The sequence below is a fragment of the Hafnia alvei genome (assembly GCF_034424155.1).
GTDB classification, from domain to species: domain Bacteria; phylum Pseudomonadota; class Gammaproteobacteria; order Enterobacterales; family Enterobacteriaceae; genus Hafnia; species Hafnia alvei.
Window position 1 is genome coordinate 979109 of sequence record NZ_CP139992.1, and the last position, 114854, is coordinate 1093962.

Here is a 114854-nt window from a genome sequence, read left to right on the forward strand (position 1 = left end):
GGCGCGGGTGCAGGCAACGAAGAGCGCATTGCCGCGCTGGTTGAAGCCGGCGTTGACGTACTGCTGATCGACTCTTCCCATGGCCATTCTGAAGGCGTGTTACAGCGCATTCGCGAAACTCGCGCTAAATTCCCTGACCTGCAAATTATCGGCGGCAACGTGGCTACGGCTGCGGGCGCAAGAGCATTGGCTGAAGCCGGTGTGAACGCGGTTAAAGTAGGTATCGGTCCTGGTTCTATTTGTACTACGCGTATTGTTACCGGCGTTGGTGTTCCACAGATCACCGCCGTTTCTGACGCCGTTGAAGCGCTGGAAGGTACCGGTATTCCTGTTATCGCCGATGGCGGTATCCGTTTCTCCGGTGATATCGCCAAAGCACTGGCCGCTGGCGCAAGCTGCGTCATGGTGGGTGGTATGCTGGCTGGTACCGAAGAATCTCCGGGTGAGATCGAACTGTATCAAGGCCGTTCATTCAAATCATATCGCGGTATGGGATCACTGGGCGCGATGTCTAAAGGTTCTTCTGACCGTTACTTCCAGAGCGATAACGCTGCCGACAAACTGGTTCCTGAAGGTATCGAAGGCCGCGTAGCTTACAAAGGTCACCTGAAAGCAATTATCCATCAGCAAATGGGCGGTCTGCGCTCATGCATGGGTTTGACCGGCTGTGCAACCATTGATGAACTGCGTACCAAAGCTGAGTTTGTTCGCATCAGCGGCGCAGGGATTCAAGAAAGCCACGTTCACGATGTGACCATCACCAAAGAGTCACCGAACTACCGCATGGGTTCGTAATATCTTTACAGGCGGCGAGGACGCAAAGCCGATTCTCGCCGCTGAATATTCAGTGACCTATTTTCGTTTTTTTTGGCTATTTATTTTTCTAAACAAGGCCTTACATGACTCATAATATTCATAAGCATCGCATTCTGATTCTGGATTTCGGCTCCCAATACACTCAGCTTCTGGCACGCCGCGTACGTGAGATCGGCGTATATTGCGAGCTGTGGGCATGGGATGTCACCGAAGAGCAGATCCGTGAGTTCAACCCAAGCGGTATTATTCTGTCCGGTGGCCCTGAAAGCACGACTGAGAACAACAGCCCACGTGCCCCAGAATATGTCTTCACTGCCGGTGTGCCTGTTTTTGGCGTGTGCTACGGCATGCAGACCATGGCGATGCAACTGGGTGGCCATGTAGAAAGCTCAAACGAACGTGAATTTGGCTATGCGCAGGTTGAAGTGACCGCGCACAGTAAAATGTTTGACGATATCAAAGACTCTCTGACAAAAGACGGCACCCCAGTGCTGGACGTTTGGATGAGCCATGGCGATAAAGTTACCGCGATCCCTTCTGATTTCGTTACCGTTGCCAGCACTGAAACCTGCCCGTACGCTATTATGGCGAACGACGAAAAGCGTTTCTATGGCGTTCAGTTCCATCCTGAAGTGACTCATACCCATCAGGGCCAGCGCATGCTGGAGCGTTTCATTCTGGACATCTGCGGCTGTGAAGCTCTGTGGACACCAGCCACGATCATCGAAGATGCGGTAGTGCGTCTGCGTGAGCAAGTGGGCGAAGATGAAGTTATTCTGGGCCTGTCTGGCGGCGTTGACTCTTCTGTGACCGCGCTGCTGCTGCATCGTGCTATCGGTAAGCGTTTGACCTGCGTATTCGTTGATAATGGTCTGCTGCGCTTGAACGAAGGCGAGCAGGTGATGGAGATGTTCGGCGATAAATTCGGTCTGAATATCATCCACGTTAAGGCAGAAGAACGCTTCCTGAGCGCGCTTTCTGGCATTAACGATCCAGAGGCTAAACGTAAAACTATCGGCCGCGTATTCGTTGAAGTCTTTGATGAGGAAGCGTGTAAACAGCCGGGCGTTAAGTGGTTGGCACAGGGTACTATCTACCCAGACGTGATCGAGTCTGCGGCATCAGCAACTGGCAAAGCGCACGTGATTAAGTCTCACCATAACGTGGGCGGCCTGCCAAAAGAGATGAAGCTGGGTCTGGTTGAACCGCTGAAAGAACTCTTTAAAGATGAAGTGCGTAAGATCGGTCTGGAACTGGGTCTGCCATACGATATGCTGTATCGTCATCCGTTCCCTGGCCCTGGTTTAGGCGTTCGTGTGCTGGGTGAAGTGAAGAAAGAGTACTGCGATCTGCTGCGTCGTGCTGATGCTATCTTCATCGAAGAACTGCACAAAGCGGACCTGTATAACAAAGTGAGTCAGGCATTCACCGTGTTCCTGCCGGTTCGTTCCGTTGGCGTGATGGGCGATGGTCGTAAATACGATTGGGTTGTCTCTCTGCGTGCGGTAGAAACTATCGACTTCATGACCGCGCATTGGGCACATCTGCCATACGATTTCCTGGGGCGCGTTTCTAATCGCATCATCAATGAAGTTAACGGTATTTCCCGCGTGGTGTATGACATCTCCGGCAAACCACCGGCGACTATTGAGTGGGAATAATTTAACGTCTGGCGATTGCCAGTAGGTCTACGTTATTTCTAAAAGCTTAAGTCATTCCCGTAACCCTGTTTTATTTGAAGGGTTACGGGATGATGATTAAATCTTGCGTGTAAACTGCTGTTCTGTGATGTTGCTTCCCCATTGATCTCCTTCCCACTCTTTCGTTAGTTTAAAACCAAATGATTCATATAAATTTCTCGCTGCGGTCAATTTATTAAACGTCCATAGTTGAACCGCAGAAAATCCTCTCTTATCGCAAAACTGCATGGCCTCTGCGATTAACTGTCTGCCAGCTCCGTTGCCTCTGCAGCCATCGTCAAGGATGAACCACCGAAGATGAGCCTCGCCGTTGCCAAGATCTTCACCGTCGATTGCGACCGAGCCGACAATACGCCCGTTCAACATAGCCAGCCAAATTTGATTACACTCATTGTCTAAACGTCCGGAGAATTCAGCTAATTCTGTTGCAACTCTTGCCTCAAAAAAACTACCGAAATTGTGCTCCCTAGCATAGTAACTGCCGTGCATTTCAGCGATGCGGCCAATCATTCCGGGATGGTAGCCAGAAACAATGTGTAGATTGTTTTGAGTGCTCATTTCGTTATTTTCGCGGCAGGCTTGTAGCGCATTGGCATAGATCATAAGCCCCTGTGATGCTGCATTTTGCTGATGTGGATTCATTTTTTTTAATGCAGCGATGACGAGCTCGTTCGCGTAATGATTAATTCTTTCCACCGTTTCCCGGCCTTGTGCACTGAGGCTCAGTTGCTTAATTCTGGCATCTTTGGCAGATGGACATTCTTCTAGCTCACCGGCGCTGACAAGTTTCGCTAACATACGGCTGACGCTAGACTTCTCAAGCCCTAAGATCTGTACTAACTCCGCTGCAGTCATCGACCCACGATGTTCTACTTCAAGTAACGTATGAACTACTGATGGGGAGTATTCCGTTGCGGCGAGTGTGCTACGCATAAAGCCGAGCTCTCGTACCATTTGCCGTGAAGCTACGCGTATTTCTTCAATGATGGGTGTTGCATTGCTCATTTATACTGGCCTCTAAATTAAGTTGTATGATACAACCATTTTATCAGGGTGCTGTCAATGGCGATTGTGTATCAGGTCTGTACATTGCCAGATGGTGTGTTATTCCCGTGAGAAAGCCTTCCTGCCGATGAAAAAACGCCTGCATCCGGTGGGATTTATGGCTAATTATCTGAGTTTTTACCAAGTTGCGGATGACGGTCTATGCTTAATGTTGTGTCTCATCAAGATGATGGGGATTCATTAACACAATTTAAGGAGAGTGAGATGGGATTTTGGCGAATTGTTTTCACCATTATATTGCCGCCGCTAGGGGTATTGTTAGACAAGGGGATTGGCGGTGCTTTTCTGCTAAATATTATCTTAACGCTGCTGGGGTATATTCCAGGGCTTATCCATGCGTTTTGGATCCAAACACGTAATTAATTAAGCGATATTTAGTGAAAACCGTACGCCGCACCGCGGCGTACGTGAGATAAAACCTATTTCTTCATCTTCACAAAACAACGACGCGCGGCATCGATGGTTTTCTGAATATCTTCCTGTGAATGCGCCAGCGACATAAAGCCTGCTTCAAACGCAGAAGGAGCGAAGTACACGCCTTCCTCTAGCATCAAATGGAAGAACTGCTTGAATCTTTCAACGTCGCAACGCGTCACATCCTGATAGCAGGTGACGGTTTCCTGATCGGTGAAGAAAATCCCAAACATGCCGCCCACGTGATTCACAACAAGTGGAATGCCTTCTTTCTGCGCTGCATCTAACAGGCCGGAAGCTAAATTGTCGGTGAGTTCGGTCAGTTGTGGGTAGATACCCGGCTGAGAGATCTCGTTGAGGCAGGCGAAGCCCGCAGCCATCGCGACAGGGTTACCTGAGAGCGTACCGGCTTGATAAACGGGACCGGTGGGGGCTAGCGCTTCCATCACGTCACGGCGACCGCCGAATGCGCCAACGGGCATACCGCCGCCGATGATTTTGCCTAAGCAGGTTAAGTCCGGCGTCACGCCGTAATAATCCTGAGCGCCAGACAGCGCAACTCGGAAGCCTGTCATCACTTCATCAATGATCAGTAACGCACCGTATTGATCGCACAGCTCACGTAAGCCTGGCAGGAATTCAGGTTGTGGAGGAATGCAGTTCATGTTTCCAGCCACCGGTTCAACGATGATGCAGGCGATATCGTCAGGGTATTGCTTAAATGCCTGTAAAACGGACTCGATATCGTTATAGGTACAGGTCAGCGTGTGTTTAGCAAAGTCAGCCGGAACGCCCGGAGAGTTTGGCTGGCCTAAGGTGAGGGCGCCCGAGCCCACTTTCACCAGCAGATGATCGGCGTGGCCGTGGTAGCAACCTTCAAACTTGATGATCTTATCGCGACCGGTAAAGCCACGAGCAAGACGGATTGCGCTCATGGTGGCTTCTGTCCCTGAGTTCACCATACGCACCATGTCCATGCTTGGCACCAGCGTGGTGACCAGTTCGGCCATTTTGACTTCCATTTCGGTTGGTGCGCCAAAGCTCAAGCCACGGCCAACGGCCTCTAGCACGGCTTCGCGAATCGCAGGGTGGTTATGGCCGAGAACCATTGGGCCCCATGAGCCAACGTAATCAATGTAGGCTTTGCCATCGGCATCGTACAGGTAAGCGCCATCTGCGCGCTCAATAAATAAAGGCACACCACCAACGCCGGTGAAGGCGCGAACCGGGGAGTTAACGCCACCCGGAATTAGCTCTTTTGCCTGAGCGTACAGACTTTCAGACTTACTCATAAATCGGCTCCTGACCTGTGCTGAATGTAAAAAGTCGCTTCTATTCTAAAGAAGTCGCCACTGAGATGAAATGAAGAAAAACGTTAGGTTAGGCGTTGAACATAATTCAATCGTATCAACGTGGATATAAACGCTATCCTTATGGAGTAGCAATCTCTCACTCGCGAAGGGGACTTAGCGGCATTTGCCATGTAGAATAACGCTTCTTTCATTTGTATTACTTATCAACCACACCTTTAGTTGACTGATTATGACACAGCAAGAACAACAAACTTCTCTGCCGTCTGCCACGCGTTTGCGTCGTAGCGACGTGATGCTGCAAATTTTACGCCGCGATAAAACCCCAGTGGCCATCTTATTGATGGCCGCGGTGGTCGGGACTCTTGCGGGTCTCATCGGCGTAGCGTTTGAAAAAAGCGTTGATTGGGTGCAACAGCAGCGATTGGGTGGATTGGCCCATGTCGCTGATTACTGGATTATTGTTTGGCCGATGGCGTTTATTGGCTCCGCGCTGTTAGCGATGTTTGGCTATTATTTGGTGCGTCGTTTTGCTCCAGAGGCTGGCGGCTCAGGCATTCCCGAAATTGAAGGGGCGTTAGAAAATTTACGTCCTGTACGCTGGTGGCGAGTGATCCCCGTGAAGTTTTTTGGTGGTTTGGGAACGCTTGGTGCTGGCATGGTGCTAGGGCGTGAAGGTCCCACCGTGCAGATGGGGGGAAACCTTGGCCAAATGGTGTTTGACCTGTTTCGTGCTCGCAGCACGGAGGCACGGCATAGTCTTCTGGCAACCGGTGCGGCTGCGGGGTTAACCGCCGCGTTTAATGCACCGCTAGCGGGTATCTTATTTGTGATTGAGGAGATGCGTCCGCAGTTCCGCTATAGTCTGATTTCAATCAAAGCGGTCTTTATTGGCGTTATTATGTCCTGCGTGGTATTCCGTTTTTTCAACGGTGAACGCACGGTGATTGAAGTGGGCAAGCTGGGCAACGTTGGCATCAATACTCTGTGGCTGTATCTGCTGCTCGGCATGGTTTTTGGCGTTGTTGGGGTGATGTTTAACCGTGGCGTGTTCCGTGTTCAGGATATGTTCCAGCGTTTACACGGCGGCGATTGGCGCAAACTGGTTCTGATCGGTGGCGTTTTAGGCGGGCTGTGCGGTGTACTTGGATTGATTCAGCAAGAAGCTGCGGGCGGTGGTTTTAATCTCATCCCAATTGCTGCTGCTGGAAATTACACGATGGGCATGTTGCTATTTATCTTTATTGCCCGCGTAGTCACTACGCTGCTGTGCTTTGGTTCCGGTGCGCCTGGTGGTATTTTTGCGCCGATGTTAGCTTTGGGAACGTTGCTGGGAACGGCATTTGGGATGGCAAGTGCACATCTGTTTCCGCAATACGGCATTGAGGCCGGCACGTTCGCTATTGCCGGAATGGGCGCGTTATTTGCCGCCACCGTCAGGGCTCCGCTTACAGGTATTGTGCTGGTTCTAGAAATGACTGATAACTATCAGCTCATTTTACCGATGATCATTACCTGTCTTGGCGCTACACTATTAGCCCAGTTTTTAGGTGGAAAACCGCTGTACTCTTGCATCTTAGAAAGAACGCTCAAGCGTCAGGAGCTGGCTCAAAAGCAGGCCCAGGAGCAGGCAGCTCAGCAAGAAGCGGAAAAGGCATCGTTACCGACGAGCAATACTTGAACGAATTAGTCAGGTATTAGATAATGACCGCATAAATCAGCATGGCTTTCTGACGATACCTGCATGTACGTGTCTCCATGTTGTGTAGAAACATTCTGTGAAAAGCAGAGTTTGGGAGTGAGAAATGAGTGAAGATATGGCTCTGCCGTTGCAGTTTACCGAAGCTGCAGCTAATAAAGTTAAAGTACTGATCGCAGACGAAGAAAACCCGGATCTGAAGCTGCGTGTCTATATCACTGGCGGGGGCTGTAGTGGCTTCCAGTACGGCTTTACCTTTGACGATAAGGTGAACGACGGTGACATGACCATTGAGAAGCAAGGCGTTATGCTGGTAGTCGATCCGATGAGCCTGCAATATCTGGTTGGCGGTTCAGTCGATTATACCGAAGGTTTGGAAGGCTCTCGTTTCATCGTAACCAACCCAAATGCGAAATCGACCTGCGGCTGCGGCTCCTCTTTCAGTGTTTAAGCGTTAACCTAACCAGTAAAAAAGCCCGTGTTGATCGCGGGCTTTTTTGTTTTTCAGAACCCTCTATCCCATCGCTTTTTCTACGTTCACCATCCAGGGAATACCGAATTTATCGGTTAGCATCCCAAACCCTAAAGCCCAAAAGGTTTCCTGAAAAGGCATCGTCACCGCAGCCCCTTCCGATAATCGTTCAAACCAAATTTTCCCCTGTGTTAAATCATTTGAGTGCAGACTAACGGCATAGCCGCCGTGCTTTTTCTCTTCCTCGCACATGTTGCCATCGCTCAGCATGAGCAAACCGTCTCCGATTTTAAGCGAAGCGTGCATAATTTTATCGGCAGGGAACGGTGGCGTGGTTGCGCATTGGGAGTCATCGACTGGCGCTTCACCAAAACGCATTTTGAATAATACCTCTGCGCCTAGTGCTTGAGTATAGAACACAATAGCTTCTTCAGCGTTTCCGTCGAAAAACAGATAAGTACTTAATTGCATAGATATATTCCTCGGTAGCATATTGGATTACCGAGTGTTCATGATCTTACCGCCTCGTACCTGAGCGATAAGATCCGCTGTAAGAAAAATTATATGCTGAAAGTAATCCGCAACAGAAAGTTTAGTCGAAGATAGGGCGTACTGCCGCCGCGCTATGCTGCAAATGGCCATTATCAAAAATCTTTTCAAATTGGTTTTATGATTTTTGAAACGTAGGTTTAGTTATCGGCGTCACAAAATCATTGTTCCTTTTTGATAAAATACCTCTCTACTTGAAACGCCGGTTCATTTTTATAGAGATTAATGGGAAACAACATGAGTTGATAAACCTATTTATTCAGTGGTCTTTTTACATTTGGTATTAGATACATTAGCCAAATTTATAAATTTTATGCCATGTGAAAATGGTTAGGGGCTATTTAACTAAATAACTGTTGAAAGTATTAAAAGTTCTTTTTACGAATTAAATTAATATATTTAATAACCTGTTTTTTTATACAAAAGAATGTTGCTCATTAAATTAACTATTTGATGAGGGGATGAGTGTTGCTGTTTTTTACTGAATGTGATTTTCAAAATTAATATAAAAATAAGGTTTCTCATGGACTATTTATTAAAAGTTTTTGGAACACCATCGATCATTATAGCTTTTATTGCTTTTTGTGGGCTTTGCCTGCAAAAGGCAAAGCTGACCACGATTATAAAAGGGACTGTATTAGCTTTTTTAGGTTTTGTTCTGATTAAAACAGGGGGCGGAATACTGGGTGGCGTATTGACCATGTTCAGCGATCTGTTTACCCATGCATTTGGCTTGAGAGGCGTAGTTCCCAGCAACGAAGCGATCATGGCGTTAACTATCGATCGGCTAGGCCGGCCTGCGGCAATTATCTTGTTTTTTGCCATGATAATTAATATTTTGCTGGCGCGATATACACGGTTTAAATCTATCTATCTGTCATTACATCTTATTGTCTTTATGGCGTTTTCAGTGACGGCTGCATTGGTGGGATTAGGCTATAGCGAGTTATTTTCCATAGTGTTTGGCTCCGTTGTGATTGGCGTCTACATGGCCGTATTCCCAACGATTCTGTCTAGGTTTAGCCGAAAAATTATCGGCCATAATGATTATTGTATCGCCCACGCGGCATCCAGTTCTTACCTTATTGCTTCTTTCTTAGGTAAATGGTTTGGTAACACTTCGGTTAACGTTGAGCACGTTAATGTCAGCGACAAATTTAGCTTTTTGAAAAACGCAGACGTAGCAACGTTTCTTACCATGTTTTGCCTCCTTGGTGTTTCCTCCTTATTCTCCAGCAATGAATATTTAGCCAGCATTATGGAAAAGAAGCCTTACCTCGTTTGGTTACTGGAAAAATCAGCGGTCTTTGCTGGTGGGCTATTTATCGCTAAAAAGGGCGTGGTGTTATTTGCCGAAGAAATTGTTCCTGCGTTTAAGGGGATTTCCCAAACTATTGCCCCCGGTTCAATTCCAGCCGTTGATCCCATGGTTCTTTTTGATAAGTCGCCTAATGCGGTATTGATTGGGTTTTTAGTGAGCTTCTTTGCTGAACTTTGCTGCATCGCAATTTTCCCATCGCTTGGATTACCGATTATTGTGCCGGGAATTCTTGCCAGTTTTACCTGCGGAGGCACTGCAGCCATATTTGGTAATGCCACCGGTGGTTTAAGAGGCGCAATCATTGCCAGCTTCGTTAACGGCTTATTGCTGTGTTTCCTTCCCGCACTGGTTTTACCGTTATTCAGCTATTTGGGTGCTACAGGGGTGACTTTCGCTGACCCTGATTTCACGATTTTATCTGCTTTCATTAAATATACGTTTGGTCTTGTGCACTAAGAAAACGTTGCTTGAACGATGGCGAATATATTTATCAAAAGCCTATATCGAAAGGAATTAACCATGTTCTTCTTTTACCAAAATATTGCCGTTGAGCCAGCAGGTGAAGGTGTTACTCGAAAGGTTCTCGCTCACGGTGGCACGATGATGATGGTGGAGGTTTGCTTTCAAGCAGGCGCGATTGGTTCTTTACATAATCATCCACATGAGCAGAGTACCTACGTAAAATCAGGTGTTTTCGATTTTACGATTGGGGATGAAACCCATCGGGTAAGCGCGGGAGATACACTCTATAAAAAGCCGGATGTTATGCATGGCTGTGTATGCGTAGAGGCGGGAACGCTGATCGATGTGTTTACACCACAGAGAGAGGACTTTATTTCCTAGCGCTTGAAGAGAAATAGATTCAATAAAGTGAATGGATAGGAGCGGCAGGATGCTGCTCCTAGAAAATTATTTAGCTGTCTAGAGTAAACGTAGGGAGTTTCAAATGCCAACGAATGGCAGCAAGGCGAATAGCTAACGTCACGAACATGCCTAGCATCATGGCATTTTGCAGATCCATTCCGAAGGTTGCATAAGCGGTAACGTGAACAATACCGCCAATAATACAGGCCGTTGCATAAATTTCAGTGCGCAGGATCATCGGGATTTCACGGGCGAGAACATCGCGGATCATGCCACCGCCGACGCCGGTAATAACTCCCATACAAACGGCGATCAGCGGGCCAGCGCCACCGGCAAATGCTTTGTTGACACCGATACCCACAAATACGGCTAAACCAACAGCATCTAACACCGGCAGGATCCAGCTTGGTAAACGACGGGGTTGCCGCACCAATACGATAGTTGCGAGGCAGGTCACCATCGCCACAACGAGATCGGTAGGATCTTTGACCCAAAAAACAGGCCCGTGGTCGAGTGCCATATCACGAATAGTTCCGCCGCCAACGGCGGTAACAACGCCTAAAACCAGCACGCCGAACGGGTCCATTCTCAGCTTGCCTGCCAATAAAACGCCGGAGATAGCAAATACCGCGGTGCCTAGAATATCCAGCCAATATACCAGCATGGTTGGTTCCCCTGTCTGTTTCTCTGCAATGTATGACAACTGTCAAATCAGTGAGTGAGTGATTATATAATTAACTTATTGTTTTAATTGGTTATTTTATTTGTTGTGATGCAATAAGATACATTGAATTTTGAACACTTTCTATGGGGGGATACAGAATTAAACACTTTTCTTCAATGGCTAAAGAAAAGTGTTTTTAGCTACAGTGCGGTTTTAGGCGTGAGATTAACTAACTGTTCGCACAGGGACTGAGCCGCCAGAATAATGCGCGGGCCACTGCGGTTTAACCAATCTTCGTTGATCGCGATAACGGGAACGTTTAGCTGTGGCTGCCAAAACTGCTTCACCGTTTCTATTTGCTCTTGCGAACCACTGACCACAATGACCTGTGGTTTACGGACGATCACCTGCTCGCGGCTCACCTGAGGCCAAGGTACTGGACTGTCGGCAAAAATATTGGTGGCACCGCACAGCGATAACAAATCGCTCTGGATAGTGGCTTTAGACGTCGTGAAAAGCGGCTGAGTGCCAAACTGCATCAGTACGCGAGTTGCAGTTGGGCGTTGATACTTCTCACGTAGCATTTTCACCTCGTCACGAAAATGGTTTGCCGCATCATGAGCAACCTGAGGTGTTGGGCTATAAGAGGCTAAGCGATCGAGATCGTCGGCAATCCCATCAATGCTTTTAGGATCGGAATAAAAGATGGGGATATTGAATCCGGCTAACTGATCGAGCACGCGCTGAGGGTTTCCTCCGCGCCATGCCAGAATTAAATCAGGCTTCAGCGCGAGAATACGTTCGAGGTTTATCCCTTGCCATGAGGCCACTTTTTCGAGCTTTTTTGCAGCAGGAGGGTAATCAGAATAAAGGCTGGCCGCGACCATCTTATCGCCCAGTCCTGCGGCATAGGCCATTTCAGTAGTGTGTGGAGATAGGCTAATGACGCGGTCTGCCGCAGAGAGCGGCAGACACAGCAGCAGCCAATGAGCGCCAAGCAGGCGTGAGACAGGCTGTTTCAGTTTCATTTATGGGGTCTCATCTTTTCTCAGGCGTGTTTAGCAAATTCCTGCAACATCGCTTCGACCATGAGTGAAGATTGCTGAGCCGCAACCACTAAGAACTCATCAAAGCTCAGGTGAGATTCTTTATCCGCTACGTCAGAAATAGCGCGCACAACCACAAACGGTGTATTGAATGCATGACAAACATGAGCAACCGCAGCCGCTTCCATCTCAACGGCAGCAACGTTTGGGAAGGTTGCACGAATGCGAGCCAGAGGTTCAGCGCCGTTAATGAAAGCATCGCCGCTACAAATTAAGCCGCGAACCGCATTCAGATTCAGCGCGGTGATGCAGCGCTCTGCCAGCGCAATCAGGTTGGCGTCTGCGACAAATGCCGCAGGGCAGCCAGCCATCTGGCCTGGTTCATAGCCAAAAGCAGTCACATCGGCATCGTGATAGCGAACTTCGTCAGAAACGACGATATCACCCACTTTCAGCGTGCTTGCCAAACCACCGGCAGAACCCGTGTTTATTACCACGTCTGGACGGCAATGCTCCAGCAGCAAGGTCGTACCCATCGCGGCAGAGACTTTACCAATCCCAGATTTGAGTAAAGCGATTTCAACACCACCAAGGGTGCCCGTGTAGATTTCACAGCCTGCGCGCTGCAGGGTTTGACGATTCTCAATGCGATCGCGCAGCACAGCAACTTCTTGCTCCATTGCACCAATGATGCCTACTTTCATGATAATACCTGCAAAATTGTGAGTTAATGCTCGTTAATTATTCAAGCTTAAGCCATTCAAAGACCTGCCCTAGTCTATCATGAGGAGGTAAAAAGTGCTTTTGGCTGTGAATCGGCTGCTAATGCAAGGGTTGTGGCGCACAAAGGATGAATTTTCAGTACATTACTGTTAGCGTATTCTTTTATTGGTTATTTTTTGTCTGTTGTTTGAGGACTTGGAAAAGGATGCAGAATGGATATTAATCTAGGTGCTAAATTTTGCTATCAGCGGTTTTATAGCGCGGATAGCCAAGAGCTTGACGACGGATATGAAATAGCACGACGTTTTGAAAGCGATCGTGGGCGCATTATCAATTCAGCCGCGATTCGCAGGCTACAGCAGAAAACACAGGTATTTCCTCTGGAACGAAACGCCGCCGTGCGAAGCCGCCTGACACATTCGATGGAAGTGCAGCAGGTTGGGAGGCATATTGCCAAAGAAGTGATTCATCATCTGAAAAAAACAGACCGCATAAACGAACTCGGTTTAGCGCTGTATCTTGATTCTTTTGAGAGCATCGTTGAAATGGCGTGCCTGATGCATGATATCGGTAATCCACCGTTTGGCCATTTTGGAGAATCAGCTATTAACGATTGGTTTAGCCGGCGTTTAGGTGTTATCGCGGAAGGCCAAGGTTTTTCAGATGATGAATTACAGTGCCAAGTTGCCGTGTTGCGTCGTAACGCGGTTGATACTGACCTGAATATTTTACGTGGCAAAGTTAGAATTGATTTATGCAATTTTGAAGGTAATGCACAGGCAATACGACTTATTCATACCTTATTGAGACTAAATTTAACCTACGCGCAAATTGCCTGTGTTTTTAAATATACTCGCCCAGCCTATTGGACTGGTGAGAAACCAAAGCAATATAGTTACTTGATGAAAAAGCCTGGTTATTATTGGGCGGAAGAAAGCTTCATCCATACCTTACAACGAAAAGTAAATATTCAGGAATATCACCGTTTTCCGCTGACTTATATAATGGAAGCGGCGGATGATATTTCCTATTGCGTTGCGGACTTAGAAGATGCGGTAGAAAAGAACATTTTTACCGTAGACCAACTGTATGACTATCTCAAGACCGAATGGAATAAAAATGGAGAAGGCGAACTCTTCGCCACGATTGTGGATGACGCATATTACCGGATGCAAAAAGTGGGGCGCTCAGAAGCGTTCTTCATGTATTTGAGAGTGAATGTCATTAAAGTACTGGTGCCGCATGCCGCTGACCGGTTCTGTCATCATCTCGAGTCAATCGTTGAAGGCGCTTTTAATGAGCCGCTGATTGACGATGAAGGGCAAGAAAACCGCCTGCTTGACGTGTTTAAAAATGTTGCGCGTAGCTATGTGTTTAATCATCACGAAGTTGAACAGCTTGAGCTGCAGGGATATCGCGTTATCACTGGGCTATTAGATATTTACAGTGACCTGCTTGATATGCCAATGGACGACTTTGCGAAACTCGTTGAAGATAATAAACATAAAAAATTTCCTATCGAAACTCGCTTATTTCATAAGCTTTCAGGGAAGCACCTTGCCGCTTATCGTGAGGCCGTTAAACAGATTAAACATCTGTCTAACGAGCAACGCGAAGTTCGCGAGTATTATTATCGGGCTCGTTTAATCCAAGATTATATCAGCGGCATGACCGATCTTTATGCCTATGATGAGTACCGCCGCTTAATGGCCGCGGAATAATAAAGATGATGAATAAAGTCGAGTTTTGTAAAGACGCGCCATAATTTTTTACGCTTCCTTGACTCATGCAAAGGGAACTTCATTGTTTTATCCGACTCTTAATATGCACAAATATCACGGCTTATTTGCCAGTGATCAGATTAAGTAAACAGATTAGTTGGGACACGTTGAAAATGCTCAAATCAGACCTACGTTATAGATAAGAGCATCATGAATGACGTTATGTGTTCCTCACATTATTTATCGTTGATAATACAAGAGAAAAAAGTTCTATGAAAAAATCCACTTTAGTATTGAGTGCAGTAGCATTGAGTTTGGGAATGGCGTTAAGCCCGATGTCAGCCAGCGCGGCTGAAACGGCATCGGCTGCGACTAGCCAGCAGCTACCTAGTCTGGCACCCATGCTGGAGAAGGTGATGCCATCCGTGGTGAGCATCAATGTGGAAGGTAGCGCGACGGTGAATAACAACGCGCGTATGCCACAGCAGTTCCAGCAATTCTTTGGCGATAATTCTCCTTTCTGTCAGGAAGGATCGCCATTTAGCGGTTCACCGATGTGTCAGGGCGGCGGCGCCAACGGCCCATCGAAAGAAAAATTCAAAGCCTTGGGTTCGGGCGTCATTATTGATGCAGCCAAAGGTTACGTTGCGACGAATAACCACGTTGTAGAAAACGCAGACTCCATCCAAGTTCAATTGAGCGATGGACGCAAATATGATGCGAAAGTGATCGGCACCGATCCACGTACAGATATTGCGTTGATCCAGTTGAAAGACGCGAAAAACCTGACGGCGATTAAAATGGCCGACTCTGATGCACTGCGCGTGGGTGATTACACCGTGGCCATTGGTAACCCCTATGGTTTAGGTGAAACTGTCACTTCAGGTATCGTTTCTGCGTTAGGACGCAGTGGCCTGAATGTCGAAAACTACGAGAACTTTATCCAGACGGATGCGGCGATTAACCGTGGTAACTCCGGCGGCGCGCTGGTAAATCTAAACGGTGAACTGATCGGGATTAACACCGCGATTCTGGCACCGGACGGCGGCAACATCGGTATTGGTTTCGCCATTCCAAGCAACATGGTGAAAAATCTCACCGGTCAGATGGTCGAGTTTGGTCAAGTGAAACGTGGCGAACTGGGGATTATGGGCACCGAGCTGAACTCTGAATTGGCTAAGGCCATGAAAGTAGATGCACAGCGTGGCGCATTCATTAGCCAAGTGTTGCCGAAGTCTTCTGCGGCGAAAGCAGGTATTAAAGCCGGTGACGTGGTGGTTTCTCTGAACGGTAAAGCGATTTCCAGCTTCGCTTCGTTCCGTGCTGAAATCGGGACTATGCCAGTAGGCAGCAAGCTGAAACTGGGCTTGATCCGTGACGGTAAACCAATCACGGTTGACGTAACCTTAGAGCAGAGCCAACAAAGCCAAGTGGCATCAAGCAATGTTTTTGCCGGTATTGAAGGTGCTGAGTTGAGTAACGTGACCACCGGTAACGTCAAAGGCGTTAAGGTTGATAACGTGCAGAAGGGTTCAACGGCGGCACGTGTTGGTTTGCAGAAAGGTGACATCATTCTGGGCGTGAACCAGCAGCCAGTCGCTAACTTGGGTGAACTGCGTAAAATTATGGATTCCAAGCCACCGGTTCTGGCATTGAACATCCAACGTGGTGATAACTCACTGTATTTGCTGATGCAGTAATCTTCTATAAGCCATTTTACGATGGCCGATATGCAACGTTAACGCCCTGCGAGTTCATGCTCTCGGGGCGTTTTTTATGAACGGAATTTGCGAGGAGCATTGCTTATTTAAATGCAATTAGACTGCAACGGATGTTGGGTGTTTTCTTGTCCTAGCTGGCGAGCTATCTTGCAGGGAGCACAAAAGCGAGCTGGCTATTGTTTATTATCTAGTCATAATGACAACACAAATGACACCACGGATTTTAAATGAGAGCCGTAAATAATGAGTACTATCCATTTTCGCATTGAAGAAGAAACTAAACGTCTTGCTATGCAGGCTGCGGAGCGCAAAAAGATGACTTTAACTGAGCTAGTGAGGGAACGAGTTGAAGAGTTGGCAGAGGAGGAACGACAGTTCCAACTCGCGCATGCGGATGCTGCGCTTGAAGTGCTCATCGAGCAGGCATTTAGTGATTATGACGGTGGGAAAATGGAGTTTATTTCTGATGAACAAATGAACTCAGAAATGGATCGGCTGAAAGCCTTGGTACGGCAGGGTAAGCTGTGAGTTTCGTGACGTGGGGAAACCAAGCTGTCGCTGACAGAGTCTCGATTTTCCGATTTTTAGCTCGAAGAGCTGGTGCTAGCGTCGCGATTACCACGGATGATCGTTTTGTCGCGTTGTCAGCACTCCTTGCTGAACATCCTAAGTCGGGTCATTCAATTAACGGCAATACTAACCGGCGGAAGCTAGTTGTTCCCCGTTTCCCTTTTGTTATGGTTTATGCTTTGGAACTTGATGCGGTACGTATATTGCGCGTCATCCATACCGCAAGGAAGGTAGCGGCCAGCTATAGCCAAACAAAAGTTATTAATACAAATAAAAAGGCCCAAACTGAAGTCTGAGCCTTGTCTTTAGCAATACTTTACTAACTAGTGCGCGCCACCACCGCCACCGGCGGTTGAGAATGGTGGGCGAGCAAACCAAATTAGCACTAGCAGGGCGAGGAATACGCCCGCAGAGATCCAGAATATCTCGTTGGCCGAAATAATCAGACCTTGCGCGGTAATTTCATTTGCCAAGTAGGCTGACGCTTGCTTGCTGCTCATGCCCAGCTTTTCCAATTCACTGTATGTCTGCTGCGCTATTGGATTATAGGGGTTCACCGATTCCGTTAGCTGTGAATGGTGCAGCGCTTCGCGGCGCGTCCATAGCGTCGTGGTTATCGATGTTCCGATAGAACCTGCCAGCGTACGACAGAAGTTACTCAGGCTCGAGGCCGCCGCCAAACGTTCTGGTGGAAGACCAGAAAGGCTGATGGTGGTCAGTGGCATGAAGAAGCACGCCACGGCGAAGCCCTGAATAAACTGCGGCCACGCTGATGCGCCAAAGTCCATGCCGGGTTCGAAGGTATAAGCACGCCAGTAGAAACACACTGCATACATAATGAAGCTGAACGTCACTAGGCGACGCATATCTAGTTTCGGCGCAAACTTACCAATGATTGGCGAAAGCAATACCGGAATCAAACCGACGGGTGCAGATGCCAAACCGGCCCACGTTGCGGTATACCCATAGACCTCTTGCAGTAGCTGAGGCAGCAAAACGATGGCGCCAAAGTAGAGCATATAGGCCAAGCTGATACACAGCACGCCGATGGTAAAGTTTCGCATCTTAAAGAGCGACAGATCGACGACCGGATGGTCATCGGTAAGCTCCCAGACCAGCAAGAAGCACAGCGCTACCACGGCGACAACCGTCAGCACGATGATCTCGGTGGAGTTGAACCAATCGAGCTCTTTACCTTTATCCAGCATGACCTGTAGACAGCCCACGCCAAGCGCCAGAAGTACTAGCCCCACCGTGTCGATAGGTTTGATCTCGGTTTTGGTTTCACGTCCTTTCAACGTAGACATTGCGACCAGCGCAACGGCAATCCCTAGAGGGACGTTGATAAAGAAGATCCAGCCCCAGTGATAGTTATCACTGATATAACCACCCAAAATCGGTCCACATATCGGCGCGACGATCACGGTCATGGACCACATCGCCAACGCCATACTTCGCTTCGCTGGCGGGTAGTTACTGAGCAAGAGACTTTGTGACAGCGGGATCAGCGGGCCTGCGACAATCCCCTGCAAAACGCGGAAGAAGATCAGCATTTCCAGACTAGAGGAGATCCCACATAGCCAAGACGCGGCGGCAAACAGGATCGTCGACCACAGGAATAGGCGAACTTCCCCGAAGCGTTTTGCTAGCCAGCCGGTGATCGGAATCGAGATGGCGTTTGCCACCCCGAATGATGTGATCACCCAGGTTCCCTGCGAGTTAGATGCACCTAGGTTCCCGGAGATCGTCGGGATCGCCACGTTGGCAATCGTCGAGTCCAGAACCTGCATAAAGGTGGCCATTGCTAGCGCCACCGTCATCCATGCAAGCCGTGCGCCCTCAAGCGGTTTTTGTTGCACGTTAACCTCTGCCGTTTTTAGCTTGCGTTAGCCTGAATGATCTCGGCAATCACTTGATTCACCGGATCCAGATTCAACGTCAGGACATTACTTTCGTATGCAGGCGTTTTACGTACGGTATTTGCCAACACTAAACCGTCGGCATTTGCGGTATCAACCGTCACCAGCGTAGACAAACCGATACGTAGCGGATGCTCTGCAATCTGTTTCGCATCAAGCTCAATACGTACAGGCAAGCGCTGAACCACTTTGATCCAGTTGCCGGTCGCATTCTGGGCAGGTAACAGAGAGAACGCGCTGCCGGTCCCCATATCCAAGCCGACGACTTTACCTTTATAAACTACGTCGTCACCGTACATGTCACTCACGACGGTTGCTGGTTGGCCAATACGCATACCGGCTAACTGGGTTTCTTTAAAGTTGGCATCAATCCACAGTTGGTTATCCGGCACCACTGCCATCAGTGGGGTGCTCGGCGTGATTTGAGCGCCCACTTGAACACTGCGGCGTGATACATAGCCGGTAATCGGGCTGCGAATCTGAGTACGTTCTAGTGCCAGCCATGCATCACGAACCTGTGCTGCTGCCTGTTGAATGGCCGGCTGTTTTTCTAGCGGCGTATTCAGAATCAACGCCTGATTAGCGTTGTATTGCTGAACGGCAACGTCTAATGCGGCTTTCGCACTTTCAACGGCGTCTTGCGCGTGTTGCAGTTCTTCACGGCCAATGGCGTTAACGCTGCCTAAGACTTGGCGGCGTTTATAGTCATCGGTCGCTTTATTCAGCTCGGTTTTACGCAGCTGAATGTTAGCTTGATACTGCTTGCTATTAATAATCAGCTGGTGGGTTTGACGAACGCTGTTTGCCAGCGCGGTTTTGGCTTTTTCATACGTTTGTTCAGCATCGGTACGATCGAGCGTAACCAAAATATCACCGGCTTTCACCAGATCGGTTCCGTCGAAATAAACCTTGGTTACGCTGCCGGAAACCTGTGCACTGATCTGCACCTGATTACCGGTGACATACGCATCGTCAGTTTCCTGATGATGACGCAGAACGAGAAACCAATAAGCCAAATAGGCAATGCCAATAACAACAAAAATGACGGTCAAAATCGTGAGCCACGTTTTACGCTGTCTTTTTTTGTTTGAAGGTTGCTGCTGAGTGGTTTGAGCTGCCACGCTTTCGCTCATGTGTATCTCCGCCTTACTAAAATATTATGCTTTTGAATTCACGGCTGGGGCTTGGTAGCCGCCGCCAAGTGAACGAATAAGTCCAATTTTTGCCTGCAACAGATTATTTTTGGCATTCAGTTCTGCCTGTTGCTGTTGTAACAGTTGAGTTTCGCTGTTGAGCATCGGAAGACGTCCTGTCAGCCCGCTTTGGTACTGAGCCTGTGCAACACGGTAAACCTGCCCCGTAGACTGCGAAGCGCCCTGTGCCTGCTGATACATTTGGTTTGCGCTTTGTTGCTGAGTAATCGCATCAGCCGCATCTTGAACTGCACTAAGGATAGTCTGGTTATAGGATTCTACCGCCTGATCGTATAGCGCTGATTCTTCACCCAATTTGCTCTGTAGTGCGCCAGCGTGGAAGATGGGCAGCGAAATCGCTGGCGCTAAATTCCATGCTTTACTCGCGGCCTCAAGCAATGTGGGGTTGGTGCCTTTGAAGTTGGCGGTGGTAAAACCGGCAAAACCACTGATGGACACGCTCGGATAGAAGTCTTTACGCGCCGCCTGAACGCTTTGCTCATACGACTCGACTAACTCACGCTGAGCCGTGATATCTGGGCGTTGCCCCAGTAAGTTGATTGTCAACTCAGTGGGTGGAGTGAGCAGACTGCTATCTGGCAAAGCAACGCGCTGGAGGTTAGATTTTCCGGCGGCGCTTTTTCCTGTCAACGCAGCAATTTGATGAGACAGCAAATCAATCTGCGTTTGGATTTGTGTCACGAGCTGGCGATTGATATCTACCTGTGCCTGCGACTGTTGCCACACTTCAATGCCGATGACGCCCGCATTGTATTGTTGCTCATTGATTTCAGCCAATGCTTGATAGGATTGGATCTGCTTATTGAGCAAATCCTGCATCGCATAGTCACTTTGCAACTGATAATACGCAGACGCAATGGCAGATGTCAGGGATAACGCCGTTTGCTGTTGCTCTGCGTGAGCAGCATTCACCTGAGCTTTTGCGGCATTCACCTGATTGCGATATTTTCCCCACCAGTCAAACTCATAGCTAAAGCTTAAGCCCAAATTATTGGTGGTTTCATACAGCGGCTGTGGATTCGGTACGTTAGGTGCCAGCGGCTGGATCGTGTTCTTGGAGAAACGATCGCGGCGGCTATTGGCGGTTAAATCCAAATTAGGGCCGTTGGCCGAGTTCGCCACGCCTACTGCGTTCTCGGCTTCACGCACGCGCGCCGCCGCCTGTTTCAACGTCGGCGCATTTTTCAGGGCGTCGTTCATCAACGCATTAAGCTGTGTGTCGTTGGCTGCCGTCCACCAGTTAATACTCACCGCTTTGACGGTGTTCGTCGGCGTGGATAACTGCAATTGCTGTGAGTTCAGCAGTGAAGACTGCGGTTCAATATTATTAGTTGATGCGCAGCCAGCAAGCAGAAGCATCGTAGCGAGCACAGTCATTTGCCTACGAATAGGGAATTGCATGGTTAATACCTGACGATTGAGATGGCGCGCGCGATTACTGCGTTAGGCCAGATTGTTCCATTTCTTCGATGCGACCCAGCAGCTTGCGCGTTAGGGTTTCGAGCTGTTGTTGCTCGTCCGCACTCAGAGTAGACCATAAGAAATGCAGGCATTTGTGCTGCGGAGGAATAATTTCCCCGAGGAACGCCTCACCGGCTTCGGTTAGGTGTAAATGCAGGCAACGGCGATCGCTGTCACTTTCTTTACGTTCGATCCAGCCGCGTTTTTCTAACTCATCGGCAATGCGAGTCGCATTGGTACGTGATGAGCCTAACGCCGCGCTCAGTTCAGATGGCTGAATACTTTTGCTCTCTTGCGCATCCAGCGTGATCAGAGCCATGAACAGTGTTTCGTTAATCCCTTGTTCTTTTAGCATTTTGTTGCGATTTTCCAACAATTTGCTTTGCATGTGCATACACAGGCGCGTCAATAAAATTTCTTGATAAGGGAAGTCTTTTTGACGGAGCGCGCGTTGCTTCAGCATTTCCTCAATATGAGTCATAGAACTTGACATGGGCATAACCTCATTAGTTTCGGGCGGTATAGTAACTACAGGGATTAATAATGTAAATAATCTAACACATAAATAATTAGCAGTAATTGTTATTAATTGCTGTTAGAAACATTATCTATAAAAATAGTTTGACTGGTTAATATCACTTAGTCGGAATCAGGTAAACATCATCATCATCTTAAAAACCAGCCCAAAGGTGACTGCGCCGGACAACGTTGACATGATGATGCTTTGTGAGCGGTAGAAGCACAGCCCAAGGGCAAGAAAACCGCACAGGGTAGGAATCAGCCGCTCATGTTGGGCTAAGATCTCGGGTGTGCTAGAAACCACCAGCAATGCACAAATTGAGGCGATGCCAATATTATCTAAAAGAAGGGCGACAATACCTTGTTTAGCTGTATCGCTTTTGCGTGCACGTCCCAGTCGGAGTGGTAAGTAACGAAAGAGAAAGTTCGCACCACCCACCACTAAGCTAATGGTGATCACCGTTGAGTCCATCGCGAGGCTGCTGAAGGAGAAATTATTTATCATCGCAAACCTCTGGGAGTGACTGTGGTTTAGGGCTAAACAATGAGGCGATGCAACCAGCCGCGATACCGGCCAAAATGGAGGCAGGTATTGAAAAAATAAGCAGCGCGGCCAAAGACGCTGCGATGGATGCAACTACCGTAAAACTCTGCTGACGCTTAAAAGAAGCCAACAAGAAGCTCAAAAAGAGCGCGGGCAACATAAAGGTAAGTGACGCTTCTATAGCTGGATAGGCTTTCAGCGGACCATTGCCGAAAACTGCGCCCACAGCGGTGCCAACTACCCATGAGAGCCATGAGCAAAGCGCAATGCCGATCATCCAGTTTTCGCTCCACTGGCGGTTATCACGCATGAGTTTGCTGGTTGCGGCGGCAAACACTTCATCAGTTAGGCCAAATGCCCAGAGCGCGGTTTTCCCTGGACTCATTTGGGTGATGATTCGATGGCGTAGCGACGGGCCATATAGAATATGGCGAATATCCATCGCCATCACAGTGAGTGCTGAAACCCATAACGACATTCCCGCGCTGAGCAATGCGGTGATCACAAATTGGCTGGCACCGGCATAGATAACGCTGGAAAAGAAAATGCTCTCGAGCGGAGAGAACCCGAGTTTTACCGCGGTTAAACCGAAAGCAAAGGCGACGGGAAAGTAACCAATCACAATAGGCAGGCTATCTACGACGCCTTCTTTAAATGTCGACGGCGTGGCAACAGGCTCTGCGGCTTGTTCAACAGAAGTATGAGTTTGCATTTTTGAGTCGTTATTTGATTGGATTAGAGACACTACAAACGTATGAATCGTTAAGGCGATCACATTATCAGACTGTATACATGCATGATAGTCCCGCGGATAATTAAAATGAAAAATAACTATTCGCAGGCTAATTTATGCGCATTGTATATATACAGCTGAGGATACATAGCAGAAATAACTATGCGCCCTCGCAGTGATGAGCTTAGGGCGAAGTATTCAGAGGTTGGCATCGAACTAGTCGTGATCCGACGAACCATCCATATAGTAGACATTGCTATTGGCTGCACCGCCGTCTGTAGATAATGCCGTAAATCTCGCGTTGTAGCGCAGACGATAGGCCGCCATCTCATTAGGGTCTGGTTCAAGTTCGCGCAAAAATGTTAGGGCCAAGCGTACGTGTTTATGGGTAATTTCAGTGGGCAGATGGGCTTTGCGCAAAACCGAACGCCAAAACGTTAAGCTCTCGTCAGATTCATCAACGATAAATGTCTGGTAGATAAGCAACACGCCAGCGGCATTGCCCATATGCGACTCATTATCCTGCAACAGATAGCTGATAAATTCACCACCCGCCGTTTTACCCATTTGACTCAGCATCGACTCAACATACACCGGCTCAATGTTTAATCGCTTCGTCAGAGCCTGAGATGCGCGCCGCGCATCCGAGTTCAACACCCGAAAGCCGACAATAAATACCACCACCAGCGTTGCCAGCATTAACCAAATCATGGAAAGCCCTATCAAGAAAAGTGAGTGACATCATAATGGCAAAAAACGCTGCCGCAAAATAATCACGCTATGGATGTCGTTCTTGGAGGTGTCAGGTAACGTTTGTGGATAAATGATTGGAAAACCAACCAGCCGATGCTCGTAGTGGTCAATAAAAATGGCAGACAAAATAAGACAAATAGGAAAAAAGAGGGTAATACTTATTTGGACTATATCAAAAATAGCTTATATACGAAAAAGTTGACGTAACAATAATGCGCCATGGGTAGGATATTAATTGTCATTAATGGTAGTGGCTCAATAAAAATGTATTAAATAGAATGAAAATAGCTATTGGTCTTTATGCTAGAAGATTCTTTATGTAAACATTAATTTATAGAGCGGATAATAATATGCGAAAACCCAAAAAAATATTGAATAACCCTGAAGATTTACGCCATGAAATTATGCAGGGAATAGTTTATGCTTACCAAGGGGAAATGATTTCTATCGATGAGTTTTCGGCTGTTTATCGTCAAGGTATTAATCCAGAACAGGTGGTTATCATCAGCGGCGGAGGAAGTGGTCATGAACCTACCTTCGCTGGATTCATCGGCGCTGGGGGCATTGATGGCTGTGCATTAGGGGAAGTTTTTACTTCTCCTTCACCCGATCAAATTATCGCGGTAGCTAAAGCAACACATAAGAATAATGGTGTGCTCTTCCTTTATGGGAATTATTCTGGTGACAGTATGAATTTTGATATTGCGGCAGAAATATTAGCGGATGAGGGTATTGAAACGCGCACTGTGAAAGCAACCGATGATATTGCCTCTGCACCTTTAGATCGAATATCGGATCGGCGTGGCGTCGGTGGCATTATGTTTTTATATAAAATTGCTGGCGCGGCGGCACAATATAAAAAATATGATCTCTCCCAATTGCAAGACGTAGTGGTAAAGGCGAACTTTAATACCTGCACTATTGGCGTCGCTTTAAATGGTTGCGCGTTGCCGCAATCTGATTCATTTAATTTTATTCTGGGTGACGACGAAATCGAAGTCGGTATTGGCATCCATGGTGAGCCGGGACTCTACCGCCAAAAATTGACGACGGCAGATGAGATTGTAGACGTCATGATTGAACGCTTATGCAAGGACAGAGCTTTCCAAGTAGGTGATCGCCTGTGTGTAGCCGTGAATAATTTGGGGGCGCTCAGTAATACAGAATTATTGGTGATCGGCCGCAGAGTAGGGATGGCGCTGGACGCTCGTGGTTTAGAAACCCACGACGTAGTCATTGGCCATTTTTGTACATCGCTGGAAATGTCTGGTTTTTCTATCAGTCTAATGTTGCTTGATGATGAACTACAGTCGCTCTACGACATGCCGCATTCTACGTTAGGTTGGAGTAAATAAAATGAATACCTCGCAGTTAAAGCAAATGATGTTATCAACCGCACACCAGATTATTGCGTGTGAACCCATGCTGACTGAATTAGATCAAGCGATTGGCGACGGCGATCATGGTATAGGCATGAAACGAGGTTTTTCGGCGCTGGTTAAACTCATTAATGACCAAACTTTTCAGCCACTAAACGTTGGGGAATGTTGGATTCAGATGGGGACTACGCTAATGACGTCTATGGGAGGAGCCTCTGGTGCAGTGTTTGGCACACTATTTCGCGCAGGAGGTAAAAGCTTAGCTGGCGAAACCGAATTTAGCTCTGTGTCGTTAGCACGTTGGTTGAATCAAGGATGGCTTGCGGTGCATGCGCGTGGAGGTGCGAAGCCTGGAGATAAAACGATGGTCGATGCGTTAGCTGCAGCCGCAGGAGTTGCAAACTCAGCGCAGTCTTTATCGTTGAGCGAAGCGCTAACCCGTTGTGCCGAGGCCGCAGACCAAGGAGCTGAAAGAACTAAAATGATGGTGGCATCCTTTGGAAGGGCAAAAAATTTGGGAGATAGAGCAATAGGGCATTGCGATCCGGGGGCTGTCTCTATGGCACTTATCCTACGATTTATGGCGCAATATGCCGAGAATGAGGTGGGCTAATTATATTGTCAGCTAGCGGCCACACGGTGTAGCCGCTAGCTGTTTGATTAATCAAACCCAAAACCACGTGCAAAAAGCTGCTTTAACTCCCGCATAGCACACTCTTCATCTTGTCCTTCACAGATAATTTCGACCTGAGCGCGCCCCTTAATCCCTGCGCCTAGAATCCCCATGATGCTTTTTGCTTTGATCGTTTTTCCGTTATAAACCAGCTCAATACGTGATTGAAAGTTCCCTACAGTTTTAGCAAGAACCCCAGCGGGACGGGCATGAATACCGGTTTGATTACCCACGGTGACAGTTTCTTTTAGCATGAAAAAATCCTCTTTATCGTCAGTCTTGGGCTAAAAAATTATTCGCAAACATGCAATACCCGCTGACTAACAGTTGGGCAACATAGGCACCAGGATCAAGCAGCGACCGCGACCGTTCCCCGTGCGTTGCGGCGCGCCCATGTTTTGCTACCAGCGTGGTAGTGTTTTGTACGCCTAGTTTTGCTTCTTCATAAGCGAATTGAGCAATAGCCCCCCAACTCTGTGCCTTTGCATCTTGTTTGTTAAGTACGCTTATTGCGGGAAACAGACCATCAAGAAACGTCTTCTCGCCAAGTTGAGCTTTACCGCGATTTTGCACACCGTCGTAAAAGGCTTGAAATAAGCGGCCAAAATCCTCGCTTTTGAGTAGAGTTTTTCCTTTAAATTTTTTGCCTACCTCAATAAGACCTGAAGCCATTAAGGTTCCCATAGTGGAGGGGACTGCGGAGGACATCGTTTTTCCCGCGAGATAGAAAAACTTCCCAATATCAGTTTCGTTGCTGCGAGATACAGCATGATAGGCGGCGCCGAAGCCATCGCTCATGGTGAGACCAAGATCTCCATCACCGACTATGCTATCCATTTCAATCAACTTTTCTTTTTGGGCCGACATAATATCCGCCCATTGAGCAAATAGTAATTTAAGCTGGCTGGCTGTCAGGTTCATATTATCTATTCCCCCTGGAATTGCTTAAACATGGGCGTATTGGCTTCATGTACCAACAGCTGTTTCAGTTCATCATCTAAGCGCATTAAACTGATCGATAACCCGGCCATTTCCATTGCAGTGGCATATTCGCCAACATAGGTTTTGAATACTTTTATTCCAGCATCTTTCAGTGTTTGATTGGCTCTTCCATAGACTAAATAAAGCTCTTCTAGAGGCGTTGCGCCGAGTCCATTGATCAGGATGGCTACTTCATCACCGGCATGTAGCGGGTAGTCTGCAAGCAGATTACCCATTAGTTCATCAACAATGTTGTTAGCTGGTAGTTTCTCTCCACGACGAATACCGCTTTCGCCGTGAATACCAATGCCAATTTCCATTTCATCATTGCCAATATGAAAACTTGGCTTGCCTATGCGAGGAACAATACAGGGAGAAAGTCCAACGCCGATGGTTCTAATGTTATTGCAGGCTTTTTGCGCAATACGCTGGACGTTGGCTAAATCTAACATTTGTGCGGCAGCGGCACCGGCACATTTATACGCAAAAAAGATGCCCGCAACGCCACGGCGACGGCTTGGTTCACCGGTTGATGCCGGTGGGCAAGCAATATCATCGCCAGCGATAACGGTGGCCGTGACGATATTACTTTCGAACTCAGCCATTTCTGCAGCCATATCAAAATTGAAAATATCACCGTTATAGTTGCCATACAGATAGAGTACGCCTGCGCCTGAATCGACGGCCTGCGTGATTGATAAAATTTGCTCAGGACTAGGAGATTGGAAAACATCGCCAACACCACAACCGTCAAGCATACCTTTTCCTACATAGCCAAGAAAAAGGGGTAAATGTCCAGAGCCTCCACCGGTAACGATGGCGACTTTGCCTAGATGTTTATCGGTAGAGACTAAGCAATGCAGATCGTTATTAACAAAATTAAACTTTCCGGCGTGAGCGAGATAAATTCCATTTAATACTTCGGGAATAAAGTCTTCTGGTGAATTAATAAATTTTTTCATATTGTTTCTCAATGGAGTTAAAACAATAACTGCTATTGTGATATTAAGTAGCCTGCGCAATAGAATAGAGCGCAGGCTAATGCCGACCTGGTGTTGGCTGGGAGTAATCTATTGAAGTAAAGTAATTAATTAGAATTTGATTTCTTTAGGATAAGCCCAACTCTGTAACTCATGAGGAGGGAAACTTTCTGGCTCTTTACCACCGTTGATCTGTAATGCATGGTAATATATTTCAGCCATTTCCTCGATGTAAGCCGACTTTAATACGGCCTCATACGGTTCTTTGTCTACCCCAATAACACCGTGTTTTTCCATTAAGATCGCATCTGCACGTAAAATGGGTTCGATAACGCTGGTGGAAAGTTCAGGCGTTCCGGGTCTGCCATAAGGTGCAACAGGAATAAAGCCATCTTTTAAATTTAAAATTGCACATTCGTATACGATTGCTGGGATCGGTTTATTCAGTACTGCAAATGAAGTCGCAAAAATTGAATGAGTATGTGATATGGCAAATACATCTTGACGAGCTTTATAGATCTCAATATGCATTAGGCATTCGCTAGTAGGGCGAAGGCCTGATTCACTTTCAATAACGTTGGCATTAATATCCATAACAACAATATCTCGTGGCGTGAGTACAGATTTATCAATCGTTGTCGGGGTGACGAGAATATATCCTGTTTCTTTATCTCGTACGCTAGAGTTTCCTGCTTTATGTTTACATAAACCCCATTGTTGGGCCATTTTGGCCATTTCTACCACTTGTTTTTTCTGAACTTCTAACATGATATATATCCTATAGTCAGAATGACGGAGATAGTGGCAATAAGTAAATGCCACGCAGTGTGATGTATATTAACAATACACAGAAAGATGCTTCAGTAACGCTTCTTTGTTTCCCGAATTGCGGATTTTTTCTCCGCCATCATTAAATTCAAGAAATTCGTTAAGTTGTGCTAGTGCTTTTAGGTGTTTTTGTGGATTATTGGTAGCAAGAACAATAATAATATCGGCTTGCATATACCCGGCAATATTAATTTTTTCTGGTAAGCGTAGCAGGGACATACAGATTTTATTTACGCCATCATCCACGCCTGCATGAGCAATAATGAGCCCCTCGGCCAACATGATATATGGTTGTTCAATAGAGATTTTATCAATCATAGTGGTGATGTAACGGGTTTCAAGCAGTTGTTCAGCTAGCAACGGAGCTGCTGCCTTGGCAATGGATTGCTCCCAAGACAAAGTATTTATATCTTGAAAATAAAGGTGTTCATTGCACAATAGTTCACTCAGTGACGGAGTTTCAGTGGTTAAAGAATGCGGCTGACATTCTGAACTGCTTTCGTCGTAAATATAGCTAGTTAGCTCTTTTTGTAAGCCACTTCTATCATGGATGGTGCCATATTTTTCAAGTATCAATAGTAATTCCTCTACTTGGATAATATGTGGATCTACACCTTGTAGTGAACTAATGACTTGATGACGAAATGTATTTTTATGAAAGCTGTTAATCGCAGGATTCACGACGAATAATATTTTATCCGTCTTAACGAAAGTCGTGGAGAAAACGACATCATAATGGCGGGAGTATTTTTCAAACTCTCTGCGTGACATCATTTCGATAAAATGCAGCTCTGGCAATAAAACCTGCAATGTTAAATAAAGATAAGTTGAGACAGTTGCACTATTTTCGCTAACGACAATTGCTGTTTTTTGCGTTTTGATTTGATTAATAAGCCCTTCTCGTGTGAGCCAGCCGCCAAATAAAACGGTTAAGAAAGCAACTTCCTCATTGGGTACTTCGCAGTGTAATATTTTTTCAAATGGCAACACTGCGCGACGTACCATCTCATGAAGATGATTAAACTCTTTCGCAACTAAATCATACACGCTATTGGCATTGATGTTAGTCAGATGATAGCGGATGCGATAATAAGCAGGTTTCCAGTGTTGATAGATCTTCTCGATTAACTCACTCTTTTCTTTGATAGTAATACAGCTAATTTTTTCAAAGTTATCAACTACCACAACTACACTTTCAAGTAGTAGCGTATCCAAATGAAAATATTTATCCGAAATTGTTTGAATATTTGAGCTTTGAATAATTGCAGTCAGGAATATATGTTCGTTATATTGAATTATTCCCATTTTGTGAATAATGTTCTGCATAATCTTGAAATCACGACCATGGGTGATTTCACTGTAGGTATCAGGAAGGAATTCTACTGTTTTTCCGTGATTTATACGATGTTGGATAAAACAAATAAAATAGATTAGCTCTTGTAGTTGTTGATCGGTAAATTGAATTTTTAAGCATTTTTCAATCTCGTTGAAAAAATTACCAACCTGTTCAATGTGTTCAGAGATAACGTTGTTATATTGCGAAATAATGCTTTTAGCTATAGGGAGCATGAGAATGCTACGCAATGTACTGAGAAGAAGATAGCGTTTTTTAATTTCCTCACCCGCAACGTGATACCCTTGTTCACGGTTATAGCGAATTTTCAAGCTATACTGGCTAACACTTGATTTTATTTTCTTGATATCGTTAATAATGGTGTTTTGGCTAACGTTAAGTGCTGAAGTAAGATGTAATAAAGATAAACGTTCTTCTCTAGTTAGCAAAAAGAAAATAATTAATTTCCCGCGCTCTTCTTCTGCGAAAAGATAGCGATTATTAAATATGATGTCTTCTTGATGACGAAAGTTTTCTATAACGTGTTTGGGAACATGAAGTTTTCCTGTTTTTAATCGAGTGATAGTTTCAAAATGGTTTGATTCAAGGTAATCATTAATTTTTTTAATAGTGTAGCTTAATTGCTTGCGTGTTAAATTAAATTCAGACTCAAGCGCTACACCCGTGATACTAGGATCGCTCACAATCGCATCAAGTACGGTGAAGACTCGTTTATCTACAGCCATATGCAAGATCCTCGTATGTTAAAGGTGATACCAGCGCTCTGTCTTTTTAGCCGTTACGCCTCTGGTACCTGATTTACTTCAATGCTTGTTGTTTCTTGAGCTGTTTCTTTTCTTAATTCTTGCGCATAGAAAAAGTAACTACATGCCCAGAACACCGCTAACAGTAGTGGAATAAAACTTCCTTGCAAGAATTTGAATAAAAACGAGAATGCATAAGTAAAAACAGGGCCATCAATGGAACTATTGGAGATTAACTGTCCTGCAGGAATGTTAATAGCTTTAGTCGCAAGTCCTAGTTCTGTAATCATTGGCGCAAACTGAGTGCCAACAAATAGGAAGAATGGAATGCCAATAATGCTGAGGATAACCATACGTAAAGTATTGCCTTTGGTAACCAGATAAGCGGGTACAATTAAGGCAATATTAATAATCCCGGCAAAAGGCAGTATCTTATTTCCGGGTAGAATAACGGCCCAGACAAGGGTTAATGGGATAGCTACAATGACTGCAAACCAAATTTCGCTTGCCCCCCCCATAAACGGCCAATCAATACCGATAAACAGTTTTCTACCTGAAAATTTGTTATTCATGTAGGTACTAATCGCTTCGGAGATTGGAGAAAGAGCTTGCATGAATAGCTTCGAAATCATAGGGAATAACATTAAAGCAGTAGCTGCTTGTACCCCGAGCATTAATGTTGCTGCAAGACTGTATCCGGCGATAATTCCAAACATGATACCTAGGAGAAAACCAATAGTATGGTTTTCAGCAAATACGCCCACCTTCTGGCGTAAAGCAGCCGCATCCATCGGCTTATTTAATACTGGGATTTTGCGTAGCAGTAGGTCGAAGGGATAATAGATGGCACCAAAAAAAACCATCCGATGGGTACAGGTTACACTGGGGATACCGGTCAGCTTTTCTATTCGATGCTGATGAATATCACCAGCATTCAGTTCCATGACAATTTGGAATGCGGCAATAATAAATGCCAGTGCCAAGCTCCAACCACGACCAAATATTGGTGTGGTCACGCTAATCACAATGAACGCAGTGAATATTTTTCCCCAAACGTTCCAGAGGTCAGCATTAAACGTGTTGGTTTTGTTGCCCATAAGCATCAGGATATTGACCCCTACCTGTAACGGGAACATGGCAAAAGCATAGGGCCATGCCCATGAGATATTTGCCATGGTCGTCCAACCGCCATCAATGATGCTTAACTCAAGCCCTGTACGTTTCATCATCGTTTGAGCCGCAACACCAATAGCTCCAACCATAAAGCTAATAAGCATACTCATGCCGACGAAAGCCACGCCGAGGGTGATAGCCGCTGATGCTGCATCTTTAAACTTCATGCGAACGATTAAGCCCGCAATTAGCATAATGAGAGGAACGAAAACTGGTGCACCTAAAGCTAGAATATAATTTATAATTGTACTGAGAAAGTTCATCGCTTTACTCCGTTACTTTATTTTTTAATCAATCCTATCATTTATTTCTTTCGCTGATTTTTGTTAGCAAGAAATTTCATTTATCAATATGATTATTTACATGCGTTAATTATTTTTTGTAACTCGACCTCCATTCCAATGCCGGTAAGAAATGCAATGCCGTTAATAACAGGGATGGGATACTCCTTATCTACTTTTGTAATGGCAACATACGCAAGACTATCCTTGATATGTGTATCTAGAGATTTAAGGTCAATGACTTCGACGTTAATATCACTAAGATTTTTCTCTTTTAGTAGCCGTGAAACTTTGCTTGCCACCGTTTGTGATGTTGCTACGCCACTTCCGCAAGCGACAATGATTTTTTTCATTTTATATTTTCCTCGTTATTAATTGTAATGGCTGATTTAAGCAGTTTTACTAAAGAGGCTGGTGTTGGTGCTTGATTCATTTTTTGAATAAAGTCTTCATCACTGAGGCACTCCATGAGCGTTTGTAATAGTGTGATGTGATGATTTTTATCTATAAATCCTAGTAGAAAGATGAACTTGGCTTCAAGCTCGTTATCGTCATTTGCCATTTCATGCCACGCAATTTCATGATGTAAGCGTGTTACGCAAATAAATGGTCTTATCACATGCTCAGTATCAGTATGTGGTAAAGCAACGACATAGGGGTGGGTAGGAAGTGCTGTGGGATATAGTTTCTCCCGCTGTTTAATAGCAGATAAAAAAGAATCGCGCACATAGCCACGATTTTTCAATGATAGAAATATAGAGTCAAAGTAATCATTTTGATGTTGAAAGGAACTTTCTATAAAAGTGAGTTCCTCGAAGAAATAGGCATCGGGATCTGAATGCGTATCCATATTATCTATAGCGACTATGGTCATAAAATTAGCCTTACTTAAAAGCTAGGAGTTGTAATGATATTAATCATCCGAGAAAGCTATGACGAATACTATCGATAACAAAAAATGCCCTATACATTGAGCATCATATTAACTTGTGGGAATTTGATCTGGTTCACTAATTTATAATTAGTAAGTGCGAAATAAAGATAGAATATGTAACTGATGTCACATTATAGAATTTAACGGAGGGAGGCTTAGGGGAATAAACTTCCCCTAAATTTATCCGGACTAGATTATTTCAAAAATTTTAGCGAGAGCATCATTTAAATACCTTTATTAAATGATTTACTGACTATTATCTGACGTTTGCAACGGAACGATCACCACCGGCGTGGGTTTTACTTTCATGGCGCTCATCACGCCGATGACCAAGCACACCACACCGGCCAGCGTCAGCAGCGGTGGCCATTCGTGTCGCCAGATAAAGGCATAGCTCAGACCTGCGAGGGTTTCAAAAACGATCAACGGCCCGACTTTAGCGGTTGGCAGGCGTTGGCTAGCTTGATTCCAACACAGCGTTCCCAGCCATGAGCACAGCAAACCGATGGTGAGCATCAGGCCAATAAATACCGCCGGACGTGGGCCAAATGGCATAGGGAAATCATCGGCGGTTATGGCGGAGTGCCCCCAAACCAGCAAATATCCCACTACCGCCAGCGGCAGCGTTACTAATCCCTGTGCGGTGGCCCATGTAGTCGGGCTTTTATCGGGATGCGTGCGTAGCCAGCTTGCGTTACGCATTGGATACCAGGTCCAGCACACCACGCCGATGAAGGCCAAGATCAAACCGGTGACGTAACGGAACATATCAGTGGGTGCGTGCGCGCTCTGTAGTTCCGCCACGTTGACGCATCCCAATCCTAAAGCAATCAATAGCAGCGAGGGGGCTAGGAGACGCCACGATAATTTTCCGTCCCGATGGCTATATTTCAGGTTTGCGCTTACGGAAATCACCACCGGTAAGGTGCCAATAATCATGGTGCTGACCGGTGCGCCCGTGCGTTGGATCGCGCTGGCTAAGCACAGGTAATAGATGAAATTCCCCACGATGGTGAGCTTAAGGGCTTCAATCCAATCGTTGCGTACCAACTGACGTAGACGATGGCGATCGTGCCACGCCAGCGGCAGCGCAATCAGGCCAAAAGCCAGATAGCGACCGACGGATTGCAAACTGGCAGGGTATTCCGGCACGATGAGCGGCCCCACGAAAATCAGCCCCCACATCAGCCCTGCGGTCAGCGCGTATAGCACGCCTATTAACATCTTTCTTAACTCTTCAAAGGGATTATGCAGCAAGTCTAGAAGGCGAAGAGGAAAGCGTCTTGTAGCAGATTGCTGTTTAGGTAAAAACAGTTGAAAAATTAACGTACCTGTTTTTGATAACGAGCGGGCGTGACGCCGTAAAAGCGGTTAAAAGCGCGGGTAAGATGAGCTTGATCGGTGAGGCCAACGGCGGCGGCGACCTGTGCGGGCGGTAAGCCTCGGGTTAACAAATTTTTAGCCTCATAGAGCCGATACGCCATCAGCATTTGCTGCGGCGTGACATGGTACTGCGCCTTAAACTGACGCAAAAAATGATAGGGGCTAAGATCGACCAACTGCGCCAATTCGGGCAACGTCATACGCCGATCTAAATGGGCGCGAAGATACTCTTTTACCGCGGTAAAACGCTGCGGAGCATCACGCTTCAGCGTTTGTGGTGCCTTGGCCCAATGGCGCGTTAATGTCAGCAGTTCACTCAGCAAACTGGATTGCGCGAGGGGTTCATCGTTTTGCCACAGGGCATTTATCAGCGAAGTGGTAGTTCGGGCCAACTGAGGATGATGATTTACCGCGTCGTTAAACCACCAGCCAGATTCGCCGCTCACCTCAGACAAAATTTCGGGTGTGAGATAAATCATGCGGTAGCGCCAGCCACCTTCGGTACCTGATTGGCCGGTATGTAGTTCGTCTGGGTTCATCAATACCAACGAGTCCGCTGGCGCAACGTGGTTCACACCGCGATAGCGAAAACGCTCGGCACCATACTCAATCGCGCCAATACCATAGGCTTCATGCGTATGCGGCTCAAATTCATGATGTTCAATATGCGCGCGATACACCTCAACGCCGGGCAAATGGGCGAAGTGTTTAAACTGGGCGCGATCTCGGTCATCGATAAATTGGGCTGGAACGCCGTGCATAACAAGTCTCTGGTCTACAGACAGTGGTAATGAGTAGGAGGTAAACCGTAACTATAGCGGAATTAGAGGTGCTGAAAATAAAAAAGCAGACCCAAAGGTCTGCTTTCGCGTTTATCAAAAGGAAAAACTAGTGACCAGAAGTTTGTGATTGGCGGCAAGCTTCAAACAGGAACCACACGCGGCGTTCGGTTTGATCGACCCAGTTTTCAATCAGGCTGGTGGTTGAAACATCATTATGCTCACTACATACCACATGCGCCGCACGCAGTTCAGCGGCCAGCAGCTTGTTGTCTTCACACAGTTCAGCCAGCATATCCAGCGGCTCAACATACTCGGCGTTGTTATCTTTAATGCGCTGCATTTTAGAAATCTGACCGATAGAGTGCAGGGTCATGCCACCGACTTTACGCACACGTTCAGCAATTTCATCGGTCATTGCGAATAGCTCTGCGCCTTGTTCGTCCAACAGCAGATGATAGTCACGGAAGTGCGGACCGCTCATGTGCCAGTGGAAGTTTTTAGTTTTTAAATAAAGCGCATAGATATCAGCAAGGATGGCGTTCATTGCACCGCTAATGTCTTTGGTGGCCTCAGCGCCCAAATCACTTGGGGTGGCTAGAGGAGTGAACTGACGTTTTTTTGCGTCACCGACTTTGCTTTTTTCCAGTTTTGGTGTGCTCATCTTTATCATCTCCTAAAGGTCTTGATAGATTCACAAATTGCCGTCTAGTAACTGTTTAGTACCGAGTCAGTATAGATCATCCTCACAAAATTAGAGTTTTATATGTATGACAATTATTGCCTATCATGTACGTGAATGTGTACGCTTTTGGCATTTATGCCGCTCAGCGTACGCCCCCTAAGGTGGTATGCAGCAGCCTAACATGCGGATAAAAAACAAGAATATTTTTCACGCGCATCGCGTGAATTATTTTTTCTGGGTCATGAAGGTGCGTATCGAGCAACAAACCTACCACGCTGCCGCTGTGTGCGACGTTCAAGCCGAATAAACCGTGCTGCTCAACAATTTCTACAATGTCATTAAATGCCGGTTTGGGCAGCAAGGCCTGACTGGCTTGGGCGCTTAGCGTGGTGGCTGCGCCAATTTTATGGCGGTTGTTTTCTCGCATTCCTTCGGTGAGCAACCGATGCGCCCGTTTCAACTGCGGTGCATATTCCTGCAACAGCGCTTGGCGTGGGCGACGATGATAGTCTTCGGTGCGCAAACAATCAGGGCTTTCCAACAACAGCATGTCCCATTCTGGGCATCGCTCGTGTAGCGGCGTTTGCGTCAGTGCCTGTTGATGATCGAACAGCGTCGGCGCTTGAAAAATCGTGCTGTCGGTCGGTTCAATGCCAACGCACAGCGACGCTAATTCTTTTTCAGTCAGTTGCATACCGAAGTGACGTGCGGTCGCGATTGCACAGGCGGCGATGTCTGCCGTGCTGCTGGCCATCCCTTTTGCAACCGGAATAGAGGATTCAAACTCAATGCGCAACCCGGCTTCAAGCGAAGAGGGCAACGATAAATGCCGTAAAACCGCGCGCAATACCAAGCGCATGCGCGCGCGCTCGGTGGGCAACGGCGTTCCATCGCTCACTGCCACCGTGCTAAACCAATTGACCGGGCAAGAGACCAGCTTTTCGCCGCCTTGGATCCAGCCTTGAATTAACTCACCGCACGAGGCGGGACAGCGTGCTTCAGCCATGATGCAGAATCTGTGTTAGGGCGGCAAGCAGGCGATCGTTGTCCTGCGGGCTTTTAATCGCCACACGATAATAGTCGGCGTTTAGCCCCGGATAGTTGGCGCAGTGTCGGATCAAAATATGGTGTTTCAATAGCGCCTGCTGCAATGCGAGCTGGCTGTCGGTACAGCGTATAAAGATATAGTTAGCGACGGGACGCCATACTTTCAGCCGTGGCAATGCCGCTAGCGCGGAGAACACCCGAGGTTGTTCCTGTGCCAGCCAGCGATGGGTTGCTTCAATGTAATCGGTGTCCTGCAAGATAATTTCGCCCGCCAGCGCGGCAAAAGCATTGATCGTCCAAGGCTCTCGTTGCTGCTTCATTTGCGTCACTAACTCCGCATTGGCGCTAACTAAATAGCCTAATCGTAATCCCGGAATAGCGAAAAACTTGGTCAATGAGCGCAGCACATACAGCTGAGGATACTGCGCTAATAAAGGAATAAAGCCGGTTTCCGTAGGGACGAAATCCAGAAAGGCTTCATCAAGTATTAGAGCAATATTCAGCGTGCGGCAGCGATCGGCGATAGCTAAAAGCAGGTTTTTATCCGGCAGCAATCCGGTGGGATTATTGGGAGTGCATAAAAATAGGCAATCGAGATCGGGCGTCAGTGCATCAAGAATACGGGTATCAGGCTGAAATCCGTCGTCCTCATGCAACGCATAATCAACGATGTCGCAGTTTATCCGCGTTAGCGCACGGCGATACTCGGCAAAACCGGGCGTTAATAGCAGCGCTTTGGCGGGTTGCAGTTGGTTAATTAAAGCAAAGATCAACTCGGTTTCGCCATTGCCTGCCATCACCCAAGACTCTGGGCAACCATGGTGCTGAGCTAGCGCCGCGTGTAGCTTTCGATACTCCACATCGGGATATTTTTCAGCCACCGACATTTGCTCGATGATGGCGTGCTTGAGCGACTCGGGCATGCCGAGCGGATTGATGTTGGCGCTGAAATCAATGATGTCGTGCGGAGAAACGCCCAGAGTAAGCGCGGTTTCTAGCACGTTGCCGCCGTGCTGACTGCTGATGGCCATAGGTATTCTCACTGGTCCCTAAAAAGTTGAGATATGTTAACTCATTCACACTCCATTCTAGGCTTTTGTTGATCTCACAATGGGTATATCTGTGATGAATGCTTTAACTTATGTACCCAGATCATTTATAGAAAAGTATAAATACAGGTTTTTGACGCGCCGTAAGGGCGTCAGGAAGGAGGTGCGTATTGTGCAAATACAATTCCTCCGCAGCCCCCGCTGCTGTGATGCCGACGAGCCCACAAGACGCCACTGATGAACATCGGGAAGGTGTGGGTAAGGATGACGCTAAGCCAGAAGACCAGCCTGTAAAACCCAATATTGGGATATCAACATCTATTTCAGCTCCTTCGGTGGGAAGTGAGTTGTCATTCTTTCCCTGCATGCTGCGCTTTTGCTGCCGTGCATCGATCTGCTATGACAACGCAAAGCCCGCCCGCAAGGACGGGCTTTTTTGTTTGGCAGGCGGATGAATGAAGGCATTTCTTATTGGTGGAACCGGTAGCGGATGCGGTAAAACAACGCTAACACTTGGGCTGCTCCGAGCGCTAACGCGACGCGGTTTACAAGTGCAACCCTACAAAGTGGGCCCCGACTATATCGATACCGGCTGGCACAGCGCCGTTTCTGGCGTTGCGTCGCGTAACCTCGATGCCTTCATGCTGCCTCAGCCCACTTTAAATTGGCTCTATAACCAACATGCTCAAGCCGCCGATGTGGCCGTGATTGAAGGCGTGATGGGGCTATACGATGGCTATGGTACCGACCCCAACTATTGCAGCAGCGCCGGTATGGCCAAGCAGATTGGCTGTCCGGTTATTTTGGTGATCGACGGTAAAGCCGTTTCAACGTCAGCGGCAGCCACCGTGATGGGATTTTGTCATTTTGATCCGGCGGTGCGTATTGCGGGTGTCATTGTGAATCGCGTCAATAGCGAAACGCACTACCAACTGCTGAAACAAGCTATTGAAACTTACACTAAAATTCCCGTACTCGGGCGAATGCCTACTCTACCCAGCGTGAGTTTGCCTGAACGCCATCTCGGCTTGATTACCGCTTATGAACAGCAGGACATGGATGCGATATGGGACACCTTGGCGGATAGCCTTGAACAACATATCGACCTCGATCGTTTGTTGGCGTTGAGCGACGTACAACCCGCGCCGAATGCCTGTGCGCCTACGTTACCTGCGCCAGAATCTGGGCGAGGCCTAACCCTTGCGCTCGCCGACGACGAAGCTTTCCACTTTTACTATCCCGATAATTTACAGCTGCTTGAACAGCTCGGCATCCACATTGTGCGCTTCAGCCCCCTGCGCGATGAGGCACTGCCTGCGTGCCAGATGGTCTATATCGGCGGCGGTTATCCCGAGTTATACGGAGAAACGCTGGCGAAAAACAGCAGCATGCGTCAGTCGCTGCGTGATGCGCATCAGCGTGGCGTAGCTATTTATGCCGAGTGCGGCGGCCTGATGTATTTGGGCACGACGTTAAAAGATCAGTCTGGAAACACGTACGCGATGACCGGGATTTTCCCCGGAGAAAGCCGCATGGAAGGGCGTTTAAAGCGTTTTGGTTACTGCCAAGCCACCGCGGTGCATGACACGTTACTGGCGGCAGAAGGGGAAACCCTTCGCGGTCATGAGTTCCACTATTCAGATTTTCATACCGATTTCCCGCCTGTTTTCCAGTTTGAAAAACAACGCGACGGCGTAACGCAACAGCGTTGGCAGGGGGGATATCAAATGGGAAATACCCTCGCCAGTTACCTCCATCTTCATTTTTACCAGCACCCAGAAATGCTAAGCCATTGGCTAAAGAGAGGGCGAGCGTTGTGATCAGTTTCTCTGCTTGTCTGGTGGCCTATCTCTTGGATCTGCGCTTGGGCGATCCGCCAACGTGGCCGCATCCGGTGCGTTGGATCGGTAATTTTATCACTTGGGTTCAGAAAGGTATCCGCTCGCTTTGCCGCACCGAAGGTGCGCTGTACGTCGGCGGGGCGTTTTTATGGCTGATTGTGGTCGGCGTGTGCTGGGGGACGACCTACGCACTGCTTGAGCTTTTGTCACAGCTAAATCCATGGCTCAACTGGCTGGCGCAGGTGTGGATTATTTACACGCTATTAGCGGGGCGCTGCCTAAGTGATGCGGCTATGGGGGTATACGTCGCTCTGCAAAATGGATCGCTTGAAGAGTGCCGCCGTCAGCTTTCATACATTGTTGGGCGCGACACGTCTGAGCTCGATCGGCCGCAGATTACCCGAGCAGTGGTTGAAACGGTGGCGGAGAACAGCGTGGATGGCGTGATTGCGCCGCTTTTCTTTCTTTTCATCGGCGGCGTGCCGCTGATGGTGGCCTACAAAGCGGTGAATACCCTTGATTCCATGGTTGGCTATCGGACGGAAAAATATCGTGCTATCGGCTGTGTTTCGGCGCGAATGGACGATCTTGCCAATCTCATTCCAGCGCGTTTGAGCTGGCTACTGCTGAGCATTGCCGCTCGCATGCTGTGCCTTAACAGCAAGCAGGCACTCAAAATCGGCTGGCGCGATCGCTATCTGCATAAAAGCCCCAACTGCGCGTGGTCTGAAGCCACCGTGGCTGGTGCGCTCGGTGTTCGCCTCGGTGGGCCGAATAAATACTTCGGTGAATGGGTTGAGAAACCGTGGATTGGCGACGAAGAGCGCGAGATTAGCATTCAAGATATTCGCCTCAGTATTCGACTCATGATGACGGCGTCCGCGCTGGCGTTGGCGCTTTTTGCATTCGCCAGATGGGCAGTGGTGTTTTGACCTGACCAATTTGACCCCATCCCAACCCTCCCCTTGGCAGGGGTGGGAATCGCTCGGCGTTGCGTTTGCCAAGAGATAAAGGCAAGCCGGCTTTTTAAAGGAGACACAGGGAAGCCGATGGAGGCGCCGTTATGCCCCTCCCCCTGAGAAGGGGGAGGTTGGGAGGGGGTAATGCAAAAGATAGAGGTATGAAAGTCACGCTGGATCAACCACACAGGATGAACAATGAACTACAACAAGAATCCCCAGAACATTGAGCGGCACAGCTTTGAGATCATTTCTCAGATTATCGCCGACGAGCGCCCTGATTACCGTTTTGCCGATGAGCTGCAAGAAAAAATCATTAAACGCGCAATTCATACCAGCGCTGACTTTGAATGGCTGGATATCCTGCATTTCTCGCCAGATGTTTTATCCCGTATTACACAGGCTCTGCGTCGTGGCTGCACGATCTACACCGACACCACCATGGCGCTTTCCGGCATCAATAAAACCCAGCTTGAGCAGTTAGGATGCCAATGGCAGTGCTATATCTCGGATCCGCGCGCGGTCGCAATCGCTAAGTCTCAGGGGATTACCCGCTCGATGGCGGCGGTGGATCTCGCGGCGCAGGAGCAGGGGGAAAAGCTGTTTGTGTTTGGCAATGCCCCCACCGCGTTATTCCGCTTATTAGAACTGCATCAACAAGGCGTGATGACGCCTACTGCGGTCATTGGTGTTCCGGTCGGTTTTGTTGGCGCAGCCGAATCCAAACAAGCGCTGGCAGAAAGCGATTTGCCGGGCATTGCAGCCTTAGGGCGCAAGGGCGGCAGCAATATTGCCGCGGCTATTGTTAACGCCATTTTATACCACATGCGAGATGCGCAATGAGCGACACTGGACTGGATACGTTATGGCATAACGGTAAAAGCTATCGCAAGGGCTACACCACCGGTTCTTGTGCCACCGCGGCGGCGAAAGTCGCTGCGCTGATGGTGCTGCGCCAGCAGGTGATCAATCAGATTTCTATCGTTACACCTTCGGGCGTTACGCTGCGGTTAAACGTTGAGCAACCTTTGATTTGCGGTCAGCAGGCCAGCGCAGCGATTCGTAAAGACGGCGGTGACGACGTGGATGCCACGCATGGAATGCTGATTTTTGCTCAGGTAGCGCTCAACGACAGCGGCAGCATTAGCATTGTCGGCGGTGAAGGCGTCGGCACCGTAACGCGTAAAGGCATTGGTTTGCCGGTGGGAAGTTCAGCCATTAACCGCACGCCGCTGCATACCATTGAAGAAGCGGTGCGTGAAGTGATCGGGCCTGAACGCGGCGCCGAGATTGTTATTTTTGCTCCAGAAGGCGAAGAGCGGGCGCAAAAAACCTACAACGGGCGGCTCGGTATTTTAGGGGGGATCTCGATTATCGGCACCACCGGCATTGTGACCCCGATGTCTGAAGAGAGCTGGAAACGTTCGCTGGCTTTAGAGCTTGAAATGAAGCGCGCTCAGGGGATGACCAGCGTGATCCTCGTTCCGGGTAATCATGGTGAACGCTTTGTACAAGAACAGATGCAGTTAAACGGTGACCGCGTAGTCACCATGAGTAATTTTGTCGGCTACATGCTGCAAGAAACTCAGCGTCTCGGTTTTCGCCGCGTGGTGTTGGTGGGGCACTTAGGGAAACTTATCAAAGTGGCTGCCGGCATTTTTCATACCCATAGCCATATTGCCGATGGTCGCATGGAAACGCTGGTCACGCGGCTTGCGCTGATGGGCGCTCCGCGTGAATTACTGCAAGCGGTGTTTGAATGCAGCACTACGGAAGCCGCGATGGAGCTGATAGAACAGCACGGTTTGCAGGCTGTGTATAACGATATCGCGCAGGCAATCTGCGCGCGTATCAATCAAATGCTGCGCTTTGCGGTACAGCCGCTGCAATGCGATGCGGTGCTGTTTTCATTCGACAATATTGTGCTCGGCAGTAATCGCCCAGTTAACGACATTGTTGCCGATTTACGTACCGAAATTTCCCAAGAAATTCTCTGCGAAAAGGAGTCTTCATGATTCACGTTGTTGGCATGGGGCCGGGGCATCAGGATTACATCACGCCGCTGGCAAAAAGATTAATTTCACAGGCTGACGTTCTGGTGGGCTGGTCACGTCATTTAAGTGCCTACCACGAATTTCATGGTGAGAAACTGGCCATCGGCAGCGATCTGACTCAGATGGCGCTGTGGCTACAGAATAACGCTGATCGCAATATCGTGGTTCTCGCTTCGGGTGAACCGATGCTGTACGGCATTGGCAAACGCTTGATACAAGATCTTCCGCGGGAAAAACTCAATATCGTGTCGGGCATTAGCTCAATACAGTATCTGTTCTCGCGCATCGCCGTGGATATGAACGATATCTACATCACCAGCTGTCACGGCAAGCAGCCTGATTTTGATTTTGTTTTGCAACACGAAAAAGTGGCGATGGTGACTGACCACCACATGGGGCCGTATCAAATCGCCCAGCAAATTCTGCGTCGTGGGGCAAAACGGACGCTGGTGATTGGCGAAAACCTCTCTTATCCCGATGAACGCATTCACATTTTGCCTCCTCAGCAGGTACAGCAGGCTTACGCAATGAACGTGGTGGCGATCCTCAATGAAAGATGATCTGTTTCTACGCGGTCATAAAGTGCCGATGACTAAAGAAGAAGTACGCCTTTCGGCATTAGAGCGGCTTAATCTGCGAACGGCTAAACGTCTGATCGACGTTGGGGCAGGAACAGGAAGCGTCTCTTTGGAAGCCGCTCTCCGCTATCCCGATCTGCATATCACCGCCATCGAGCGCAATCCTGCGGCACTGGCGCTGATTGAGGAAAACTGCCGCCATTTTGGCTGCCAGAATATTGATATTGTAGCTGCGGATGCACCACTGGCGTTAGACGTGCGCGCCGATGCGGTATTTATCGGCGGCAGCGGTGGCAATCTCCCCGACATCATTGATTGGGCGCTGGCATTACTTAACGACGGCGGCAGCCTAGTGATGAATTTTATTCTGCTGGAAAACTATCAGCAGGCGTTCAATCAACTGCAAAACCGAGCGGTAGTTGAACTGGAAAGTAGCCTGATTCAGATCTCTCGCCTTACCGCGCTGGGCAGCGGTCACTATTTCAAACCTAATAATCCTACTTATCTGATTTCCTGCCGTAAGGAGCAAACGCATGGCTGAGTCTATCGATCGCGCACAGGTCTATTTCATCGGTGCAGGGCCGGGCGATCCTGAGCTTATTACGCTGAAAGGCCATCGAATTTTATCGCAGGCTGATGTGGTGATTTTTGCGGGATCGCTGATTAATCACGATCTGCTGAATTACTGCAAACCGCAGGCAGAATGCCACGATAGCGCAGGGCTAAACCTCCAGCAGATTATCGATCTGATGGAACAGGGCATTCGTGCCGGAAAACTGGTGGTGCGGTTACAAACCGGCGATCTGTCGTTGTACGGATCTATCCGTGAGCAAGGCGAAGAGCTGGGCAAGCTGGGTATTGGTTTTAGCTCGGTGCCGGGTGTGAGCTCGTTCTTAGGAGCCGCTTCACAGCTGGGTGTGGAATATACGGTGCCTGAGGTTTCTCAAAGTCTGGTGATCACCCGCATGTCCGGACGCACGCCAACGCCTGAGCGTGAGTCATTAGAATCCTTCGCCGCGCACCAAACGTCGATGGCGATTTTCCTTTCGGTACAAGATATTGGTGATGTTGTTGAGCGCCTGCTGAGCGGCGGCTATCCGGCAACCACGCCGGTGGCGGTGGTCTATAAAGCCACTTGGCCAGATCACCAAACGGTACGCGGCACCTTGGAAACCATTGCGCCCTTAGTGCGCAACGCAGGTATTCGAAAAACGGCGCTAATTCTGGTGGGCGCGTTCCTTGGTGATGAATATCACTACTCCAAGCTGTATGACGCAGGCTTTAGCCATGAATACCGTCAGGCCTGAGCCGATGAAGGTGGAATCGCTGGCGTTGTTTTGCCTGACGCCGGGCGGCGTTCGCCTGGCACAGCGCCTGCGTCCTTTGCTGCCGCAGCTATCCACCATCAGCGAATGCTTTACCAGCGAAAAATTGCTACAGCCCGGTTTCACTGTGTTTAGCGGATCCTTTGCCGAAACGATGGCGCAGGCGTTCAAACGCTTTGATGCACTGGTGGTGATCGGCGCAACGGGGATCGTGGTGCGGGTGATCGCGCCGCTGTTACAGGACAAGCTAACCGATCCTGCGGTGGTGGTGCTTGATGAGCGCGGCGAGCATGCGATCAGTTTGCTTTCAGGGCATATGGGCGGCGCGAATCGGCTCACCCAGCAGATCGCCGAGTTAATTAACGCCGATCCGGTGATCACCACCTCAACCGACGTAAACGGTGTTGCGGCGCTGGATCTTTTAGCGCAGAAGCTCGATGCGGAGATCGCGGATTTTCGACATGCGGTGAAGAGCGTGAACCAAATGCTAGTGAGCGGCGATCGCGTCGGGCTATGGCTTGATCCGCGCGTTAATGTGCAACTCACCGAGTACGATCAACGTGGATTTATTCCCGTAGCCGATCTTCATTCATTGCCCGATCTTTCTGCGCTGGTATGCATTAGCTATCACTCGGATCTGCCACCAACGGCGATCCCGGTTTACCAACTGGTGCCTAAACGTGTGGTATTGGGCGTGGGCTGTCGAAGAGATACGCCGTTTGCCACGTTGCATCCGCTGCTATTGCAGAAATTTGCCGAGCTGCATATCGATCCACTCGCGCTACGCGCCATCGGTAGCATTACGTTGAAACAGGATGAAGCTGCGCTACAACAGCTGGCGCATTGCTATCGCGTTCCTTTCTATGTGTTTACGCCCGAAGCGCTGCGTGTGCATGAACATCGCTTCCCGTGTTCGGATTTTGTGCGTCAAACCGTCGGCGTGGGCTGCGTATCTCAACCTGCTGCATGTCTGCTGCTCGAAGAGTACGGCGGCGGAAAAATCATTGGGGAGACGCTGCGAGAGCAGGGAGTCACCCTTACTTTGGCTCTAACCCTTCAGGAAACTCTCTGATGTTATATGTAATCGGCATTGGTCCAGGTAGTCAGTCCATGATGACGCTGGAAGCCATCGAAGCTATTCGTGACGCAGATATTATCGTGGGCTACAAAACTTACACCCACTTGGTAAAAGCCCTGACCACCGAGAAAGAGGTGATCAAAACGGGTATGTGTAAAGAGATTGAGCGCTGTCAGGAAGCGTTGAATCTTGCCGTACAAGGCAAAAAAGTTGCCTTGATCAGCAGTGGTGATGCGGGCATTTATGGCATGGCGGGACTGATCCTTGAGCTGGTGACCAAGCAAAAGCTGGACGTTGAAGTCAAGCTGATCGCTGGCGTAACCGCCAGTACCGCGGCGGCATCGTTGCTGGGTGCGCCACTGATGCACGATTTTTGTCATATCAGCCTGAGCGATCTGCTTACCCCGTGGCCGGTGATTGAACAACGCGTGATTGCCGCTGCGCAGGCCGATTTTGTTATCTGTTTCTACAATCCGCGCAGCCGTGGCCGCGCTGACCACCTTGCTCGCGCCTTCGACCTGATGCGTCCTTACACCGCTGCCAGCACGCCGGTGGGCGTGGTCAAAGCGGCGGGGCGCAAAAAGCAGGAGAAATGGCTAACCACCTTCGGTGAGATGGACTTTGAAAATGTCGATATGACCAGTCTGGTGATTGTCGGCAATAAAACCACCTACTGTCAGGACGGCTTGATGATTACGCCGCGCGGCTATGTTTTATAACGATATTTCTAGCAGCAATGCGCCCGAAGCCAATATGGCCACAACGGCAAGCAAACCCACTCTGCACATTTTTGGCGGTACGTCAGATGCGCGCCATATTTGTCAGCGTCTTGATGAGGTGGGGCTGAGTTACAGCCTCTCGGTTGCAACCGATGCGGGGCGCGAACTGGCGGGAAATATCAACGGTGAAATTATCGTTGGGCGTATGGATGCCGCGCAGATGAGCGAATGGCTGCGAGCGCGCCGGGTTACGCAGGTTATTGATGCCTCACATCCTTACGCAGGCGTGTTAAGCGCCAATATCGCACACGCCTGCGCCACTCAGAACATTGCGCTGTTGCGCTATTTACGCCCTAGCGAAATTGATGCTTTAGAACATCCTTTGCTGCACAAAGTGGCGAGCGTGGAAGAGGCCTGCGTGGTTGCACATCGTTTAGGTGAGCGGGTGCTATTGACCACTGGGAGTAAACAGCTGGCTGACTTTGTGCGTTTGCTGGCGGGCAAAACCCTTTTTGCGCGCGTATTACCGACGCCGGACGTCCTGTTGCAGTGTCAGGATTTAGGGCTGGGCGTAGATAACGTGCTGGCGCTGAAGGGGCCGTTTAGCGCCGAGATGAATCAGGCAACTTATCAGCATTGTCAGGCTGACGTGGTGATCACCAAAGAGTCTGGTGCAGAAGGGGGATATCAGCAAAAAGTCGTCCCTTGTTTGGCGCTGAATATTCCCTGCATCGTGATTTATCGTCCTTCAGAACCTATGGCTGAAGGGCAGATTCGAGTGAGTTCTCTGGCTGAACTTGAACCCTATCTAGCCGGCTGGTTACAAAATAAAAAGAGCCAATACCTATGAAAAAAGCCATTTTAATTATCAGTTTTGGTACCAGCTATCACGAGACGCGAGCGAAAACCATTGATGCCTGCGAGCGTCGTTTAGCGGAATCCTGTCCCGATCGTGATGCGTTTCGCGCCTTCACGTCCGAGATGATTATTCGCAAGTTAGCGAAGCGAGATGGAATGCAAATCGATAACCCAAATCAGGCGCTGCAGCGTTTGGCTGAACAGGGTTATCAGGACGTTGTCATCCAGTCATTGCACATCATCAACGGCGATGAATATGAAAAGGTTGTGACTCAGGTTCGCGCTCATGCAGGGATGTTTAAACGGCTGCGTATCGGCGTGCCGTTACTGAGTAGCCATGACGATTTTGAGCAACTGATCGCGGCCATGAAGTCACAGATGCCAGCTTTAGCCGACGATGAGCGCGTGGTGTTTATGGGCCATGGCGCGACGCATCATGCCTTTGCCGCTTACGCCTGCCTCGATCATATGCTGATGATCCACCAGATCCCCGCGATGGTAGGAGCCGTAGAGAGCTATCCCGAGATTCACCATGTGGTGACGCGTTTACAGCAACAAAATGTGCGCCGTGTGCATTTGATGCCGCTAATGCTGGTGGCAGGCGATCACGCCATTAACGATATGGCCTCTGACGATGAAGATTCGTGGAAAACCCAGCTCGCTCAGGCCGGCATTGAAGCCACGCCGTGGCTGCAAGGGCTGGGCGAAAATCCACTTATCCAACAAATGTTTGTTGAGCACTTACACGATGTTTTACACCAAGCAGAGGAGGCGGCCTGATGAGCGATGTGAAAAAGGGAAAAGTGTGGGCGATTGCCACCGGCCCGGGCAGCAGCGATTTGATTACCGTTCGTGCCGCGCGGCAACTCGGTGAACTGGATGTGCTGTATGCCCCCGCGGGGCGCAAGGGAGGCGATAGTCTTGCGCTGTCTATCGTGCGTGAATTTTTATCTCCTACGCTCGATATCAAAGAGCGCCATTTCCCGATGAGCGCCGATCAAGGAGAAAAAAGCACCGCATGGGACGCCGTTGCGCAGGAGATGCAAACGGACGCAGAGCAAGGGCTTCAGGTCGGTTTTATTACGCTGGGTGACGCCATGCTGTTCAGCACATGGGTGTTTTTGCTGGAACGCCTACGCGGGTACGTGGATATCGAAATTATACCCGGCGTGACCTCGTTTGCCTGCATTGCCGCCCGCGCCCAGTTTCCTTTGGCGATGGAGCAGCAGTCTATGGCGGTGGTGGCCTGTACTGCACCTGAAGAGGAGCTTGAACAAGCGCTGCTTAACCATGAATGCGTGGTGATGATGAAAGTGTATGGCCGAGTTATTCAGATACGCGAAATGCTGCGTCGTCTGGGATTGCTCGACCATGCAATTTTGATGGCTGAAGCATCGCTGCCGAATGAGCAATGTTTCCATCATCTCGATGAGATCCACGAAGACACCAAGCTGCCGTACTTTTCGACGATTTTGGTGAATCGGGCAAGCTGAATTTTAATTTACCCCACCCCAGCCCTCCCCTTCGCAGGGGAGGGAGCCGTTCGGTGATCTGCTCCTCCCCCTGCGAAGGGGGAGGTTGGGAGGGGGTTATAAACGTAAATAAGGGGCATAAATGAAAAACCTCCAACAACTCCCGCTCTACGGCATGGCGCTGGCGGTTCTGCTGACGCTCGCGCCACAAGAAGCATTTGCTATGCATATCATGGAAGGCTTTTTACCGCCTTTCTGGGCCTTGGCATGGTGGCTGATGTTTTTGCCTTGTTTAGTGATTGGGGCAACGCGTCTTAAAGCCATCGTACGCGATGACAGCGATAAAAAAGTTCTGCTGGCGTTATGTGCGGCCTTCATTTTTGTGCTGTCGGCGCTAAAAATTCCTTCGGTAACAGGCAGCTGTTCGCATCCAACCGGCGTGGGTTTAGCCGTGATTTTGTTTGGCCCGTGGGTGGTTTCGGTGCTCGGCGCTATTGTTTTGCTATTCCAAGCCCTGTTCTTGGCGCACGGCGGTTTGACCACGCTAGGCGCGAATGGAATGTCGATGGCGGTTATTGGGCCGATGGCGGGCTACGTGGTATGGAAATTAGCGACTCGAGCAGGAATGCGACGTGATGTAGCGGTGTTCCTGTGCGCGGCATTAGCCGATTTAGTGACCTATTTTGTGACGTCGGTACAGTTGGGATTGGCTTTCCCCGATCCTCAACTAGGCGTTATGGCATCGGTAACCAAATTTATGGCCATTTTCTGCCTGACGCAGGTGCCTATCGCTATTGCTGAAGGGCTGCTAACCGTGCTGATTTATGACCAACTATGCAAGCGCCAACTGATTGCTGCAAGGAGCCTTTAAAATGAAAAAAACGCTGATTTTGATCTTTCTGGTGATTGCTTTGGCCGTTTTGCCTTTCTTCATTAATCACGGCGGCGAATATGGCGGTTCAGACGATCAGGCCGAAGGCGTGATTGCTCAAATGGCACCTAGCTATAAACCGTGGTTTGAGCCGCTGTATGAACCTGCAAGCGGTGAAATAGAAAGCCTGTTGTTCACGCTGCAAGGCTCCTTCGGTGCTGCGGTGATTTTCTATATCTTGGGTTATTACCGAGGGCGTCGCACCGTTCATGCTGGAGATTGATAAGCTTTCTTACGGCAGCCGCTGGAGCCAAAAAAAACCAGAGCATAAGTTTGCCTTGTATCTGGTTTTATTGCTGACCGCACTGTTGGGTTCCCCGTGGATCCAACTGTGCGTGCTGCTGTTTTGCGCTGGGCTCACCTGTTATTTATTGCGTGTGGGGGTACGGCGTTATCTCCGCTGGCTGGCGGTGCCGTTGGCATTTTTGTTCACTGGGCTACTGGGCGTGGTGCTGTCGTTCTCGTGGCAGGTGGATACGCTGTTGTATAGCGTTCACATCGGCCATTTGGCCTTGGGCGTTGAGCGCAATGGATTAATCACGGGGATGAATACGCTGTGTCGCAGCTTGGCGGCGTTATCGGCGACGTACCTCTTCGTTCTAACCACGCCTTTCAGCCAGTGGGTGCGCCTGCTCAAGCGCAGCCATCTTCCGCTGGTATTGATTGAACAAGTGCTGCTGACCTACCGCTTTATCTTCATTTTTATTGAGGAAGCCGCTGCTATTCATCGCGCTCAGTCACTGCGGTTTGGCTATGTTTCGTTGCGCACGGGCTACCGTTCGTTGTCGATGTTAGTCGGCATGCTGCTGGCGCGCGTGATGGAGCGTCATAAGCAGATGAGCATCGCGTTAGAAGTTAAATTGTACAACGGAGATTTTCATCTGTGAGCACTTCTGGACTCGCCACTCAGCATCTCAGTTTTCAGTATCAGGACGGGGAGAGCGTGCTGCACGATCTCTCGCTGGATTTTAATCGCGGTCAGGTAACCGGTTTATTAGGTGCCAACGGCTGTGGGAAATCTACGTTGTTTATGAATCTGCTGGGAATATTGCAGCCACATCAGGGCTGCGTGATGTGGCAGGGAGAAAAACTGAGCTACGACAAACGTAGCCTTCGCGCACTGCGCCAGCAGGTGGCGATGGTTTTCCAAGAGCCCGACCAGCAAATTTTTTATACCGATATTGACAGCGATATTGCCTTCAGCCTGCGTAATCTTGGCGTTGATGAAGACACCATTCGTCATCGCACCGAGCAGGCTCTAACGCTGGTGGACGCGCTCAGTTTTCGCCATAAACCGGTGCAGTATTTAAGTCACGGGCAGAAAAAACGCGTGGCGATTGCAGGCGCTTTGGTGATGAATGCGGATTATCTGCTGTTGGATGAACCGACCGCCGGACTTGACCCTTCAGGCCGTCAGCAGATGATTCATATTATTCAGAAGATTGTGGATCAGGGTAAACGCGTGGTGATCTCTAGCCACGATATTGATTTGATTTATGAAGTTTGCGATTACCTGTATGTTCTCGCGCAGGGAAAACTGCTGAGTGAGGGGCGCGAGAACGAGGTTTTCCTACAGCGCGAGATGTTACAACGTGCGGGATTAGTCCAACCATGGCTGGTGAAAATGCATCAGCAGCTGGGATTGCCGTTGTTTAAAACCGAGCATGAGCTGTTTGCTTTCAAGCCGGAATTCATGCCAGAACAGGTTAAATAGGAAGATATCATGGGTTTATCCATCATGGTGCAAGGCACCGCATCGGACGTAGGTAAAAGTGTTCTGGTTGCTGGGCTGTGTCGTATTTTCCATCAAGACGGCTATCGTGTAGCACCGTTCAAATCTCAAAATATGGCGCTGAATTCAGGGATTACCGCTGATGGCGGAGAGATGGGCCGAGCACAGATTTTTCAGGCCGAAGCGGCGGGCATCGAACCCGATGTGCGTATGAATCCGGTTTTGCTCAAGCCAACCAGCGACTGTCGTGCGCAGGTGGTGCTGATGGGAAAAGTGGCCGATCAGATGGACGCGGTGACCTATCACGAATTCAAACCACAACTGCTGGAGCAGATTGCTCAGGTCTATCACAGTCTTGCGGATGAAGTGGATATCATGGTGCTGGAAGGCGCGGGCAGCCCAGCGGAAATCAATCTGCGCGATCGCGATATTGTGAATATGGGGATGGCCGAGAAAGTGGATGTTCCCGTTATTCTGGTGGCCGATATCGACCGTGGCGGGGTGTTCGCCTCCATCTATGGCACCTTGGCCTTGCTGGAACCTGATGAACGGGCGCGGGTAAAAGGCGTCATTATTAATAAATTCCGCGGTGATGTGAGCTTATTAACCTCAGGTTTGCGCCAGATAGAAGAGCTGACTCACGTGCCTGTGATCGGTGTGATGCCGTGGATCGATGTGCAGTTGGAAGATGAAGACGGCGTTGCGCTGCAAAAAGGCAAGTATCGCCAGCAAAGTGAGAACGTATTGGATATCGCGGTGATCCAAACGCCGTATATTTCAAACTTCACCGATTTTAATGCGCTCAATGCACAGTCGGATGTGCGGCTGCGCTATGTCACGCATCGTGATGAACTGGGCGCACCCGATTTGTTGATTTTACCCGGTAGTAAAAACACCTTAAGCGATCTCAGCTATTTACACGATAGCGGCCTGACACATCAAATCTTGCTTGCGCATCAGCAAGGCACGCCGGTGCTAGGCATCTGTGGTGGTTTTCAGATGTTAGGACGGCATATTGTTGATGGCGTGGAATCCGGCGTTGACCAGATGGCAGGGCTTGGGCTGTTGGATTGTGAAACTAAATTTTCGCACCAAAAAATGACTACCCGTGTCATTGGAAAGGTTCAGCCTGTGTTAAGCGGTATTTTTGCTGCCTGCCAAGACCATGCGTTAGCGGGCTATGAAATTCATATGGGGCACACCGAGCTCGGTGAGCAGGCGTCACCATTGACGTTATTGCAGCAACGTAACGGCGAAGAAATCAATCAATGTGAAGGTGCGATTAGCCCCGATGGTTCAGTAGCTGGTACTTACATTCACGGCATTTTTGATTCAGACGACTTCACGCGTAGTTTGTTGAACGCGCTGCGAGAACGCAAAGGTTTAGCGCCGCTCGTGGGAGAAGCGTTCCAGTATCAGACTTTTAGGGATCAACAGTTTGATCTGCTGGCCGCGGCAATGCGCCAGAATATTGATATCGACGCTGTGTATCGCCTTATGCGTGAACACGTTGCTGAACAGGTGGGCCAATGATGATTTTGATTACCGGCGGGGCGCGCAGTGGGAAAAGCACGCTGGCGGAAAAACTGGCCGCTCAACGCGGCGAAAGGGTGCTATATATCGCGACTTCGGTGATAACCGATGACGAGATGGCTCAGCGGGTTGAGATCCATAGGCAAACGCGTCCGGTACAGTGGATAACACACGAAGGCTATCGCGATCTTGACGCCGTTGTGAGCGAGAAAGGCGAAGGCTGTAACGCCATTATGCTTGAGTGCATCACGACGATGATCACCAATTTGCTGTTTGAACAGGCGGGCAACGTGGCCGCTGAAGAGATGGATTTCACCGCACTTGAGCAAGGCATACACCAGCAAATCGATGCGTTGATATTGGCATGTAGCCAAAGTGATATTCCCATTTATATCGTTACCAACGAACTTGGGATGGGCATTGTGCCGGATAACCTGCTTGCGCGACGTTTTAGGGATATTGCTGGGCGCGTCAATCAACGGCTGGCTGCCCAGGCGCAGCAGGTTTACCTCGTCATATCAGGGATTGAAGTAAAAATAAAAGGCTGATATCTCCGGTCGTTTACATTTCAACAGAGACAACCATGCAAACATTAGAACAAATCATTGCTCAGATTAAACCATTGAACCAAGACGCGATGCGTAAAGCCCAGATAAAACTCGATGGTCTGTTAAAGCCAACAGGCAGCTTGGGGCGTCTGGAGCAGTTAGCCGTGCAGCTAGCCGGTATTTTCGGTGAAGATGCGGTGAATGTAGAGCAGAAGAAAATTATTGTGATGGCGGCAGATCATGGCGTTTTTGAAGAGGGCGTGGCGGTTTCTCCACGCTCGGTAACGGCGATTCAAGCCCAGAATATGGTGCATGGCGTGACGGGCGTTTGCGTATTGGCAAAACATGCCGGTGCCGAGGTGGTGATTGTTGATGCGGGCATTGACTGCGATCCGATCCCTGGCGCGGTTGATATGCGTATGGGGCGAGGGTGTGGAAACATTGCCCAAACTGCCGCGATGAGCCGTGAGCAGGCAGAAACTCTATTAGTTAAATCGGCAATGTTGGCGATGCAACAGGCAGAGAGTGGCGTGCGCTTGCTCGGTGTCGGCGAATTGGGAATAGCGAATACCACTCCAGCCGCCGCGATTGTTAGCGTGATGACGAATAACGACCCGGAACGCGTTGTCGGTATTGGAGCTAATTTCCCGAGCGACCAACTTCAGCACAAAGTTAGCGTGGTGCGTCGTGCCATTGCCTACAATCAGCCAAACGCAGACGATGGAATTGATGTGTTAGCTAAAGTTGGAGGCTTCGATTTGGCGGGTATGACAGGGCTGATGTTAGGTGCTGCGGCAGCGGGGCTTCCGGTGGTACTCGATGGCTTCCTCTCCTACGCTTCGGCGCTGGTTGCTTGCCAGATTGCACCGCAGGTTCACGATTATCTGATCCCTTCTCACTTTTCTGCAGAAAAAGGCGCTCGTATTGCGTTAGAGCAGCTGAAACTTGAACCTTATCTTCAGCTAGAAATGCGTTTGGGCGAAGGCAGCGGCGCCGCTGTTGCCATGCATATCGTAGACGCCGCATGTGCGGCCTATAACGAGATTGGCAGCTTGGCGGATAGCAACATAGTTCTTCCTGCTTAACGCTCCTTTCAGCATTCACTTTCCCCTGTATCCCTCTGGTACAGGGGCTCTGCCGCACTTTCCCTTCGTAAATTTCTTACCGCTCCATCATCATTTCACAACATTGTTTTTGTTATAACATCTCAAATCCTGAGAGATATATTTCAATAAAATAATAATCATGCTACTAGCGCGAATAGGCCTAATTGGCAGGAAAATCAATGTATTTTTCGGGAAGTGAAAAAACTATTTGCAGAATTATGAACGTTTATTAAAAACAATAAAATTTATTATTTGGTATTAATCCTATTGCCACATATGTATTTCATCTCCCATTGTTGAATTTATGTTTAATTATTGTTTTTGATTTGATCAAAAACGGTGGTTTTTAGCTTTAAACACCGGATTTTTACACTTTATAAAATTTAACTTTTTATAATATCTTTCTTTAAAAGATTATATATCGCAACTTTTGAATGTGCGACAAAGTAGCTCGCATAAGTCATAGGAATTATCCTATTTAGGTGAAACTGTCGTATTAACCTATTAGTGTAAATTTTTGTTTTTTTATGACAATGTCGGAATTATTATTTCCGGAGCCAGATATGAGTACGGATTACACAATTTTTATCTGGGAAGTGAAATTTTTAACTGGTGTTATGGCTTAATCTCCTGTTTGCATAAGATAAATTAATAAATATATTTATCTGAAAACCACAAAATAAAATTTCACAGGGAATAAATACATTATGGATATTTTCGCCTTTACTGGCGAAGGATCTCTTATTATCTAAATTATGGAAACAAAAATGAAAATGAATAAATTAGCTGTGGCATTGGTTATGACTATGGGTATTGCGTCTGCGGCGGCTAATGCAGCAGGCACAGTAGGCGGCAACGGTGTTATTAAATTCAACGGTTCTATTGTTGATGCTGCATGTTCAATTGCGCCTAATAACAGCGATCAGACTATCGATCTGGGTTCTATTGCAATTAAGGCCTTGAAAGACGGTGCTAAATCAACTCCATCTGATTTCCACATCAAGCTGACTGGTTGTGACGTAAGCGGCGGTGCTGCACCTAAAGCTTCTATTACTTTCAACGGTACTAGCGCTAAGGGTTCAAGCAACCTGTTAGGTATTGTCAGCAGCACAGCATCAGGCGTGGGTGTTGGTATTACCGATGCTAACGGTAAAGACTTCGAACTGGGTAAAGAAACTGAAGTTAAGACCTTGATTCAAGGCGATAACTCACTTGACTTTGCTGCTTACGTGCAGGCAACAGGTGCTTCAGGTTCTGCTATCACCGCAGGTGATTTCACCAGCCAGACTGACTTCGTGATTACTTACAACTAATTGTTCTTGAATGATTGGAACTGTAACCGCACTGAGAATGCTGAGTGCTTGATTACAGGAAAGATTATTTAAAAATTATGTTGTGGTCATGGATGAGGGCGTTGATGACAACGCCCTTATTTCCAGAGAGTGGTTTAGCAGGAGAGATAGCATGGTGGTCCGTACGCTCTGTGCCTTTATGGCTTTAGTTGTAACAACGGCGGGAGCTATGGATGTTCAGCAAGGGCGCGTCAGAATGGGTGGCACCTTAGTGGCAACCGCATGCAGCATATCTTCTGGATCATTAGAGCAGGTTATTGATTTGGGTACTCTGCCCGTTAGCGAGCTTGCACGTACTGGGCAAGGTCCTGAAAAAGCATTTGTCATCAAATTGGAAAACTGTGAACTGACTTCTCAGGATAATTTGCGTCCTGACTTTAAAAGTGTGCATCTCACGTTTGATGGGGTGAGAGATGATACTGCCAATTTACTCAGTATTCATGGAGAGGCCAGCGGGATTGGTCTGATACTAAAAGATGAGGCTGGCAATACTATTGTGCCGGGGAAAGCCTTACCGGATATTCCGCTAAATGTGGGGTCGATGGATTTGAATTATAAGCTGGCGATTCAGCGAAATAAGCACGAATTACGCGCTGGGAGTTACAGCGTTATTGTGAAGTTCAAAGTGGAATATTTATAAAAAAAGATTTTATAGAAAAATAATTACTCTCCTCATCGTTACCTCATATTGGGTAAGGGGAGTTTGCGCATAAAAACGAATTTCAGGCAGATTTTTATCTTCATGTTATGCGCACATTTGGTGAATGGTTTTCTGTAAGAACTGTTTTTGTTTGGTACATCTGGGCTAGAAAATAATAGAGACGGTAATGTCTACATTCCATATCAATAAAATCAGTTTGGCCATGGCGTTTGCATTGGCTAGCACCAGTATGTCCAGCAAGGCCGTGGAATTTAATACGGATATGCTAGATACCGCAGATAAGGCAAATATCGACTTTTCTCGTTTCTCAAAAGCCAACTATATCTTGCCTGGTCTGTATCAGTTAGCGCTGAGAGTAAATGATCAAAACGTGGGTGAGTATCCCTTTAATTACTACCCGCGTGATAACGAGGCAGACAGCAGCGAAGCCTGCGTTTCACCGCAAATAGTCAGTGAATTGGGATTGAAACCTGCCGCCTTAAATAAAGTGACCTACTGGCATCAAGGGGAGTGTGCGGATTTCAGTCAGTTGGATGGCACAACGGTTCGTGGCGATTTATCGAACTCAAGTTTGCAGCTTTCTGTTCCACAGGCATGGATCGAGTACAGCGATCCGAACTGGGTTCCATCGTCACGTTGGGATGAAGGCATCCCCGGTTTGCTGCTGGACTACAACCTGAATGCCTCGATGAGTCGCCCTAATGAAGGTAGCAATAGCCAAAATGCCAGCATAAGCGGAACCGTGGGGGCTAACGCAGGTGCTTGGCGTTTGCGTGGTGACTATCAGGGCAGCTATAGCCGTGCTTCAGGCTCATCACAGAGCAGCCAGCACAATATGGATTGGAGCCGCGTTTATATGTATCGCGCGCTGCCAGCGCTACGTTCAACGCTATCGGTGGGGGAGAACTATCTCTCATCCAGTATTTTCGACTCTTGGCGCTATACCGGGATGTCTTTAAGCAGCGATGACCGAATGCTGCCTCCTGCGTTGCGTGGCTATGCACCGGAGGTTTCGGGGATTGCTAAAACGAACGCCAAGGTTGTGGTGACTCAGCAAGGACGTGTGCTGTACGAAACCACGGTGCCATCGGGTCCATTTCGTATTCAAGATTTGAGTAGCGCAGTGACCGGCAAGCTTGACGTAAAGGTTGAGGAGCAGGATGGGACGGTTCAAACATTTCAGGTTGATACCGCGACGATCCCTTATCTGACCCGCCCCGGAATGGTGCGCTATAAGTTTGCGATGGGGCGTCCGTCAACCTACGAACATCATATACAAGGCCCAACTTTTGCAACCGGTGAGTTTTCATGGGGGATTGCCAATAGTTGGTCTTTGTATGGCGGTAGCATTCTTGCAGGTGATTACAACTCGGCGTCGATGGGTATTGGGCGCGACTTGTTCTTGCTCGGTGCTGTTTCTGCTGACGTAACGCAGTCTTTTGCTCGCTTACCCGGAGAAGAGAAACGTCAAGGGAAGTCATGGCGTCTGAGCTATTCCAAACGTTTTGATGAGTACGATAGTGAAGTGACCTTTGCGGGCTATCGCTTCTCCGAGCGTGACTATATGTCGATGGGCGAATTCTTGGATGCGCGCTATCACGAGGAAAACTCAGGCCACGATAAAGAGCTTTATACCATCACGGCGAACAAAAACTTCTCCGAAGTGGGACTGAGTTTTTACTTCAGCTATAGCCATCAGACTTATTGGGATCAGCCAACGGATGACCGGTATAGCCTGTCTGGAAGCACGTATGTGAGCCTATTTTCACTGAAAAATGTGTCTCTCAACGTTTCAGCCACGCGCAGCAAGATTAACGAACGCAACGATGATGCGGTGTTTGTGAGCCTATCTATTCCGATGGGGAACTCCGCATCAATAGGCTATGACGGCCAGTACAGCAACAATCGATATAGCCAGAACGTGAGCTATTACGACCGTGTTGATAACAACAATAACTACCGAGTTTCAACTGGGGTAAGCAGCGGCGGCGATGAGAGCACCCGTACACAATTTAATGGTTATTACAGTCATCGCGGCGATTTCGCTGATATGAGCGCCAACGCCGCCTATTCGCAGGGCAACTATAGCTCGGCGGGGATGACGATGCAGGGTGGCGCTACGATTACGGCGAAAGGTGCGGCGTTACATTCGGGCGGGATCAGCGGAGGTACGCGTTTGATGGTAGATACCGAAGGCGTTGGTGGCGTTCCGATTAACGGTGGCCGCGTGCATACCAACGGTTACGGCATTGGGGTGATTACGGATATGAACAGCTATTACCGTAATTCAACCAGCATTGATTTAACCAAGATGGCCGACGACGTGGATTCTAGCCGCTCAGTAGTGGACTCAGCGCTGACTGACGGGGCAATTGGTTACCGTAAATTTGGCGTAATCAAAGGTGCGAAAGCGCTGGCGGTACTGGCACTGGCAGATGGGAGCCACCCACCGTTTGGCGCCAGCATAAGAAATAGTGAAGGCAAGGAATTGGCGATCGTAGGTGATGGCGGCATAGCTTGGTTAACCGGCCTACAGGGCGGGGAGTCACTCGACGTGTTATGGGATGGCGCAGCACAGTGCGCGATATCCATTCCTAAAACCTTGCGAGATCAGGAGCAACTGCTTTTGCCGTGCCATGCGGTAGCGCAAAGCCAAACATCCACGGTAGCGAAAGATAGCGCTGCTTTAGAATCGACAGATAACATCCATGAAGAGCAATAACATTATGAAATTAAAACAAACTTTATCATTAGGCTTCGTCTTGTTACTGGCTGCTCAGGCAGCTGATGCAGCCATTGCTCTCGATCGTACTCGCGCTATTTTTGACGGTAGCCAAAAATCGATCAGTCTGAATATTCGCAACGATAATACTCAGTTGCCTTATTTGGCACAGTCATGGTTGGAAGATAGCAATGGCCAGAAGATCACCGACCCGCTGGTGGTTGTGCCGCCTGTTCAACGCGTTGAACCTGGTGCTAAGAGCCAGATCCGAATCAATGCTATGGCTGGGGTTGCCAAACTTCCACAGGATCGCGAGTCCGTATTCTATTTCAACGTACGCGAAATCCCGCCGCGTAGTACTAAACAAAACGTGATGCAGATTGCGTTGCAAACCAAGATCAAACTGTTTTATCGACCAGCGCCGATCGCGATCGATTCAGATGTGATTTGGCAGGAAAAAGTGGTGCTGACGAAAGTCGGTGATGGATATCAGATTCACAACCCAACGCCTTATTACCTCACCGTGATTGGTATATCTGGACAGGCGAAGTCGGATTCAGCAAATGATTTTCGTCCTGTGATGGTACCGCCAAAATCGACTCTTAAGGCGGTTTCCCCAGTTTATGCCACGCCATATGTCACCTATATCAACGATTTTGGCGGTCGCCCTGAACTGAAATTTACCTGTAATGGTAGCGAGTGCCGTGCCGTTGCCAACCAAGGCTAGTGGTGAATGCTATGCGTACTTCATGTCTAAAGTTTGCTCGCACAACGCTGTGGCTCTTCCTGTTTTCAGGGAGTATCACCGCGGTGGATCTGCGATTGGCTAATGCAGAAGACATTGATGGTTGGGATGTTTTTGGTATGCATGGCGAGCTCCTAGTACAGGGCGCATTAACGGAACCGACCTGCGTACTGGAAATGGAATCGAAAGAACAATCGGTGAATTTAGGAACGATTTCTCGTGTGAGTTTGAATCGTGTGGGAAATCGAACCGATCCCGTAGCGGTGCATATCCGACTGAAGGACTGCGGCGTAGTGGGGAACTCACCGCGAGACAATATGCACGGCGGCAATATCACCTATCTTCCCGGACAGTTGGTTTCCTATATCACCGTGAATGGTGTGGAGAGTGACAATAATAAATATCTGATGAAGATATTTGGCTCAGCACGAGGGGTTGGTTTGCGATTGGAAGATGACAAACATCGTCAGTTGATCCCCGGTGAACATAGCGAACCGTTGATCATGTCTCAAGGAAATATGGATTTAGTGATGCATGCCATGCTGGAGCGAATTCCTGAAGAACTGATCGAAGGTGAATTTCATACCACGGTTAATTTAAATATTTCGTACCAGTAAAGCATTTTAATCAGAAATATGCGCTCGTAGTTATGCTGAGGAAAATAAATATGAAGTTTTTAGCCTTGCTATGTTTAGCGCTATTTTCAAGCACTTCATGGGCAACGATAGATATTAACTTTCATGGTGAAGTCGTCAGTGAACCTTGTGAGGTTGACATAAACTCTGATGGACAGAGTGTTGATTTTGGTGTTACTGCGATTAAGACATTTTATTTAGCAGGTCGCTCTGACTCTAAACCTTTCAGCATTGGTCTTAAAAATTGTGACGTTTCAATTTCGAAAACGGTGCTGGTGTCTTTTATTGGCGCAGAAGATGGCGATCAAAAAGGATATCTTTCTTTAAAAAGTGCTCAAGTTAAAGGTTTAGCAATCGGCATAGAGTCAATATCTGGTGATGTTCAAAACCCATCCACGCTTATCCCTCTGAATACGGGGTCGGCTAAGTACAGCCTGACTCAAGGCGCCAACTCCTTTAAGTTTGCTGCATTTTTACAGGCCTCACCAAAAAGTATTGCCGACCACAGCATTACAGAAGGGGACTTTAATACTACGGTAGAATTTCATCTTGAATATCCCTAGTCGATATATTTATCGAAAGGTTTTTCCAATCGATATAGCGTAAAGCGTTATTAAGAGTAAAGAATGCAAGTGATTAACCGAAAAGCCATTTCAGTCATGCTGCTAATTTACTTAGCATTGGCGATGCACGTCTTTATTCCAAGTATGGGCGGAAGCGGATTGCGAGTGCCGGGAAATATTGTTGCTTGGGTGTTTATTGCGCTATCTGTTCTTGCCTATTGGCTGCTTAATCGCCATCAATCCATTATTACGACAACCACATCTAATTTAATTGTTATCGGCATTTTATTGCTGTTACTTCCTCTATTTTATACATCAGAAAAATGGCTGAAAGAGGCTCTTCTGCAAATGGCTGGTGTAGTGGCAGGGCTAATTTTTTATTTCACCTTATTGCAATGCCGCTTTAGCTCTCGCTGGCGCATCTTGCTGCTTAATTTCTTGCTGTTTGCGACGTTGGTGCAGAGCGTCATCGGGTTTATTCAGCTCACTCTGCTGCCTCCACTCTCAGGTTTGATGGCGCTGGGTGATGAGGGCGTTAGGCCAACTGGCGTGTTTCGTCAGGTCAATGTGATGGCTTCGTTTATGGCCACGGGGCTGGCCTGCTCGTTGCATCTGCTTTATTTGCCCCAACCGCTGAACATAAGAAGCAAAGTAAGTTCAGTTGTTCATCGTCTAATACATCTATAGCAGTTGGCTGCGTTGGTTTTGTTGCCCGCGATGCTCGTTTTGCTTCAGTCGCGTGCCGGCTATATCGGTGCGATAGCCGTTGTGCTGATTAACTTTTTATTACGCGTAAGGAATCAGCCACGTCGGACGACTGCATTTGTCGGCTTAATCATCAGCGGTATTTTGCTTGGTTATACGCTGTTAGTCGGCGCTGAGCTGGTTATCCCCGTCTCTCATGATGGCTCAAATCTGGAACGTTGGAAAATCTTACAGATTACTCTGGCGATGATTATGAACCATCCGATTCTTGGGTGGGGGTATGGCAGTTTCGAGTACAGCTTTGCCCATTTTGCCCTTGGCATGACGCCACCGATAACCGGAATGGGCGTTATTACCCACCCACATAACGAGCTGTTGTTTGGCTGGGTTGAGGGCGGTGTTGCTGCACTGGCTGGATATATTTTTCTGGCTACCGCCTATTTTCGCTTAATGGTATTGGCTTGGCGGCGAACGGATAAAAGCCTATTTACGCTATGGCTTCTGATGTTGCCTTTCGCGGTGCATACCCAGTTGGAATATCCGTTTTATATGTCCACAGGGCACTGGCTGATTTTCTTACTGTTGCTGAGCCTAACGGATTCGGCGCTTTCTAAGCCGCGTGTGGTAACGAAACCCAAGATTGCGGGGACCATTCGAGCCGTATCCCTAGCCGGGGCGTGTGGTGGTCTGGGAATCATGCTTTCAACATTACAAACCCAAGTGCTGTTGACTAAAGCGGAACAGCTACAGCTAAGACAGGTAAATATTGATTTCCCTCGATTAGAGCAACAGTTTTGGCAGCCTTGGATATTTCAAGAACGCATTGAATATGATCGTCAGGTGAACCAGCTTTTGCAATATAACGTCAGCCGTGACCCTAAAATATTACAGAGCTATATCACGTGGTCGCAGCAATATCTTTCACACCATGTTGATAAAAATGTATATGCCTATCGTATTGCCATATTGAGTTTTAGCAATAAAGCAGATGAGGCAGAAAAACAGCGCCATGAGGCTAGCCTAATATTTTCTCATGATCCCCGTTTTCAAAACTCGATAGCCATTACGTCAAGGGAGGTGGAATGACTATGTTTGACCATCAGTCGCCAGCAGGAATTAAACTTCAGCCTATCGTTGAATTGAAAACAGGCTCGATTATTGGGTATGAAGTGCTTAGCTATTTTACCGAGGATGTCGATTCTGAATATTATTTTCAGCATGCGCCAGAAAATATATTAATTTCGATTTTCAACCAACAGGTTAAACAGGTGGCGAGTAACCCTGCGGGATACCATTATTTTGTAAATTTATCTGTTCGCGATCTGTTGGGCTCGGAGTTAGAAAATAAAATTCAGATATCTCCAGAACAAAAATTAGTAATTGAACTACAGGACCCAGAGAATTTAGTTGGGCTGAATGATGTAGACAAAGCACAGTTAGTCAATAATCTTGAGCGATTGCGTGAACGTCATATAGCCGTTTGGCTAGACGATCTTGATGAACCATTATTATCTACGGTGTGTGAGCTTAATTTTTGCTTTGATGGTATCAAAATTGATAAGTACGCTTTTTGGCGTACTCAGTTTTCACCACTCGAGCTCAAGCAACTAGTTAAAAGGTGTTATCAAATAACATCTAACGTATTAATTGAAGGTATTGAAACTTTACAGCATAGGGATATTGCTGCTCGCTCAGGTGCTAGCCATTTACAAGGCTATCTTTGGCCAGAAACAATAATCCAATAATAAGCTTCCGGGTGACAAGATGATTAGAGTTTTGATTGATGATGATAATGCCTTTTACCGTGAAGGACTGTGGCATTTTATAAAGAAAAACTTTGCTTCAAGTGATTATGGAACGCTTGAACTACTCGAAACCAGTCAAGAGAACTTGGTTGCTTCCGATATTGTAGTAAAGATATTCCAAAATGGTGGTGCTCAAGTTTGTCACCATGAGTTATTACATCGAAAGGCAAATTCGTTGTTGGTTGGTGTATGCAGTGAAGCAGCGCAGCCACCGTTGTCACGGCTACCTGATTGTTTGAAAAATGTGCTGTTTATCAGCCGCAAAGAGACTTTGAATTCGTTGAGTCTCAAGCTGTTACAGGCCTGGAAGCATGCACAACTTGGGGAAGAAAGAGTACGCAACTGCCAAGAATGCCAAGCGCTTTATTTTTCTCCTCAGGAAGAGAAGGTGGTGCGCTATATATGCCTAGGTTTTAGCGTTGAACGCATTGCATGGATACTTTCATTAAATATTAAAACCATCAGCAGTCACAAACGCTCTGTTATGCATAAATTTAATTTGAATAGCGATGCCGAGCTTTTGGCTTTGATGAAACTTTATGAAGAGAGACTCACTTATGTCTCTGGCCGTCGCCGCCTTTTTTATTTAAACACGCCGGCGATTGAGTTGAATAATAAACGTCGTTTGCAAGAGGAATTAATTCATACTGTCGCGCTTTAATGGAATTGAGTTTGGACCCTCATCTCTCGATGAGAGAAGTATCCGCCAGGGACGGTAGAATTGCCGCACATGCGGTAGCAACAACAAAGACACATAACGTTCAACGATAACGAGTCAATGGAGTTGGAAATGGATAAATTAACGAAGAAAGAAAGAATCTACATGAATTTGGGTAAAATATGTTCAATTAGAATGGGGGAAACTCGCAGTACAGACCCTTATCTACCTGAATCATGTTGGCCAAAAACCAGAGAGGTTGCAGAAGAAAGTGGTGAAAGCATTTATGTTACACGTCACTGGCTATTGCAGCTTGTCGGTGAAGGCAAGGTAAATTGCTATCAAGGAGGAGCTGGTCGTAGCAATTCTCTACGCTGGTGTATTCCAACCCGCTAATTTAGAGCTAGACCCCATCGTTGATTATTAACTTTTGCACTTATTCCTTTAGCGGGTAGACTGTCGCATTTCCATTTCTCCGAACATATTTATGTACGGAGTATTTTTGCGGCATTTTGCAATGGAAAAATCCTAATAATCAGCAGATGAATTTAATATATGTTTTAATAATAGCGCAGATGAGGGAAACCTCGTCTGCGTTTCTACTTATTAATCTAAAAATATCACTTAGGAAAATAGGATATTAGGATTTTTCTAAATGAAGTTAATAGTAATTGACTTTAACGATCGTCGTTGCCACGAAAGGCCCTGCTTTGATCGTTTGTCCTGGTATCACTGAAATACTGGCTTTGTAGTTTTTACTCAACTCAGTAATACCTTTCATACTGCCGAAGTTAGTATATTTATTGAACTCGACGGCTTTGCTATCTTGATCCGTGAAACTGAGTTTTACGCCGTTATTTAAATTAATATGTGTGCTATCTAGCAGGGTTTCAGTTGTTGAGAACTCAGAGGTTAAGGAGAAGTCTTCTAGACATCCGCCTTCCTTCACTGCTTTTACGCTGAATTCTTTTGAGAGTACGCCACCGCTGCTGAGCGTTGTTCGGTCAATATCACCAAAATCGAGATTCTGATTTTCTGGATAGAGTTTTATTTGCGCGCCGCAGCTTAAAAAACGTGTTCCGGTTAAACCTGAGAGTGAATACTTAAGGTTTTTTGCATCTGGGCGAAAATTGATCCCACTTGAGCCATCGAGCTGAAAGACAACAAACTCATCGGCTCCTTGATAGTGACCTGACGCTGGCGGTTTTCCATCAACACGAATATAGAGGCGAAAGGTAACGGTAACGACTTTAAACGTTGGTGTACCTGACCCTTTTTTATAGACTGGGCCGCCGCCAGGCACCTGCAATCCTTGGCCATTTTGTTCAAGATCTTTTCCTTCGTAGGTTACGCCTAGCTTTAATCCTTGACCTAAAGATTTTGATTTAGGATTAAAATAGAAGGTCACGAAGTCTTGAAAGTTACTTTTCGTGTTGTTATCGCAATAAGCCGTCACAGTGATGGGATTAGACTCCCATACTTTGGTTTTATCGGGAACGTTAGCGGGGATAGCTAATTCGCCAATATCGATAGCCGGCTTGTCAACAACGCCGGTGCCGTTTTCAACGCAGTCAAAAGCAGAAGCATGAAACGATGCGAACAATAATCCCGCGAGTGGTAGCAGGCGTTTTGCATCAAGTTTTGAAAATAAAGCGTGTTTCATTTATCACCTGTTAGAGATAGCGTGTAATCAGCGTGGATGTGGCTTTGAATTCGCCTTCTTTTAATTCCACCGCATCAGATATTTTTATTGGCACCGCGCGTAGTTGAATAGTCTGCGTTTTCTGAATGGTAAAGAACGTATTCAGATCGATATTTTTGCCTGTCGCATCGTCTGAGAGGGCAATGGCCAGATTATCGAGGGTTGTGGTCAGGTAGTTGCTTTTACCTGATGATGTGCCCTGAAATTCTAGCTGCACGGTTGCTCCCGTGGTAATGCTGCATACAATATCGACAGGAGTTACGCTGGCGAAAGCAACGCCGTCAATTTTTTTCAGTGCGATGCGTTTGAAGTCCACATCGAGATTATTGTTTTGGTTAATTTTACAGGCGGCGGGTTCAAATATATTACCGCGAATGTATAGGGTGCTTTTGGAGTCATCTTTTGCCTGACCGCCACTCACCGGGGCTAAAGCTGCAAATGCAGAGCCATTAATCGAGAGCAAAACTCCCAGAAGAAATAATTTTACGTCGCAAAGGCGTATTTTCATTTTATTAACTCGTTACCACATAAAACGGGATTTATCTCCTGCGCTTAGCTCTGCTCAAATGACGTTGGGAGATATATTGAGCGCAGTAAGGGTAACGTATTCATATGCCAGTAAAAACTAACTTTATGGCGTGAAATAAAATGCGAGGTAATTTATCGTATGGATGATCTGATATTTATTTTGCGACCAAATAGCCTGATTTGTTCTTACAAAATAGCATAAAAACCTATTAAAGCACTCCGATGCCTAAGTTTCTCTCTTTTGGAAATATTTTCATTTAAAAACAGTTCGTTATGATCATTTGTGCTGATCTGTCGTGATTTAAATATGACAAGCCAAGCTAGTTAGGAGTGAGGCCATGAGCGGCTGAAGCTTAGCCAGCTTGCTAATGTTGGCGAGATAAACTTACTTTTGTGGTAGCAGAGTGTGAATTTCCGCATAAACCGCTGCTCGGTATGTAATTGCACAAAATGCCCCGTATAAAATGAACTATGTAGCATGCGCTTTGAAATAAAAGTGATGCCTAAGTGATGAGCGACGCAAGAAAGAATGGCGTCAAAAGCGTTCAGTGAAAGAGCGATTTGTGGATTGCTTAAATGTAGTGCCAATTGATTATCAAAAAAGGCACGGCTGCTGGAGCCTTGCTCGCGTAGCAGCCAGCGCTCTTGACTCAGTACCTGATATGAAACCGTTTCTTGCTTGGCGAGCGGATGATTTTTACCGGCGATAATGACCATTTCATCTTCTAACCACGGCTCGCAAATAAGGTTGGGTTCGCTAGCGGGTCCTTCCAGTAACGCCACATCAATTTCAAAATGGCTGACCATAGTGCTGATTTTTTGCGTGTTGGCGATAGTGCATTGTGGCAACCACCCTTGATGTTCTTTAAACCCCTTCAGCATGTCAGGCAGAAGATAGCTGCCGATAGTCTTAGTACATCCCACCTTGAGCTGGGTATCTTGGCTATTCTCTCCGAATAATTGTTCAACCCCCTGCATTCGAGACAAAAGTTCGTCGGCGACAGGCAGTAACTTTTGCCCTTCATGATTGATATATAAGCGTGCATGTTGACGATCAAAGAGCCGTACTCCTAGCTGACTCTCTAATTCAGCCAATGTCTGTGAAATGGCTCCTTTTGTCATAAACAGAGTTTCTGCGGCGAGCGTCATGCTGCCGCTGCGGACGATGGCGACAAAGACGGAAAGTTGTTTGAAGGTAATATTCATCGTTTAGTTTCTCTAAACCTAATGTAAAAAATAACTCGATTTTTTAAATGATAGCGGATGGCTATAGTTTTTACCGCAGAAGAATGAAAAAAATCGAGGTGATGACATGTTGAGATACCTACATCATAAGGTTCGCGGATTACCAACTCCCGTAGCGGGTTTAGCGCTGGGGATCGCTAGTTTGGGATGGTGTTTAGAGAATGCTTTGCCGCTTCACGGTGTGGGACAAAACGTGGGCGCATTGATTGCTGGGCTACTGCTTGCCATTCTCGCTATTCGTTTTATTTTTCATCCCGATACGCTGACTCAAGATCTTAAACATCCGGTGGTGGGAAGCATTGTTCCTACCTTTGCAATGGCTGCAATGGTGGTTTCTAAGGCGCTGGGTAACTTTATGCCGACGGCGGGCCAGATGCTTTGGCTGGGGGCTGTTATTGTTCATCTGGTCTCGCTGTCGCTTTTTATTTATCACCGTGCGAAAGAACCTAAGCTGCATCATCTAGTTCCTAGCTGGTTTGTGCCGCCAGTGGGCATTATTGTGGCAGATGTGACTTGCCCAAGTGAGGCCTACACTGAGTTTGCACTGATTTTATTGGCAATTGGGATGGTGAGTTATGTGCTGATGCTGCCAATGATGATCTACCGCTTCATGTTTCGCGATGAAGTGCCTGATGCAGCAAAACCAACGATTGCCATTATGGCGGCACCGGCCAGTTTGTCATTAGCGGGCTATCTGAGCGTTGTCAAAGAGCCTTCAATGCTGATTTGTGCGGTGTTGCTTGGTATCGCACTGTTGATGACCATGGTTATTTATTGTGCTTTCTTCCGCCTAATGCGCTTGCCGTTTAGCCCAGGCTACGCTGCTTTTACGTTCCCTATGGCGATTGGCGCTACCGCACTTTATAAAATGGCAAACCTCGTGGGCAGCTACCCGCAAGCGGTGGAGTATGCGCGACAACTGCATATGATGGCGACAGTAGAAGCAGTGATTGCGACGTTAGTTATTGGCTATGTCTCTGTAAGGTTTATTCATAACTATCTGCTACCGCAGAGATTGAATGTTCATCAAGGCATGGTGAAATAAATGAGTTTAAGGAAAAACGTAATGAAAACTTACGATCAGGCTTTTTGGGTTCCTGCTGCTGCTTTAGTGCTCTTTATTGTTTGTTTTATTTGGGCGCTGTTTTTATAAATCCCACGAATAAAAATATATAGGCAGATTCATAAGTAAGGCTCCAGCCACTGAGTGACTGGAGCCTTGCTTATGATGGGCACGGAGTGCCGGATATTGACCGCGCAAGATAATGCGTATGTAGATATATATCGGCTAATTTATCCACGCTAGATTGCTCCATCTGAGCGCTGGCATATTCGAGCACCATCCACAATAGGGCACTACACTGCTGAATCACTAAACCCACTGAATGGCATGAAAGCGCATCTTGTTGCTGTTGTAGCTGGATTAATTCATTGTTGCTCATATTTAACAGATTAAAACTTAGTGCCAGTACATCGAGTAAATTACCGTGGAGCCCGTTTTGGGTATTAGTACTAATTACCTGATGCAGGCATGACATGTTGTTTTGTAGGATCTGTATGGTCGAGTCTTTCATGACTCACTCCTGAGTATGCCAGAGGGCTTAGTTTCGTTATTTGAGTCTGAGTAGAATCGAGTTGCCAACGCGAGATATAGGCTTGATGTTGAGCATATAGCGTTAAATAAACACAACAAACGAAGAAAATGAGAAATGAGAAGGTGGTTCCAAACAGATTGGATCTGACGTGTAATGTAATAAATATAATGGAATTAAGTTCTCACCCGCCAGAAATTGATGGGTGAGATGTCGGTATACTAGGCGTCAGATTTTGGCGGTTCGCCAACGGCAGGTGCTAACCAAATTGCAAAAGCGACTAACGCCAACACCACGATCATGGCGGAGCGCAATCCCCAATGCTCACCTAAAAAACCTAGCATTGGAGGCCCAACCAAAAATGCAATATAACCCGTGGTTGCCACGGCACTAACGCGAGCAGCTGGATTTGGCCCAGTGTCACTGGCGGCCGACAACGTAAGAGGGAAGCCGAGTGAAGCTCCTACGCCCCAAAATAAAACTGAAGCGCTGACTAGAAATGTATTTTCAGCAAAAATAATTAACCCTAAGCCGATAACGCCGAAGATGGCGCTGCCCCGAACGACATTAACGCGGCCAAATCGACGCAGGAAATATCCCCCGCAGAAGCGCCCAATGGTCATTCCTAAGGCAAAGCCTGTATAGATTAACGAGCCTGATGTAGGGCTGAATCCATGACCGTCTACCATTAATAACGGCAACCAGTCGTTGGCTGAGCCTTCGGCAAGGGCCATTGCAAGGACAATTAAGCCAATAAGCAACAGACGCTTATCTCGCCAAACATTTGTTTTAGCCTGTGTAGGCTGGTTGCCATTCTGCGCATGTTCTACTGGACGTAGGCCATTCCCCTTAGGTACGGATTTTAGTGCCCACAATGTTGCCGGAACGCAAATAACACCAATTAATAAAAGATGCCACTGTATGGGGAAATTTACCGAGGTAAGCCCATTACCAACCCCTGCGCCAACCAGTGTCCCTAAGCTAAAACAGCCATGCAGCATAGGAAGGAGGGGGCGATGTGATATGCGTTCTACATCGGCGCCCTCAACGTTAATGGCTATTTCAGCAGAGCCCATACCTGCTCCAAATAAACATAACCCAGATGAAACGGTGATCGCAGATGAGAAAAATGCCCCGAGGGCAACCAGTAAAATACCGGCGATCACTAAACCCGTGCCTGCAGCAATAACGGGTTTAGTGCTAAAGCGCTGCACTAAATAACCAGAACAGAGAATTCCAGCCATTGACCCAATCGACAGACCAAAAAGAACAAGCCCCATCTCTGCGGTCGATGCGCCAAGTTTGTCGCGTATTGCGGGAGTTCGGGTCACCCATGACGCCATTGATACGCCAGGTAAGAAAAAGAAAACAAAGAGGGCGAGGCTGCGCTGTTTTAACGTGGGGCTGGGCAAAGGAACCTTCCTAGAAGTGCAAAGACAGAAAATATCTATCGTTCGAAGCGTAAGTTAACATATCTACACTAACCTTTTTCATTCGTATTTCAAGAGGAAATAGTAAGAATTACAATGAATAGCATCGTGAAGATAAATGGTGAACCTAATTTTAGTTGTGTTCTTTATTCAAAACGTGAGCGTTAACCTCAGCATATTTAATTATATTTAAAGGGTTTGAAAATAATCAGGGCAATAAACCCCAATGAAAAAAGAATAATAATTTGCATGCTATAAGTATAGTCTCGTTACGATTGTGATTATTTAGCCATCACAGACAAAAGAAAACGCTATGCTAATATAACAATTTCACTATTAGAGAGATTAAATTTCTTATCATTGCTAATATATTGTACATGACTATTAGTCTGTGCAAAATTGCATTGTTTGTAGAATAATCTTAAGGGGTTTTAATATGTTGCTGACAAAAAGTTATAAAAAGGGAATTTTTATTACTATGTCATTAACAACGATGGTTCTGGCATTCTTTTTGTGGAATGACTACCAAGGCTTAAGAAATTATCTAGGTTACACGGTAGATAAAGGCCGTTCTGCTATCTTTGCTTAAGAATATATAAATCAAAGAATAGCACTTAATTTAATAAAATCATTTTCAATTTCTGAATATAAAAATAAAAAATCAGATTCAAGTGTGCTGAGTATCTGTAACCGTATGGAGAGCGTAAATGATATTTATGGTTTGAATTTGACTGGGCATAAATATCCTAAACTAGCTGGAACGCTACAAACTAAAAATTCATCCTGCGAAGATTGGGCTAGAGATATAAAATATCTTGCGAAGTTTAATAGTCAAGAAGAAGCAATCTCTCAAGAGTACAGTTTTTCTAATTACCATTGGAAAGTGCAAGATAGCATTAGATACTATATTGATTTTGAAAACCAATATATATACATTAATAAGTTAGTCGATAGCTCTCGATACGCATTCAATAATTGGTTGCGATATAATGGAAAGTTTATTGATGTAGATAGCAATGCCAGAAGCATTAAAATTGATGATGAAGCATTGAGGAGTTTGCATGATGGGCAAAGTGTTACTTCACATATATATGATGACGGTTATACCGGTGAAAAAATAATTAGCATGATCACGCCGTTGTTTTTTGGTGGGAATCTTAAAGGTATAATTTTGACTGATGTGAGTATCAATGAGCTAGCAAAGGCATTTTATACATTTGATCGTCCTTTCCTATGGAAATATCTCACGCTTTCAGTTATAGATAGAAATTCAGCCGAAGAAATTAATTTCAATCAACCAGATAAGCAATTATTTAGTATTTTAAACTACGACAAGGATATTACTCGATATTATACTGTCCATCTTAAATTAGATGTTCAATATTTTATTTTAAACAACTTATTTCTTTTTATTTTATATGTGCTTATAACGTATTCCATCTGTAAGTATTTAAAATACCAGATATCAAAAAATGAAGTTTTGTCTTTGGAAAACATAACTGATTCTATGACGGGATTATATAATAGAAAGATACTGACACAGACTCTGGATGCTCGTTTAAAGTCGTTGACTGAAAAAAATACTCCAGTCACTATTATTGCTCTTGATTGCGATAAATTAAAAACCATCAATGATACTCTAGGTCATCACATGGGGGATAAAGCAATCACTTTATTGGGAGACGCGATACAAACCTCTATAAGAAAGAGTGATTATGGTATTAGGCTCGGCGGTGATGAGTTCTGTATTATTCTTATCGATTGCGATGTAGAGCGTGCTTTTATTACTATTGACTTAATTAAACAGAAATTAAAAGTGATTGATACAGATGCTATTGTTAATTTTTCATATGGCTGCTACCAGATGAAATCCGGTGATACATTGAGCGATGCGCAAATTAAAGCTGATGAATTGCTGTATAAGCATAAGAAAACGAAGGGTTAGGTATTTGCGGTGTTGATGCTGATGTATGGCTTCAACACCTTATCTTTAGTTGTAAAGCTGCCACTTTTGAGTTGGATTGCATAGAGCCAGATTATGCGGGTAATACATTAGCTATCGAGGTATTGCAGGAGCAATCGAACTAAGAGAGTCACTTTCTTCTATTGATTATGTAAGATTATTGATTTGAGTAAAAGTGTGGGCTATAGCGCACAAACAGCATCGTACAAATTGAAGGCACAAAAAAGCCCGCAGGGCTTGCGCCATGCGGGCTTCTAGGACTTCATCGGATAACTCTGGTAATCACCGATGGGCTGGGGGAATCTGAATCATTTATTTAGCTATATGATTTCAAGTGGTTTTTGTGAGTTCAATTTTGACTGGTATACCTAAATGTATACCAATGACGTTTTGTCTGCTGCCTAATCGCCTGTTCTGCCGATATGGAAAAGGGGCTTCGGGTTTCCCTATCGGCTACCATCAACCTTGGCTGGCGTGGGGTTAGGGAATATATCAATGTTTTTTCTCAATCGCATTGGGCGGCTTACACCGCGAGGATCGGAAAAAGGCAGTTTTAACGCGGGAGATGCCGATACTTTTACTGTCCATGTGGTATCACCGATAAAGCGGAAGCTCACAGAGCGGGGCGATACTTTCAAAGCCTCGAAGTGACCTGAAGTATAAGCATCCCCAATAGTCAGTTCCTCTATTACTCCTTGAGAGATATCTAATAGCAGGAGCGTCAGCATCTCTTCAAAAATAACGTCATCTGTCACGAATAAAAGATAGCGATGAGCATCGACTTTTATTGCGGCCTCAAGCACTTTTCCGGGAACGACAATCCCTGTTGGTTTGCCTTCAATCAGCACTTCAGACCTGGCCTGGGCGGTATCTGATGCTTCATTTACTTCCGATAACGATAGTGTCGTAACTTCTTCCATCTCTATTTCCACCAGTTGCCCATTTCCCATGCCGCTAAAGCACCACCGACAAATCCGCCCAATAGCACGCATACGGGTGCGCCAGGCCCACACATTAAACCAGCAATAGCTCCGCCAGCCCAACCGCCCGCAATCCCAGCTCCGTTAATAGCAATCTGCCTGCCGGTTTGCGAAGCTTTATTGTCTGATGTGTATATTTCATACACTGATACTCCGATAGAAAGAACTATTAAGCCCTTAGCTGCACGGGATAATTTCATCATTCTCAGGTTAACCTGAGGGTTTGATTTTCCCGCTGACTCTACAATACCGGCATAAACCTGATTTTTTTGCGTTTCTGATAAGCTGTTAAAGTTAGCCCTTGGCCCGAACATAGAGGCAGTTTTTTTTGCGACTAACTCATTAAGCGTTACGCCTGAAGTCTTCATCCTTTCTGCCATGGCCCTACCAAGCGGCGTACTCCGGGTGCGAACCATATCCATTATCAGATTTCTGGTTTCTTGAGCCTCCATCGCTGCTTTTTCCCAGCTGATGAAGCCACTATTTGCTTTGGCTCTGAGATCCTCTGCCATCGCTTTAATGCGTTTAGAGTACTCAAGGCGCACTCGGGGATCGACTGAGAGTCTTGCCGCTGCGGCAGATACATCGCCTTGTAAGGCGTTTACCGCGCTTTCAAATTTCGCTTTCCCGTCTGAGTCCAGTGCACTAAGTAAAGCCGTATCCATTTTCAGTCCCTGTAAGGTGAGCAATCCTCCAAATATAACAAATATGCTAATGAGATTGAAAATAGCCTCGTTTAAGCATGTGATGTAGAAATATGCTATTGACCTACTATCAGTCGTTTTAGGTTAAAAAATAGATTTCGTGAAAAATCTTTCATACTCTACACCTTTCAGTTTTTATTTTTATATTCATATAGTTATATGATGAAGTATGGGGGGGGATCGTCTTCACTGTACATCCACGGTGTATAGTGGGCGTAAAAAAACTGGCCTTCGCCGGTTTCAGATGGTTTATACTGCTGTCGAGTGATCACACTTTGGCAACCAGTCAGTGTTGCTTTCCCCCGTCAGATCCAGATTGGTCTGGATCTTCAGTTTCGTTCGCCTTTTCAGATAGCTCAGCCCGCAATCACGTAAAATTCCTTCAAGCGCCAGACCGAACATTTTTATGCTCAGCGGGTTCTTGTAACCGATAGCTTCCATGTAACACAGGTAAGCGTGATACAGATTGCGGCGTGGCTGTGATGGCCGGATGCTGGCGTTCCGCCATATATAGTGCTGTCGGCTCAGGTACCATAAACAGTACCCACAGAAATCCTCCATCGGGTCAGCTCCCGCTTGATGCGCATTGCCTCACAGAGTTCTGCTGAGACTGAAGTAGTGCACGGGCCTCTTGTGGCTATCGGTGCGCACTGCCATACTGTTGCCCTCGGGGCGTATGGTCACACGATCACCGTAAACGTTGCCGGTAACGCTGAAAACACCGTTAAAAATATTGCTTATAACTATCTTGTGAGACTCGTATAGAGGTCACTTTCAAATTTTGAATGAATCTCGAAACAGGCTGGATAAACACGTTACCAGATGCAATTGATTTAGATAAACATACTTACGAGCCATTTCTCTATTCCTTGAAAATTCTGGAAGGTGTTGCTGAAGCATAGGCGCGGTGAACATCTTGACCTGCTCCCAGCAAACTAACATAGCATAAGTTTGAGCTAATGCAGTTTAGAACGGCCAAACAGTATTAAGCCATTTCAATTTCTTCATATACTAACCATTCATCAGCTTCCTCGAACATCTCCTCAACTATCTTTCTGATCACCTTAGATGCTTCTTTGCTTGCACCGTTAATCACAATATCTATTGCTGTTGCAAATCGAGTAGAAGTCTCGGCGCCCACGTATTTATTATTCAGACGTTTTTTAGTTCCTGAACGATCTGATGCAGCCCATCCCGCGGTAAACTTTTTTCATTTCTTCTGTCGATCTTAATCTCTACACGCATGACCTTCCCCCATCATTAAACTTACAAATTACTGTATAAAAGTACAGTTGTTATTTTTGTGCTTTTTAAAGTTGAGCGCAAGATCTTGACTGTGTTTTTAACCAGTGTTTTAAAATGGGGCAAAAATTTGTCTCGAGTGGGCAGGTATGAGCAGGCAAGTGATGTATGAGATTCAAAGAAAAGCCAGTAAAAGCGGGGCTTGGACTCGCGTGGGCAGGCTCCTACAAAACTGACTCAATACTGTATAGACGTATTGAGTGTTTAAGTAAGATATACCCATGTATTACACTCATTTTATACTAATTATTTCAGACAAAAATCAACCCATTATAGATTGGCCTATTATAAAATCTTTGGTTGTCATGAGAGTGCTTGAATTTAGGTTTTTATGTGGATTTCAATCAAACCTAGGTCTTATTACGCAGGACTGCGTTTGTGAATGCTTGCGACTCAGTAACCAAAATTGTATTTCCGTACTTATATCGTTCTACTAAGCTATCAAAGAACTCAATATCTGGTGGGCTTAGGAAGAAATCATATTCATTTTCATATGTAGTTGAGGACGCATCCGTTCCGATACGTAATTTAAGCTTGTAATCAGCATTTTCCCAGTATTTTTTTGAAGCATAAATACCTTTAAGTTCAGTGACTAAATCGTTGTCAGCCTCTACTAAGGCAAGTTTTTCATGTGCTGGTCTGGCTTCATTTTCCATAAGTTTTTGGTTGATATCACTCTTAAGCGCATAGTAAATTTTTTTATGTTTTTGTTCGTCAGAACCGCTAAAAGGAAGATAAAACTTTATATTATGCGACCATTCTGTATCAGATTTAAGAGTAAATGGAGCAAAGCCGCGTTGAGTGTTCCCACTAATATGCTCAAATACACTGAATGCAGGCAGTTTAAGTTTCTCTTGACCCAATTTTGTCAATTCAATATCAATGCTACGAACTCTCAAATTAGAATAAGAATCATTGGATATACTTATGTATAGCTGAACTTCTGGAAGCCCAATATAGTGTGAAAGCGCTATAAACTTGCCAACTGTTACAACGGGTTTTCTTCTCTTAAAGAAGGTTTTTAGAGGTGGTAATTGCGAGAGTATGAGTGCAATGATAGATGTTACTGGGACTATATAATCTTTTAGAATGCTACCAAGTACAGCCATTATTGATCACCACTGAGTTCATCATTGAACACAACCACAAGCAAGGTTATCTAAAATATCCTAGAACTGAGATACCAAGTGTGGTGTACATGCGTAAAAAAGCCCGCGTGAAGCGGGCTTTTATTACCATCGAAATGCACGTGCACTATACGTGCATTTCTTTGTCTTACTTGGGTCGTTGTTGTGTCCATTCGATTCGCATAAGTTACTGGTTTTTATGCTCTTGTCCGGTCACTGTCCTACCAAATTTGGTGGGCTGGCGGAGTCTGAATTGGTTATGTAACTTGTTGTTTAAGAATGAATAATGTTCAATTCAATTTTCAATTTGGTCCCATTGTTGGTCCTAAAAGAAAATGTTAGTTTTTTTTCAGGGGAGGGGAGGTTACAGCAGGAGCCTCTTCGTCTATGAGATTAGCATTTTGCTTTCCTTTAGTCTGCTCTGTATTTAAGCGTTTATTTCACGTCAGTTTTTAGCAAGCCGGTAGAGCGCCTTGCTCGCAGAATATCTACTGCGGAAATATACGGAGTTTGCTCTTGCCATGAAAATCCCTCCCGGTCGATACGAACAAGTCCGTATTTTTCTACCAGAAAGTTCACCGCATCGCTGAGCGATACTCCAGCATCAATATGTTCCCGGATGGTGGTTTCATTACTGAATGGTGTGTCATTCAGCGTCAGGCCATAGTGCTGCGAGAACAGATGAGCCAGTAGCCGTTGCCAGGTTTCAACGGGTGACAAACAGAGCGGAGTCGCCCGAGTCGGGTGTAATGATAAAGTTTGCATGATGTTTGCTCTATGAGTTTAAGGGAATAAGCGTTGAGTTACTGCGGTTCAGGCTGGTCAGGATAAATAGCAATGTAGACATAACCAAAGGAGCCCAGTGTATCGGCTTCGCAGGTGAGCCCGTTGTGGTAAAGCGTGACGCAGTGCTGATAGAGGGGATTTAGCTCGCCGCTGGTGAGCATTAGCTCCAGTTGCTTGAGTATCAGTGAAAAAGCTTGGTCTAGGCGTAACACATCCTCGTCACTGAAAGCACCGTTGAATCCGGCCCGATCAGCGAGAAAATGCACCCGGTTGCCCTCCTGCACTAGGCGAGCGCCAAAACAGGGTGTGATCGTGCACCTTAGTCCCCACTGCTTGCAGGCGGGATTCTCCGGCTTAGTTCCGGATTCGGAGTGATTGTTCATTATTGTTCCTGATAAAAGAGAAGGGTTAATTGAGAGTGACACTGCGAAGAATGACATAGGGACCATTGCGATCCTGACGGCGCTTAGCAAAGACGGCCAGAACGCCGCATATGTCTTCCACCTCGTGGCCAGCATAATGGCAGATACTGCCTAACCTTTTATATTTGCCCGTACTGAAGCGAAGCAACCGGGAATTCGTATGTTGACGGTAAATCGCCATAGCCTGACCTTTACTGATAATTTTCATCACCGGTCTCCTTACAGCCAGCCACGTTCAGCGAGCGAGACAATCTCCATCCCGCCCACTACCAGATGGTCCAGCAGCCGGGTGTCCACCAGTTCCAGCGCCTGCTTCAGACGTTTGGTGATCCGTCTGTCAGCCTCGCTGGGCTCTGCGTAGCCTGAGGGGTGGCAGTGCGCGACAAGAATGGCAGCAGCGTTATGTTTCAGTGCCGCCTTCACCACCTCCCGTGTATGGACCTGCGTATGGTTGATGGTGCCGGTGAACAGCGTTTCATGTGCAATCAGCCGGTGCTGGTTATCGAGGAAGAGTGCGGTAAATTCTTCACGCTCCAGTGAGGCAAGCCGCAGACGCAGCCAGTCCCGGACGGCGTGGCTGGACGTGAATGACGCGCCGGGTTCACGTAACTGACGCTCGAGCAGGGTTAATGCCTCACGGATGGTGCGCTGTGCGGAAGCCGGTAATCCGGCGGCAAACAGCGGTAGCTGTGTTTCCATCGCGGCCCCCTCAGTCAATGATATACATGATGGCGCTGCATTCAGGGTGATTCAGCGCGTAATCCCGCAGACGATAATAGTGCTCTGTCATGGCGTCGCATTCGGTGTGCATGGCGTGGTGGCTGTAAGCCATCAGACAGGCCGATATGCCTGCGGCCTCTGCGCTCATTTCCGTGCCATTGCCATTCATCGGGTTGAACAGCGTCCATTTTTCATCGGTATCCTCATTATTCGCTTCCGGGACCATAAAGGCACCGCCGTTGCTCAGCGTGTAAAACTGCCAGATCCCCCCGCAGTAGCCCGTGCAGAAGCGGTCCATCCAGGCGAAGATATGCGGCTCGAGGGTTATCCATTGCGGTATGTTGCCGAAGTATTGTGGCCAGAAGTCGATACGCTGTTCATCGGGCAACAATGTGGCGGTGAGGGTGTTGGTTTTTTCGGTGTCTGAAAGAGTCTGCAGATTTGTAGTGTTATTCATCGGTTATTCCTTTTGAAAGGTTATAAGTACGGCTCCGGTTAACGGGAACCTGATGTATGGAAAAGGTGATTTGAGGCGTGATGGTGAAGGAATGCGTTACCGGAGTTCACCAGGCTGGTAGCAGAGATACCTGCACCAGGCGCAGAGGTCATCGTCGGATACAGAACGACAGCCGGGCTCGTTTTGCAGAGAGACAGACCAGACCGCTGTATGGCAGGCATTCTCAGGAATGTGCTGCATCAGCATAGCGCCTGCTGCAGTTCTTCTGCCATTACCCACAAGGCACGGTTCAGTTTGATATCGCCGTCGATAGCGTTCACCGCGCGCGTACGGCTGCGTTTACCCTGCGCAGAACGCCCGGCCAGTCCGCCCTTGCTCAGGTTCTCCTGCAGGCGGTTGTAGACGGTCCACAGGTCACTGCTCTCATCCTGCCAGCGACGTGCAGTCAGTGCCTGGGTTTCGGTCACCGGCTGATGTTCTTCACCAAACCGGTAGGCCAGCGCCGCTTTCGCAAACGCCTGTTGGGCTGGTGGCGGTAACAGCAGTGACTGCATGGCATCACGCTTCTCTTCCACCTGGTCGAAAACACCAAGGACTTCATAGGCGCCTTCGATAACGCGCTCCACCACATTGCCCCGGTGTGGCACACGTATCTCGCCAAATGACTGTCCGCAGACGAGACCGTTGGTGCAGATGGCGCGGAAGTACCCCGGCAGCATCTGGTAACTGGATGAACCGTCGTGCGAATTGAGCAGGATAATTTCCGGCACCTGCTGGCCTGTTATCTGCCCTATGCGTCGCAGGCGCACCATGTGTCTGGTATGCTCACGACGGCTCTGGTCTCTGACACGGGTCTGGCAGGCGAAGAACGGCTCAAAACCTTCCCGTTTCAGGTTTTCCAGCAGAGTAATTGTCGGAATATGGGTGTAGCGCGCTGAGCGGGATTCGTGCTTGTCCGCGCCAAAAACGCTGGGGACATGCTGGTGTAATTCATCGTGGGTCAGTGGGCGGTCACGGCGTATCTGATTAATACGGCCAAAGCGGCTGGCTAATCGCATAATGGAAACTCCTTGATTAAATAGCATAAAAGTAAAAGGGCCACACTTCCCGAAGGAGGTGTGGCCTGGCATGATTTAAAACGGTGGTGCAGGTGATACGTCGTAGATGGTTGTCACACCAGGAGCTTGCGTATACCGTCGCTCGCGATATATCTATTGAGCATCACTCCGGCACCGGGCGCAAAGTTCCAGTCACGCCAGATAAGCATGCCGTCGGTATCGCGGATAACCAGACGAAAATGAGAGCCCTGGTCGTCTTCGATGGCAACATTGGTGTATGCGGCAGCCACGACAGTGGCCTGTTCACGAGTGAACGTTCCTTCGGGTAGGGCTGTAGATTCAGGCATTTGGTTTCCTTAAAACAAAAAAGCCATGTACCCCGAAGGAACATGGCCTGATGGAATATTTTAACCCGGATGATTAATGCTGCTGATTTTTCTCTTTAACCTTTGACCATGAAGGTCGGCGGCTGCCGGAAAACTCCTTCTTCATTGACCAGTAGCCGATGGGGTACTGTTGTACAACCTGGTTGTTCACACCGATATCAACCGACAGGTATTGCCCGTTATTGATGGAGCCTTTACGTATCCACGCATCCGGGCTGCAGGTACCCGTGTCATACTGTCGCCATGATGACGAATCCCTCGCGGCCACATAGAAGTCGCCAAAAGCGCAACTGTGCGCGGATTTTCGGTTCAGAATGGCAACGTAATATTTAGTGTTGGCGATAATGGTGCAACTGCTGTTCTGCCCGCCGCAGACCTGCCATAACGATTTACCTCCGTCTCCCTTAAAGGGCCAGATAGTATCAGCTGGTGCGCCGTCTGCAGGCATTGCCGTCACTGCCGGAGCCTGCTGCACCAGCGTAACGTCAGGTACATCACGGCGTAATATTCGTGCTTCTGCATCTCCGGCGTCACCAAACATCTTTTCCTCACCACTGTTGTAATAAAAACCCGCAACAACATGCTCTGAGGGGATATACAGAATTTTCAGATAATGGTCACCGCAGTTACCCCGTTCACAAACAGAGCCCTGCAACCACTTCTCGCCACCAACATCCACCGGAATTAATCCGCTGTCTGGACCGTTCAATGAACCTTGTTTCCCCGTTAACCCGGTAAGTCCTGCTGACTTCAGCGCGTCATCAAGGTCTTTCTTAAATGCCGGGTCAGTATCGTAAATGCTGCCGAGAAAGGGGCAGGAACCGTATCCGATGTCATTATCACCTGCATCAGGATCACAATTCATTGCATCCTCTGCAGTTTTTGCAATATTAGCGGCGTAACCCCCGGTGCTAATAAAACAAAATGAGGATATCAGTATTACCTGTTTTAATTTACGTAAAGAAAAAGACATGATTATTTTGACTCCACCCTGTTTATTTAAAAGAAAAAGGCTCTGGGAAGAGCCCTGTAACCGTCTTAAAAGTCAATGGTATTAAGACCGACATTCTTTTTGATGGTAGGGTCGAAAATAACAACGGTAAGATGGCCTTTATCGGGTGAACGGACAAACTTCGCGGTTGCCGCGCCGCTACATGTCGCATGACGGTTATAATCCATCATTTTACCCTTGCTGGTGGCAAGGTTGACAACGATGAGATAAGGGTCATAACAGGCCGAACCGCCAGGGCTGCTCAGCAGGGCATATTGACTGTCATCAGAGACACTAATGAGGCTGCAGGTCCCGTCTTTCACATCTTCACTTCCGCACATCAGCTCACTGCCGCCTTTCACATCAGCCACTGTCCGGGGCAATTTAACCGCAGCAGCACTGGCTGAGGCACTTAATAAAAAACCAGAAACCATTAATGACAATATAAATGTTTTCATCTGTTCATCCTGTTTATTGTTAAAGTAACAATGCTTATATGGCGGGGAGCGCAGGCTGGCTCGTGTCCTTCGTATCATTACCGAGAAGACATTCCCCCCTGAACATGAACCACAGGCAGGGCCTGTGCAGGCCCTGCGAAATAACTAACGTTCCCCCCGGTCTCGCAGGACCTTTCGTGCCAGACGCTTTTCCAATTCCGTTGTGCTGCTGAAAAAACCATTGTCAGTGGTTATCATTCTAAGCTCTGCATTGCTTTTGCCTTCCAGGCTGTCATGCGTCTCCTTCACTTCACGCGCACTGCTGAGTGTGTCCTTCGCCACTTCAACGGCGAGTTTACCGGCGGTCTTCCAGAATCCCATGGGAGCCACCTTTACAGATAACCGTTATCTTTGCCCCACTCACACCCGCAGTCCCGGCACATCCAGCCATCGGCCCAGGGAATGGTGTCGTGAGAGCCACAGTCCGGGCAGCGTTTGCCGGAAGTCGGGTTGCCGGGTGTGATACGTCTTATTTTCATCATGTTATCCTTCTGTTATGGGGTGATGTGGTTCAGGGACGAAGCCGGACAGCACTTCACCAATGAACCGGAAATGGGGTAATGCCTGTAAAAAATCCGGACGGGAAAGGATGTCGCGCACCGTGGCGTCGGGGGTAAAACTGTCGGGATGAAGCGTGACGACCCGAATATCAGCCAGTGGCAGTGCGATGATGCGGGTCTGGTGTGCCCCCGTCAGATACCAGTTACCGGCATGCAGAACCAGCCGGTAGGGGGCGATATCAGTATGGCTGCATCCGTTGCCACGCAGGGTCACTTTCCGGCATTCCTGGACGGCATTCACCAGCTGGGTAAAGACCCCACCGTCGGTGATGGTCGGTGCAGATTCTCCCTGCCAGATAAGGCAGGGCGACTCCCCCGGACCGCCCAGAAGCGAACTGACAAGATGGCCATCTAGTCCTGGGAACAGCGATTCAACGCCTGACTGACGGGCAAAGGTCATCACTGCCAGTTCCCGCTGACGGCTGCCGGACAGCAGACGGCACCGGCCCTGACGATATTCAAGGTCCAGGTACATCAGCCGTTCACGAAAATCCCGGCGCAGGGTGCGGACTGACACGCCAAACTCGGCGGCCAGTTTGCGCATATCCAGCGTTTCGCCTGCCACCAGACGACCAATAATCATCGACAGTCTGACGGCAAGCCGGTCATGGCGATGTTCAGCCTGAGTCATGAGGCTCCGTTCTCCGGTAAGCTAATTCACTGAAAAGATGTGGGTTAGTGTAACAAGGGGGTATGGCAGGGTATGGACACAGAAAGACGATTTTTCAAATCGGTCGATATCAGGAATGGCGCGGCCTGCCGGGGTGTCTGGCTTTTTTACCTGGTGTAAAATCGGCATAAACGGACAGGGTGTGTCCGACGCAATGACCATGCCTGAGCAATATCAGAAAAATATCCAGTCCCAGACGGCCCGTGCGACTGACACCACGGTTTCCCGTACGGTACGAATGAGCGCCCGAACCGGTGCCGGAAGCTGAAGGGATGACTCCACGCTATCAAACCCCCTTCCCACGGCATAGCTGAAGCTGTCCCTGGCCTGTTTTTTTACCGGCTCCGTGCAGAGCCTGTCATGTAGTTGAGTTGCCAGCGGGCTGGTGGCGTGGTCAGGTAGGCAGCGCATCATCGTCTCCACCATTTCCTCAATGCCCCAGCCAGTGAGAGCAGACACAATGCATACTGGATGATACGGTTTAAACATCGCCGTCACCGTGGCCTGTTTAACACTGAGATTTGCCCGTTGCAGCACGGAAGGTGTACCGGTAGCGGCATCCCATTCATGGCTGGGTTCCATTTTGTCCGCCTGATTGATGACGAACAGTACCTGCTGGCGGTGATTTTTCATCACCCTGTGCCAGAACAACTCATCGACGGACAATGCGCGATCGTCGGCTTTGATGACCCACAGGATCAGATCCATCTCCGGCAGAATACGGTTGTATAGCGCAATATATTCATGATCCCGTTGCCCGCTTTCCCCCACGCCAGGTAAATCCACGATAACGAGGCTGCGATCACCGCTGCGAAGACGAAATCGCAGTACGTCACGGGTGCAGGCGTTTACATCACTGACCGGGGACACCTCCCCCTGAAAAAGTTCGTTACAGAGCGATGATTTGCCTGCGCCTGTTTTCCCCATAATCCCAATTACCGGTTCGTGGTTTGCCAGCTTGTGGATGTGCTTAAGGATTTGTTCGCCAATAGCGAGAGGCAATAATGCCAGCGGTTTTTCAATGGACTGAAGGCCTTCAGATTTATGCATACAGAACTCCGTGAAGAAAATTAAAATCCCCGCAATCCGGTAAAGGATGCGGGGGATTCACAGAGATAATATCTATCTGAAATTATTTGGAATGGATGATGGCGCTTGATTACTGGAACAGGTCTATGACATGAAGGTTATGATTTGTTCACTGCTATGAGGTTAACACTTTAACAATTTCCCTTACTATTCTTGTACTAATTCCTTCCAAATACTTCTGCTTGAGATTAGGATTTATCCTCTTGTAGTGTTATTTACAATAAAGATTGTGATGCTGATTTAACCCAACGTGTTGTCAGTTGCCTTGCTGAACTAAGTTCAGTATCTAGAAATTAGCTCTTGATACATGAGCGAATCAGCGAAAATTTTCATCCCGACCAATTAATGACCGTAATGGATAGGATGTTGCTGCTATTTGGCTTCCATGAGGGAACATATGTTTTTAAACGATCAAGAAACGTCCACTGACCTGCTGTACTACACCGCTATCGCCAGCACAGTGGTTAGGCTTGTTGATGAAACGTCAGATGCACCCATTACGATTGGTGTGCATGGTGATTGGGGGGCGGGAAAATCAAGCGTACTAAAAATGCTTGAGGCTGCCTGCGAGAAAAAGGATAAAACGCACTGTATCTGGTTTAACGGATGGACGTTTGAGGGATTCGAAGATGCTAAAACTGTAATCATCGAAACCATCGTCGAGGATCTTGTTGCCTCGCGCCCGATGAGCACCAAGGTGGCAGAAGCAGCAAAAAAGGTTCTTCGTCGAATTGACTGGTTGAAAATGGCCAAGAAAGCGGGGGGACTGGCGTTTACCGCATTTACTGGCATACCCACATTTGATCAGATTAAGGGGATGTACGAACTGGCATCCGACTTTCTAAGTGCTCCGCAGGACAAGCTTTCTGCTGCAGATTTCAAAGCGTTTGCTGAAAAAGCAGGAGGCTTCATCAAAGAGGCCGATACTGATAGTAATACGCTACCCAAACATATTCATGCTTTCCGTGAGGAGTTCAGGGCGCTGCTTGATGCTGCTGAAATTGAAAAGCTAGTGGTGATCGTTGACGATCTTGATCGCTGCCTGCCTAAAACCGCGATTGAAACGCTCGAAGCTATTCGCCTTTTCTTGTTTGTAGAGAAAACTGCATTTGTTATCGGTGCAGATGAAGCCATGATCGAATATGCGGTAAAAGACCATTTCCCCGACCTGCCTCAAAGCACCGGGCCGGTAAGTTATGCACGCAACTATCTTGAAAAGCTCATACAGGTTCCATTTCGAATCCCCGCACTGGGAACTGCAGAAACGCGTATATATACCACGTTGTTGCTTGCAGAAAATGCGTTGGGTTCGGAGGACGACAATTTTAAAGCATTGCTCAATAAAGCACGGGAAGAGATGAAGCGTCCTTGGATCAGCCGCGGGCTTGACAGAGAGGCAGTGATGGCAGCGTTAAATGGAAAGATTCCGGAGGTTGTGGAAAACGCGCTGCTATTCAGCCTACACGTTACCCCTATGCTTAGTTCGGGGACACATGGTAATCCAAGGCAGATTAAACGCTTTTTGAACTCAATGATGTTACGCCAGGCGATTGCTGATGAACGCGGGTTCGGTAGTGACATTAAGCGTCCTGTATTGGCAAAAATTATGCTTGCTGAGCGTTTTTACCCCAGCGTATACGGAAAGCTTGTTCAGCTTGTATCTAATCATCCAGAGGGAAAACCGGAAGCTTTGGCGGAGTTTGAAGCCTTGGTCAGAGGGGGGAAAACTGCTCCGAAGAGTCGCGCTGACAGCAAAGAGAATTCCTCAGAGTCTGAAGACGTCCAAAACTGGCTGAAGATTGATTGGGCGATCGGTTGGGCAAAAGCAGAGCCCGCACTTTCTGGAGAGGATCTTCGTCCATATGTGTTTGTCACTCGTGACAAACACAGTACTTTGAGTAATCTGGTCGTATCAAGCCATCTCATTCCTATAATGGAGAAACTTCTTGGCCCGAAAATTGGGATGGTGAAAATCAAAGGGGATTTAGAGAAACTGAGTCCACCGGATGCTGATGAATTATTCGAAATGCTTAGCGATAAGCTTTTCCAAGAAGACAGTTTCAATCGAAAACCAAGAGGATTTGACGGCCTCGAATATCTCGTAGAAACACAACCTCACCTTCAAAGGAGATTGATTGATTTTGCACGGCGCATTCCTGTAAAAAAAGCAGGGGGATGGCTTGCTACCCGTATTGCGCAAAGCCTAGTGGACCCTACGTTAATAGAAGAATATACAAAACTGATCCAAGAATGGGCGAGTCAGGACGAAAATCTGTCCCTCTCTAAATCAGCAAAAGCAACCCTCCAGTTATCGGGATATCAACATTAATGGGAACCTCAAAAGCTTACGGGGGGCCTGTTCATGGCCTAATCCCCGATTTCGTGGAGAATCCATCTCCACCGACCCTGCCGCCTGTTGACCCTGCGGATGATAGCACGCTGGATACGCCACTCATTCCACCGGATTCGAGTGGCTCAGGGCCACTTAGCACACCGAAAGCAAACTTTACTCGATACTCCCGTTCAGGAAGTCGTAGTTCTCTGGGTAAGGCGGTCGCTGGATATGTCCGCAATGGAGTGGGGGGCGCAGGCAGGGCCAGCCGCCGTATGGGGGCCTCACGCGCTGCAGCAGGGGGACTGCTCGGTCTCATCAGCGACTATCAGCAGGGAGGTGCTACTCAGGCTCTTGAGCGCTTCAATCTTGGTAATTTGGCAGGGCAGTCTGCATCGACTGCTCTTCTCTCCCTTGTTGAATTTTTATGCCCTCCAGGTGGTTCGGTTGACGAGGGGGTTGCGCGGCAGGCTATGCTAGAGACCATCGCCGATATGTCTGATGTAGGAGAGGAGAATTTTGATGAGCTCACTCCCGATCAATTAAAAGAAGTCTTTATTGGTTTCGTGGTTCACTCCATTGAAGGGAGGCTCATGGCGGATATTGGTAAAAATGGGATCAAGTTACCAGACGACATAGACGCTATCGTCAGTATCCAGGAGGACCTGCATGATTTTGTTGATGGAGCTACTCGTACACAGCTCCGTGAGGAGCTGAGGAATCTTACAGGGCTTTCAGGGGATGCTATAGACAGAAAAGTGGAGGAGATTTACACCGTGGCATTTGAATTACTTGCCCGAGAAGGGGAGAGATTGGAATGAGCCATCATACCTTAGTTGCCCGTTTGGGCACTGACGATAACTCCGATTTACAGCTCAGCCGCCAAAGCACGCATCTGACAGAAATTAATTTTCTCAAAGAGAACGGTAAACTGGATTTCGGTCTCGGGCAGGCGCTGAATGGTTTGAGTGATCTTGGTTTAACGCCAATGGATGTCTCCGTGGATCTGGCACTACTGGCCGCAACGGTGACTGCGGCGGACACCCGAATCTCACGTGGGCATAACGCTCAAGATCTGTGGACGCGCGAAATTGCACTTTATATCCCGGTAGCTTCCCCGACATTATGGAATAGTCAGACTGGATTGCTCAGCAGGATGTTGAATTTTCTTACCGGCGACCGTTGGACAATTCATTTCCGCTCGCGCCCTGTTATTGAGCACGGGCTCATTCAGCGATCCTCTAAGGAACGTTCGGTGAACCCTACTTCTGTTTGCTTGTTTTCCGGGGGGCTCGACAGCTTCATCGGTGCCATTGATTTATTATCTAATGGGGGAACCCCCCTTCTGATCAGCCACTACTGGGATACGACTACCAGCGTTTATCAGCAGAAGTGTGCTCAGCTGCTGTCGGAGCGATATGGACAATCGTTCAGCCATGTGCGAGCTCGTGTTGGGTTTGAAAAAACAACGATTGAGGGAGAAGATGGAGAAAACACCCTTCGTGGCCGCTCTTTCATGTTTTTCTCGCTCGCGACAATGGCCGCAGACGCCCTCGGCGGGCCGGTCACGATAAACGTCCCTGAAAATGGTTTGATCTCTCTCAACGTTCCCCTCGATCCGCTTCGTGTCGGAGCGCTAAGTACTCGGACAACCCATCCGTTTTACATGGCGCGTTTTAATGAGCTGCTGAGCAACCTTGGCATCAGTGCACATCTGGAAAATCCCTACGCCTACAAAACCAAAGGTGAGATGGCTATCCATTGCCATGACCATGCTTTTCTAAGGCAACACGCGGCTGACACCATGTCATGTTCGTCTCCGCAAAGTACGCGTTGGAACCCTGCGCTGAATGAGCAGCAATCAACACACTGTGGCCGATGTGTTCCATGCTTAATCAGGCGAGCATCATTGTTTACAGCTTTCGGCACGGACGATACGATTTACCGTATCCCGGATCTCCGTAGCCGGGTACTGGACAGCTCTAAGCCTGAAGGTGAACACGTTCGGGCATTTCAATTTGCTCTGGCAAGATTGGCGCGATCACCGAGTCGAGCAAAATTTGATATTCACAAACCAGGGCCGCTCAGCGACTATCCCGACTGCTTAGCTGAGTATGAAGGTGTTTATCTGAGAGGAATGAAAGAAGTTGAACGCCTGCTGAGTGGAGTCATAACGAGGCCCCTTACATGAAATTAGCAGGACAGAAGCCCGCTCCACAATGGGTCGATTTTCACTGTCATCTGGATCTATACCCCAATCACTCTGCACTCATCCGTGAATGTGACATTTCACGTGTTGCCACGCTAGCGGTGACGACAACCCCCAAGGCATGGATGCGTAACCGGGAGTTAACTTCCGATTCTCCTTATGTTCGTGTCGCACTTGGTCTACATCCCCAGCTGATTGCGGAACGTGAGCATGAGATAGCGTTACTGGAGCACTATCTCCCTTCTGCACGTTACGTTGGGGAGATAGGGCTTGATGCCAGCCCGCGCTTTTATCGCAGCTTTGAAGCACAGGAGCGGATTTTTTCCCGTATTCTGAATGCCTGTTTCGAGCAGGGGGATAAGATTCTCAGCATCCACAGCGTTCGCGCTGCAGCCAAAGTGTTGGGACATTTGGAAAACACCAGACTTACTGAAAATTGCAAGGCTGTCCTACACTGGTTCACTGGGAGTATCTCCGAGGCTCGACGAGCTGTTGAACTTGGATGCTATTTCTCTATTAATGAAGAGATGCTACGTTCTCCTAAACATCGAAAGCTGGTGTCCTTTTTGCCTTTCGAACGTATCTTGACGGAGACCGATGGACCTTTTGTGTTTCACGAAGAAAAAGCGATACACCCTCGTGATGTGCAGCGTACGGTTCATGAAATCGCGCAGATCCACCACGTATCGGACACAGATGCTGCTATGAGAATACTTTATAATCTTCGAAGTTTAGTCACCAATAGTTCTCACAGTGAGAATAGTTCATGAATCTAATTAGTTGGATTAATACAGGGGAATAGTTGAATACTTCAGTCCCCTAAAAGCTAATATGCTCTATGTCATCTAATGATAAGTGGCTCCAAAGAGCCACTTATCATTAACTTTTCTAAAGGGAGGTAGAAGTTCAGCAATCAATAATTTTCCATCCACGATCTTCGAGCACGTTAATTTCATCATCTACAAATGCGTCTTTGCGCATCGCAAGGCATAAGAGGTGAGTTGGACGTGTCATAGCTACATAATGTAGCTTCAATCGGCCAAGCATACGTGAACCCTCAAATACTGGTCTCCCTTTTTTATTAACTGTCGAACCACCAGTCTTCGTTCCGAGTAACCAAGGCTTTAGTTCGCAAAGATGATGATTGAAGTAGAAGCTATCAAGTACAAGTGTCGCAGTGTGCGTCTCGCCTTTAACGGAATGGATTGACCCTAGCCGGATTTGGACCAGGGGAGAAGTTTTTGGATAAGATACAAAATTAGAACTCTGTGTGAGAGTCACTTCCTCTCCTTGAAACGTATTAACCTGTGGCCAGGCGAGGAAAGCCGTGACGCTATTGCCAATTACTGAAGAGCCGCTCAACTGCTTAACGCATGACACAATTAATGGGAGCAATTCTGTGTTCCAATCATCTTGTGTAATATTTCCACGAGTTGCCAAGAGTTTCTCTTGTAGCGCCCTATAGCTTGTAATTGCCTCTGTCTCGTCCAAAAGCTCAACAACTCGACGATGCGGTGATTTTCGCGATACTCTACTATGTATGCTACCTGATAACTCACTTGCGGCCAGCAATGCTGAGGCTGTTGCATTCACCAGTTTTTCGCAGTTGTTGCTGCCCATAATCTCAATATATGCGCGAGCCAGATATTGCGCGAAACTGTTCGGAGTTGCTTCCTTTCGTGCGGTACTGGGGTCATAGGTGGGTACGTAATGCCCTATAGCATGGGGGACGAGGCCATCTTCTTTTAGCTCGTGGACTCCAGCGATTGCGGTAAACACGCCACACTTTAAAGTTGCTGCATCAAAGGATTCAATAAGATAATCGCCATAGCGGGGAAGGACTGATTGCACTGAGGCATCGTCGAAGAGAAAGATTGTTGGAGCTTTTGGTTCGGTATTTATTCGGGCTGGTGGACCGGCACCAATTAATGCTTGTGGCGCGACGCCGAGGCCCTTTACTTTATCGGCTATATCTTGGGAAAAGCGATAGCTTCGCGGAAGAACATGGACTACGGAACCTGGGAATGGATCGGTACTTGCACCTTTGAGTCCGGTCCGTGAATAGATTGCTTGATTCGAATCGCCGAATCGTTGCCGCCGCGACGGTGAATCGCCAGCGCAGAAGATTCGATGCAACAGTGCCGATTGTTCCTCGCTATTGTCCTGTGCTTCATCGATGAATACTAAGGGGAAGCGCCGACGTAGATCCATTGCTGCCTCAGGATTCTTGTTCAGTAACTCATTAGCCCAGACAAACATCTCATCGAAACAGAAATAACCTTGCTCGCTAATCGTGCGACGAGCCTCGAGTATCGCCTGATAAGTCGGGGTCTGTGGCCCGAATCTGCCAGTATTGCCACCAGAGTAGTCGGGTTGAGTGTAGATTAGACATGCTTCTGTTAATCGATTCTGCTGTAACGCCCAACGCGTATTATTAGGAAGAATATTCCAACGTTTCATTAGGGCGATTTGCGTGTCGATACAGCTCACAGCTATACCCTTCGAGCGTAGCCATGGCAGGGCCAGAAACTCATTGACGAACGAATGGATTGTTCCAACAAAGTGTGGGTAGCGTGAGAGTGCGATCCCTGCAGCTGAGTTGCTGAGTTTAGCATTAATCTCGTTACGAGCTGCATTGGTGTGTGAAAGTACACAAATACCCTGCTGGCGGTATGGCCAACGCATTGCTAATATCGCTAGCTTGGCAACAAGCAATGTTGTTTTCCCACTTCCGGGACATGCCTCGAAATCGGTCGTGTCGAGATTTAGCATTGCTTTAAGCCGACTATCATCATCACCGACCGGAGCAAAACCATCGTCTCCAACTCCCATCAGTGCTGCTGCCCAAGCAATATCCTGTTCGCGAATAAGGCCATCAAACATTGAAGTCATTCCTCAGTCACAGTGTCATTGATCGCTATATCGAATGGTGTAGTTACATGTGAAATAGCTGCAATGATATAAGGAGGTAATTGATTAAGCAGAGCGTTCGAATCCATTTTACCTGACTCAATGTCATTTTCTAATAGCTCTGCCATATACTGCGCAGCGATTGCCTTTGATGCTCCATTCGACTCGAATAACGCGTAGACATGCGAACTGAGAATCTCTAGGTCAGTAGTACTATCCATGATAGCTTCATAAGCTGCATCAGCAGCAGTGATAATGTCGGCTTTGATGGCTGTACCAGCGTTGAGTCGGTCATCAGCGAGTGCGAGCGACGCAGCCTGATACATTTGCTTACCGAGGCCATGAAAAGCGAGATCATATTCGAGTGTCCATTCATCCGCTACGAAGGTTTCGACATTCTGACCCGACGCTTTAGCTCGTCGAATAATGCGGCGCTGCTCTAGTGCATTACCGGGAAAATCTGCCTTAATTCGCCATTGTCGTTTCGATGGCGGTATAACTGGTACTTGTTGACCTTCCTCGAGCTTGCCGACGATCCATGGTGCTAAATCAGGCATTACGTCCATGTCAGTGATGCATGCTACCGGAATATTAATCATTCCGTCCTTCTCAGGATCTTGCCGCATGAAGATTCGTGCATAGCGACCAAGACCGACGCCACCAACATTTACAACTGACACGCCATGATGATGGAAATCGCGGCCGAGAAGTTTTGCTAACACTGGCAATAAAATATTTTCGGCATCGCCTTCAACAATCATTACGGCCCGAGCAAATAATAGATTAGCCTTGGTCACATCGAGGAAGCGTTCAAGGAAGCGATAGTCCGATGGGCTAAGCTGAGTTTTACCTTTACATAGTGGAAAGGCTCGGCCACCCTCAACTAAAGCTATATTGTCAAGATGCAGTTCTGAGGCAAGGCTAGGGCTATGTGTCGTGACGATAATTTGGATATGTTGATGGTCAGTGCGTTCTTTTTTTGCTTGTTCTTGCAAGAATGACATAAGACGAAGCTGGCGCTGAGGATGGAGATGAGCCTCTGGTTCTTCAATCAATAGTAATGGAAAACCGTCGCTTTCGGCTGCAAGCAGAAGTAACTCACAAGCCATGAATAGCAGATTGTTAGAGCCAAGTCCCCTACTATGATGATTATCGACTTCGGCCGAACCAGTCAAGGTAAGTTCAAGTTTTTCGAGTAGTTGGCGTAATCGGAGGTTATCTTCCTGTGTGCTGGCGACGCCTATCCGTGCTAGCAGCATATCGTTGGCGAATGACAGTGGAGCAAGATATTCTTCATTGAGACGCTTGCGTGCTTGTTTAATACCTTCACTCTCACCAAATAAATAGCTGGCATAATCTCCAAGTCCGAGAATACTCAAAGTTTTCGGATCGACTGGCGGATCGATATGTCTGTCGAAAGCATTTCCTGTCTCACGTATTTCCTTTGTGTGCTGTAGGATTTGCGATAATCTTGATCCTCGGCCTGCGCTCATCGCACGTTCGGCATCGCGAAGGGGACGTAGATAAGCCGCCGTCAATAGCGATCTCGCTCCAAGATCAAGCAATGGTCCATCCCCTATAGCGCCAGTACGCCATTCGGGTGGAAGCACCCGGCGTGAGCTTCCTTCTTTAGTATTGCGTTTTGCCACCCAAGTGATGATGAGTACGGTTTCGACTGCTTCCCCAATCGTTTCATAGGTCAGAAATTCTGAAAAGGCACCACGATCTGCCGCCGTAAGCCCACTAAATGTCAGTCGGATTACTATCTGATCCGCGCGTTCAGAGTGCGGAGTGGCTTGGTGAAAATCACTGGTGTCAATGCGCATAAAATCTTGGTCACGTGTACCTAGCACTAACCGGATGGCATCAATCACAGTGGTCTTTCCCGCATCATTCTCTCCAACTAATGCGGTTAGCCCTGGATTTAGTGTTAGCACAAAGGCGTTTTCGGCGGCTCCAAACAACCGAAAGTTCTCAATTCGAATTTCTGATATGTACATTTAAGACTCCTTCCACTGTTACCGATTTTAGCAAGAAGAGCATTGTCAAGAAACCAGAGTGTTTGGTTTTCTACCGAGCCTTGAAAGCCCCATTTTTTATGTTTATTACCAATGTTAAAAGGAGAAATTGGTAAGCTCGAAATGCCTGTATTATTGTCTGAGCTTCTTCAGACTTCATTGTTTGAAGGCTATAAATAGTCAACAATTCATACAGATCTATGATGGATGCCATAGAGTTGTATGCAGATAATGTAAAAAATGAAATACAGCCTCCTGCTACAACTGCTACATGTAGCAGTTGTAGCAGGGATAAAGGGGGTCACTCACCATTTTTGAAACACTTACTGCTCAGGTCGTGTATTAGCGCCATTTTTTGAGATTTCTCACCTTCAGCTAAAGGTTTAATTTTCCCTGCTCTCTCATTTACAATTCTGATAGCCTCAGCTAAAAATTCTCGCTTAATTACACGCTCTTCTGAATTACCGACAAGTCCGGAAATATGCACCAACTTCTCCCCAGGCAGTGTCAGGTAAGGTTTTATATAATTTAGGTTAAGAATGCAGTTATACAATGTAAATTCATTCAAATAGCTTACGAGGTTTTGTCTGCACTCCCGAACGGTTAATATTTTCTCATCTATAATTAACTTGGCCAGTTCTTCGCTATTAATAGCTTTCTCGGTTTCATCAAGCCGTTTATTTATTTTGCCCAATGCAAATTCAACTTCATCCAGAATACCTGTAATAGACTGTGGGTGGATGGCAGAAAGTTCAAGCTCGTTGTAGAAACTTGTCATCTGAACCATGTTATTATACTGTTTTATCGCACTCATTATTATCAAGTTATTGGCACACATTACTAATATCAGATCGGGTTGTTTAAATTTGCGATCGATATTGACATGATCAGTAAAAACGCCGCGATACGTTAAAATTGTATTTATATCTGAAAGTAACTCTCCATTTTTTATCGTATTTCCATTTAATTTGATGTTAAGAGCTAACTTGATAGTACTAATAGCCGCTGAGATAAAACCTGGAGGTAGCTCATTAATTGACATTGCATTAGTTTTTTTATTTGCCTCGTTTAAATCGTCTATACAAATATTATGTATTATTTTAGATAGCGTCAGATAAGGTGTCAGGACAACTGAGTCTGGAGAATTTTTAAGGTTGATAGCCAACTCTATCAGATCTAATTCAGAAAACACGTCACCTTTAAGAGAACTGAAAACAAGATGCCAAATGACCTTGATATCCAACCATGTATCTTCGTTTATCTCTATCGAATAAGGTTTGGTCGCTTTCTTCTGAAACTCTTCTATTAAAGATTTCAGCAACCGCTCATCGAAGTTTTTCGATTCATAAAGATATTGATGTAATGCCAAATAATAGCTGTCATTCAGACCCTCTACCTGATAAAGGGTTCGGTAAAAACTGGAAAGGTGTTCAGTCAGCCCAATCTTTCGTTCCAAAGCCAGCAGGACTCGAAGCGAAGAGTAAGCTACTTTAAAATCATCCAGCTGACCTTTAATTTTGTTAAACTCATCCTCGTCTAATGTTGTTTGGGAATATTCGATGCATTCATCAATGGCACTATTCATCCATGTTTTTATAGGTGTGCTTTTTTTTCTGATATTTCTTATATATTCAGACAGTGGGCTGAAAACTTTTTTATAACTCCCGTCAGGTGACTTGATAAGATCCCTTAAATAGTTTTTCACTCCTTGTAGGATATCCCTTCCATTATTTTCCAGTGTAGGGCAATGATCACTCAACAAAAAACTATGTATATGAAAGTAGAATCCGCTGTTATTAGTGGTGTTAAAAGTTTTGTGTATATCAAGTGCTAAGCATGAAGAAACCCCGAGCTGAATATAACGTTCGAATACTTGGCTCCGGGTCAGAGTGCTGAACACGGGATAAGACATGATTTGATTATAAAACATTTCGTATTTGTAGAACAAACTACGACGTTCTTCTTCACTGAATACCCTTTCTTTATCAATTATTCCGATTATCTCATTATAGCGCTGATTAAAAAACGCCTGATGACGCCAAAAACTTCCATATGCTCGTATATCCCGCTGTTTACTCCCTTCCCTGAATACTCCCAAAATCTGACAGACGTCGTACATCAGTTTTGCAAATGCATGTGCCACTGAACTTCCTCCGGTTGGTTTCCATTTTTCTACGCGGACACTATCCCAGATGCTATGGCAAATTTCTAATCCAGCCAAAGACATCCAACAGGAGAAGTGAAAATGTCGAACGTTAGTGCACCAAAAACACACCCGCAACGCATCCTGCGCATGACTGAGTTGACGGCGATTCTTGGGATCTCGCGCTCAAGTATCTACGAAAAACTGAATCCTAAATCCAGGTATTACGATGCTGAGTTCCCCAGACCGGTCCGGCTGGGGGCTGCCTCTGTCGGCTGGCGATCTACTGCTATTGACGAGTGGATCGCTTCCCGAACCGTTTAATTTTTTTGCAAAAAAATAAAGGATGATGCAATGAGCAACAAAAATGAAATTAATCATGAACTTAACCTGAAGTTTGATATTCTACCACGTCATATCAGGCGATGGACTTTGTACCTACACCACATCACAGGTGTGGCGGTTGAGATTATCGTCGTTACGTTATTAGCATTTTTGGGGTTAGCCTGCCAGGATCTGTTTTGCGTTCAGTTGGGCAATAAACAGCGATTTCCTCTGGCGTTATATCTGTTATTGCTCTCCAGGTCTGGTAGTGGTAAGTCAAGAATATACAGGTTGCTCAAGATCCCTGTTGAGCAACGGGAGCGGCGATTTGAAGACGAGTATTGTGTCGAGCTTGAGGAGTATGAACGAAGGGTTATTATCTGGCAGGCTGAGTTTAAAGTATTAAATAAGCTTTACAAAAAAGCACTGAGTCAGGGGGGAGATACGGCTGAAACACGCAAAAAACTTGAAGAGTGTATCAGCCGCCAGCCGCAGAAACCAGTAAGGAAATCCATTATTTTAACAAACCCGACAAGAGAAGCGCTCACTAAAGAAATCGGGATGGGGTATCAGAATAAAGCTCTTTTTAACGATGAAGCAGCAGGTGTGTATACGAGTAGTTTGTACAACGACCCCACACCTTTCAATACATTCTGGTGTTGGGATAAAGTCACCATTAACAGGGTATCACGGGAAAGCTTTGTTATTGAAAATTATGTATTTTCATCTTTATTAATGATGCAGCCTCATCCGTATGACAATTCCAGCAAACGGAAAAGGGCCAGTATCAGATTCACAGGATTGCTGGCTCGTACCCTGATGATAGATATGGAGCAGATTATAAAGCCATACACCATCAATGAGCACAGTGCCAGGGATGAAAGCCTGCTTCAGGAGCTGTATTCTGTCATGTCACAACTTATGGACGCCGGTGTTAAGCGAAGAGAAAATGGCGATGAGTATATTGCACTTACCCTTGCTCCGGACGCGCAGGATCTAATGGATGAAACGTCGTTGAGTTTGCAGCAGCAGATGAAGCCTGGCGGAGCCTTGTATCACTATGATGATATAGCCGCTCGTTTTATCGAGCAGAGTCTCAGGATTGCAGGTATTTTTCAGGTTACTGGTGACCCTGAATCGACAGAGATTGTAAGGGAAAATCTGTTGTCTGCTTTGAATCTGACTGACTGGTTTGTAAATCATTCCATTACAAAAATTGATTCCACAAGAGAACTTAGTGATGAAGAAAAAATATTATTCTGGCTGGAATCGCATCTTGTAGAAAATGGCTCTTACGATTTCAGAAGAAACGACATTATCAAAAATGGCCCAGGATCCATCAGATGCTCTGAGCGGCTTATACCAGCACTGGAAAAGCTTAAATCGAAAGGAATGGTGCAGTTATTCGAAGAGGCAGGTATCAATTATGTCAAATTTATCGGTTCAACAATGAACCCTGTCGAACTTGCAGCTAAGACCAATACGCCAATACACCAGTCCGGATCACTGACACTGAGCAAGCTGGCTAAACCTGAATAACTTCAGAGTGATTTTTATGATTTAACAACGAGTTATATTGCTCGCAAACCCTAGCTGGTTGCGGGTTAGAGTGTCGCGAATAATATCGTTTCTTAGTTTTGGTTAGTCGGTATATGTAATATATATCCTTATCAACGTATGCCTGGATACCAGCATAGATAATCCATCTCTGTGAGAGGAACTGTACGCCTAATCACATGGGTAGCCCACTGCTACCCATTAATCAACAAATATTACCTGAGTAATTTATTATGAAATTACCTTATGAGTTATCTGAAAAAGAATTTGAATCCCTGCTACTGGCAGCAGAAAAGAAATATGACTCCCGGATATCACGCTATATGCTTCGTCGATCACTTGCTGTGATATCTGATTATCTGGAAAACTATAACCGGGTATTCGCATTACGTGCTGATCTGAGGTTTGCTCAGTCCCATGTGCCAGGAGAGCCAGATATGCCGACATGCTTTCAGAAAGATGATGAGAAAGCCATCACTCGGGCTATAGAATCCCTTAAGAGTCAGCTAAGGGAAGAGCACAAGCGTTCTGGCAGGGCTGGTGAGTCTGCGCCACTCGCCTATATCTGGGCCAGAGAGCGTGTTACCGGGGAACATCCTCACTACCATCTGATTCTGCTGTTTGACAAAGAGGTTTATGCCTATCTGGGGAATTACACTGAATCTGATGCTGATAATATGGGGACCCGTATTCAGAAAGCCTGGTGCAGCGCCATTGGGCTTGATTATCCTGAATATGCTTATCTCCCGCATTTTCCGAAGAACCACAGCATTTGGTTCACACGACACGATGCGTTAACGTTAAGTGATGATTATTATGACTTTTTGCTACGGGTGGCCTATCTGAGCAAAGACTACAGCAAAGACTTCTATGACGGTTATCGCAACTTTGGCACAAGCCAGCTTATATGACGGAAGCTGAAAGGCCGGTAGAACTTATGATGCAGACTTGCCGATAAAGCGCAGGTCTGCATCTATTTCTTGATTCTATTTCCACCATCACCTGACAAGCTGGCGATAATCACATTCCATCTCATCGATGAAATCATCACCGATTGTCGGAAAGCCATAGCTCAAATGCTCTTTCCCTTTAATTTCAAATAAATTATAGAGATAGCTATCCTTTTGGTTAGCGACGTGAACAGGCATAAAGGGCCTGTTTCTTACGATATTTTCGTTTAGTTTACGGGCGTTGATGATGTTGTATTGATCTCCGGTGATATCAATAACGTAATCTTCCACTTCCAGCCAGAAGTGAGTTATTGCGCCATTTTTACCGGTGACTCCAGTGACCCCTTTCAATTCCAGTTCGGGCCATAATTGCAGAAAGTGGAAGGAAAGTAACATTGAGCAAAGCTTGCAACTCATTACCGGGAAGCCGTGAGGTACAAGGTAGGTTGTTGACGGATCACATGTTTCGAGTATCTTTCGAAACCTATTCGCCTCTTCACGTGCAGTCTCAATGGTAAACAATATTATCCCCCTGATTTAGCATATGAGTGTTTGTAAGCATACGTACCAATGGCAGGCTCCTTAGGATTTATTCTTCGTAGTATGAGTCAATGCTGTCCGGTCGAATCATACGTGAAGCCTAGGGAGTTAGGCTTTATATAACAGGATTGCGCCATTACCGCACACTCCTGTTTTTCGCTTGTGTGGATTAAGAATTGGTCTTATCCAGTGAGCTTTAATGTTGTTAATTCAACGTCAGTGAGTCTGCCACTATCTGCCTTTTTCACAAAGTAAGCCCACCACTGCATCATCGGACGACGTTGCTCAAGGTAATCACTGCGGTTGTAAGCGCGACGTACCTCATTTTTGTCTACATGAGCCAGTGCTGCTTCAATGACATCAGGCGGGAATCCTTCCTCATTGAGTGCCGTACTAGCGATAGAGCGTAAACCGTGTGATACGAGTACGCCTCCTAAGCCAGCACGCTTAAGTGCGGCATTAACTGTTTGGCTGTTCATTGGCTGGGTTGGTTTGATGCGACTGGGAAAGATAAACTCTCGGCCACCACTGAGTGACTTCATCATTTCCAGAATAGAAAGAGCCTCATCCGATAGTGGAACCGTATGGTCTCGGTTCATCTTCATACGAGCTGCTGGAATTTTCCATTCTTTAGCACTGAAATCGATTTCATCCCATCGTGCCTCAGCGGCTTCGGCAGGGCGGGTAATGGTGAGAAGCTGCCACATGAACAAGCACCGCGTTGACATACTGATACTTGCTGTACGCATTGTTTGCATTAACTGTGGAAGCTGATCCGGACGGATACTCGGCATGTTTTTCTTTTGCGGTTTCTCGAACGCTTTTCCGATATTTACACTGGGAACTGCATCAATCAGGCCTGTGTTCTGCGCATAAATCATGACTTCGTTAATACGCTGACAAAGGCGGCGAACAGTCTCTAATGCACCTCTGGCCTGTACCGGCTGAACAGCTTTAACTAGAGTATGAGCCTTAATCTCAGTGACGCTGATATCACCGATTGCTGGGAAAACATCTCTCTCAAGCGAGCGCCAGATATCGTCGGCATAGTCCTCTGTTACGCTGGCTTTCTTCACATTCCACCAACGCTCGGCAACTAACAAGAAGGTGTTGGTTTTGGCCTCTTGAGAATTCCTCACCTGTTCTTTCTGGTGTTCCTGAGGATCAATATCTTTTGCCAACAAAACTCGAGATTCAGCTCTGAGTTTACGCGCATCAGAAAGGGAGACGGCTGGGTAGGCTCCGAAGCTCTGCTTGGTTCGCTGCTTGGTCAGAGGTCGATAGTAACGGAACTGCCAGAGCTTACTACCGCTGGACTTGATTAACAGAGTAAGCCCGTCACCATCATACAGCTGGTAATCGGCATCTTTAGGTTTGGCGGCTTTGATTTCCGTATCGGTTAACGGCTTGGTTTTTCTTGCCATGGGGAGTCTCCATGCGTTTAGGCCCAACGAAAACAATAGAGCTTTTCGTTGGGCCTATCAATGGGCCTAAAAGGTTCGGATTTAATCAGTTCTCTTCGGACTTCGCGGGACAAATTGAGGGCACAAAAAAGCCCGCAGGGCTTGCGCCGTGCGGGCTCTTAGGACTTCATCGGATGACTCTGGTAATCACCGATGGAGAATTTTGGTGGAGCTGGGGGGATTTGAACCCCCGTCCGAAATTACTACACCGTCGGCACTACATGCTTAGTCTAGTCTTTACATTCGCCTACCAGCTGCGGACAGACACGCTACTAATAAACTAGCTTGATTAGATTTAATGCTTCAACCCCAAGCAAGGTATCCACACGATCTCTTTTGGTTTTGACCTCTCTTGATCCCCGTCCTAAGAGCGGAGGCTAGGGAGAGAGGGCTCTGAGCAGGTTATTAAGCTGCTAGTGCGTAGTTTTCGTCGTTTGCGACTATTTTTTTGCGGCTTTTTACGAGGCAAACCGCCCCTCGGCATGCTCCTTGGGCTTCGCAAATCCCGTCGAATCCAGAATCAGCCCCAAGTACTATCGTGCATTGTATCAGAAAATATATCCGTAAAGCCAGTAGCTTAGCGGTTTGAGTTCTTCATAATACGTGCTTTGTCTAATTTCCACTCACGATCTTTAATGTCATCGCGTTTGTCGTGCTCTTTTTTACCTTTTGCGAGCCCAATTTTGACTTTGGACCAAGCATTTTTCCAGTAAAGAGACAGCGCGACAACGGTAAAACCATCTCGGCTAACTTTTCCGAACAGCGTTTCTAATTCACGCTTTTTCAGTAGCAGTTTGCGAGTACGTGTTGGGTCGCATACCACGTGCGTTGATGCCACATTAAGAGGCTGAATAGTTGCGCCAAAGAGGTATGCTTCGCCGTCGCGGAAAGTTACGTAGCTATCGGCGATATTAGCTTTACCTGCGCGCAGCGACTTAACTTCCCAGCCTTGCAGCGCCAACCCCGCCTCGATCTCTTCTTCGATGAAGTATTCGTGGCGAGCGCGTTTGTTCATAGCAATCGTTGCTGAACCGGGTTTGTGTGCTTTTTTCTTTGTCATAGTGCTGCCATTATACTGAACCAGTCATGGGATGAACATCCTTTCACCCTAAGCTGTCGTTGTTTTTTAATACATTAGCTCAGTGTGCTTAACGCGTTTCTCTCTGTCCACAGATAAATGGTATTATTTGTGCGTTTTATGTTACTCAGGAATTGATATGCCACAGATTAGCCGTTCTGCTTTGGTGCCTTTTAGCGCCAAGCAAATGTACCAATTGGTCAACGATGTTTCTGCCTATCCGGCGTTTTTACCCGGTTGTGTCGGAAGTCGTGTTTTAGAATCAGGGCCAAACTCGATGACAGCTGCTGTTGATGTCTCAAAAGCAGGGATAAGCAAAACGTTTACGACTCATAATACGTTGGCTGATAGCAGTAGCATTAAAATGCAGCTTGTAGATGGACCATTCCGTAAGTTACTGGGTGGCTGGCATTTTATCCCGTTAAGCGATGATGCGTGTAAAGTTGAGCTGCATCTCGACTTTGAGTTTACTAATAAGCTGGTTGAACTGGCATTTGGTAAGGTGTTTAAAGAGCTGGCGGGGAATATGGTTCAGGCTTTTACTTCACGAGCAAAAGAGGTCTACAGTGCCTGATATCAATGTGGAGGTGGTGTATGCCTTGCCTGAGCGCCAATATCTTCGTCGCATTAAGTTATCTGAAGGTGCCAACGTCGAGCAGGCGATTCAAAAATCTGGCTTGTTAGCATTGCGTACTGAAATTGACCTAACGAAAAACAAGGTTGGGATTTACAGCCGCGCGGTCAAATTATCAGATAAGGTGCATGAAGGTGATAGGGTAGAGATCTATCGTCCATTGCTTGCAGACCCTAAAGAGCTACGCCGTTTACGGGCTGAAAGAGCAAAAAAATAAGGCGCGTATGCGCCTTATTTTTTAAGGGTATCTTACACCAGCCGTATTCACGGCGCTGATCAGTCTTCTTTACTTTCAGGAAGCTTCTTGGTGTTTTCAATTCCGGTCAGAAGACCACTGCCATCAAAGGTTAGGGTCAGCGTCTCTTGAGACACGGCCTCATGCCCTGGCTGTTGGCGGAACACGTAGAACCATGTGCTGGTTCCAAACGGATCTTGCAGCATTGGTGTACCTAGCGTGTAGGCGACTTGTTGCTGCGTCATCCCTCTGTGAATTTTGGCTACGTCAGCAGCAGTCAGGTAGTTTCCCTGATTGATGTCAGGACGGTATACCACTTTTTCAAAGGTTGAACAGCCTGCGGTTAGCGTAACCATAACCACAGCAGCGGCAGTCAGCATTTTACAACGCATAGTAATCTCATTCCTTTTGGACATAGGTTGCCGATGATAATCGACCTTGCAACAGTTGGAAACCTCAACAGACTCCAATATGACCTCAGGAATCAAAAAAAGTTGATGTTTTTTATGCGGCAAGCAGTTCTTTTGCATTTGCCAGCGTGTTGCGCGTCACTTCACTTCCCCCTAACAGCCGCGCCAGCTCTTGCAAACGGGCTTTTTTATCCAATGATTGCATGGTTGTTTCAGTTTCAGAACCATCAGTGTGCTTGCTGACATAAAAATGCTGGTGCCCACATCCGGCGACCTGAGGTAAGTGGGTGACACACATGACCTGCGTTGATTCGCCAAGCTGGCGCAGCATTTTTCCAACGATAGCGGCAGTTGGCCCACTGATCCCCACATCCACTTCGTCAAAGATAAGCGCAGGCGTATCCATTTTCTGGGCGGTGATGACCTGAATCGCTAACGCAATACGTGAGAGTTCACCACCAGAAGCCACTTTAGCTAATGCTTGGAGTGGTTGGCCAGGGTTGGTGGTTACGCTAAATTCAATGCGGTCTGCGCCATCTGCGGTGAGTGCTTCTGGCATGAAATTAACATCAATTGCAAACTGTCCATGAGGCATAGAGAGTTCATGCATGCTGTGTGTAATGAGCTGAGAAAGCTCTTGAGCGAAATTCACCCGCTGTTGGTGCAACTGCTGGGCGAGCGAAAGCGCGTACTCATGATGTTTGTGTACGTTCTCAGCCAACTGTTCTTGATCGCTCTCCTGTTGGCTAAGTGACTGCTGCTCGTCCAAAAGCTGTTGATAAAACTGAGGCAGTTCTTCTGGCGTAACATGGTGTTTACGCGCCAGCGCAATTTGGCGGGATATCCGCTGTTCTAACTCATAAAGCCGAGCAGGATCCATATCAATCGTATCGCCGTAATGGCGCAGTTCATTGCTGGCTTCAGATATTTGAATTGAAGCTTCTTCCAGCATATCTAGCAGAGGCGAAAACTGGCTGTCGTAGCTAATCAGCTCAGACACGTTTTGTTTTGCGCTGTGCAGCAGGCTGAGAATATTGCCATCGTCGGCATCAGACAGCATGTTTAATGCGCGCTGGCTGATGGTCTGAAGCTGACCGCTATTGGCTTGGCGCTTATACTCCTCATCGATCTGCTCATACTCTCCGGGCTGGGGAGCAAACTCATTGAGTTCCTTGAGCTGATATTGCAGTAGCTGTTTGCGCGACTCACGTTCGGCAACCTGCTTTTGATGGTGAGCCAGCAGACGGCAGCTGTGATGCCATTGGCGATAGGCGGCTTGCATTTCTGCTAATAGCTCAGATTGGTTGCTATAGGCATCGAGCAGGTGTTTTTGGTGCTCGGACTTGAGCAGCAACTGATGCGCATGCTGGCCATGAATCTGAATCAGATGTTGGCCAAGTTCGCGTAGCTGTGAAAGAGGAACCGCGGTGCCATTGATAAATCCGCGGGAACGCCCGTCGGCGCTGATAACGCGTCGTAGCAGGCATTCATTGCTGTCATCTAGCTGATTTTGTTCAAGCCACTGTCGTGCTGACGGCGTATCTGCCAGAGAGAAGCGTGCGCAAATATCGGCTCTAGGCGTGTTTAAACGCACCATAGCGGCCTCTGAGCGCCCTCCAAGGCATAAACCTAGCGCATCAATAGCAATCGACTTACCCGCGCCTGTTTCGCCGGTGATGGCAGTCATTCCACGCTGGAAGTCAATTTCAAGTTCACGAACAATAGCAAAGTTAGAAATGGTCAGCTGCGTCAGCATTCGAAATTCCCCTGTACGGAATCACATAACTGTATTTAACTACAGTATAAACTGGTTTTTTATACAGTAAAGTAGCTAACGCAAAAAATTATTCTGTTCAGAAAAGTTTTTTCGACCATCCTAGTTTCGTGCTTAATGTATTGAAATAGTTGTAGTCTTTTGGATGAATAAGGTTCAGGTGGAATTGACTTCGCTGAATCATGACCTCTTCACCTTGCTGGATCGGTAGCGCAATCTGGCTGTCGCAGCTGATTTCTAGGTCGTTGCTGAAATGGCTAAACCGTAAGTGAATTTTGCTGTTGCTATCAATAACCAGCGGGCGAGCTGAGAGGGTGTGTGGGAACATGGGAACCAACGCAATGGCATCCAGTGTTGGCGTCAGAATAGGCCCTCCAGCAGACAATGAATATGCGGTAGAGCCCGTCGGCGTAGAGATAATCAGTCCATCAGAACGCTGAGAGAATGCAAAGTTTTCATTGATATAAACTTCAAATTCAATCATATGCGCGACTTTGCCTGGATGCAAAACCACTTCATTGATGGCGGTGCTCATGCGTCTTTGTTGTTGCTCGCGGCAAACTTGCACTTCAAGTAAAAAACGTTGTTCGCTAAAATATTCGCCGTCGAGAACGTCTGAGAGCTGTTGTTTGGCATTGTCGGGATCTAAGTCGGTAAGAAAACCAAGATTTCCACGGTTTACGCCAATCACTTTGATATCATAACGCGCCAGAATGCGGGCTGCACCGAGCATATTTCCATCGCCGCCAACCACAACGGCGAGATCGGCTTTTTGGCCTATATCCGCCAAGCTGCCTGTTTCGGCGTTTTCAAGTTTTAGATCGTGCGCAATTTGATGCTCAACGATCACCGGATAGCCTTTGCTGACAAGCCAGTGAAATAGCATTTCGTGCGTGGCCAGCGCGGCAGGATGACGCGGGTGACCGACCAGACCGATACATTCAAATTTTTTATTCATACGGTGGTTTTCCTACCGAGCGCAATTTAATGGCTCTCATTATGCGCGGTTCTCTTGAATCGCCAGCTTTCATCCCCATAATAAGCCAAGTAGCGAGATTAATGCCAAACCGCGGAGAATTTCATGAGTAGTAAAGAACAGAACATGTCGAATGAGCAAGCCTCACAAGAAATGGAAAACGGACAAGAGCAGCACGAACAGGCTCAGGTCGATGCGGCGGACGTCGTTGATACGCGCGATGAGCGTATTGCCGAATTAGAAGCTCAGTTGCAGGAAGCCGCTCAGCGTGAGCGTGATTCTGTCATGCGTGCCCGCGCAGAAGCGGATAATATTCGCCGTCGTGCTGAGCAAGACGTTGAAAAAGCGCATAAGTTCGCTTTAGAAAAGTTCTCTAACGAACTGCTGCCAGTGATTGATAATCTGGAGCGTGCGCTGGATCTGGCTGATAAATCTAACCCAGAACTGACCTCTATGATTGAAGGTATCGAATTAACGCTGAAATCCATGCTGGATGTGGTGCGTAAATTTGGCGTAGAGCAGGTGGGTGAAGTGAACGTTCCGTTTAATCCAGAAGTGCATCAGGCGATGACGCTAATGGAGTCTGAACAACACGAGCCTAACCACGTCATGATGGTTATGCAGAAAGGTTATACCTTGAACGGTCGTTTGATTCGTCCAGCGATGGTTGCGGTATCTAAAGCGAAAGCGTGATCCTGACGTCTTTTCCGAAAATAAAAAACCAGTCGATTGACTGGTTTTTTTTCGCCTGAAACTTACTCTTCGCTGCCGCTCTCTGGCAAACGTGGCTGCCAATCAATAGGCGCGAAACCTTGTTCAATCAACAATTGATTGGTTTGTGAGAAGTGATGGCAGCCTAAAAAGCCGCGATGGGCCGACAGTGGCGAAGGGTGCGGGGCTTTTAAGACGCGATGGCGCTGGGTATCAATAATGCTGCCTTTCTTTTGCGCGTGTGCGCCCCATAGCAGGAAGACAATCCCTGAGCGATGTTCATTTAGCGCGGCGACCACTTTGTCGGTGAACGTTTCCCAGCCGAGCTTCGCGTGTGAATGCGCTTGGCCGCGTTCAACGGTTAATACCGTATTAAGCAGTAAAACCCCTTGTTCAGCCCAGCTTTTTAGATAGCCGTGCTGAGGAATCTCGAAACCTTCGATATCGGTTTTGAGCTCTTTATACATATTCATTAACGAAGGCGGCGCAGGGATGCCAGGACGCACCGAGAAGGAGAGACCGTGAGCCTGATTGGGGCCGTGATAGGGGTCTTGGCCTAAGATCACGACTTTCACATCGTTAAATTCCGTAAAACGGAAGGCATTAAACACGTCTTTCTGCGGTGGATAAATGGTCTTACCGGCTAGGCGCTCTGCGGCGACAAAAGCGAGCGTGTCGTGAAAGTAGGGTTTTTCTTTCTCGGCACCGATGACGTCGTGCCAGTTTTGTGGAGAAGTCATCTGCACTTCCTCTTTGTTTATACGGAAATTATTTTGTCGTAGCTTACCGTTTCAGGTGATGAATTTAAACCATGATGAAAATTTAGCCATTTCAGAAAACAGTCAAAAGTGATGTTTTTTTGTGCGTAAATTAAATTTTTTTTGAAAATTTACAAAAATAGAAAAAGCCTCTCTAGAGGGGTAAATTTGATGTAAAACATAAATTTGCCCAAATTGGTAAAATTGACACCTTTAAAAAATTGATTTAAATCAAAGAAAACCCCACTCTATACTGGTATATAAAACATCAAGACAACATTGGTTTTACCAAATGGCCGAAGTTAAGGCCGTAAACTAAGAAATTAATCCCAGATTTTTTTGCTCTATTGACGGAGGCAACAAATGATTCAAGGTATTCAGATCACTAAAGCTGATAATGCAGACCTGATGAACTCTTTCTGGCTGCTCGATACAGATAAAAACGAAGCACGTTGTGTATGTGCAAAAGCAGGCTACGCAGAAGACCAGATCGTTGCAGTAAGCGAACTGGGAAAAATTGAATATCGCGAAGTACCTTTGGACATCAAACCAACTGTACGTGTGGAAGGCGGTCAGCATCTGAACGTTAACGTTCTGCGCCGTGAAACTCTGGAAGATGCTGTTAAGCACCCAGAAAAATATCCACAGCTGACTATTCGTGTGTCTGGCTATGCAGTGCGTTTCAACTCACTGACTCCAGAACAGCAGCGTGACGTTATTGCTCGTACCTTTACCGAGAGCCTGTAAGTTTAGGCTAAAGGCATAAAGAAATAGCAAAAAGGAGCCGAAAGGCTCCTTTTTTACGTCTGATAGCGAAGCGATTTTTGCTTAGCCGTGCAAAATATCATCATGAGTAGCAATCTCATAATTGGTATTATTATCATTCTATTTCATGGTGTTAGTATTATATAGCGACAAATAAGTTAAGCGCCTGAAATGAAAAATGGAAATATCATAATGCTGCGTGCTTTTTTATATGAGCGGGATATTCTCTAAGCTTAAGACGAAAAAAAACCGCCGATAAAGGCGGTTTTTTTGTCGGTGTGCTGATTTATTCTTCGGTCTTGGTCGGCTGTTCAGCTTCTTTAGACTTACGGCGTTTCCCGACATTTTTGCTGTCGCGATGGCGCACTTTTACCTTTTTATCTTTCTTCTCTTCAGCCTTTTTCTCTTGGCGCTTGAGCAGCGTCTTTTTAGAAGGCTTACCTTTGTTCTTTTCGCTAGGCGTTTTGGTTGTCGGGCGCAACTCGTCAACGACGCGTGACTTAATCTGCTCTTCAACGTAGCGGCTAATTTTGCCCAACAGCAAATGGTCGTGTGCTTCAACCAGCGAAATTGCGATGCCTTTGCGACCCGCACGGCCTGTACGGCCAATACGGTGCAGATAGGTATCTGCGGTGCGCGGCATGTCGAAGTTGAACACGTGGCTGATATCAGGAATATCCAAGCCACGCGCGGCAACGTCGGTAGCAACCAGAACGTTTACGCGACCATCGAGCATACGCTTCATGGCTTCGTTACGTTTGGCCTGTACCATTTCACCTTCTAGGTAGCAGGAGTTGATGCCGGCTTCGCGTAGCCAGCTTACCAGCTCATGAACACGTTCACGCTTGCGTACGAAGATCACGGATTTGGTGACTTCGGGCTCTTTTAGCAGATGACACAGCAGCTTGGTCTTATGCTCAAGGGTATCGGCACGGTAGTACCATTGCTGGATCTTTTTACGTTCGCGGCGCGATGGGTCGGCTTCAATTTCAACCGGCTCCTGCAACAGACGCTCAGAGAACTCTTTAATCGCATCGCCTTCCAGCGTTGCAGAGAACAGCATGGTTTGTTTGCGCCAGCGAGTTTCTGCTGCGATAGTTTCGATATCTTGTGCAAAGCCCATGTCTAGCATGCGGTCTGCTTCATCAAGGATCAGGGTTTCAACCGCGCGGCAATCGAAGTTTTCTTCTTTGATGTATTGCAGCAGACGACCGGTGGTTGCTACCACGATGTCCTGATTTTCGCTGAATACTTCAGCGTGGTTCATATAGGCAACGCCACCGGTGATGGTCGCAATGTCTAAATTTGTGTGTTTTGCCAATTCAATGGCTTGCTCGGCAACCTGCATTGCCAGTTCACGCGTTGGGGTCAACACCAAAATGCGCGGTGGGCCGGATTTCTTGCGCGGGAAGTCGAGCAGGTGCTGCAACACTGGCAGCAAATAGGCGACGGTTTTCCCGGTTCCGGTAGGCGCGGAGCCCAGAACGTCGCGACCGTCCATTGCCGGAGGAATGGCGGCAGCTTGGATAGCTGTCGGGCGGTCATAGCCTTTATCGCGCAATGCGTCGAGTAGGCGTTCATCGAGTTCGAGTTCGGAAAAATTGCTTGCTGTCATGGTCTACCTCTACTTGGGGCGCCGATTATAGACGGGTTGGAGCAGATGTTCACCCATTAAAGCGGGGGAATTAGCATGTTTACTCCGATCCAACCTTGGCGAATTTATGCGGATATTTTATGCTATGCGGCCAAAAATAAGGAGTTACCGTGGTTCAATGCCCATCAGAATCAGCGCCATTACGTCGTAACGGATTCACATTTAAGCAATTTTTTGTTGCTCACGATCGCTGTGAGATGAAGGTTGGTACAGACAGTATTTTGTTGGGCGGATGGGCAGATGTCAGCGATATCACTGGAAAGATACTGGATATCGGCAGCGGTAGCGGCCTTTTAGCGTTAATGTTGGCGCAGCGTACCACAGATTCAGTGCAAATTGATGCGGTTGAACTCGATGATAATGCCGCGTTGCAGGCGACGGAAAATTTCGCGCTGTCGCCATGGGCGGGCAGAGTGGCGCTGCATCATTGCGCATTGCAGTCGTTTGCAGCACAAACCTCTTCACGTTATGACCTGATTATCACCAACCCACCTTATTATCAGCCCGGCGTAGAATGTCGAAACCCGAGCCGAGGCACTGCCCGTTATACTTCTGAGCTTAGTCATCAAACGTTGCTCAAACATGCGCGCGCGCTAGCTTCCAATAAAGGAAAAATGGCGGTGGTTTTGCCTTGCGATATCAGTGCTGATTTTATGCAACTAGCGGCAGGCGAGGGATGGTTTTTATTGCGGCATACGGAAGTTGCGGAGTTTGCTAATAGAGCACCTCATCGTGCTCTGATGTTGTTTGGCGTGGAGCCCGTGTCACTGCAGTCAGACCGATTGATTATTCGTGATGAGAGCAAGGTTTACTCGAACGATTTCCGCGAATTAACCAACGCGTTTTATCTTTTTTTCTGAGTTTGATGATGTGAAAAAGGCCCAATAGGGGTAATGCAGATCGTTTATGAGATCGAGATACACGGGGCTAGCACACCGCGGGGCGCTCCGGCAGCTAAAACTGCTACGACCCCATCGGTGTACTTCCCCTAAAATCATGCTTAAGTTGCCAGCATTTCCCAATAAGGCCTTTTTAGTTTCTACTGCATTGCAGCTAACGTTGATGATTTGCTAAGGCTGTAAAATCGTTGGCTGCGAATTCTCTAAAAGGTCTGGATAATCCAGCGTGTAATGCAGGCCGCGGCTTTCTTTGCGTTCCATGGCGCAGCGTACAATGAGCTCAGCAACCTGCACCAAGTTTCTCAGCTCTAACAAGTTGTTAGAAATGCGGAAGTTGGCGTAGTACTCGTCGATTTCTTGCTGAAGCATTTGGATGCGGCGCAGCGCACGTTCCAAACGTTTGGTGGTACGCACAATGCCCACGTAATCCCACATAAATAAACGCAGTTCGTGCCAGTTATGCTGGATCACTACGCGCTCATCTGAGTTGTAAACTCGGCTGTCATCCCATTCTGGTAGACGCGGTGCGAGGCTGGTTTGTGGTAGGCGTTGCAGAATATCTTGCGATGCCGACCATGCGTATACCACGCATTCTAACAGTGAGTTTGACGCCATTCGGTTGGCTCCGTGCAGGCCGGTATAGCTGACCTCACCGATGGCATACAATCCTTCTAAATCAGTTCTTCCTTGATGATCGACCATCACGCCGCCGCAGGTGTAGTGTGCGGCAGGAACGATTGGGATCGGCTCTTTGGTGAGATCTAAGCCTAAATCCATCAGTTTTTCATAGATCATTGGGAAGTGCTGCATGATGAAATCTGCCGGTTTATGGCTAATATCCAAATACATACAGTCTGCGCCAAGGCGCTTCATTTCGTGGTCAATGGCGCGAGCGACGATATCACGCGGCGCAAGTTCGCCGCGTTCGTCAAAGTCCGGCATAAACCGCGAGCCGTCAGGGCGTTTGAGGAATGCACCTTCGCCACGCAAGGCTTCGGTTAAGAGAAAGTTTCTTGCCTGCGGATGGTACAAGCAGGTGGGGTGGAATTGGTTAAACTCTAGATTGGCAATACGACATCCAGCGCGCCACGCCATAGCAATGCCGTCGCCGGAAGAGATATCAGGGTTTGTGGTGTACTGATAAACTTTTGCCGCCCCGCCGGTAGCTAATACCACGGTGCGAGCGCGCAGAGTTTCAACGCGTTCGAGTTCACGGTTCCATACATAGGCACCTACCACGCGTTGGGTGCCCGGCAAGCCAATTTTTTTGGACGTAATCAGGTCGACGGCGTTGTACCGCTCGCAAACGCGGATGTTAGGGTGTGCATTTGCTTTCTGTACTAAAGTTGTCTCGACTTCTTTACCCGTTGCATCTGCGCTATGTAGGATCCGCCGATGGCTATGACCACCTTCGCGGGTTAGATGGTAGCGAGATTCGCCTGCGGGGCTCATTTCGGTATCAAATAGAACGCCTTGATCGATGAGCCACTGCACGCAATCTTTTGCGTTACGAGCAATAAATTCAACCGCTGAAGGATCACACAGCCCAGCACCGGCAATCAGTGTATCCTGCACGTGAGATTCGATGCTGTCGGTTTCATCAAAAACCGCGGCGATACCGCCTTGGGCATAAAACGTAGCACCCTCATTAAAGGGACCTTTACTTAAAACGGTCACTTTGCAGTGATCGGCAAGACGTAAGGCGAGTGAAAGTCCGGCAGCTCCGCTACCGATAATCAATACATCGTTGAAATGCTCAGAATTTGATTGCATAGGTTGTGGTGTGTGCAGCTGAAAAGTGAAAATCATGTTAGCCTATGCCAACGTGTAAATGCACGGTTAATGAACAACGAATATAAAAACAGCATCGTACGGAACTTTTTAGTACGTATGAACTCTAAGCTAGTGCTTGCTCAGGATCGATTGAGACAACTGGCAGTACTATTTTTTCATGCGTGGAGAGAGATTTGAGGAGAGATTACCTCGGATGAGCGAGCAGTTAACGGATCAGGTGCTGGTCGAGCGAGTCCAGAAAGGAGATAAGAAGGCTTTTAACTTACTGGTAGTTCGCTATCAGCATAAAGTTGCGAGTCTCGTATCCCGCTACGTGCCATCAGGCGATGTTCCTGATGTTGTGCAGGAATCGTTTATCAAAGCCTATCGTGCGTTGGAATCTTTCCGCGGCGAGAGTGCTTTTTACACCTGGCTTTATCGTATTGCTGTAAACACAGCAAAAAATTACCTGGTTGCTCAGGGGCGGCGTCCGCCATCAAGCGATGTTGATGCTAGTGAGGCAGAAAACTTCGAAAGTGCGGGTGCATTGAAAGAAATTTCGAACCCTGAGAACTTAATGTTGTCAGATGAACTGAAGCAGATTGTTTTCCGAACCATAGAGTCTCTTCCTGAGGATTTGCGTATGGCAATCACCCTCAGAGAATTGGATGGTTTAAGCTACGAAGAGATAGCGGCCATTATGGATTGTCCGGTTGGAACGGTACGTTCTCGTATTTTCCGGGCGAGGGAAGCGATCGATAATAAAGTTCAACCGCTGATACAGCGTTAATTATGCGGGCACAGGAAGGGTATTTAGGCATGCAGAAAGAACAACTTTCGGCTCTGATGGATGGTGAAGTGCTGGACAGTGAACTGCTTGGTTCACTGGGTAAAGACGATGCGCTTCAACAAACGTGGAAGAGCTATCACCTGATACGTGACACCCTGCGCGGTGACGTGAGCGACGCGATTGATTTTGATATCTCCGATCGCATTGCCGCGGCGCTTGATGATGAACCAGTTCGCTTGGTTCCCAATGCAATTCCCGAATCCCAGCCTCAGCCACATAGCTGGAAAGATATGCCTTTCTGGAGCAAGGTTCGTCCTTGGGCCAGCCAAATCACACAAATCGGTATTGCGGCCTGTGTTTCTCTCGCCGTGCTGGTTGGTGTGCAGCAGTATAATCAGCCAGTCGGTGGTGCAAGTGATTCAGATGCTCCGGCATTCAACACGCTACCGATGGGCGGCCAAGCTTCTCCGGTGAGTTTTGGTGTTCCGAATGAGAGCAGCAACGCCAATGGACAGCAGCAGGTTCAGCAGCAGCGTAAACGCATTAATGCGATTTTGCAGGATTATGAACTGCAACGCCGTCTGCACACTGAACAGTTGCAAATGGACAATGGTAATACTCAGGCGTCAGTTCAGGTGCCAGGAACTCTGTCATTAGGAACTCAGCAGCAGTAATGAAGCAACTTTGGTTCGCCATCAGCGTATTCGCTGGTAGCCTATTTGTTTCTAACATCGCCTCAGCGCAAGATTCGTCTGAGGCGATGTTGCAACAAATGAACGGTGCCAGTCAGTCACTCAGTTATGAGTTAGCGTATATCAATATCACCAAGCAGGGGATTGAGTCGTTACGCTATCGTCATGCCATTTATAATAATCAGTTGTTATCCCAGCTCTTGCAGATGGATGGTCCGCGCCGTGAAGTTTTACTGCGTGGCAATGAAATCAGCTATTTTGAGCCTGGACTTGAGCCATTTACGCTCAACGGCGATCACATTGTTGATGCATTGCCATCGATAATTTTCTCCGACATCAAACAGCTGAGTCAGTATTACAATTTCATCTCCGTTGGTAGAACCCGCGTTGCCGATCGCCCGTG

121 protein-coding genes, 1 other RNA gene, 1 pseudogene and 1 riboswitch (2 of these 124 running past the window's edge) are annotated in these 114854 nt (G+C 47.3%); of the genes and pseudogenes, 62 read left to right on the plus strand and 61 right to left on the minus strand.

The window, feature by feature from the left end; genetic code table 11:
- Positions 1–795: the 3' portion of an IMP dehydrogenase gene (guaB, locus tag U0008_RS04450; protein ID WP_040046758.1), read on the plus strand. It extends 672 nt beyond the left edge of the window; 795 of the gene's 1467 nt are visible here — the last part of the coding sequence; its start codon lies beyond the left edge, outside the window; it ends in the stop codon at positions 793–795.
- Between the two features lie 104 nt (positions 796–899).
- Positions 900–2477 carry a glutamine-hydrolyzing GMP synthase gene (guaA, locus tag U0008_RS04455; protein WP_025800442.1) on the plus strand — a complete coding sequence of 526 codons (1578 nt, stop codon included), beginning with the start codon at positions 900–902 and terminating at the stop codon, positions 2475–2477.
- Positions 2478–2573: 96 nt separating this feature from the next.
- Here guaA and U0008_RS04460 read toward each other — a convergent pair whose 3' ends face one another.
- The gene (locus U0008_RS04460; RefSeq protein ID WP_043491293.1) at positions 2574–3521 is read right to left on the minus strand and encodes a bifunctional helix-turn-helix transcriptional regulator/GNAT family N-acetyltransferase; all 948 of its coding nucleotides are present in this window, start codon (positions 3519–3521) and stop codon (positions 2574–2576) included.
- Positions 3522–3785: 264 nt separating this feature from the next.
- Between U0008_RS04460 and U0008_RS04465 the strand changes: the two genes are divergently transcribed.
- The gene (locus U0008_RS04465; protein WP_038502005.1) at positions 3786–3944 is read left to right on the plus strand and encodes a YqaE/Pmp3 family membrane protein; all 159 of its coding nucleotides are present in this window, start codon (positions 3786–3788) and stop codon (positions 3942–3944) included.
- Between the two features lie 56 nt (positions 3945–4000).
- Here the strand turns inward: U0008_RS04465 and hemL are convergent, their stop codons facing one another.
- Positions 4001–5287, minus strand: coding sequence for a glutamate-1-semialdehyde 2,1-aminomutase (hemL, locus tag U0008_RS04470; protein ID WP_043491295.1), 1287 nt, complete (start codon positions 5285–5287; stop codon positions 4001–4003).
- A 250-nt stretch (positions 5288–5537) separates the two neighbouring features.
- Here hemL and clcA point away from each other — a divergent pair, with 250 nt between their 5' ends.
- Positions 5538–6986: a H(+)/Cl(-) exchange transporter ClcA gene (gene clcA / locus U0008_RS04475; protein WP_040046766.1), complete on the plus strand. Its 1449-nt coding sequence runs from the start codon at positions 5538–5540 to the stop codon at positions 6984–6986.
- Positions 6987–7110: 124 nt separating this feature from the next.
- On the plus strand, positions 7111–7455 hold the full coding sequence (gene erpA / locus U0008_RS04480; RefSeq protein WP_025800446.1) for an iron-sulfur cluster insertion protein ErpA: 345 nt from the start codon (positions 7111–7113) through the stop codon (positions 7453–7455).
- Between the two features lie 63 nt (positions 7456–7518).
- On the opposite strand, the gene yjdN is transcribed toward erpA, so the two are convergent.
- Positions 7519–7947: a VOC family metalloprotein YjdN gene (yjdN, locus tag U0008_RS04485; protein WP_043491298.1), complete on the minus strand. Its 429-nt coding sequence runs from the start codon at positions 7945–7947 to the stop codon at positions 7519–7521.
- Positions 7948–8548: 601 nt separating this feature from the next.
- Here yjdN and U0008_RS04490 point away from each other — a divergent pair.
- Positions 8549–9802 carry a PTS ascorbate transporter subunit IIC gene (locus U0008_RS04490; RefSeq protein ID WP_043491301.1) on the plus strand — a complete coding sequence of 418 codons (1254 nt, stop codon included), beginning with the start codon at positions 8549–8551 and terminating at the stop codon, positions 9800–9802.
- A 63-nt stretch (positions 9803–9865) separates the two neighbouring features.
- A complete protein-coding gene (locus tag U0008_RS04495; protein WP_043491303.1) occupies positions 9866–10189 on the plus strand; it encodes a cupin domain-containing protein in 324 nt (107 codons plus the stop codon).
- A gap of 70 nt (positions 10190–10259) precedes the next feature.
- Here the strand turns inward: U0008_RS04495 and U0008_RS04500 are convergent, their stop codons facing one another.
- The 3 genes from U0008_RS04500 to mtnN all read right to left on the minus strand — a co-directional run bounded on the left by U0008_RS04500 (position 10260) and on the right by mtnN (position 12624).
- A complete protein-coding gene (locus U0008_RS04500) occupies positions 10260–10874 on the minus strand; it encodes a TRIC cation channel family protein (protein WP_025800450.1) in 615 nt (204 codons plus the stop codon).
- Between the two features lie 200 nt (positions 10875–11074).
- The gene (gene btuF, locus U0008_RS04505) at positions 11075–11902 is read right to left on the minus strand and encodes a vitamin B12 ABC transporter substrate-binding protein BtuF (protein WP_043491305.1); all 828 of its coding nucleotides are present in this window, start codon (positions 11900–11902) and stop codon (positions 11075–11077) included.
- A gap of 20 nt (positions 11903–11922) precedes the next feature.
- Positions 11923–12624, minus strand: coding sequence for a 5'-methylthioadenosine/S-adenosylhomocysteine nucleosidase (mtnN, locus tag U0008_RS04510; protein ID WP_043491306.1), 702 nt, complete (start codon positions 12622–12624; stop codon positions 11923–11925).
- Between the two features lie 231 nt (positions 12625–12855).
- Here mtnN and dgt point away from each other — a divergent pair, with 231 nt between their 5' ends.
- The 4 genes from dgt to U0008_RS04530 all read left to right on the plus strand — a co-directional run bounded on the left by dgt (position 12856) and on the right by U0008_RS04530 (position 16951).
- Positions 12856–14364: a dGTPase gene (gene dgt / locus U0008_RS04515; protein WP_043491309.1), complete on the plus strand. Its 1509-nt coding sequence runs from the start codon at positions 12856–12858 to the stop codon at positions 14362–14364.
- A 272-nt stretch (positions 14365–14636) separates the two neighbouring features.
- Positions 14637–16064 carry a serine endoprotease DegP gene (gene degP / locus U0008_RS04520; protein ID WP_025800454.1) on the plus strand — a complete coding sequence of 476 codons (1428 nt, stop codon included), beginning with the start codon at positions 14637–14639 and terminating at the stop codon, positions 16062–16064.
- A 264-nt stretch (positions 16065–16328) separates the two neighbouring features.
- On the plus strand, positions 16329–16613 hold the full coding sequence (locus tag U0008_RS04525; protein ID WP_043491311.1) for a hypothetical protein: 285 nt from the start codon (positions 16329–16331) through the stop codon (positions 16611–16613).
- Entirely contained in the window at positions 16610–16951 is a 342-nt protein-coding gene (locus U0008_RS04530; protein ID WP_046449570.1) for a type II toxin-antitoxin system RelE/ParE family toxin, read from the plus strand. The genes U0008_RS04525 and U0008_RS04530 overlap by 4 nt, the downstream gene beginning before the upstream one ends.
- A gap of 27 nt (positions 16952–16978) precedes the next feature.
- Here the strand turns inward: U0008_RS04530 and emrB are convergent, their stop codons facing one another.
- From emrB to U0008_RS04565, 7 genes are all read right to left on the minus strand, one after another.
- Complete coding sequence (gene emrB / locus U0008_RS04535) at positions 16979–18475, minus strand: multidrug efflux MFS transporter permease subunit EmrB (protein WP_226929921.1); 1497 nt, start codon at positions 18473–18475, stop codon at positions 16979–16981.
- 56 nt (positions 18476–18531) lie between these two features.
- Positions 18532–19707: a multidrug efflux MFS transporter periplasmic adaptor subunit EmrA gene (emrA, locus tag U0008_RS04540; RefSeq protein WP_043491314.1), complete on the minus strand. Its 1176-nt coding sequence runs from the start codon at positions 19705–19707 to the stop codon at positions 18532–18534.
- Positions 19708–19731: 24 nt separating this feature from the next.
- Complete coding sequence (locus U0008_RS04545) at positions 19732–21189, minus strand: efflux transporter outer membrane subunit (RefSeq protein ID WP_043491316.1); 1458 nt, start codon at positions 21187–21189, stop codon at positions 19732–19734.
- Between the two features lie 34 nt (positions 21190–21223).
- Positions 21224–21742, minus strand: coding sequence for a transcriptional repressor MprA (gene mprA, locus U0008_RS04550; RefSeq protein ID WP_025800458.1), 519 nt, complete (start codon positions 21740–21742; stop codon positions 21224–21226).
- A gap of 156 nt (positions 21743–21898) precedes the next feature.
- On the minus strand, positions 21899–22240 hold the full coding sequence (ygaH, locus tag U0008_RS04555; RefSeq protein ID WP_043491444.1) for an L-valine transporter subunit YgaH: 342 nt from the start codon (positions 22238–22240) through the stop codon (positions 21899–21901).
- A gap of 22 nt (positions 22241–22262) precedes the next feature.
- Positions 22263–23024 carry an AzlC family ABC transporter permease gene (locus U0008_RS04560; protein WP_043491318.1) on the minus strand — a complete coding sequence of 254 codons (762 nt, stop codon included), beginning with the start codon at positions 23022–23024 and terminating at the stop codon, positions 22263–22265.
- A 237-nt stretch (positions 23025–23261) separates the two neighbouring features.
- Complete coding sequence (locus U0008_RS04565; protein WP_043491320.1) at positions 23262–23756, minus strand: DUF1198 family protein; 495 nt, start codon at positions 23754–23756, stop codon at positions 23262–23264.
- Between the two features lie 392 nt (positions 23757–24148).
- On the opposite strand from U0008_RS04565, the gene U0008_RS04570 reads away from it, so the two are divergent.
- Positions 24149–25153: a dihydroxyacetone kinase subunit DhaK gene (locus U0008_RS04570; protein ID WP_043491322.1), complete on the plus strand. Its 1005-nt coding sequence runs from the start codon at positions 24149–24151 to the stop codon at positions 25151–25153.
- 1 nt (position 25154) lies between these two features.
- Entirely contained in the window at positions 25155–25790 is a 636-nt protein-coding gene (dhaL, locus tag U0008_RS04575) for a dihydroxyacetone kinase subunit DhaL (protein WP_043491324.1), read from the plus strand.
- Positions 25791–25837: 47 nt separating this feature from the next.
- Here dhaL and U0008_RS04580 read toward each other — a convergent pair whose 3' ends face one another.
- The 13 genes from U0008_RS04580 to cobD all read right to left on the minus strand — a co-directional run bounded on the left by U0008_RS04580 (position 25838) and on the right by cobD (position 38049).
- On the minus strand, positions 25838–26104 hold the full coding sequence (locus tag U0008_RS04580; RefSeq protein ID WP_043491325.1) for an HPr family phosphocarrier protein: 267 nt from the start codon (positions 26102–26104) through the stop codon (positions 25838–25840).
- Between the two features lie 19 nt (positions 26105–26123).
- Entirely contained in the window at positions 26124–26771 is a 648-nt protein-coding gene (locus U0008_RS04585) for a dihydroxyacetone kinase family protein (RefSeq protein WP_051874080.1), read from the minus strand.
- 5 nt (positions 26772–26776) lie between these two features.
- Entirely contained in the window at positions 26777–27793 is a 1017-nt protein-coding gene (locus tag U0008_RS04590; protein ID WP_043491327.1) for a dihydroxyacetone kinase subunit DhaK, read from the minus strand.
- A 129-nt stretch (positions 27794–27922) separates the two neighbouring features.
- Positions 27923–28579: a class II aldolase/adducin family protein gene (locus U0008_RS04595; RefSeq protein WP_043491330.1), complete on the minus strand. Its 657-nt coding sequence runs from the start codon at positions 28577–28579 to the stop codon at positions 27923–27925.
- Positions 28580–28648: 69 nt separating this feature from the next.
- Positions 28649–30718, minus strand: coding sequence for a BglG family transcription antiterminator (locus U0008_RS04600; protein ID WP_043491333.1), 2070 nt, complete (start codon positions 30716–30718; stop codon positions 28649–28651).
- 53 nt (positions 30719–30771) lie between these two features.
- Entirely contained in the window at positions 30772–32172 is a 1401-nt protein-coding gene (locus tag U0008_RS04605; protein WP_043491335.1) for a PTS galactitol transporter subunit IIC, read from the minus strand.
- Positions 32173–32264: 92 nt separating this feature from the next.
- On the minus strand, positions 32265–32543 hold the full coding sequence (locus U0008_RS04610) for a PTS sugar transporter subunit IIB (RefSeq protein ID WP_043491338.1): 279 nt from the start codon (positions 32541–32543) through the stop codon (positions 32265–32267).
- Positions 32540–33064, minus strand: coding sequence for a PTS sugar transporter subunit IIA (locus U0008_RS04615; protein WP_025800471.1), 525 nt, complete (start codon positions 33062–33064; stop codon positions 32540–32542). Before U0008_RS04615 ends, U0008_RS04610 begins: the two co-directional genes overlap by 4 nt.
- A gap of 306 nt (positions 33065–33370) precedes the next feature.
- Entirely contained in the window at positions 33371–34348 is a 978-nt protein-coding gene (locus U0008_RS04620) for a DMT family transporter (protein ID WP_043491341.1), read from the minus strand.
- A 98-nt stretch (positions 34349–34446) separates the two neighbouring features.
- Positions 34447–35268, minus strand: a complete 822-nt coding sequence (locus tag U0008_RS04625) for an AraC family transcriptional regulator (RefSeq protein WP_043491343.1) — start codon at positions 35266–35268, stop codon at positions 34447–34449.
- Positions 35269–35395: 127 nt separating this feature from the next.
- On the minus strand, positions 35396–35950 hold the full coding sequence (locus U0008_RS04630) for a Dps family protein (RefSeq protein ID WP_025800474.1): 555 nt from the start codon (positions 35948–35950) through the stop codon (positions 35396–35398).
- 163 nt (positions 35951–36113) lie between these two features.
- Entirely contained in the window at positions 36114–36977 is an 864-nt protein-coding gene (locus U0008_RS04635) for a GHMP family kinase ATP-binding protein (protein WP_043491346.1), read from the minus strand.
- Positions 36970–38049, minus strand: a complete 1080-nt coding sequence (cobD, locus tag U0008_RS04640; protein ID WP_043491348.1) for a threonine-phosphate decarboxylase CobD — start codon at positions 38047–38049, stop codon at positions 36970–36972. Before cobD ends, U0008_RS04635 begins: the two co-directional genes overlap by 8 nt.
- Positions 38050–38177: 128 nt before the next feature.
- Positions 38178–38373, plus strand: a riboswitch (cobalamin riboswitch).
- A gap of 149 nt (positions 38374–38522) precedes the next feature.
- Between cobD and U0008_RS04645 the strand changes: the two genes are divergently transcribed.
- The 30 genes from U0008_RS04645 to U0008_RS04790 all read left to right on the plus strand — a co-directional run bounded on the left by U0008_RS04645 (position 38523) and on the right by U0008_RS04790 (position 65043).
- Positions 38523–39887 (plus strand): cobyrinic acid a,c-diamide synthase CobB, encoded by a 1365-nt coding sequence (locus U0008_RS04645; protein WP_043491353.1) that lies wholly within the window; start codon positions 38523–38525, stop codon positions 39885–39887.
- On the plus strand, positions 39887–40840 hold the full coding sequence (cbiB, locus tag U0008_RS04650; RefSeq protein ID WP_043491450.1) for an adenosylcobinamide-phosphate synthase CbiB: 954 nt from the start codon (positions 39887–39889) through the stop codon (positions 40838–40840). Before U0008_RS04645 ends, cbiB begins: the two co-directional genes overlap by 1 nt.
- A gap of 225 nt (positions 40841–41065) precedes the next feature.
- Entirely contained in the window at positions 41066–41710 is a 645-nt protein-coding gene (locus U0008_RS04655; RefSeq protein ID WP_043491354.1) for a cobalt-precorrin-8 methylmutase, read from the plus strand.
- The gene (gene cbiD, locus U0008_RS04660; protein WP_043491357.1) at positions 41707–42882 is read left to right on the plus strand and encodes a cobalt-precorrin-5B (C(1))-methyltransferase CbiD; all 1176 of its coding nucleotides are present in this window, start codon (positions 41707–41709) and stop codon (positions 42880–42882) included. Before U0008_RS04655 ends, cbiD begins: the two co-directional genes overlap by 4 nt.
- The gene (locus tag U0008_RS04665; protein ID WP_025800481.1) at positions 42879–43481 is read left to right on the plus strand and encodes a cobalt-precorrin-7 (C(5))-methyltransferase; all 603 of its coding nucleotides are present in this window, start codon (positions 42879–42881) and stop codon (positions 43479–43481) included. The genes cbiD and U0008_RS04665 overlap by 4 nt, the downstream gene beginning before the upstream one ends.
- Positions 43471–44040 (plus strand): decarboxylating cobalt-precorrin-6B (C(15))-methyltransferase, encoded by a 570-nt coding sequence (locus U0008_RS04670; protein WP_043491359.1) that lies wholly within the window; start codon positions 43471–43473, stop codon positions 44038–44040. The genes U0008_RS04665 and U0008_RS04670 overlap by 11 nt, the downstream gene beginning before the upstream one ends.
- The gene (locus tag U0008_RS04675; RefSeq protein ID WP_043491362.1) at positions 44033–44806 is read left to right on the plus strand and encodes a cobalt-precorrin-4 methyltransferase; all 774 of its coding nucleotides are present in this window, start codon (positions 44033–44035) and stop codon (positions 44804–44806) included. The genes U0008_RS04670 and U0008_RS04675 overlap by 8 nt, the downstream gene beginning before the upstream one ends.
- Positions 44787–45896, plus strand: a complete 1110-nt coding sequence (locus tag U0008_RS04680) for a cobalt-precorrin 5A hydrolase (protein ID WP_043491365.1) — start codon at positions 44787–44789, stop codon at positions 45894–45896. The genes U0008_RS04675 and U0008_RS04680 overlap by 20 nt, the downstream gene beginning before the upstream one ends.
- Complete coding sequence (locus tag U0008_RS04685) at positions 45896–46621, plus strand: precorrin-3B C(17)-methyltransferase (protein ID WP_043491368.1); 726 nt, start codon at positions 45896–45898, stop codon at positions 46619–46621. The genes U0008_RS04680 and U0008_RS04685 overlap by 1 nt, the downstream gene beginning before the upstream one ends.
- Entirely contained in the window at positions 46611–47471 is an 861-nt protein-coding gene (locus U0008_RS04690; protein WP_043491370.1) for a cobalt-precorrin-6A reductase, read from the plus strand. Before U0008_RS04685 ends, U0008_RS04690 begins: the two co-directional genes overlap by 11 nt.
- Positions 47468–48259 (plus strand): sirohydrochlorin cobaltochelatase, encoded by a 792-nt coding sequence (cbiK, locus tag U0008_RS04695; RefSeq protein ID WP_025800487.1) that lies wholly within the window; start codon positions 47468–47470, stop codon positions 48257–48259. The genes U0008_RS04690 and cbiK overlap by 4 nt, the downstream gene beginning before the upstream one ends.
- A complete protein-coding gene (locus tag U0008_RS04700) occupies positions 48259–48972 on the plus strand; it encodes a cobalt-factor II C(20)-methyltransferase (RefSeq protein WP_043491373.1) in 714 nt (237 codons plus the stop codon). The genes cbiK and U0008_RS04700 overlap by 1 nt, the downstream gene beginning before the upstream one ends.
- A 121-nt stretch (positions 48973–49093) precedes the next feature.
- Positions 49094–49822, plus strand: a complete 729-nt coding sequence (locus U0008_RS04705; RefSeq protein ID WP_025800489.1) for an energy-coupling factor ABC transporter permease — start codon at positions 49094–49096, stop codon at positions 49820–49822.
- Between the two features lies 1 nt (position 49823).
- Positions 49824–50105, plus strand: coding sequence for an energy-coupling factor ABC transporter substrate-binding protein (locus U0008_RS04710; RefSeq protein ID WP_040046791.1), 282 nt, complete (start codon positions 49824–49826; stop codon positions 50103–50105).
- Positions 50092–50769 carry an energy-coupling factor ABC transporter transmembrane protein gene (locus U0008_RS04715; protein WP_043491375.1) on the plus strand — a complete coding sequence of 226 codons (678 nt, stop codon included), beginning with the start codon at positions 50092–50094 and terminating at the stop codon, positions 50767–50769. Before U0008_RS04710 ends, U0008_RS04715 begins: the two co-directional genes overlap by 14 nt.
- Positions 50766–51596, plus strand: coding sequence for an ATP-binding cassette domain-containing protein (locus U0008_RS04720; RefSeq protein ID WP_043491378.1), 831 nt, complete (start codon positions 50766–50768; stop codon positions 51594–51596). Before U0008_RS04715 ends, U0008_RS04720 begins: the two co-directional genes overlap by 4 nt.
- A 9-nt stretch (positions 51597–51605) precedes the next feature.
- On the plus strand, positions 51606–53147 hold the full coding sequence (locus tag U0008_RS04725; protein ID WP_043491380.1) for a cobyric acid synthase: 1542 nt from the start codon (positions 51606–51608) through the stop codon (positions 53145–53147).
- Complete coding sequence (cobU, locus tag U0008_RS04730) at positions 53147–53695, plus strand: bifunctional adenosylcobinamide kinase/adenosylcobinamide-phosphate guanylyltransferase (protein ID WP_043491453.1); 549 nt, start codon at positions 53147–53149, stop codon at positions 53693–53695. The genes U0008_RS04725 and cobU overlap by 1 nt, the downstream gene beginning before the upstream one ends.
- Positions 53696–53730: 35 nt before the next feature.
- The gene (cobT, locus tag U0008_RS04735; RefSeq protein WP_043491383.1) at positions 53731–54780 is read left to right on the plus strand and encodes a nicotinate-nucleotide--dimethylbenzimidazole phosphoribosyltransferase; all 1050 of its coding nucleotides are present in this window, start codon (positions 53731–53733) and stop codon (positions 54778–54780) included.
- Between the two features lie 788 nt (positions 54781–55568).
- The gene (locus tag U0008_RS04740) at positions 55569–56114 is read left to right on the plus strand and encodes a fimbrial protein (RefSeq protein ID WP_025800496.1); all 546 of its coding nucleotides are present in this window, start codon (positions 55569–55571) and stop codon (positions 56112–56114) included.
- Positions 56115–56265: 151 nt separating this feature from the next.
- Positions 56266–56793, plus strand: coding sequence for a fimbrial protein (locus U0008_RS04745; protein WP_025800497.1), 528 nt, complete (start codon positions 56266–56268; stop codon positions 56791–56793).
- Between the two features lie 187 nt (positions 56794–56980).
- A complete protein-coding gene (locus U0008_RS04750; RefSeq protein WP_043491386.1) occupies positions 56981–59536 on the plus strand; it encodes a fimbria/pilus outer membrane usher protein in 2556 nt (851 codons plus the stop codon).
- 4 nt (positions 59537–59540) lie between these two features.
- Positions 59541–60263, plus strand: a complete 723-nt coding sequence (locus U0008_RS04755) for a fimbria/pilus periplasmic chaperone (protein ID WP_025800498.1) — start codon at positions 59541–59543, stop codon at positions 60261–60263.
- 11 nt (positions 60264–60274) lie between these two features.
- A complete protein-coding gene (locus U0008_RS04760) occupies positions 60275–60898 on the plus strand; it encodes a fimbrial protein (protein ID WP_025800499.1) in 624 nt (207 codons plus the stop codon).
- A 50-nt stretch (positions 60899–60948) separates the two neighbouring features.
- Positions 60949–61479 carry a fimbrial protein gene (locus tag U0008_RS04765; protein WP_025800500.1) on the plus strand — a complete coding sequence of 177 codons (531 nt, stop codon included), beginning with the start codon at positions 60949–60951 and terminating at the stop codon, positions 61477–61479.
- A gap of 63 nt (positions 61480–61542) precedes the next feature.
- Positions 61543–62166, plus strand: coding sequence for a pilin glycosylation ligase domain-containing protein (locus U0008_RS04770; protein WP_226929910.1), 624 nt, complete (start codon positions 61543–61545; stop codon positions 62164–62166).
- A 30-nt stretch (positions 62167–62196) separates the two neighbouring features.
- A complete protein-coding gene (locus U0008_RS04775) occupies positions 62197–63270 on the plus strand; it encodes a PglL family O-oligosaccharyltransferase (protein ID WP_248298844.1) in 1074 nt (357 codons plus the stop codon).
- Entirely contained in the window at positions 63267–63929 is a 663-nt protein-coding gene (locus U0008_RS04780; RefSeq protein ID WP_226929911.1) for an EAL domain-containing protein, read from the plus strand. Before U0008_RS04775 ends, U0008_RS04780 begins: the two co-directional genes overlap by 4 nt.
- Before the next feature lie 19 nt (positions 63930–63948).
- On the plus strand, positions 63949–64650 hold the full coding sequence (locus U0008_RS04785; RefSeq protein ID WP_025800503.1) for a LuxR C-terminal-related transcriptional regulator: 702 nt from the start codon (positions 63949–63951) through the stop codon (positions 64648–64650).
- Between the two features lie 129 nt (positions 64651–64779).
- A complete protein-coding gene (locus tag U0008_RS04790; RefSeq protein ID WP_071889956.1) occupies positions 64780–65043 on the plus strand; it encodes a FaeA/PapI family transcriptional regulator in 264 nt (87 codons plus the stop codon).
- Positions 65044–65308: 265 nt separating this feature from the next.
- On the opposite strand, the gene U0008_RS04795 is transcribed toward U0008_RS04790, so the two are convergent.
- The 3 genes from U0008_RS04795 to U0008_RS04805 all read right to left on the minus strand — a co-directional run bounded on the left by U0008_RS04795 (position 65309) and on the right by U0008_RS04805 (position 68083).
- The gene (locus U0008_RS04795; RefSeq protein WP_043491389.1) at positions 65309–66310 is read right to left on the minus strand and encodes a fimbrial protein; all 1002 of its coding nucleotides are present in this window, start codon (positions 66308–66310) and stop codon (positions 65309–65311) included.
- Positions 66311–66320: 10 nt separating this feature from the next.
- On the minus strand, positions 66321–66857 hold the full coding sequence (locus U0008_RS04800) for a fimbrial protein (protein ID WP_025800505.1): 537 nt from the start codon (positions 66855–66857) through the stop codon (positions 66321–66323).
- A gap of 344 nt (positions 66858–67201) precedes the next feature.
- Positions 67202–68083, minus strand: coding sequence for a LysR substrate-binding domain-containing protein (locus U0008_RS04805; protein ID WP_025800506.1), 882 nt, complete (start codon positions 68081–68083; stop codon positions 67202–67204).
- 106 nt (positions 68084–68189) lie between these two features.
- Between U0008_RS04805 and U0008_RS04810 the strand changes: the two genes are divergently transcribed.
- Positions 68190–69167 (plus strand): TDT family transporter, encoded by a 978-nt coding sequence (locus U0008_RS04810; RefSeq protein WP_043491393.1) that lies wholly within the window; start codon positions 68190–68192, stop codon positions 69165–69167.
- 178 nt (positions 69168–69345) lie between these two features.
- Here U0008_RS04810 and U0008_RS04815 read toward each other — a convergent pair whose 3' ends face one another.
- Together U0008_RS04815 and U0008_RS04820 are read right to left on the minus strand one after the other, a co-directional pair.
- Positions 69346–69696 (minus strand): hypothetical protein, encoded by a 351-nt coding sequence (locus tag U0008_RS04815; protein WP_043491395.1) that lies wholly within the window; start codon positions 69694–69696, stop codon positions 69346–69348.
- A gap of 239 nt (positions 69697–69935) precedes the next feature.
- Positions 69936–71126: an MFS transporter gene (locus U0008_RS04820; protein ID WP_043491397.1), complete on the minus strand. Its 1191-nt coding sequence runs from the start codon at positions 71124–71126 to the stop codon at positions 69936–69938.
- A gap of 454 nt (positions 71127–71580) precedes the next feature.
- Between U0008_RS04820 and U0008_RS04825 the strand changes: the two genes are divergently transcribed.
- On the plus strand, positions 71581–71733 hold the full coding sequence (locus U0008_RS04825) for a hypothetical protein (protein WP_226929912.1): 153 nt from the start codon (positions 71581–71583) through the stop codon (positions 71731–71733).
- Between the two features lie 48 nt (positions 71734–71781).
- Positions 71782–73089, plus strand: coding sequence for a diguanylate cyclase DgcJ (gene dgcJ, locus U0008_RS04830; RefSeq protein ID WP_248298846.1), 1308 nt, complete (start codon positions 71782–71784; stop codon positions 73087–73089).
- Positions 73090–73553: 464 nt separating this feature from the next.
- Here the strand turns inward: dgcJ and U0008_RS04835 are convergent, their stop codons facing one another.
- The 3 genes from U0008_RS04835 to U0008_RS04845 all read right to left on the minus strand — a co-directional run bounded on the left by U0008_RS04835 (position 73554) and on the right by U0008_RS04845 (position 75352).
- Positions 73554–74027 carry a hypothetical protein gene (locus U0008_RS04835; RefSeq protein ID WP_043491400.1) on the minus strand — a complete coding sequence of 158 codons (474 nt, stop codon included), beginning with the start codon at positions 74025–74027 and terminating at the stop codon, positions 73554–73556.
- Positions 74028–74029: 2 nt separating this feature from the next.
- Positions 74030–74752, minus strand: coding sequence for a hypothetical protein (locus tag U0008_RS04840; protein WP_051874083.1), 723 nt, complete (start codon positions 74750–74752; stop codon positions 74030–74032).
- 288 nt (positions 74753–75040) lie between these two features.
- Complete coding sequence (locus tag U0008_RS04845) at positions 75041–75352, minus strand: winged helix-turn-helix domain-containing protein (protein WP_025800514.1); 312 nt, start codon at positions 75350–75352, stop codon at positions 75041–75043.
- Between U0008_RS04845 and U0008_RS22520 the strand changes: the two are divergent.
- Positions 75347–75556: pseudogene (locus U0008_RS22520) on the plus strand (hypothetical protein); the annotation flags it as partial. The gene U0008_RS04845 and the pseudogene U0008_RS22520 sit on opposite strands and share 6 nt — an antisense overlap.
- A 220-nt stretch (positions 75557–75776) precedes the next feature.
- Here the strand turns inward: U0008_RS22520 and U0008_RS22525 are convergent.
- From U0008_RS22525 to U0008_RS04915, 14 genes are all read right to left on the minus strand, one after another.
- Positions 75777–75932: a DinI-like family protein gene (locus U0008_RS22525; protein ID WP_158413854.1), complete on the minus strand. Its 156-nt coding sequence runs from the start codon at positions 75930–75932 to the stop codon at positions 75777–75779.
- A 511-nt stretch (positions 75933–76443) separates the two neighbouring features.
- Entirely contained in the window at positions 76444–77202 is a 759-nt protein-coding gene (locus U0008_RS04855) for a hypothetical protein (RefSeq protein WP_025800515.1), read from the minus strand.
- Positions 77203–77655: 453 nt separating this feature from the next.
- Positions 77656–77985 (minus strand): TA system toxin CbtA family protein, encoded by a 330-nt coding sequence (locus tag U0008_RS04860; RefSeq protein WP_043491403.1) that lies wholly within the window; start codon positions 77983–77985, stop codon positions 77656–77658.
- A gap of 38 nt (positions 77986–78023) precedes the next feature.
- Complete coding sequence (locus tag U0008_RS04865; RefSeq protein ID WP_038416562.1) at positions 78024–78389, minus strand: type IV toxin-antitoxin system YeeU family antitoxin; 366 nt, start codon at positions 78387–78389, stop codon at positions 78024–78026.
- A 25-nt stretch (positions 78390–78414) separates the two neighbouring features.
- Positions 78415–78636, minus strand: coding sequence for a DUF987 family protein (locus tag U0008_RS04870; RefSeq protein ID WP_038416561.1), 222 nt, complete (start codon positions 78634–78636; stop codon positions 78415–78417).
- A gap of 11 nt (positions 78637–78647) precedes the next feature.
- Positions 78648–79127, minus strand: a complete 480-nt coding sequence (radC, locus tag U0008_RS04875) for a RadC family protein (RefSeq protein ID WP_043491407.1) — start codon at positions 79125–79127, stop codon at positions 78648–78650.
- A 10-nt stretch (positions 79128–79137) separates the two neighbouring features.
- The gene (locus U0008_RS04880; RefSeq protein WP_038416558.1) at positions 79138–79605 is read right to left on the minus strand and encodes an antirestriction protein; all 468 of its coding nucleotides are present in this window, start codon (positions 79603–79605) and stop codon (positions 79138–79140) included.
- A 239-nt stretch (positions 79606–79844) separates the two neighbouring features.
- Entirely contained in the window at positions 79845–80663 is an 819-nt protein-coding gene (locus U0008_RS04885; protein ID WP_043491410.1) for a DUF932 domain-containing protein, read from the minus strand.
- A gap of 113 nt (positions 80664–80776) precedes the next feature.
- Positions 80777–81010 (minus strand): DUF905 domain-containing protein, encoded by a 234-nt coding sequence (locus U0008_RS04890; protein ID WP_038416556.1) that lies wholly within the window; start codon positions 81008–81010, stop codon positions 80777–80779.
- Between the two features lie 73 nt (positions 81011–81083).
- Positions 81084–82022, minus strand: coding sequence for a hypothetical protein (locus U0008_RS04895; RefSeq protein ID WP_077887331.1), 939 nt, complete (start codon positions 82020–82022; stop codon positions 81084–81086).
- A 65-nt stretch (positions 82023–82087) separates the two neighbouring features.
- Positions 82088–82498 (minus strand): hypothetical protein, encoded by a 411-nt coding sequence (locus U0008_RS04900; RefSeq protein WP_038416555.1) that lies wholly within the window; start codon positions 82496–82498, stop codon positions 82088–82090.
- A 144-nt stretch (positions 82499–82642) separates the two neighbouring features.
- Entirely contained in the window at positions 82643–82858 is a 216-nt protein-coding gene (locus U0008_RS04905; protein ID WP_038416553.1) for a hypothetical protein, read from the minus strand.
- Between the two features lie 162 nt (positions 82859–83020).
- Positions 83021–83728: a helix-turn-helix transcriptional regulator gene (locus U0008_RS04910; RefSeq protein ID WP_038416551.1), complete on the minus strand. Its 708-nt coding sequence runs from the start codon at positions 83726–83728 to the stop codon at positions 83021–83023.
- A 213-nt stretch (positions 83729–83941) separates the two neighbouring features.
- On the minus strand, positions 83942–84817 hold the full coding sequence (locus U0008_RS04915; protein ID WP_043491412.1) for a GTPase family protein: 876 nt from the start codon (positions 84815–84817) through the stop codon (positions 83942–83944).
- A gap of 436 nt (positions 84818–85253) precedes the next feature.
- Between U0008_RS04915 and qatA the strand changes: the two genes are divergently transcribed.
- From qatA to qatD, 4 genes are all read left to right on the plus strand, one after another.
- Positions 85254–87185, plus strand: a complete 1932-nt coding sequence (qatA, locus tag U0008_RS04920; RefSeq protein WP_038416549.1) for a Qat anti-phage system ATPase QatA — start codon at positions 85254–85256, stop codon at positions 87183–87185.
- Positions 87186–87463: 278 nt separating this feature from the next.
- A complete protein-coding gene (qatB, locus tag U0008_RS04925; RefSeq protein WP_038416548.1) occupies positions 87464–88009 on the plus strand; it encodes a Qat anti-phage system associated protein QatB in 546 nt (181 codons plus the stop codon).
- Positions 88006–89379, plus strand: a complete 1374-nt coding sequence (gene qatC, locus U0008_RS04930; RefSeq protein WP_043491415.1) for a Qat anti-phage system QueC-like protein QatC — start codon at positions 88006–88008, stop codon at positions 89377–89379. Before qatB ends, qatC begins: the two co-directional genes overlap by 4 nt.
- The gene (gene qatD, locus U0008_RS04935; protein WP_038416546.1) at positions 89376–90167 is read left to right on the plus strand and encodes a Qat anti-phage system TatD family nuclease QatD; all 792 of its coding nucleotides are present in this window, start codon (positions 89376–89378) and stop codon (positions 90165–90167) included. Before qatC ends, qatD begins: the two co-directional genes overlap by 4 nt.
- A gap of 136 nt (positions 90168–90303) precedes the next feature.
- Here the strand turns inward: qatD and U0008_RS04940 are convergent, their stop codons facing one another.
- From U0008_RS04940 to U0008_RS04950, 3 genes are all read right to left on the minus strand, one after another.
- Positions 90304–92280 (minus strand): UvrD-helicase domain-containing protein, encoded by a 1977-nt coding sequence (locus U0008_RS04940; protein WP_038416545.1) that lies wholly within the window; start codon positions 92278–92280, stop codon positions 90304–90306.
- A 5-nt stretch (positions 92281–92285) separates the two neighbouring features.
- Positions 92286–94307, minus strand: a complete 2022-nt coding sequence (locus U0008_RS04945; RefSeq protein WP_038416544.1) for an ATP-dependent nuclease — start codon at positions 94305–94307, stop codon at positions 92286–92288.
- Positions 94308–94626: 319 nt separating this feature from the next.
- Positions 94627–96546, minus strand: coding sequence for a hypothetical protein (locus tag U0008_RS04950; RefSeq protein WP_130951943.1), 1920 nt, complete (start codon positions 96544–96546; stop codon positions 94627–94629).
- A gap of 24 nt (positions 96547–96570) precedes the next feature.
- Between U0008_RS04950 and U0008_RS04955 the strand changes: the two genes are divergently transcribed.
- The 3 genes from U0008_RS04955 to U0008_RS04965 all read left to right on the plus strand — a co-directional run bounded on the left by U0008_RS04955 (position 96571) and on the right by U0008_RS04965 (position 99260).
- The gene (locus tag U0008_RS04955; RefSeq protein ID WP_043491420.1) at positions 96571–96792 is read left to right on the plus strand and encodes a helix-turn-helix transcriptional regulator; all 222 of its coding nucleotides are present in this window, start codon (positions 96571–96573) and stop codon (positions 96790–96792) included.
- 30 nt (positions 96793–96822) lie between these two features.
- The gene (locus U0008_RS04960; RefSeq protein ID WP_038416541.1) at positions 96823–98331 is read left to right on the plus strand and encodes a DUF3987 domain-containing protein; all 1509 of its coding nucleotides are present in this window, start codon (positions 96823–96825) and stop codon (positions 98329–98331) included.
- Between the two features lie 251 nt (positions 98332–98582).
- A complete protein-coding gene (locus U0008_RS04965; RefSeq protein ID WP_038416540.1) occupies positions 98583–99260 on the plus strand; it encodes an inovirus Gp2 family protein in 678 nt (225 codons plus the stop codon).
- Between the two features lie 87 nt (positions 99261–99347).
- Here U0008_RS04965 and U0008_RS04970 read toward each other — a convergent pair whose 3' ends face one another.
- The 4 genes from U0008_RS04970 to smpB form a co-directional block, all read right to left on the minus strand.
- Positions 99348–99821, minus strand: coding sequence for a hypothetical protein (locus U0008_RS04970; protein WP_032733613.1), 474 nt, complete (start codon positions 99819–99821; stop codon positions 99348–99350).
- A 200-nt stretch (positions 99822–100021) separates the two neighbouring features.
- Positions 100022–101263: an integrase gene (locus U0008_RS04975; RefSeq protein ID WP_038416539.1), complete on the minus strand. Its 1242-nt coding sequence runs from the start codon at positions 101261–101263 to the stop codon at positions 100022–100024.
- A 203-nt stretch (positions 101264–101466) separates the two neighbouring features.
- Positions 101467–101830, minus strand: a transfer-messenger RNA (tmRNA) gene (gene ssrA, locus U0008_RS04980).
- A gap of 49 nt (positions 101831–101879) precedes the next feature.
- Entirely contained in the window at positions 101880–102362 is a 483-nt protein-coding gene (gene smpB / locus U0008_RS04985) for an SsrA-binding protein SmpB (RefSeq protein ID WP_025800516.1), read from the minus strand.
- 157 nt (positions 102363–102519) lie between these two features.
- Here smpB and U0008_RS04990 point away from each other — a divergent pair, with 157 nt between their 5' ends.
- Positions 102520–102954 (plus strand): type II toxin-antitoxin system RatA family toxin, encoded by a 435-nt coding sequence (locus U0008_RS04990; RefSeq protein ID WP_025800517.1) that lies wholly within the window; start codon positions 102520–102522, stop codon positions 102952–102954.
- Positions 102947–103231 carry an RnfH family protein gene (locus tag U0008_RS04995; RefSeq protein WP_043491423.1) on the plus strand — a complete coding sequence of 95 codons (285 nt, stop codon included), beginning with the start codon at positions 102947–102949 and terminating at the stop codon, positions 103229–103231. Before U0008_RS04990 ends, U0008_RS04995 begins: the two co-directional genes overlap by 8 nt.
- Before the next feature lie 59 nt (positions 103232–103290).
- Here the strand turns inward: U0008_RS04995 and bamE are convergent, their stop codons facing one another.
- The 3 genes from bamE to nadK all read right to left on the minus strand — a co-directional run bounded on the left by bamE (position 103291) and on the right by nadK (position 106391).
- Complete coding sequence (gene bamE / locus U0008_RS05000; protein WP_040046809.1) at positions 103291–103641, minus strand: outer membrane protein assembly factor BamE; 351 nt, start codon at positions 103639–103641, stop codon at positions 103291–103293.
- Positions 103642–103753: 112 nt separating this feature from the next.
- Complete coding sequence (gene recN / locus U0008_RS05005) at positions 103754–105415, minus strand: DNA repair protein RecN (RefSeq protein WP_043491425.1); 1662 nt, start codon at positions 105413–105415, stop codon at positions 103754–103756.
- Positions 105416–105512: 97 nt separating this feature from the next.
- Positions 105513–106391: an NAD(+) kinase gene (nadK, locus tag U0008_RS05010; RefSeq protein ID WP_025800521.1), complete on the minus strand. Its 879-nt coding sequence runs from the start codon at positions 106389–106391 to the stop codon at positions 105513–105515.
- A gap of 123 nt (positions 106392–106514) precedes the next feature.
- Between nadK and grpE the strand changes: the two genes are divergently transcribed.
- Complete coding sequence (gene grpE / locus U0008_RS05015; protein ID WP_025800522.1) at positions 106515–107102, plus strand: nucleotide exchange factor GrpE; 588 nt, start codon at positions 106515–106517, stop codon at positions 107100–107102.
- Between the two features lie 62 nt (positions 107103–107164).
- Here the strand turns inward: grpE and ung are convergent, their stop codons facing one another.
- The gene (gene ung, locus U0008_RS05020) at positions 107165–107860 is read right to left on the minus strand and encodes a uracil-DNA glycosylase (RefSeq protein ID WP_025800523.1); all 696 of its coding nucleotides are present in this window, start codon (positions 107858–107860) and stop codon (positions 107165–107167) included.
- 381 nt (positions 107861–108241) lie between these two features.
- Here ung and grcA point away from each other — a divergent pair, with 381 nt between their 5' ends.
- Positions 108242–108625, plus strand: a complete 384-nt coding sequence (gene grcA / locus U0008_RS05025; protein ID WP_025800524.1) for an autonomous glycyl radical cofactor GrcA — start codon at positions 108242–108244, stop codon at positions 108623–108625.
- Positions 108626–108929: 304 nt separating this feature from the next.
- Here the strand turns inward: grcA and srmB are convergent, their stop codons facing one another.
- Positions 108930–110258, minus strand: coding sequence for an ATP-dependent RNA helicase SrmB (gene srmB / locus U0008_RS05030; protein WP_043491428.1), 1329 nt, complete (start codon positions 110256–110258; stop codon positions 108930–108932).
- A gap of 236 nt (positions 110259–110494) precedes the next feature.
- Between srmB and U0008_RS05035 the strand changes: the two genes are divergently transcribed.
- Complete coding sequence (locus tag U0008_RS05035) at positions 110495–111157, plus strand: tRNA1(Val) (adenine(37)-N6)-methyltransferase (protein WP_080723921.1); 663 nt, start codon at positions 110495–110497, stop codon at positions 111155–111157.
- 210 nt (positions 111158–111367) lie between these two features.
- Here the strand turns inward: U0008_RS05035 and nadB are convergent, their stop codons facing one another.
- The gene (nadB, locus tag U0008_RS05040; RefSeq protein WP_181881081.1) at positions 111368–112969 is read right to left on the minus strand and encodes an L-aspartate oxidase; all 1602 of its coding nucleotides are present in this window, start codon (positions 112967–112969) and stop codon (positions 111368–111370) included.
- Between the two features lie 214 nt (positions 112970–113183).
- Here nadB and rpoE point away from each other — a divergent pair, with 214 nt between their 5' ends.
- The 3 genes in view from rpoE to rseB are tightly spaced (at most 29 nt apart) and all read left to right on the plus strand, a layout consistent with a single transcriptional unit that may run on beyond the window.
- The gene (gene rpoE / locus U0008_RS05045) at positions 113184–113759 is read left to right on the plus strand and encodes an RNA polymerase sigma factor RpoE (protein ID WP_008812634.1); all 576 of its coding nucleotides are present in this window, start codon (positions 113184–113186) and stop codon (positions 113757–113759) included.
- A gap of 29 nt (positions 113760–113788) precedes the next feature.
- The gene (gene rseA / locus U0008_RS05050) at positions 113789–114433 is read left to right on the plus strand and encodes an anti-sigma-E factor RseA (RefSeq protein ID WP_025800528.1); all 645 of its coding nucleotides are present in this window, start codon (positions 113789–113791) and stop codon (positions 114431–114433) included.
- Positions 114433–114854, plus strand: the 5' portion of a protein-coding gene (rseB, locus tag U0008_RS05055; protein ID WP_025800529.1) for a sigma-E factor regulatory protein RseB. 541 nt of this gene lie beyond the right edge of the window; the window shows 422 of its 963 coding nt (coding positions 1–422); the start codon lies at positions 114433–114435; the stop codon falls past the right edge of the window. The genes rseA and rseB overlap by 1 nt, the downstream gene beginning before the upstream one ends.

Coding starts and splice junctions, on each gene's coding strand:
- guaA (WP_025800442.1), top strand. CDS start 900: ATGACTCATAATATTCATAAGCATCGCATTCTGATTCTGGATTTCGGC.
- U0008_RS04460 (WP_043491293.1), bottom strand. CDS start 3,521: ATGAGCAATGCAACACCCATCATTGAAGAAATACGCGTAGCTTCACGG.
- U0008_RS04465 (WP_038502005.1), top strand. CDS start 3,786: ATGGGATTTTGGCGAATTGTTTTCACCATTATATTGCCGCCGCTAGGG.
- hemL (WP_043491295.1), bottom strand. CDS start 5,287: ATGAGTAAGTCTGAAAGTCTGTACGCTCAGGCAAAAGAGCTAATTCCG.
- clcA (WP_040046766.1), top strand. CDS start 5,538: ATGACACAGCAAGAACAACAAACTTCTCTGCCGTCTGCCACGCGTTTG.
- erpA (WP_025800446.1), top strand. CDS start 7,111: ATGAGTGAAGATATGGCTCTGCCGTTGCAGTTTACCGAAGCTGCAGCT.
- yjdN (WP_043491298.1), bottom strand. CDS start 7,947: ATGCAATTAAGTACTTATCTGTTTTTCGACGGAAACGCTGAAGAAGCT.
- U0008_RS04490 (WP_043491301.1), top strand. CDS start 8,549: ATGGACTATTTATTAAAAGTTTTTGGAACACCATCGATCATTATAGCT.
- U0008_RS04495 (WP_043491303.1), top strand. CDS start 9,866: ATGTTCTTCTTTTACCAAAATATTGCCGTTGAGCCAGCAGGTGAAGGT.
- U0008_RS04500 (WP_025800450.1), bottom strand. CDS start 10,874: ATGCTGGTATATTGGCTGGATATTCTAGGCACCGCGGTATTTGCTATC.
- btuF (WP_043491305.1), bottom strand. CDS start 11,902: ATGAAACTGAAACAGCCTGTCTCACGCCTGCTTGGCGCTCATTGGCTG.
- mtnN (WP_043491306.1), bottom strand. CDS start 12,624: ATGAAAGTAGGCATCATTGGTGCAATGGAGCAAGAAGTTGCTGTGCTG.
- dgt (WP_043491309.1), top strand. CDS start 12,856: ATGGATATTAATCTAGGTGCTAAATTTTGCTATCAGCGGTTTTATAGC.
- degP (WP_025800454.1), top strand. CDS start 14,637: ATGAAAAAATCCACTTTAGTATTGAGTGCAGTAGCATTGAGTTTGGGA.
- U0008_RS04525 (WP_043491311.1), top strand. CDS start 16,329: ATGAGTACTATCCATTTTCGCATTGAAGAAGAAACTAAACGTCTTGCT.
- emrB (WP_226929921.1), bottom strand. CDS start 18,475: ATGACGGTGGCGCTAGCAATGGCCACCTTTATGCAGGTTCTGGACTCG.
- emrA (WP_043491314.1), bottom strand. CDS start 19,707: ATGAGCGAAAGCGTGGCAGCTCAAACCACTCAGCAGCAACCTTCAAAC.
- U0008_RS04545 (WP_043491316.1), bottom strand. CDS start 21,189: ATGCAATTCCCTATTCGTAGGCAAATGACTGTGCTCGCTACGATGCTT.
- mprA (WP_025800458.1), bottom strand. CDS start 21,742: ATGTCAAGTTCTATGACTCATATTGAGGAAATGCTGAAGCAACGCGCG.
- ygaH (WP_043491444.1), bottom strand. CDS start 22,240: ATGGACTCAACGGTGATCACCATTAGCTTAGTGGTGGGTGGTGCGAAC.
- U0008_RS04560 (WP_043491318.1), bottom strand. CDS start 23,024: ATGCAAACTCATACTTCTGTTGAACAAGCCGCAGAGCCTGTTGCCACG.
- U0008_RS04565 (WP_043491320.1), bottom strand. CDS start 23,756: ATGATTTGGTTAATGCTGGCAACGCTGGTGGTGGTATTTATTGTCGGC.
- U0008_RS04570 (WP_043491322.1), top strand. CDS start 24,149: ATGCGAAAACCCAAAAAAATATTGAATAACCCTGAAGATTTACGCCAT.
- dhaL (WP_043491324.1), top strand. CDS start 25,155: ATGAATACCTCGCAGTTAAAGCAAATGATGTTATCAACCGCACACCAG.
- U0008_RS04580 (WP_043491325.1), bottom strand. CDS start 26,104: ATGCTAAAAGAAACTGTCACCGTGGGTAATCAAACCGGTATTCATGCC.
- U0008_RS04585 (WP_051874080.1), bottom strand. CDS start 26,771: ATGAACCTGACAGCCAGCCAGCTTAAATTACTATTTGCTCAATGGGCG.
- U0008_RS04590 (WP_043491327.1), bottom strand. CDS start 27,793: ATGAAAAAATTTATTAATTCACCAGAAGACTTTATTCCCGAAGTATTA.
- U0008_RS04595 (WP_043491330.1), bottom strand. CDS start 28,579: ATGTTAGAAGTTCAGAAAAAACAAGTGGTAGAAATGGCCAAAATGGCC.
- U0008_RS04600 (WP_043491333.1), bottom strand. CDS start 30,718: ATGGCTGTAGATAAACGAGTCTTCACCGTACTTGATGCGATTGTGAGC.
- U0008_RS04605 (WP_043491335.1), bottom strand. CDS start 32,172: ATGAACTTTCTCAGTACAATTATAAATTATATTCTAGCTTTAGGTGCA.
- U0008_RS04610 (WP_043491338.1), bottom strand. CDS start 32,543: ATGAAAAAAATCATTGTCGCTTGCGGAAGTGGCGTAGCAACATCACAA.
- U0008_RS04615 (WP_025800471.1), bottom strand. CDS start 33,064: ATGACCATAGTCGCTATAGATAATATGGATACGCATTCAGATCCCGAT.
- U0008_RS04620 (WP_043491341.1), bottom strand. CDS start 34,348: ATGTTAATAGGCGTGCTATACGCGCTGACCGCAGGGCTGATGTGGGGG.
- U0008_RS04625 (WP_043491343.1), bottom strand. CDS start 35,268: ATGCACGGCGTTCCAGCCCAATTTATCGATGACCGAGATCGCGCCCAG.
- U0008_RS04630 (WP_025800474.1), bottom strand. CDS start 35,950: ATGAGCACACCAAAACTGGAAAAAAGCAAAGTCGGTGACGCAAAAAAA.
- U0008_RS04635 (WP_043491346.1), bottom strand. CDS start 36,977: ATGGCTGAAGCACGCTGTCCCGCCTCGTGCGGTGAGTTAATTCAAGGC.
- cobD (WP_043491348.1), bottom strand. CDS start 38,049: ATGGCCATCAGCAGTCAGCACGGCGGCAACGTGCTAGAAACCGCGCTT.
- U0008_RS04645 (WP_043491353.1), top strand. CDS start 38,523: ATGAAGGCATTTCTTATTGGTGGAACCGGTAGCGGATGCGGTAAAACA.
- U0008_RS04655 (WP_043491354.1), top strand. CDS start 41,066: ATGAACTACAACAAGAATCCCCAGAACATTGAGCGGCACAGCTTTGAG.
- cbiD (WP_043491357.1), top strand. CDS start 41,707: ATGAGCGACACTGGACTGGATACGTTATGGCATAACGGTAAAAGCTAT.
- U0008_RS04665 (WP_025800481.1), top strand. CDS start 42,879: ATGATTCACGTTGTTGGCATGGGGCCGGGGCATCAGGATTACATCACG.
- U0008_RS04670 (WP_043491359.1), top strand. CDS start 43,471: ATGAAAGATGATCTGTTTCTACGCGGTCATAAAGTGCCGATGACTAAA.
- U0008_RS04675 (WP_043491362.1), top strand. CDS start 44,033: ATGGCTGAGTCTATCGATCGCGCACAGGTCTATTTCATCGGTGCAGGG.
- U0008_RS04680 (WP_043491365.1), top strand. CDS start 44,787: ATGAATACCGTCAGGCCTGAGCCGATGAAGGTGGAATCGCTGGCGTTG.
- U0008_RS04685 (WP_043491368.1), top strand. CDS start 45,896: ATGTTATATGTAATCGGCATTGGTCCAGGTAGTCAGTCCATGATGACG.
- U0008_RS04690 (WP_043491370.1), top strand. CDS start 46,611: ATGTTTTATAACGATATTTCTAGCAGCAATGCGCCCGAAGCCAATATG.
- cbiK (WP_025800487.1), top strand. CDS start 47,468: ATGAAAAAAGCCATTTTAATTATCAGTTTTGGTACCAGCTATCACGAG.
- U0008_RS04700 (WP_043491373.1), top strand. CDS start 48,259: ATGAGCGATGTGAAAAAGGGAAAAGTGTGGGCGATTGCCACCGGCCCG.
- U0008_RS04705 (WP_025800489.1), top strand. CDS start 49,094: ATGAAAAACCTCCAACAACTCCCGCTCTACGGCATGGCGCTGGCGGTT.
- U0008_RS04710 (WP_040046791.1), top strand. CDS start 49,824: ATGAAAAAAACGCTGATTTTGATCTTTCTGGTGATTGCTTTGGCCGTT.
- U0008_RS04715 (WP_043491375.1), top strand. CDS start 50,092: ATGCTGGAGATTGATAAGCTTTCTTACGGCAGCCGCTGGAGCCAAAAA.
- U0008_RS04725 (WP_043491380.1), top strand. CDS start 51,606: ATGGGTTTATCCATCATGGTGCAAGGCACCGCATCGGACGTAGGTAAA.
- cobU (WP_043491453.1), top strand. CDS start 53,147: ATGATTTTGATTACCGGCGGGGCGCGCAGTGGGAAAAGCACGCTGGCG.
- cobT (WP_043491383.1), top strand. CDS start 53,731: ATGCAAACATTAGAACAAATCATTGCTCAGATTAAACCATTGAACCAA.
- U0008_RS04740 (WP_025800496.1), top strand. CDS start 55,569: ATGAAAATGAATAAATTAGCTGTGGCATTGGTTATGACTATGGGTATT.
- U0008_RS04745 (WP_025800497.1), top strand. CDS start 56,266: ATGGTGGTCCGTACGCTCTGTGCCTTTATGGCTTTAGTTGTAACAACG.
- U0008_RS04750 (WP_043491386.1), top strand. CDS start 56,981: ATGTCTACATTCCATATCAATAAAATCAGTTTGGCCATGGCGTTTGCA.
- U0008_RS04755 (WP_025800498.1), top strand. CDS start 59,541: ATGAAATTAAAACAAACTTTATCATTAGGCTTCGTCTTGTTACTGGCT.
- U0008_RS04760 (WP_025800499.1), top strand. CDS start 60,275: ATGCGTACTTCATGTCTAAAGTTTGCTCGCACAACGCTGTGGCTCTTC.
- U0008_RS04765 (WP_025800500.1), top strand. CDS start 60,949: ATGAAGTTTTTAGCCTTGCTATGTTTAGCGCTATTTTCAAGCACTTCA.
- U0008_RS04770 (WP_226929910.1), top strand. CDS start 61,543: ATGCAAGTGATTAACCGAAAAGCCATTTCAGTCATGCTGCTAATTTAC.
- U0008_RS04775 (WP_248298844.1), top strand. CDS start 62,197: ATGCTCGTTTTGCTTCAGTCGCGTGCCGGCTATATCGGTGCGATAGCC.
- U0008_RS04780 (WP_226929911.1), top strand. CDS start 63,267: ATGACTATGTTTGACCATCAGTCGCCAGCAGGAATTAAACTTCAGCCT.
- U0008_RS04785 (WP_025800503.1), top strand. CDS start 63,949: ATGATTAGAGTTTTGATTGATGATGATAATGCCTTTTACCGTGAAGGA.
- U0008_RS04790 (WP_071889956.1), top strand. CDS start 64,780: ATGGATAAATTAACGAAGAAAGAAAGAATCTACATGAATTTGGGTAAA.
- U0008_RS04795 (WP_043491389.1), bottom strand. CDS start 66,310: ATGAAACACGCTTTATTTTCAAAACTTGATGCAAAACGCCTGCTACCA.
- U0008_RS04800 (WP_025800505.1), bottom strand. CDS start 66,857: ATGAAAATACGCCTTTGCGACGTAAAATTATTTCTTCTGGGAGTTTTG.
- U0008_RS04805 (WP_025800506.1), bottom strand. CDS start 68,083: ATGAATATTACCTTCAAACAACTTTCCGTCTTTGTCGCCATCGTCCGC.
- U0008_RS04810 (WP_043491393.1), top strand. CDS start 68,190: ATGTTGAGATACCTACATCATAAGGTTCGCGGATTACCAACTCCCGTA.
- U0008_RS04815 (WP_043491395.1), bottom strand. CDS start 69,696: ATGAAAGACTCGACCATACAGATCCTACAAAACAACATGTCATGCCTG.
- U0008_RS04825 (WP_226929912.1), top strand. CDS start 71,581: ATGTTGCTGACAAAAAGTTATAAAAAGGGAATTTTTATTACTATGTCA.
- U0008_RS04835 (WP_043491400.1), bottom strand. CDS start 74,027: ATGGAAGAAGTTACGACACTATCGTTATCGGAAGTAAATGAAGCATCA.
- U0008_RS04840 (WP_051874083.1), bottom strand. CDS start 74,752: ATGGATACGGCTTTACTTAGTGCACTGGACTCAGACGGGAAAGCGAAA.
- U0008_RS04845 (WP_025800514.1), bottom strand. CDS start 75,352: ATGGAGGATTTCTGTGGGTACTGTTTATGGTACCTGAGCCGACAGCAC.
- U0008_RS04855 (WP_025800515.1), bottom strand. CDS start 77,202: ATGGCTGTACTTGGTAGCATTCTAAAAGATTATATAGTCCCAGTAACA.
- U0008_RS04860 (WP_043491403.1), bottom strand. CDS start 77,985: ATGCAAACTTTATCATTACACCCGACTCGGGCGACTCCGCTCTGTTTG.
- U0008_RS04865 (WP_038416562.1), bottom strand. CDS start 78,389: ATGAACAATCACTCCGAATCCGGAACTAAGCCGGAGAATCCCGCCTGC.
- U0008_RS04870 (WP_038416561.1), bottom strand. CDS start 78,636: ATGAAAATTATCAGTAAAGGTCAGGCTATGGCGATTTACCGTCAACAT.
- radC (WP_043491407.1), bottom strand. CDS start 79,127: ATGGAAACACAGCTACCGCTGTTTGCCGCCGGATTACCGGCTTCCGCA.
- U0008_RS04880 (WP_038416558.1), bottom strand. CDS start 79,605: ATGAATAACACTACAAATCTGCAGACTCTTTCAGACACCGAAAAAACC.
- U0008_RS04885 (WP_043491410.1), bottom strand. CDS start 80,663: ATGCGATTAGCCAGCCGCTTTGGCCGTATTAATCAGATACGCCGTGAC.
- U0008_RS04890 (WP_038416556.1), bottom strand. CDS start 81,010: ATGCCTGAATCTACAGCCCTACCCGAAGGAACGTTCACTCGTGAACAG.
- U0008_RS04895 (WP_077887331.1), bottom strand. CDS start 82,022: ATGTCTTTTTCTTTACGTAAATTAAAACAGGTAATACTGATATCCTCA.
- U0008_RS04900 (WP_038416555.1), bottom strand. CDS start 82,498: ATGAAAACATTTATATTGTCATTAATGGTTTCTGGTTTTTTATTAAGT.
- U0008_RS04905 (WP_038416553.1), bottom strand. CDS start 82,858: ATGGGATTCTGGAAGACCGCCGGTAAACTCGCCGTTGAAGTGGCGAAG.
- U0008_RS04910 (WP_038416551.1), bottom strand. CDS start 83,728: ATGACTCAGGCTGAACATCGCCATGACCGGCTTGCCGTCAGACTGTCG.
- U0008_RS04915 (WP_043491412.1), bottom strand. CDS start 84,817: ATGCATAAATCTGAAGGCCTTCAGTCCATTGAAAAACCGCTGGCATTA.
- qatA (WP_038416549.1), top strand. CDS start 85,254: ATGTTTTTAAACGATCAAGAAACGTCCACTGACCTGCTGTACTACACC.
- qatB (WP_038416548.1), top strand. CDS start 87,464: ATGGGGGCCTCACGCGCTGCAGCAGGGGGACTGCTCGGTCTCATCAGC.
- qatC (WP_043491415.1), top strand. CDS start 88,006: ATGAGCCATCATACCTTAGTTGCCCGTTTGGGCACTGACGATAACTCC.
- qatD (WP_038416546.1), top strand. CDS start 89,376: ATGAAATTAGCAGGACAGAAGCCCGCTCCACAATGGGTCGATTTTCAC.
- U0008_RS04940 (WP_038416545.1), bottom strand. CDS start 92,280: ATGTTTGATGGCCTTATTCGCGAACAGGATATTGCTTGGGCAGCAGCA.
- U0008_RS04945 (WP_038416544.1), bottom strand. CDS start 94,307: ATGTACATATCAGAAATTCGAATTGAGAACTTTCGGTTGTTTGGAGCC.
- U0008_RS04955 (WP_043491420.1), top strand. CDS start 96,571: ATGTCGAACGTTAGTGCACCAAAAACACACCCGCAACGCATCCTGCGC.
- U0008_RS04960 (WP_038416541.1), top strand. CDS start 96,823: ATGAGCAACAAAAATGAAATTAATCATGAACTTAACCTGAAGTTTGAT.
- U0008_RS04965 (WP_038416540.1), top strand. CDS start 98,583: ATGAAATTACCTTATGAGTTATCTGAAAAAGAATTTGAATCCCTGCTA.
- U0008_RS04975 (WP_038416539.1), bottom strand. CDS start 101,263: ATGGCAAGAAAAACCAAGCCGTTAACCGATACGGAAATCAAAGCCGCC.
- smpB (WP_025800516.1), bottom strand. CDS start 102,362: ATGACAAAGAAAAAAGCACACAAACCCGGTTCAGCAACGATTGCTATG.
- U0008_RS04990 (WP_025800517.1), top strand. CDS start 102,520: ATGCCACAGATTAGCCGTTCTGCTTTGGTGCCTTTTAGCGCCAAGCAA.
- bamE (WP_040046809.1), bottom strand. CDS start 103,641: ATGCGTTGTAAAATGCTGACTGCCGCTGCTGTGGTTATGGTTACGCTA.
- recN (WP_043491425.1), bottom strand. CDS start 105,415: ATGCTGACGCAGCTGACCATTTCTAACTTTGCTATTGTTCGTGAACTT.
- nadK (WP_025800521.1), bottom strand. CDS start 106,391: ATGAATAAAAAATTTGAATGTATCGGTCTGGTCGGTCACCCGCGTCAT.
- grpE (WP_025800522.1), top strand. CDS start 106,515: ATGAGTAGTAAAGAACAGAACATGTCGAATGAGCAAGCCTCACAAGAA.
- ung (WP_025800523.1), bottom strand. CDS start 107,860: ATGACTTCTCCACAAAACTGGCACGACGTCATCGGTGCCGAGAAAGAA.
- grcA (WP_025800524.1), top strand. CDS start 108,242: ATGATTCAAGGTATTCAGATCACTAAAGCTGATAATGCAGACCTGATG.
- srmB (WP_043491428.1), bottom strand. CDS start 110,258: ATGACAGCAAGCAATTTTTCCGAACTCGAACTCGATGAACGCCTACTC.
- U0008_RS05035 (WP_080723921.1), top strand. CDS start 110,495: ATGAAGGTTGGTACAGACAGTATTTTGTTGGGCGGATGGGCAGATGTC.
- nadB (WP_181881081.1), bottom strand. CDS start 112,969: ATGCAATCAAATTCTGAGCATTTCAACGATGTATTGATTATCGGTAGC.
- rpoE (WP_008812634.1), top strand. CDS start 113,184: ATGAGCGAGCAGTTAACGGATCAGGTGCTGGTCGAGCGAGTCCAGAAA.
- rseA (WP_025800528.1), top strand. CDS start 113,789: ATGCAGAAAGAACAACTTTCGGCTCTGATGGATGGTGAAGTGCTGGAC.